We start from the raw sequence: 112,486 nt of genomic DNA, 5'->3' as shown, positions 1-112,486 counted from the left end.
CACGAGGCCTTCGTTGATCGTCGCTACGAACCCGACGGTTCGCTCACGCCACGCAGCCGCGCCGATGCGGTGATCGCCGATGCCGATGCCGCAGTGGCGCAGGCACTCGCGATCGTGCGTGACGCCCGCGTCAGCGCCCGCGATGGCAGCACCCTCGCGCTGCGCGCCGACACGCTGTGCGTGCATGGCGACCGCGTGGACGCCGCCACGTGGGCGGCCAGACTGCGCCAGGCACTCGAAGCCGCGGGCGTGGACGTGCGAACGCTGCATGACTGAGCCGCCGACCGTGGATTGCCTGCAGATCCCGCACGTAGCGCCAGTGCCGCGCACACACCCCGCCCTCCTGCTTTCCCATCTCCAGCGATGAGCCCTCGTCCATGAACTATTGGCCCCTGCTTGGCGTTGCCACCGTCGTCATCGGTTTCGTGCTGCGCGTGAATCCGGTCCTGGTGGTGGTGATCGCCGGATTGGTCAGCGGTCTCGCCGCCGGCATGAGCCCCGGCGACCTGCTGGCGATGCTCGGCAGCTCCTTCGTGAGCAATCGCGCCCTGCTCTTGATGGTGATGACCTTGCCGGTGATCGGCCTGCTCGAACACTGCGGCCTGCGCGAGCGCGCGCGCGACTGGATCGCCGGCTTTCGCGGCCTGACACTCACTCGATTTCTCGCCAGCTATCTGGGCCTGCGCCAAGTGTTGTCGATGCTCGGCCTGACCAATGTCGCAGGTCATGCGCAGACGGTAAGGCCGCTGGTCGCGCCGATGAGCGAGGCCGCCGCCGAGCGCACCGTCGGCACGCTCGAGCGCGGGCAACGCCATGAGGTTGCGGCGATGGCCGCGGCCACCGACAACATCGGCCTGTTTTTCGGCGAGGATGTGTTCATCGCGCTCGGCGCCGTGCTCCTGATCCAGGGCTTTTTCGCCCAGAACGACATCGAACTGCAGCCGCTGGCGATCGCACTGTGGGCGCTGCCGACCGCGATCGCGGCGTTCCTGATCCATGTGCTGCGCCTGCGCCACTTCCAGCGCCAGCTCGAACGTGCGGCGCGCAAGCGCGTTGACGCCAAGGGAGAGGGCGCGTGCTGAGGATCGAACACGTCTACTGGCTTCTCGGCGCATTCCTCGCGTTCGCGGCGATCGCCAACCTGCGCGAGCGGCGCATCCCGATGGCGGCGTTCTGGGCGATCCTCGCCTGCGCCTTCCTGTTCGGCGATGCAATCCTCGCTGCGCTCGCAGCGGGCAGCCGCTGGCCCGCGCAGGCGATGGGTGTGGGTGTGATTGGTCTGGGCATCATGGCCGCACGCGGCAAGCTCGGAACCAGCGCCGAAGATGAAACCACGCTCGCCAGCCGCCGCGCGAGTGCGCAGCGGCTGGGCAACCGCCTGTTCGGACCGGCGCTGGTGATTCCGCTGGTCACCCTCGTGGGGGTCCTTGCCGGGCCTTGGTTGCGCTGGGGCGAAACCGTGCTGATCGAACCGCGCCACGCCACCCTGACGGCGCTCGGCCTTGCCTGCGTGATTGCCCTGATCGCCGCGCTGCGGGTCACGCGCGCAGCGCTCGCCACGGGCATGAGTGAAGGCCGCCGCGTGCTCGATGCGCTCGGCTGGGCCGCGCTGCTGCCGATGCTGTTGGCGACACTCGGCAGCGTGTTCGCGAGCACCGGCGTCGGTGATGCGATCAGCGCGCTCGTGGGCATGCTGATCCCCGTCGACAGCCGCCTCGCCTGCCTGCTCGCCTTCGCCCTGGGCATGGTCCTGTTCACGGTGATCATGGGCAATGCCTTCGCGGCGTTCCCGGTGCTCATGGCCGGCATCGGCCTGCCGCTGCTGGTGCTGCGACACGGCGCCGACCCGGCGATCCTCGGCTCGATCGGCATGCTCACCGGCTATTGCGGCACCCTGCTCACGCCGATGGCCGCGAATTTCAATATCGTCCCCGCGGTGCTGCTCGAACTGCCTGACCAATATGGCGTGATCCGGGCACAATGGCCGAGCGCACTGGCCTTGCTCGCGGTCAATTTCCTGCTCATGTGGTTTCTGGTGTTCCGATGACTTCACACGGATCGATCCTCGTCACCGGCTTTGCGCCCTTCGCGGGCGATGCCGTCAATCCATCGCAACAGGTCGTGCAGGCACTCGATGGCCAGACGATCGACGGCCACACGGTGGTCGGCGCCGTGCTTCCGGTCGCGTTCGCGCAGACGCCGGCGCTGCTCGACACCCTGCTCGTGCGCCATCGGCCGCGCCTCGTGCTCGCACTGGGCCTGGCCTGCGGGCGTGCCGAGCTCTCGTTCGAGCGTGTCGCCATCAACCTCATCGATGCACGCATCGCCGACAACGATGGTGACCAGCCGATCGACCAAGCCGTCACCGACGACGCGCCGGCAGCGTATTTCGCCACCCTCCCGCTCAAGGCGATCGTCGCCCAATTGCACGAGGCCGGCATCCCCGCCGCACTGTCGTTGTCAGCCGGCAGTTTCGTGTGCAACCAGGTGTTCTATCTGCTCGCGCATCGACTCGCATCGCGCTCACCGCTCACGCGCAGCGGCTTCGTCCACTTGCCGCTGCTGCCCGAGCAAGTCGCGGCACATCCAGGCCAACCGAGCATGACACTGGCAATGATGATCGAGGGGATACGCATCGCAATCGAATGTGCCCTGGTCGTGCGCAGCGATCTGCGCGTCCACGGTGGCAGCATCGCCTGAGGCACGCGATCAGCAACCCGAATCGGCGTCCTTCTCGGCGCTCACCTCGAGGATGAGCACGCCGGTTTGCGCATACGGCAGCCGCGCCTTGATCGCATCGGTGCTGTAGTAAAAGCCGCTCTTGGTTGGCGCCTTGATCGCCTCGCGCACTTCCGAGACATAGGACTTGCCGATCGCCGAGGGATCGGTCGCAAGCGCGAACTTGTGCACGTCATCGAGTACCACGCAGCCGAGCAGGCGCGTCTTGCGGAACGGGCGGATGTCCAGATGCAGCGGCTTGACCTCAACCGGCTCGCGCCAGCCCGATTCGCCACTTTGCACGTAGAGCAGCGGCTTGAACACGGTGTTGCCGGTGCCCTTGTGCGCACGCTGCGCGACCACCTGCACGCGCACCGCGGCATGGGCAAGAGTCTGTGGCAGCACGATCTCGCGAAAGCGACTGCGGCCCTTGCTGAAATCATGCTGCGGCGTGGCCTCGACGAGGCGCAGGCGCACGGGATGCCCGGTCGCAAGTTCGATCGCACCCGCCGCGGGCGCATCGACGACTTCGGCCACGGGGTGGCCCTTGCCGAACAGGCGTTCCTTCCAGTCGTGAAAGGTTTCCGTGACCGCGCTGATCGGACCGGCGCTCGCGAGCGCCGACCACAGAGCGAAGGCAACGATCAGACCGCGCGTCCAAACAGACATTGCGCCGGGCGCCCCGCGCCCGCGGCAAGCATCACGCTGCCGAAGCATTGCCCTCAATGCGTGTCACTGCCAGCCGCTGCAGGCTCGGCACTCTCGATCGGCGGCGGCTTGGGCGTGTCCTGCGGCTGCGGGATGTCCTTCAGCTCGCGACCATCCTGCTCGAAGGACTTGAGGCCGAGCGCCTTGGCGATCGAGCCGATGATGCGGCGCTGCTCGTCGTCGCCGCCCTTCTTGAGCACGACGCCCGTGATCTTGTCGGTATCGCGCAGATCGGCGATGTAGCCGTAGAGCTCGGCCTTGCCGAGGGTGGCGCCGTCGATCGAGAACTTCACGCCCTTTTCGGGCTTGACCATCGCATTGCCGTCCTTGATGTCCGAACGCGCCTGCGCACTGCCGATCAGCGCGAGGCTGAACAGCAAGGCCGTGAAAAACAATCTGATCGTCTGCTTCATCGTGGTCTCCCTATGCATTGAACCGATGTATTCACTTGTCCGACTTGTCGACTGGCACGATCTCGGAAATGCCACCGTCCTTCTCGAGCATGTAGGCCTTGAACTTCATTTCCAGCGACACGCGCGCGAGCGACGAAATGTGTTCCTTGGTGATCTTCTGCTTCTCGCCGCGCTTGAGCAGCACGGTCGACATCGGCAGATGCTCTTCGAGGCGATAGCGGAACGCACTGCGCAGGTCCTCGACCGTGAGTGGCGCACCGTCGAAGTCGAACTGATTGCTCTTGTCGGCGAGCAGGGTCACGTCGAAGCTCGCCGGCACATTGGCCGCGCGTACCTGATCGGGGGCGACATTGCCGCCGCGATGGCAGGCGCCGAGCAACAAGATGGCCGTCGCGAAGGCGGCGAGCGCGAGCGGCCGAAGAATGCGGAAAGTGCGCGTCACTGGGTTCGTCTCCGTCTTGAGTCGAAAGTCTTGGTGGCGGGCAAGCCTACCACCGGCGCCGCGCGCACGGGGATGCCCACGGCATTCCATCAGGCGCCATTCATGCGCTGGGCAGGGTCACGCCGGTCTGGCCCATGTACTTGCCGCCGCGGTCCTTGTAGCTGGTCTCGCAGTCCTCGTCGGATTCGAGAAACAGCATCTGCGCGACGCCTTCGTTGGCATAGATGCGCGCCGGCAGCGGCGTGGTGTTGGAAAACTCCAGCGTCACGTGGCCTTCCCATTCCGGCTCCAGCGGCGTCACGTTGACGATGATGCCGCAGCGCGCATAGGTGCTCTTGCCCAGACAGATCGTGAGCACGCGACGCGGGATGCGGAAATACTCGACCGTGCGCGCGAGCGCGAAGGAGTTGGGCGGAATGATGCAGACATCCGACACCACGTCGACGAAGCTGCGCGCGTCGAAGTTCTTCGGATCGACGATGGTCGAATTGATGTTGGTGAACACCTTGAACTCGTTGGCGCAGCGCACGTCGTAGCCATAGCTCGAGGTGCCGTAGGAAATCAGGCGTTGCTCGTCGCGGCGTTTGACCTGGCCGGGCTCGAACGGCTCGATCATGCGCTGCTGCTGCGCCATGCGGCGGATCCATTTGTCGCTCTTGATGGTCATGGATTGGGCTCTGGGATGGAGAATCGGGAAGCGGGGGTCTGGAGTCGGAGGCGAAGCGCGCTGTGCGTCACGCACCTTCCGACTCGCGATTCCCGGGCTCAGGTGTCCTGGACCACGATGCGCGGCATCGCGATCGCCTTGTTGCGCGCGCGCAGACCGAGCCTTGCGGCGGCGTTGCGTGCAATTTCGCGGTAACGCCGTGCGATGTCGGAGTCGGGCATCGCCGCAACGCTCGGCGTGCCGCCGTCGGCCTGTTCGCGGATGCGAATGTCGAGCGGCAGGCTGCCGAGCAGGGGTACCTCGTACTGCGCCGCCATGCGCGCGCCGCCACCGTTGCCGAAGATCGCTTCCTCATGACCGCAGTTGGAGCATACGTGGGTGGCCATGTTCTCGATGATGCCCAGCGTGGGCACGTTGACCTTCTCGAACATCTTGAAGGCCTTGCGCGCATCGAGCAGCGAGATGTCCTGCGGCGTGGTGACGATGATCGCGCCCGATACCGGAATCTTCTGGCACAAGGTGAGCTGGATGTCGCCGGTACCCGGCGGCAGGTCGATGATGAGGTAATCCAGATCGACCCAATTGGTCTGGCCAAGCATCTGCGTGAGTGCCTGGGTCGCCATCGGCCCGCGCCAGATCATGGCGGTGTCTTCCTCGACCATGAGGCCGATCGACATCGCCTGGATGCCGTGCGCGATTTTCGGTTCGATGCGCTTGCCGTCCCGGGTGTCGGGCTTGCCGGTGAGACCGAGCATGAGCACCTGGCTCGGACCGTAGATGTCGGCGTCGAGCACGCCGACACTCGCCCCCTCGGCCTTGAGCGCAAGCGCAAGGTTGGCGGCCACGGTCGACTTGCCGACGCCCCCCTTGCCCGAGGCGACCGCGATCACGTTCTTGACTGCCGGCAGTGGCATCAGCCCGTGCTGGACCTCATGCGCGTGCACGCGCCAGTTCACGCCGACTGCGGCGTGTGCGATCTGCGCGTCGGCTTCGAGCGCCAGCTTGACGCGCTCGGCAAACTGCGCACGCACGCTCTCGGCCGGATACGGCAATTGCAGATCGACCGTGATGTCGTTGTCGGCCACGCCCACGCCGCGCACCTCGCCGCTCTCGACGAGGTTCTTGCCGGTATGCGGGTCTTCGATGCCGGCAAGGATTTCGTTGACTCGGGCCGTGAGGGCTGCACTCATGATGGCAATGCGTCGAAGGTGAACGCACCATTATGCCAGCGATCGCGGTGCCGGCAGCGCGTTCAGCCTGTTTTTGCCGAGTGCTTGCGGATCTGGTCGAGGGCGAGGTTGGAATGCGCATAGGCGCCCCCGGCGCGCATTTCCGCCGCCACCCAGATCGCTTCCATGATTTGCTTGTCGTTGGCGCCGGCCTTGAGTGCGCCGTCGACGTGACCGCGGATGCAGTACGGACACTGGGTCACATGCGCAACCGCAACCGCGATGAGCTGCTTGGTGCGTGCATCGAGCGCGCCGTCGGCAAATACCTGTTTGCTGAAGGCGTGGAAGGCATTGAGCGTCTCGGGTGCGAGTTCGCGCCGGTAGTGGCCCAGATCGCCGCCCGCGGGGGGATACAGGTCATCAGCCATGGTTTGCACTCCGTTGGTGAGGAACGTCCATCATGGCACGCACTTGGCAACGTCCCCTGACGCGCTACGGCGCAGCGCGTCTTGACCTGCCCGCCGCTTCGCGCAAGGCTGCACCGACCTTCAACCGGAGAACGCTCCATGCGCTTGATCCTTCGCTGTGCCGTGATCGCCGCTGCCGCACTGTGCAGCTCGCTGGCCCTCGCCGACGAACTCACGCCAGTCGGCACCTGGACAACGATCGACGACGCCACTGGCAAAGCCAAATCGGTGGTGCAGATCACCGACATCGGCGGCAAGCTGGAAGGCAAGGTGCTCGAGGTCCTGCAATCGGACGATGGCCCACATCCCATTTGCAAGAATTGCACGGGCGATCGCAAGGACAAGCCGATCGAGGGCATGGTGATCATGTGGGACGTGGTCAAGGACGGCGCGAGCTGGAGCGGCGGCCGTATCCTCGATCCCAAGACCGGCAAGGTCTACAAGGTTTCGCTCACCCCGGCCGATGGCGGCGCCAAGCTCGACGTGCGCGGCTACATCGGCTTCTCGTTGTTTGGTCGCACCCAGACCTGGCAGCGCAAATCCCCCTGATCCCTGCGTCCGTCCCCACCCGCGCCACCGGCATCGCGTCCGGTGGCGTTTTCGTTTGAATGGCGGTGTGCGTGCCATAATTTGCGCTTTGCAGCACACGGAACCTGCACGGCATGAATGCGCCTGCCTCCCGAGAAATCCTCGTCACCCACGCCCTGCCCTATGCCAATGGCCCGCTCCACTTCGGCCATCTCCTGGGCTACATCCAGACCGATGTGTGGGTGCGCGCGCAACGCATGGCAGGTCATCGCGTGCACTTCGTCGCTGCCGATGATGTCCACGGCACGCCCATCATGCTCGCGGCGGAGAAGGCCGGCGTCACGCCCGAGGCCTTCATCGGCGCGATCTACGACGGCCATGTGCGCGATTTCGCCGCCTTCGGGATCCAGCACGACTGCTACTACACCACCCACTCGCCAGAGAACCGGGAACTGGCCGAACAGGTCTACAAGCGCCTTCGCGATGGCGGTCACATCGCGGCGCGCTCGATTCGCCAGCTCTTTGATCCGCAGCGGCAGATGTTCCTGCCGGATCGATACGTCAAGGGTATCTGCCCCAAGTGCGGCGCGCCCGATCAGTACGGCGACAATTGCGAAGTCTGCGGCGCGGCCTATGCGCCGACCGATCTCAAGGAGCCGCGCTCGGTGCTCTCGGGCGCCACGCCCGAGCTGCGCGATTCCGAGCATTACTTCTTCAAGGTCGGCGATTTCGCGCAACTGCTGCGCGATTGGCTCGGCGGCAAGCTCAGCGGCGGCGAGCCGGTGATGCATGCCTCGGTCGCGGCCAAGCTGCGCGAATGGCTCGAGTCCGACGGTGGCGTGCGCGACTGGGACATCTCGCGCGACGCGCCGTATTTCGGCTTTCCGATTCCCGATGCGCCGGGCAAGTTCTTCTACGTCTGGCTGGATGCACCGATCGGCTATCTCGCAAGTTTCAAGCACTACTGCGAAAGCGCGGATGGCGCCAAGGCCGGTCTGGGCCCGAAAACCTTCGATCAATTCATGGCCGCCAGTGCGCGCGCGCCTGTGGCCACGACCGAGCGTGCCACCGAGATGCATCACTTCCTCGGCAAGGACATCGTCAATTTCCACGGCTTGTTCTGGCCGGCGATGCTCGATGGCGCCGGCCTGCGCGTACCCGACGCCCTGCACGTCAACGGCTATCTCACCGTCAATGGCGAGAAGATGTCGAAATCGCGTGGCACCTTCGTGATGGCGCGCACCTATCTCGATGCCGGGCTCGATCCGGACTGGCTGCGCTACTACTTCGCGACCATGCTCACCGCCGCACCGGTGGACATCGACCTCGATCTCAAGGCCTTCGAAGAGCGCGTCAATTCGCACCTGGTCGGCAAGTGGGTCAACATCGCCAGCCGCTGCGCGGGTTTCGTGCACAAGCATTTCGATGGTCGCCTTGCAGCCAACCTGCCCGCACGCGAGCGCAGCCTGTTCGACGCCGCAGCGCAGAAGCTGAGCGCTTGCGCGGATCTGTATCGCCAAGGCGACTATGCCGGCGTGGTCCGCCTGCTGGTCGAAGTGGCTGACGAAGCCAATGCCTATGTCGCCACCAAGGCGCCGTGGCAACTGGCCAAGGACGAAGGCAAGCGCGACGAACTGCATGCGGTGTGCAGCTTCGCGCTCAACCAGTTCCGATTGCTGACGATCTGGCTCGCGCCGATCGTGCCCGGCATTGCCGCGCGCGCCGCGGATTTCCTGCGCGAGACCGTGACTCGCTTCGACCTTGCCGCCACGCCCCTGCTTGGCACCTGCATCGGTGAATTCAGCGCACTCACCACGCGCATCGACCCCAAGCGTGTGGAAGCCATGATCGAAGCCTCGAAGGAATCCCTCAAACCCGCCGACGAGGCCGCCAACCCGCCGACGGCAAAGCCCGCAACAGCCAGACCTGCACCTGCGGCAGCGTCCGCAGCTGCAGACACTTCCGCTGTCATCGGCATCGACGACTTCGCCAAGCTCGATCTGCGCATCGGCAAGGTGCTCGCCTGCGACCTCGTCGAAGGCTCGGACAAACTCCTGCGCTTCGAGCTCGATGCCGGCGCGCTCGGCAAGCGGCAGATTTTCTCGGGCATCCGCGCCGCCTACGGCGAGCCGGAAAGACTCGTCGGCCGCAACGTCGTCTTCATCGCCAACCTCGCCCCGCGCAAGATGCGCTTCGGCGTCTCCGAAGGCATGATCCTGTCGGCCGGCACGGGTGGCGATGATCTGTTCCTGCTCGATGCCGATGCCGGCGCCGTGCCCGGCGCAACGGTGAAGTGAGCCCACATGGCGACCCGGACAAATCCGCACGCGTCGCCGGCAACCCCGCGAATGCCTTGACGGCCTGCGCGCATGACTGAGCGCCACGACCTCGTCGATCGTCTCGATGCGCTGCTGCCGCAGACCCAGTGCACGCGCTGCGGCTACCCGACCTGTCGCGACTACGCGCGGGCGATTGCCGCCGGTGAGGCCGCGATCAATCGGTGTCCGCCCGGCGGCGAAGACGGCATCGCCGCGATGGCCGCACTGCTCGGCATCACAGCACCGCCGCTCGATCCGGACTTCGGCGTGGCAGCACCGCCGACGCTGGCGGTGATCGACGAGGATGTCTGCATCGGCTGCACCAAGTGCATCCAGGCCTGCCCGGTCGATGCGATCGTCGGTGCCGGCAAGCTCATGCACACCGTGATCGCCGGCGAGTGCACGGGTTGCGAGCTGTGCGTGCCGGCCTGCCCGGTCGATTGCATCGCGATGATCGCCAGCGCCGACACACTGCTTGCGCGCAGCGCGGTGGTCGAACGGGCAGCGCACGCACGCATGCGCTTCGAGGCACGCAATACCCGATTGCATGGCACGGAAATGCCGACTTGCGCCACATCATCCGCGTCGGCCGCAAGCTTGGAACACGACGAGACACCGGCACAAGCGGCGCCCGCGCCGATCAGCCGCAATGCCGTGCTCGAGGCGATCGCGCGGGGTCGCGCCAAACGCACGCAAGAGTTCAGGCGATGAAGCCGGAGAACGTGCGCGAGTTGTTCCGGCGGTTGCGCGCGCTCAATCCGCATCCGACCACCGAACTCGTCTACGGCTCGCCCTTCGAATTGCTGATTGCGGTGATCCTCTCGGCACAGGCCACCGACGTCGGGGTCAACAAGGCGACCCGCAAGTTGTTTGCCCGCGCCAATACCGCGCAGGCGATGCTCGATCTCGGCGAAGTCGCGCTCAAGCGCCACATCAGCACGATCGGCCTGTTCAATGCCAAGGCGCAGCACATCATCGCCACCTGCCGCATCCTCGTCGAGCAACACGGCGGCGACGTCCCGCGCACGCGCGAAGAACTCGAACAACTGCCCGGCGTCGGCCGCAAGACCGCCAACGTCGTGCTCAATACCGCCTTCGGCGAGCCGACCATCGCGGTCGACACGCACATTTTCCGCGTTGCCAACCGTTCCGGGCTGGCCCCGGGCAAGACCGTGCGTGAAGTCGAGGACAGGCTGCTCAAGGTGGTGCCCGCGGAATTTCGCAAGGACGCCCACCACTGGCTGATCCTGCATGGCCGCTACGTGTGCAAGGCGCGCAAGCCCGACTGCCCGCACTGCCCGATCCGCGATCTCTGCGCTTTTCGGAGCAAGACCCTGCCTGCTTGACCGCAGCATCCCCTCACGCATCGCCAACCGATTCCTCGTTGCAGCGGCGGACCGGCGCGAAGGGCGGGAGCGGGGCGAGAGTCGTCGACATGGGCAGGCTGCGCGAAGGCAAAATGGCCTTAGCGCCGACTCTAAGCGGACTGGCTGCCTTCGATGAGCACGCAGCACGCAGTTTTCAGGCAAACCAGCCCAATCGAAGCCGACTGTCGCGCAGGATCAAGCCGGGCGAGCTTGATGTTTCCGCGGGCCGCACGGATGGGGTCGGGCGCGCTTGCCCCGCGGGTTGCTGCGTTGCGGCTGCTATCATCGCCGGCTCAGCCAGGAAACACCCGATGCCGCTGCGTTTGCACAACAGCCTGACCCGCCGGGTCGAAGATTTCATCCCGCTCGACCCGCAGCGGGTAACGATGTACGTGTGCGGGCCGACCGTCTACAACTACGTGCATATCGGCAACGCGCGCCCGCCGGTGGTGTTCGGCCTGCTCGCGCGGTTGCTGCGACGTCTCCACCCGCAGGTGGTGTACGCACGCAACATCACCGACGTCGACGACAAGATCAATGCCGCAGCAAACGCTGCCGGCGTATCCATCGACGCCATCACCGGCCGCTACGCCAAGGCCTATTTCGAGGACATGGCGCGACTGGGCGCCGATCCGGCCGACCTCACGCCCCATGCGACTGCGCACATCCCCCAGATCATCACGATGTGCGAACAGTTGATTGCATGCGGCCACGCCTATGCCGCCGAGGGCCACGTGCTGTTCGATGTCGCCAGTTACGCCGACTACGGCAAGCTCTCGGGCCGCTCGGTCGACGACATGATCGCAGGCGCACGCATCGAGGTGGCACCCTACAAGAAGAATCCCGCCGATTTCGTGTTGTGGAAGCCCTCCACGCCCGACTTGCCGGGCTGGGACAGCCCGTGGGGGCGCGGTCGCCCGGGCTGGCACATCGAGTGCTCGGCAATGGCCGCCGCCCATCTGGGGGAAACCATCGACATCCACGCCGGCGGCAACGACCTGATGTTCCCGCACCATGAGAACGAGGTCGCGCAGAGCACCTGCGCACATGGCGGCAAGACCTTTGCGCGCTACTGGCTGCACAACGGCATGCTCACCTTCGACGGACGCAAGATGTCCAAATCGCTGGGCAACGTGCTGGTGCTGCACGAATTGCTCGACCTCTACCCGGGCGAAGTGCTGCGCTTCCTGCTCTTGCGCGCGCACTACCGCCAGCCGCTCGATTGGTCCGAAACGGCGCTGGCGCAGGCGCGCGCGACACTCGATGGCTGGTACACGGTGTTGCGCGACATGGCCGATGTCGAGGTGGACGCCGCAGAACGCGTGCTGCCCGCTGCGATCGAGTCCGCCCTGTGTGACGACCTCAACACGCCGGAGGCCTTCGCCCAGCTCGCCGCTCTCGCCAGCGCAGCGCGCGCGGCAAGCACGCCAGCGGCACGGCGCTCCGCCAAGGCAGCCCTGCTTGGTGCCGCCGACATGCTCGGCCTCCTGCAGCAGGATCCGGAAGCCTGGTTCAAGCAGACGTCCGGCAAGAACGCCATCGATGAAGAAGCCGTGCAGCGACAGGTCGAGGCACGCGTGGCAGCAAAGAAGGCACGCGATTTCGCCACCGCCGATCGCATCCGCGAAGAACTGCTTGCCCAGGGTATCGTGATCGAAGACACCGCGCAGGGTCCACGCTGGAAAGTGGTGGCCGCCGGTGAATGAGTTTGCTGCGCCTGCCGAGCCCAGTGCCGAAGCGGCACAACAGGCGATCGCCGAGGAATTCGCCTTCTTCGGAGACTGGACCGAGCGCTACCAGTACCTCATCGATCTCGGCCGCAAGCTGCCGCCCTATCCCGAGGCACTCAAGACCGAGGAGCGTCAGGTGAGCGGCTGCCAGTCGCTGGTCTGGCTCGACGTGCAGGGCGATGCGCAGCGTCTGGATTTCCGCGCAATCAGTGATTCCTCGATCGTCTCCGGCCTGATCGCCCTGCTGTTGCGCGTCTACTCGGGTCGCCCCGCAGCCGAGATTCTTGCCACCCAACCGCGCTTCATCGAAGCCATCGGACTTGCCCGCCACCTTTCGCCGACGCGCTCGAACGGCTTGGCGGCGATGCTTGCCCGCATCCAGCAGGCCGCACACGCCGCGGCAGCCTGAGCGTCCACAGCCGCGCAACCCGACCGGCGACCTTTCCGGGCACGATGACGGCCGTGCGACGTGGTCGGCGTTGTCTTAAGCTTTGCCGGCCTCCAGGGGGAGCAGGGATGGACAAGAAGGCGATACTTTTCGGTACCTCGCTGTTTCGCGGCATCACGCCCGAAGCCCTCGATGCGCTTGCCCGCCGATTCGAGGTCGAGGAACTGCGTGGCGGTCGTGTGCTCTTCCGTGAAGGCGACCTGCCGGACTATCTCTACGTGGTCGTCACCGGGCGCCTGCAGGCACAACATGCCGACGGCCAGATCATCGGCGAGATCGGACGCGGCGAGCCGGTCGGTGAAATGGCAATGCTGTCTGGCGAGACACGCGGCGCCGACGTGGTCGCACTGCGTGACTCGGTGCTGCTGCGGATCGACCGCAACGCCCTGCTCGATGCGGTTTCCAGACAGCCTTCCGCGCTGCTCGCGCTGTGCAGCACGATCGCGCGCCGCAGTCGGCGCAGCACCCGCGGCGCCCTGCTCGATGCCGTACGTGGCAATCGCACGATCGCGGTGATCGGCTCCCAGCGCGGCATGCGCCTGGGGCTGCATGTCGATTGGCTGCTGGCCGGCATGCGCGGCAGCGAACATGCAGTCAAGTGCATCGGTGCCGGCGATGTCGACAAGCAATTCGGTGAAGGCGCTGCACAAACCGCGTTCGGCGCCGGCGAGCAGCACCGCATCCTCAACGACTGGCTCAGTCGGCGCGAGCTCTCCGGCGGCCATCTGGTGCTGTGGAGCGACGCCTCCGGCGAGCAATGGGCCGAGCGCTGCCTGCGCCAATCCGATCGCGTCATCGTCGTGGTCAGCGCAGACGGTGGCCAGCCCCCGGTCGCGCTCGCTCGCACCCTGCGCCAGCATGCACCGCGCACCCCGGTCGACCTCCTGGTGTTGCGCCCGGATGGCGCTGCCGCCGGCGACATCGTCGCCTGGCGCACCTTGCTCGGCGCGCGCACCCACTATTTCGTGCGTCCTGAAGTCCAGGCCGACTACGACGCCGTCGCACGTCAGCTCACCGGCCACGGCCTGGGCGTCGTCTTCGGCGGTGGTGGCGCGCGCGGCTTCGCGCACATCGGGCTGGTCCGGGCGATGGAGGAGCTGGGCATCCGTGCCGACCTGCTCGGCGGCACCAGCATCGGGGCGTTCTTCGCGGCGCTGCACGCGAGCGGCGCCGACAGCAAGAACATGCTCACGATTGCGCGCGAGACTTTTGTCGAGCGCAACTATCTCAATGACTACGTCTGGCCGAGCGTGTCACTGATTCGCGGTCGCAAGTTCCTGCGCCGCCTGCGCAGCATCTTCGGCGATACCCGCATCGAAGACCTGCGCGTCCCCTTGTTCTGCATCAGCACCAATCTGACCAAGGCGCGCCAGCAGGTTCACGATTCCGGCTCGCTCGCGGTGTGGACCGGCACCAGCATGTGCGTCCCCGGCCTTGCACCCCCGGTGGTCTGGAACGGCGACTTGCTCGCCGACGGCGCGATCGCCAACTGCCTGCCGGTCGATGTCATGCACAGCCTCGGCCGCGGTCCGATCATCGCTTCGGACGTCGCCGCCGGCAGTGGACTGGATGCACCCGGGATCACCGGCCCCGACCCCGAGGCCCTGTTGCACCGGCACAGCAATCCCTCGCGCGTGTCCCTGTTCGCCCTGCTCGCCGGTGGTTTCGCAGCCACCCGCGACAATGGCCCGCGCAGCCATGATGATCTTGCCGACCTGCGCCTGCAGATGCCGGTGCAGGGTGTGCGCATCTTCGACTGGGCTGAAATCGAGGCCCTGGTCGAACGCAGTTACCGCTACTGCCTGGACGCCTTGGTCAAGTACACCGCCGAACGGCGCAAGGCCGAGCGTCCCGAGACACGCGCGCATCAGCGTGTGCGTGCGCGGCTCGCCGCCGCCGAAGCACTACCGCGCAAGCGCGGCACCCAGCGCTGAAGCTTCCGGCCTCTCACCTCAGCGTACGCTGCCGCGTGTGGCTTCGTAGACGCGCAGATGGCACAGCGCAGCGGTCAACAACGGCACGTCGAGGCCGAACCCGTTCGCGCGATGATGCAAGTCGCCCAGGATGTGCTCGGCCTCGGTCGTCGCGCCGCGCTCGAGGTCGCGCAGCATCGAGGCCTTGAGCGGCGAGTCGGGCGTGGTCAGGGTGACACGTGCGGCCTCTCGCGCCGCCGTTGCAACGGGATGGCCACTGCGCGCGGCAATCGCGCAGCATTCCGCGTACAGGCGCTCGATCAGAGCTGCGCCGCCGTCGCTGGCAACGATCGAGCCGACCGCGGCGCGCATCAGGCAGGTGATCCCGGCCAGCGTCGCAATGAAGGCCAACTTGTCCCACATCGCGGCAAGAATGTCGGGCTGCTCCACCACCTGCGAAGAGATCGCAAGCAAGGCCGCGCGGATCGGCGCGGGAACCGGCATGCCGGCATCCCGGCTGCCAAAGCCCAGGCGCTCGAGCGTGCCGAACTGCCGGATCGCGCCATCATCTTCGAGCGTGACCGAAATATGGGCGAGGCCGCCGAGCACACGCTGCGCTCCGAACGCCGCATCGAGCCGATCGAGATGGCGCAGGCCATTGAGCAGGGGCAAGACACGCGTGCGCGCGCCGACCGCGGGCGTGATGACGTCGATTGCGCCATCGAGATCGCCGGCCTTGCAAGACAACAACACCAGATCGAAGGCGTGTTCGACCGCGCAAAGCGTGTTGACGCGCTGACTGAATTCGAAGGTGCGGCCATGCACGCAAAGGCCGTGCTCGCGCAGCAGCGCCGCCCGAGCGGGCCGCACGAGGAAACTGACATCGGTACCCGCCTGCAACAGGCGCGCGCCGAAGAAACCGCCAATCGCGCCGGCGCCGAGGATCAGGATGCGCATCGCGCCCTACATCGTGTTGGTCGGGCGTTCCTGGCTGAGGATGCCGGCCAGCACCGACTCGATCTTGGTGCGCGCGACTTCGCCATCGGAGGATTCGTTGAACTGCACACCGATGCCGGCGACGCGATTGCCCTGGGCGCCGGCTGGCGTGATCCAGGCCACGCGCCCGGCAACCGGCAGGCGATCGCCCTCGTCCATCAGGGACAACAGCAGGAACACTTCATCGCCGAGGCTGTATTGCTTGGTGGTGGGCACGAACAGCCCGCCGCCGCGCACGAACGGCATGTAGGCATTGAACAACGCACCCTTGTCCTTGATCGCGAGCGACAGGATGCCCTGTCGTGGCGCGCCGCCGCCGCTTGGTGTCGCCATCTGTCAGCCTCGTTGCCTGGACTCGTCGCGCCGTGGCCACGTCCGCAGCAGATCGAGCAGGAGCAGATCGATCCGCAAGGTCGTCGAAAGCAGGCCACGCGCGCGATTGGCATGGCCGAACCAGGCCACAAGCTTGGGGATTTCCCCGCGCGCGGTCAAGGACGGCGTTGCGGTCAGGGCTCGCTTGCGCGCCTCGTCGCGCGCGATCACCGCGGCGAACCACAGTCGCTCGGCCGGACGATCCTGACTCCACTGCTCGGCCAGTTCCTGCGCCTGACGCTGGCCGCGCTCGAATGCGGCGAGATCGCGGGCACAGGCCTCGCGCAGGGCCAGATTGGAATCCCGGATCCAGTCCAGGGCCAGCCCGGGGTTGCCCAGGCTCGCCGCCAGCGCCTCTTGCGCCAGCGCCGCCTCCACGCCCTGAGTCTTGAGCCAGTCCAGCGCCGCCGCAGCCGACGGCGCCGGCAAATCGATGCGTTGGCAGCGGCTGCGGATCGTCGCCGGCAGACGCGCAGGTTCATCGGCAAGCAAGACGATCACGGTGGCCGTGGCCGGCTCCTCGAGCGTCTTGAGCAAGGCGTTGGCCGCGCTCGCGTTGAGCCGGTCGGCCGGATCAATCAGGGCCAATTGCCAGCCGCCGAACTGGCTCGACAAGGCCAACCGCTGCGACAGCGCGCGCATCTGGTCGATGGTGATTTCGCTGCGCTGCTTGCCATCGTCGCGTAGCTCGAGGCCGACCCGGACCAGGTCGGGATGCGAGCCCGCCGCGCGCAGCAGGCAGGCGCGGCACTGTCCGCAGGCTCCCTGCTGGACATCGACGCGCTCGCACAGCGCCGCCGCCGCGAAGGCCTCGGCGAGTGCGCGCTTGCCCAGTCCCGCGGGCCCGGCAAACAACAAGGCATGGTGGAGGCGTCGTTGCGCCAGCGCCGTCGTCAATGCAGTCCAGGCGGGCTGCACCCAGTCGCCGAGCCCGTTCATCGTCCGGCTCCGAGACCGCTCAAGAAGGCATCGAGCTCGGCGCAGGCCGCCGTGCGCACGGACTCGAGCGGCTGGCTCGCATCGATGACGCGAATGCGCCGAGGCTCTTGCGCGGCACGCTGCCGATAGGCGCTGCGCACACGTTCGAAGAACGCATGGTCTTCGGCTTCGATCCGATCACTGGGGCCGCGCGCGCCCGCGCGCGCGAGCCCCTGTTCGATCGGCAGATCAAGCAACAGGGTCAGATCGGCGTGCACGGGTGCAACCCAGGTTTCCAGAGTGGCGATACGCTCGAGCGGCTGGCCACGCCCGCCGCCCTGATAGGCATAGCTCGCGTCGGTGTAGCGATCCGACAGCACCCATTGCCCGCGCGCAAGCGCCGGCACGATGCGCTCGCGCACATGTTGCGCGCGCGCGGCGAACACCAACAGCAATTCGCTTTCGGCGCAAATCCCCGCGAACGCGGGATCGAGCATCAGGCGGCGCGCCGCCTCACCAAAGGCCGTGCCGCCGGGCTCGCGCGTCACCACCACATCGATGCCGCGACTCGCAAGGCGCTCGCGCAAGGCATCGAGCACGCTGCTCTTGCCTGCGCCCTCCCCCCCTTCGAGCGTGATCAATCGTCCGTTCATTGGCCGCGCCGCAACTGGTACTTCTGCACGGCTCGATTGTGCGCGTCGAGCGTGGGCGAGAACTCGTGGCTGCCATCGCCGCGGGCAACGAAATACAGCGCATCGCCGGGCGCGGGATGCATGACCGCCTGCAATGCGTCGATCCCCGGCAAGGCGATCGGCGTGGGCGGCAGGCCGTCGCGCGTGTAGGTGTTCCAGGGCGTGTCGGTTTCCAGATCGCGGCGTCGGATGTTGCCGTCGAAGCCTGCCCCCATGCCATAGATCACGGTCGGATCGGTCTGCAGGCGCATGTTGAATTTCAGGCGCCGCAGGAATACACCGGCGATCAGCGGCCGTTCGTCAGGCTGCGCGGTTTCCTTCTCGACGATCGAAGCAAGAATCAGCGCCTGATAGGGAGAATCCAGCCGCACCTCGCTCGTGCGCTGCGGCCACAGCCGGTCCAGGGCCTTGCGCATTGCCTCGTGCGAGCGCTTGAGGATGTCCAGATCCGACTCACCCTTGACGAAGGAATAGGTCTCGGCGAGGAACCAGCCTTCGGGTTTGCCGTCGGCGATGCCGAGCTCGCGCGCGATGGCTTCGTCGCTCAGCCCGGGCAAGGTTTGCAGCAGTCCGGCGGAATTGGCCAGCGCCAGGCGCAATTGTCGAAATGTCCAGCCATCGATGATGGTGAAATGATGTTGCACCACCTCGCCCGCCGCCATCTTGCGCAGCAGCTCCCGCGGCGTGAGGCCAGGCATCAGCGCATACTCGCCGGCATGCAGGCGCGCGGCGATCTTCGATTCACGCCCAAGCAGGCGCCAGTAGAGACTGCTGCGCGTGTCGCCGGCAACCAGTCCCTGCTCACGCAACTGCGCGACGATGCGTGCGTAGCTGGTTCCACGCGCGACCTCGAAGGTCGTTCCGGCTCCGCTGATCGGCAGCGCCGCGTTGCCGTAGGCATGATAGTCCTGCCAGCCGATCACACCACCCGCGACGAGCGCCAGCACCAGCAGCAGGGCAAGCGTGCGCAGCAGCGCGCGGCCACGGACGTGGCTGCTCCGGCTGATCAAGACTGGGACGGGAGAGTGGCTCATCGATCTCGCAGGGTACCCGGAATCCGCGGCATCAGGGAGCGCCGCGAAACACTCATCCGGCACAGCGCAAGGCCGCAAGCATGCCGCGCGCCTTGGCGCGGGTCTCTTCGAGCTCGCGCAGCGCATCGGAGTCGGCGACGATTCCCGCGCCGGCACGAAACTCGATGCGCTTGCCTTGCAGGCAGAGTGTGCGGATGAGAATGTTCAGATCCAGGTCCCCATCGCGGTTGAGATAGCCCAGCGAGCCGGTGTAGGCACCACGACCGACCCCTTCGAGCGCGGCGATGATCTGCATGCAACGCACCTTCGGACAGCCGGTGATGGTGCCGCCCGGGAACACCGCGCGGATCGCCTCGCCGGGCGTGACCTCGTCACGCAGACGGCCACGCACGTTGGAAACGATGTGATGAACGTGGGCGTAGCTTTCGATGGCCATCAACTCGTCGACGACCACGCTGCCCGGCTCGCACACGCGCCCCAGATCGTTGCGCTCGAGATCGATCAGCATCACGTGCTCGGCGCGCTCCTTGGGATGGCCGACGAGTTCGGCACGCCGCGCCGCATCGTCGTCGCCCGCCTGGCGCGCGCGCGTGCCCGCGATAGGCCGCGTCTGCGCCAGCCTGCCGCGCAGTTCCAGCAGACGTTCGGGCGAGGAGCTGGCAATCGCCCAGTCATCGACCTGCAGCAAACCCGCGAACGGCGCCGGATTGGCACGGCACAGGGCCGCATGACAATCGGCGGCCGAGGTCGGCGCCGTCAATCGGGCGCGCCAGGCGCGCGAAAGATTGACCTGAAACACATCACCGCGCCGCAGATGTTCATGCACACGCGCCACGCCTTCGACAAAGCGCTCGGCTGGATCCTCGTCGATGCCCTCGAGACGGATCGCTTGCGGCAGGTATGCCTTGACCCGGGCCAGGTCATCGCTCATCAGGTCAAGCAGGTCGCCATGCCCGGCCTCGGCCACCAGCGTGCTGCAGCCGCGCGCATGATCCACGATGATCGCGGCCGGACAGCGCAACGCCAGCGCGCGTGGCACCGCCTGCACCGGCTGCGGCAGCTGCAGGCTCGGTTCGATCTGCGCCGCGAGTTCATAGCCCAGATACAGCAGCCAGCCGCCGCGAAACGGCAGTTGCGAACTTGCATCACCGGCCAAACGCACTTGTCGCCAGCGCGCGTCGAGCGCCTGCAGGAAGTCGCCTGCGCTGCGCACGCCACCGCATTCGAGCAGGCCATCGACAGCGAGCACGAGGCGCTCGCCGGGAAAGGCGAAAAGGATGTCGTGGCGGGCCCGTGCGCTGCCGCGCGCCACGCTCTCGAGCAGACCCGGATAGCGCTCGGGCCACGCCGCCGCAAGCGCAAGCAGATCGGGCGTGCCGGCGATTTCCCGCAGCAGCGCACTCATCGGGATTTCGCGTCAGGGCCGCGGACGCGCGACATCGCCCGGCCAACCAGACTGCCCGGCATCCGCCGACTGCGCAGGAGCATCAGAAACGGCGGAAGACCAGCGTGCCGTTGGTGCCACCGAAACCGAACGAATTGGACATCACCACGTCGAGCTTCGCCTGCCGCGCGGTGTGCGGCACGAAATCAAGATCGCAACCTTCGCCCGGCGCATCGAGATTGATCGTCGGCGGCACCACGTTGTCGCGCAGCGCAAGCACCGAGAAGATCGCCTCGACACCGCCGGCCGCTCCGAGCAGATGGCCGGTCATCGACTTGGTCGAGCTGACCATGAGCTTGTCGGCATGCGCGCCGAACACGCCACGAATGCCCTGCACTTCGGCGGCATCGCCGGCCGGTGTCGAGGTGCCGTGGGCATTGATGTACTGCACGGCGCTGACGTCGAGGCCGGCATCCTTGATCGCCACCTTCATGCAACGTCCGCCGCCCTCGCCATTCTCGCTGGGAGCGGTCATGTGGAAGGCGTCGCCACTCATGCCGAAACCAACCAGTTCGCAATAGATGCGCGCACCGCGTGCACGGGCATGCTCAAGGTCTTCGAGGATCACCACGCCGGCGCCGTCGGACAGCACGAAACCGTCGCGATCCTTGTCCCATGGACGGCTCGCCTTCTCGGGTTCGTCATTGCGTGCGGACAACGCACGCGCCGAGCAGAAGCCGCCCATCGCGGTGCCGACCGTCGAGAACTCGGCACCACCGGCGACCATCACGTCGGCATCGCCGTACTGGATCATGCGCATCGCCAGACCGATGTTGTGGGTGGCAGTGGCGCAGGCAGTGACGCAAGCGATGTTCGGCCCCTTGAGGCCGAGCATGATCGACAGCTGGCCAGAAGCCATGTTGATGATCGAGGCGGGCACGAAGAACGGCGAGATCTTGCGCTGGCCATGCTCGTGATAAGTGATCGAGGTCTTCTCGATCATCGCGATGCCGCCGATGCCCGCACCCACGGCCACGCCGATGCGCTCCTCGTCATGCTCGTGCGGTTTGAGTCCCGCATCGGCCAGCGCCTGCACCGAAGCGGCGATGCCATAGTGGATGAACGGGTCCATCTTCTTGACGTCTTTCGGCGCGATGTACTGCGCTGGATCGAAGTCGCGGACCTCGCCGGCGATGCGCGTCGGGAACGTCGAAGCGTCGAAATGGGTGATCGGACCGATGCCGCTCTTGCCGGCCAGGATATTGGACCAGGCGGTGGCAACATCATTGCCGACGGGACTGACGATGCCGAGACCGGTGACGACGACGCGACGCTTACTCATGCGGGAAGCTCTTGTGGCCGGGACGCAAATCCAATTTCACAAAACAAAACTGCGCCATGTCGGCGCAGCTCTGCGTAACGCAATGCCGATCGATCAGGCCTTGACGTGGGCCTTCACGTAATCGATGGCCTGCTGCACGGTGGTGATCTTCTCGGCTTCCTCGTCCGGGATCTCGCACTCGAATTCCTCTTCGAGCGCCATGACAAGTTCGACCGTGTCGAGCGAGTCGGCGCCGAGGTCGTCGACGAAAGATGCGTTGGGCGTCACTTCGTCTTCTTTCACGCCGAGTTGTTCGACGACGATCTTCTTGACGCGCTCTTCGATGGTGCTCATGGGTGTGATGTTCCTCGCGATGGAAGTTGTCCGGATATGGCACGTGCGTGTCAGCAGCGGAGCCACCCGAAGCCGCCGCATTGTAGTGGAAGGCCGCTGGTGCCGCCACTTGGCCGCCATGCGCCCGCGAAGGGTCGACGTGGCCGCCAGAATCGCCTCAGGGCATGTACATGCCGCCATTGACGTGCAAGGTTTCGCCGGTGATGTAGGCCGCGGCAGGCGAGGCCAGGAAAGCCACCGCCTTGGCAATGTCGGCCGGTTCGCCGAGGCGACCGAGCGCGATCTGCCCGAGCAGCGCCTCGCGCTGCGCCTCTGGAAGGGCGCGCGTCATGTCGGTATCGATGAACCCCGGCGCCACCACGTTGACGGTGATGCCGCGCGTGCCGATTTCGCGCGCCAGTGATTTGGAGAAAGCGATGATGCCGGCCTTGGCAGCGGCGTAGTTGGCCTGCCCGGGATTGCCGGTGAGCCCAATCACCGAAGCAATCGAGATGATGCGGCCCTTGCGCGCCTTCATCATGCCGCGCATCACCGCCTTGCTGGTGCGATAGACCGAAGTGAGGTTGGTGTCGAGAATCGCCTGCCAATCCTCGTCCTTCATGCGCATGAGCAACTGGTCGCGGGTGATGCCGGCATTGTTGACGAGGATGGAGATCGCGCCCTGCTCCTTGCCGATCGCGTCGACCAATGCCTCCACCGCCGCACCATCGGTGACATCGAGTGCGCGTCCGCTGCCGCCGTGCGCAGCGAGCCGGGCAGCGATCGCCTGCGCGCCCGCCTCGGTGGTGGCAGTGCCGATGACGCTTGCTCCCTGCGCGGCCAGTTCATCGGCAATCGCTGCGCCGATGCCACGGCTGGCGCCGGTGACGAGAGCGACTTCACCTGCGAGGATCTTGTTCATGGATTCACCGATTTGCTGTTGCGGTTGTCGACACCAGGCATTGTCCGAGCGCGCGCCATCATGTCCGGCCCCACTGCGACAGCGCTTCATCGAAGTCGCCTGGCGTGGCCAACGTCCGCGCCTCGATGGTCTTGTCGATGCGCTTGACCAGTCCGCTGAGCACCTTGCCCGGTCCGCATTCGGCAATGTGCTTGATGCCGGAATCGCGCAATGCCTGCACGCATTGCGTCCAGCGCACCGGCAGATAGAGCTGGCGCACCAGGGCGTCGCGGATCCCGGCCACATCGGCATGCACCGCCGCATCGACGTTTTGCACAACGGCGACTGCGGGAGCATGCCAGCGACAGGCTTCCATCGCCGCAGCCAGGCGATTGGCGGCTTCACGCATCAAGGGCGTATGCGAAGGCACGCTCACCGCGAGCTTGACCGCCTTGCGCACACCGCGCTCGGCGAGCCGTGCCAAGGCCGCATCAACCGCGCTTGCGTGGCCACCGATCACGATCTGGCCGGGCGAGTTGTAATTGGCCGGCACCACGACATGGGTACCGGACACCTCGGCGCAGACGGTCTCGACCAATGCGTCCTCGGCCCCGAGAATCGCCGCCATCGCGCCACTGCCCTCGGGGGCCGCTTCCTGCATGAGCTGGCCCCGAATGCGCACCAGATGTGCGGCGTCCCGCAGGGACAGTACCTGCGCGGCGACCAGCGCGCTGTACTCGCCGAGACTGTGCCCGGCCATGCGTGCCGGCACGGGGCCGCCTCGTTCCTGCCACAGGCGCCACACCGCGACACTCGCTGCCAGCAGCGCCGGCTGAGTGTATTCAGTGCGATTGAGCATGGCCTCCGGACCGCTCTGCGAAAGCGTCCACAGATCGATTCCGGCACCGTCGGAGGCTTCGGCGAAACACGCGCGGATGTCGCCATGCAGCGCCGCCAATTCGGCCAGCATGCCCACCGACTGCGAGCCTTGCCCGGGAAAGACAAAGCCCAGCGCGTCAGCGCTAGCGGCGGATGAAGGAATGGATTCGGTCATGGCTCGGGACTCCAGGGCCGCAGGGGCGAAACAACGGCCACCAGCGCGACGGATTTCAGTAACGCAGCAAGGCCGAAGCCCAGGTGAAGCCGCCGCCGAAAGCTTCCAGCAACAGGTTCTGGCCCCGCTGTACCTTGCCCGAGCGCACTGCCTCGTCGAGCGCGAGCGGCACCGAGCCCGATGAGGTGTTGCCATGCCGATCGACGGTGACGATCACGCGTTCCATCGGCAACTTGAGACGCTTGGCCGTGGCTTCGATGATGCGCAGGTTGGCCTGATGCGGAATCAGCCAATCGACATCCTTCTCAGCCATGCCCGCCGCGTTCAGGGTTTCGCCGACCATGCGATCGAGTGTCTTGACCGCGACCTTGAACACTTCATTGCCGGTCATCATCACGCGCACACCGGCATTGGGTTCGTCGAGCTTGAAGCCGGCCGAGACACCGACGGGGTTGTAGAGCAGATGCTTGTAGCCGCCATCGGCATGCAAACGCGTGGCGAAGATGCCCGGCTCGCTCGCAGCCTCGAGCACCACCGCACCGGCACCATCGCCAAACAGCACGCAGGTCGAGCGATCACCGTAGTCGAGCATGCGCGTGAGCGTTTCGGCGCCGACCACCAGCGCTTTCTTCACCTGGCCGCTGCGCACGAATTGATCGGCGACACCGAGCGCGTACATGAAGCCCGAGCAGGCGGCGTTGACGTCGAACGCGGCACAGCCGTTGGCGCCGAGACGATGCTGCAACAAACATGCAGTCGACGGAAAAATGATGTCCGGCGTGGTCGTGCCCAGCACGATCAGCTCGATCTCGCTGGCGGCGACCCCGGCTGCCTCGAGCGCCCGGCTTGCGGCGTGAAAGGCGAGATCGCCCGTGGTTTCACCGACCGCGGCCATGCGCCGCTCACGGATGCCGGTGCGCGAGGCAATCCATTCATCAGTGGTGTCGACGAGCTTCTCGAGATCGGCGTTGGAAACGATTTTTTCCGGCAGGTAGCTGCCAGTGCCGGCAATGCGTGAGTAGATCAAGGCCGCTTCCCCGTTGGGCCGCCGAGCGGGCATCCGCCTCGCTCGCCGACATCAGCGCTGCCGGGCGTCCTGCCGGGCCTGCACGAACGGTCGGTCAGCCTGCCGCCTGCGCGACGCGGACGTCACACAGGCGCGCGAGACCGCAACGGTTGCGGTGGTAGCAACGCCGGCCATTCCCCACACGCCGGCAAGCACCGGCATGTGCGCGAAGGGCTCAGTCTTCGTCGCGAACCTTCGTCTTGCTCTCGATGACCTTCTTGCCGCGGTAGTAGCCATCCTTGGTGACGTGATGGCGCACATGCACCTCGCCAGAAGTCGGGTCGGTCGACAGCTGCTTGCTGGTCAGCGCGTCGTGGGAACGGCGCATGCCGCGGGTGGATGGGGTTTTGCGACTCTTGGCAACAGCCATTTCAATCTCCTGGTGCGGACGCTCCGGTCCGACGATGGGCAACGGCCAGCCTGGCCGTCGTAACTGAAAACGGGAAGTCTTTGGTGGCGCTTCCGGGCCCTTGTTGCACTGCCGGGACGGCAAACGCACCGATCCCGAGCTCGAAATCCTGCACGCCTGAAATCGCCGTGCCGGCATCCATTTCGATGCCGTCGATTCGCCGGCCGCGCCGCTCTCAGCCGGCGCCTGCCTTGTTCTTCAACCCAGCCAGCGCGGCGAATGGATTCTGCCGCACCGGCTCCTTGTCCGTCGCATCGGTCGGGTCGACCCAATCCAGCGGTGCCCCTGGTCGGGTCGGCACCACCGGCACGGCAAGGATCAACTCATCCTCGATCACGGCCGCCAGGTCGATCGTACCGTCGGCGATCAGCAATGGCTCATATCCACCCGGCAAGCCCGCCTCGTCTTCCTCGTTGGCGATCAGACCGAGCCGCGTGTCGATCACGACCGGCAGCGCAAAAACCTCGAGTGTACGCTGACACAGCAGCGGCAACCCGGCTTCCACTTGCAACTGCAGGTAGGCGATGCCCAGCGCATCCTTGTCGAATTGGGCATGGTAGCGCGCTTCGCCCTGCGCCGTCGCCAGCGCATCGCGCAAGCGCGACATCACGGTGAATGGCAAGGAACCCGAGTAGACGCGACGCCCCTGCACCTGGCGCGCGACATCCACGCGTTCTGGCAGGGCTGCGGACATGGGCGCGCGATGGTAGGTGGCTGCCCGGACGCTGTCAACCGCGACTTGCGGCTACACTGGGTCCGGCAACAGGGGGCGGGCACAATGCACTATTTGCTTGCGGGGGCCTTGGCCCTCGCATTGTTCATATTCCTGTTCGCGTGGCGGGAACGCCGCCTGCGCGAACGCCGCACGCTGCTTCAGCAGATCCTCGACCTGGCCGATGCCTTCGAGCACCAACTCATCGACTGCCGCAACCAGATGCGCGCGATGCCGCAGCGCGGCGGCAACGATCCCGCCGAGGCCCTGCCCCAGCCGGTCGCACTCGCTGCGGCTACGGCCATGATCGACAGCGGCCTGCGTGACTTGCTCGCCCATCGCCTGTGGCTCCGCAGGGAGAGCGCCCGCGCTCCCCTGCAGGCGCTGATCGCCGCGCGCGATGCCCTTGCCCAAGCCCAATCCGGCCTGCAAGCGCAGATGGCACGGCTCGCCGATGCGCGCGCCGAGCTCAGGAACGCACGTGACGCGCTCGATGCCGCTGCCAGGAGCAGGCAATCATGAGCGCCATCGTGCTGGCTTCGACTTCGCTCTATCGACGCCAACTGCTGGCGCGGCTCGTGCCCGACTTCGTGGTTCAGGCCCCATCAGTCGACGAGGCGCCGCTGGCCGACGAAACGCCCCTGCAGACCGCCCAACGCCTGGCCAGGGCCAAGGCAGAAGCGGTCGCCCTCGATCACCCGGGGGCACTGGTGATCGGCAGCGACCAACTTGCCGAACTCGATGGCCGCGCCCTGGGCAAGGCAGGCACTGCCGAAGCGGCCAGCCGCCAGCTGGCGGCGTGTTCGGGCAAGACCGTGCGTTTCCATACCGCCGTGACCCTGATTGCCGCGCTTCCCGGCGGCAATGTCTACCACCATGCCACCGACTGCACCCGCGTGGTGTTCCGCCAGCTCGACGAGGCCACCATCACGCGTTATGTCGCCGCCGAGCAGCCCTTCGACTGTGCCGGCAGCTTCAAGGTCGAAGGACTGGGCATCGCCCTGTTCAACCGTGTCGAAAGCGATGATCCGACCGCCCTGATCGGCCTGCCATTGATCGCGGTTGCGCAAATGCTGCGTGAGGCCGGCATCGCCCTGCCTTGAACAGGAATCAACGCAGCAGCGTCGATCCGCCATCGGTGGTGGCAAGTCGCCGCAGCAGCACGATCAGGCGGCGCCGCGTATCGGCATCGAGATTGTCCGGCGTGAGCGCGATGCGGAACCGGCGCCGCGGCGCCCAGCGCCAGTCGAGCGTGAGCAATGGACCGAGATGGCGGTGACTGCAGAGCAAGGCGGCCTGTTCGTTGCCCTGCGTATCACACAGGATCCAGCCATCGGCACGATGCGCCACGCGCACGAATCGCGGATGAAGAAGTCCATGCGCCGCATGCGCTGCCAGGGCGAGCGTGAGCAGCGACAGCAGCAGGCTTGCGTACCAAGGCCACGCCGAGCACCAGGGCGCCAGGCAGGCCAGTAGCGCGATCAGGGCAAGGGCCGCAGCGACGCGCCGCGAAGGCCGGTAGTCAAAGGCAATGGTGGGCGCGGATTTCATCGATGATCGCCGCGAACGCGGGCGGCGGCTCATGCTGGGCGATCAACCAGTCCCACAGATCCGGATCGATCTGCTCGAGCAGCCCGGCAAAGGCCGCGCGCGTGGTGGCGTCGGCCTGCGCGTAACGCGCCTCCAGCCACCAACCGATCATGCGGTCGAGTTCGCGCGTGCCACGGCGCGCGCGCCAGCGCAGTCGCGCCAATTCGGCGTCAGACACGGCAGACCGGACGCAAGGGCAACATTGGCCCGCTCAACTCGCGCGCTCGACGATCAGCTTCTTGATCTCGGCGATTGCCTTGGCCGGATTGAGGCCCTTGGGACAGGTGCGCGTGCAGTTCATGATGGTGTGGCAGCGATAGAGCTTGAACGGGTCTTCGAGTTCGTCCAGTCGCGCGCCGGTGTCCTCGTCGCGCGAGTCGACGATCCAGCGGTAGGCCTGCAGCAGGATCGCCGGGCCGAGGTAACGGTCGGAATTCCACCAGTAGCTCGGACACGCAGTCGAGCAGCAGGCACACAGGATGCACTCGTACAGGCCATCGAGCTTGGCACGGTCTTCCTTGGACTGCAGGCGCTCGCGATCGGGCGGCGGCGGCGTCTGCGTACGGATCCAGGGCTTGATCGAGGCATGCTGGGCGTAGAAGTGGGTGAGATCGGGCACCAGATCCTTGACCACCGGCATGTGCGGCAGCGGGAATATCTTGACGTCACCACTCGGGCAATCGCCGATCGCCTTGGTACAGGCGAGCGTGTTGGTGCCGTCGATGTTCATCGCGCACGATCCGCAGATGCCTTCGCGGCAGGAGCGGCGGAAGGTCAGCGTGGCGTCGACTTCGTTCTTGATCTTGAGCAGGGCATCGAGAACCATCGGACCGCAACTGCCGAGGTCGATGTCGTAGGTATCCACGCGCGGGTTGTCGCCACTGTCCGGACTCCAGCGGTAGATGCGGAACGTGCGTACGTTCTTCGCACCCGCTGGCGCGGGGAAGTGTTTGCCTGGAATGAGCTTGGAATTCTTGGGAAGCGTGAACTCAGCCATGTCGGGTACCGCTGATCTGGGATGTGGAACCGGCTAACCATCGATGCGGATTGCGGCAATCCCGCCGCCTTGCGGCACCGCCGCCCGCATCGCCCTTCACGACGCGTCAATACACGCGCTTGGCCAACGGCACCGGCTCGACGTCGGTGGTCATCGTGTTCATGTGCACTGGCCGGAAATCGAAGCTGCATTTGCCCTTGGCATCGACGCTGACCTGGGTGTGCTTGAGCCAGTTGACATCATCGCGTTCGGGGAAATCCTCGTGCGCATGCGCACCGCGGCTCTCGTGACGCTGCTCGGCCGAATAGATCGTCGCCATTGCGTTGTACAGCAGGTTGTTGAGCTCGTAGGTCTCGATGAGGTCGGAGTTCCACACCAGTGAGCGGTCGGAAACCTGCACGTCTTCGAACGAGGCAAACACCTTGTCCATCCTGGCGCAGCCTTCCTGCAGGGTCTTGGCGGTGCGAAACACCGCTGCGTCGGCCTGCATCGTGCGCTGCATGGTGTTGCGGATCTGTGCCGTCGGCAGCGAGCCCTTGGCATTGCGCAGCCGATCCAGCCGCGCGAGCGCCTCGTCACAGGCAGTCGGCGGCAGCGTCTTGTGTGGCTGGCCCGGCTTGATGGTCTGCTCGCAGCGCTGCGCGACGGCGCGCCCGAACACCACCAGATCGAGCAGCGAATTGGAGCCAAGCCGATTGCCGCCATGCACCGACACGCAGGCCGCCTCGCCGATCGCGTACAGGCCTTCGACGACCACGTCCGGATCGTTGCCGACCTTGCGAACGACCTCGCCGTGGTAATTGGTTGGAATGCCGCCCATGTTGTAATGAACGGTCGGGATTACCGGAATCGGCTGCTTGGCGACGTCGACGCCGGCGAAGATACGCGCACTCTCGGCAATGCCCGGCAGCTTTTCGTGGATCACCTCCGGCCCAAGATGCATGAGATTGAGGTGGATGTGGTCCTGGTGTTCGCCGACGCCGCGGCCTTCGCGGATCTCGATCGTCATCGCGCGCGAGACCACGTCGCGCGAGGCCAGGTCCTTGGCGTTGGGCGCATAGCGCTCCATGAAGCGCTCGCCCTTGGAATTGGTGAGATAGCCACCCTCGCCGCGCACGCCTTCGGTGATCAGGCAACCCGCACCGTAGATGCCGGTCGGATGGAATTGCACGAATTCCATGTCCTGCAATGGCAGACCCGCGCGCAGCACGAGGCCGCCGCCGTCGCCGGTACAGGTGTGCGCCGAAGTCGCACTGAAGTAGGCACGCCCGTAACCACCGGTCGCCAGCACCACGCCATGCGCACGGAACAGATGCAGGGTGCCTTCGTTGAGATCGAGCGCAAGCACGCCGCGGCAGGCGCCGTCATGATCGAAAATCAGGTCGAGCGCGAAATACTCGATGTAGAAGCGCGCATCGTGCTTGAGCGACTGCTGGTAGAGCGTGTGCAGGATGGCGTGGCCGGTGCGGTCGGCCGCCGCGCAGGTGCGCTGCGCCACGCCCTTGCCGTAATCGGTGGTCATGCCGCCGAACGGTCGCTGGTAGATCAGACCCTCGTCGGTGCGCGAGAACGGCACACCATAATGTTCGAGCTCGATCACCGCGGCCGGTGCGTTCTTGCACATGTACTCGATCGCGTCCTGATCGCCGAGCCAGTCCGAACCCTTGACCGTGTCGTAGAAGTGGAAACGCCAGTCATCGCGCCCCATGTTGCCCAGCGCCGCCGAGATGCCGCCCTGCGCGGCAACCGTGTGCGAACGGGTGGGAAACACCTTGGTGATGCAGGCGGTCTGCAGCCCGGTCGCGGCAAGCCCGAAGGTTGCGCGCAACCCAGCGCCACCGGCGCCAACGACGATGATGTCGTACTTGTGTTCCTGGATCTTGTAAGCGGTACCGGCCATTTCAACGTCCCAGCGCAATTTTGAGTACGGCCAGCACGCCAGCGGCGGCGCCGAGGAAACAGAAAAGCTTCACGGCGAGCTGCAGCACGAGATTGCTGCCCTTGCCATGCACATAGTCTTCGATCACCACCTGCAGACCGAGCTGCGCATGCCAGAACACCGCAATCACCAATACCAGCAGCAGACTGGCATTCCACGGCTGCGCCAGCAGCGCATGTGCCGCGGCGAAATCGAGCGTGACGAGCTTGAGCACCAACCAAAGGAGCCACGGCACCAGCAGCAGCAGCGCCACCGCGGTGATCCGCTGCACCATGAAATGATGCAGGCCCTGCTTGGCCGAACCCAGACCCAGCGCCGTCTTCATCGGTGTGCGCAATTGCGTGCTCATGCGCCACCCCGCTGCGCGAACACGCACACCCAGACAAGGATCGTGAGAATCAGGCTGCCGGCAACAACCAGCCAGCCATTGCGCACGAACTGTTCAATGCGATAGCCCCAGCCCAGATCCTGCAGCAGGTGGCGAAGGCCATTGAGCCAGTGGTAGGCCAGCGACCAGGTCCAGCCGAGCAACAGGAAGGTGCCCAGTCCGGAGCGGCCGAAAGCAGCCACGTCGGCCCAGCGTTCGGGCCCGGCGGCCAAGGCCAACAGGCTGCACAGCAGCACCAGAGTGCCCGCGGCCAGCGCGATGCCGGTGGCGCGGTGCAGGATCGAAGTCATCATCTGGATCTGCCAGCGGTAGATCTGGATGTGCGGCGAAAGCGGTCGAGCGTTGGCTGACATGGCTGGCTCTGGCTGGCGTTCTCGTTGTGGGCTGCGGTGCACGACACACACTGGCATCAGAAATCGATGCAGCGGCCGTCCTTCTCCCAATCCCCGTAGCGAACCGGATCAAGACGGCGCCGATCCTTGTCTTGCCCAGGCTGCGCTGCGCGCGGCGCATCGGCTTCGCCCGCGACAGGCGGAAGCTTGGCTGACTCTGGGGTGATTGGATCGGAGGTGGTCATGATGCAGTGCACCCCGAAGGTTAAACCTTGCGCGAAATTCCGACAACCTCGCACTGCATCGCAGCGCGCCGGTTGGCATGCCTGTTACGATCCCGGCTCGGCTTTTCGTGTTCCATTCCATGCAGACCGCACTTGGTTCCGCTGCGTTGTTGCGCCTGAAGGGCGCCGATGCCCTCGCCTTCGCCCACTCCCAGTTCAGCCGTGACGTGCTCGCACTGCAACCGGGCCAATACGGCTGGAGTGCGTGGCTGGATGCGCAGGGCCGCGCCCGCAGCGTGTTCGCCCTGCTGCGCACCGCCGCGGACACCTTGATGTTGTGGTGGCCCGAGGGCGATGCGGGTCTGCTCGCAACCGAACTGCGCCGCTTCGTGCTGCGCAGCCGCCTCGTCATCGAGGCGCTCGAAGGCTGGCAGCTCCTGCCCTGCGCCCTTGCGGATCTGCCCATCGGATCGGAACTTGCCGAACACCTCGGGGGCTGGGCGCTGCGCCTGCCCGATTCGGACACCCCCCGCGGGGTCGTGCTTGCACCCATGGACCTGGCGCTCGATCCCGACGCGCAGCAGAACCGGCTGCGCGCCGACCTCATGGCACGGCTGCCGTGGATCGCACCTCCCACCGCCGGCCTGTTCACCCCGCAGGCGCTCGAGCTGGAGCGCCTGGGCGCCATCGCTTTCGACAAGGGCTGCTATCCCGGCCAGGAAATCGTCGCGCGCCTCCATTTCCGTGGCGGCAACAAGCGTGGCTTGCGCGTGCTCGAGACCGGCGCGGAGGCCTGCGCAGCCGGCACCGCTCTCATTGATGACACCGGCGCGATCCGCGGCTCGGTGCTCTACGGCTGCGCACCCACGGCCAAGGCCTTGGCGCTTGCCCTTGCGGTGGTCAGTCTCGACGCGATGGATCGTCGCTTGCGCCCATCGAGCGGTTCACCCAGCTTCTGATCCGCCAATGCGAGGCCGTGACACGGCCCCATGAATCGCACGGAGTTCGCGGGCAAGCCTTTGAATCGCATGCCAAACGCAGACTTAGCCGGGGCTGAACGGAAATCACGCGGCACGCGACAAGCGCCAGCTCCCTGCGTATTCTCCGCCGCATGCCCTGCCTAGTCAGGGCTTTTTTGTGCGCGCAGATCGCGTGTGCAGACCGGTTCCGCCGTGGCGGGGCCGGCCAGGATCCCAGGGCAGTGCCCGGGTATCCACCAACGTCGGAGCGACTGCCGGGGTGGCAGACGCCGCCGACGTGGCCCCCGGAACGCGGCGAACGGCCGCGCGGGCGCCGGGTCATCAAACATCGAGGCTGGGCCGCTGCGCGGGGTATCGCGCAGGCCAATGCATGCGCCATCGCGCTGCGTCGGGATCTCCAGCCACCCTGAATGAACCAAGGAGTTCCAATGAAACTTGCCTTCCTGCTTTGGCTCGCCTCGATCCTGCCGCAGCCTGCTGCCGATCAGGTATGCCTTGCCACCACCGTTTATCTCGAGGCGCGCAGCGAAAGCCAGATCGGCCAGATGGCGGTCGCCGAAGTCGCCATGCGCCGCCGCGAAAGCGGCCGCTGGGGCACATCCGTGTGTTCAGTGGTGCGCTCACCCGGCCAATTCGCCCTGAGCACGACAAACGAGGACTACCTCGTCAAGAATCCGAATGCGTGGGCGACCGCCTGGAAGATTGCCGGCCGCGCGATCGACACCTGGTCACTGCCACGTGGCCAGCGCCATCTGGTCGTGCCCCATGCCGACCACTTCGTACTTGCAGACTCGGTCTCGCCCAACTGGGTCAAGGCCCCCCCCTTGACCACGATCGGCGCCCACAACTTCTACCGGATCAACTGATCCATTCGCAGCGGCCTCGGAAAACAAAGCGGCGAAGACCCAGGCCTTCGCCGTTTTGCTTTCAGCCAAGCCAACTCGCAGCAGACTCAGACGCGACGCGCGGGCAAGCTCAGCGCAGCAGCATCAAGCGGTTGTCGCGGATCATCACGCGATCGCCTGGACGCAAGTTGTCATGCTGCCATTGGGTCACTCGCGCCCAGCGGCCATCGTCGAGCCGCACGGTGAATTCCCAGGCTGGACGTCCGCCGTAGCCGTTGGAATCGCGCTCGATCGCGTTGCCGGCCATGCCGCCGACCACGGCGCCGGCCACGGTCGCAGCGGTTCGCCCATCCCCCCTGCCGATGGTGTTGCCGAGCACGCCGCCGATGATCGCGCCGAGCACCGCGCCGCCGCCGCTGGTCGCGTTGTCGCGCACGTAGACCTGGGCAACTTCGCGGATCACGCCGCAGCGAGGACAATCGTAGGCCGCGCGGCGCTGGTAGTAGTCATCATCGTAGTAGCGCGCGCGTGGCGGCGTCGCCACGCAGCCGGCAAGTGCGATACCAAAGAGGCTGGCGCCAAGAATCGCTGCGAGTCTGCGGCCCATCGACATTCTCCTGTCAGTGACGCCGCCATCCTCGCCGATCGCGGATAAAGAACCGATGAATGACTCGCGCGCTTGCGGCATCATGCGCGCTTGCCCCACGCATCGACCAAGGATTGCGCATGTCCAACCCCGTCAGCGCAGACGAGTTGCTCGACCTCGACAGCGATGCAGCGGCCGCCCGGCTGATGCCATTGCCCAATGCCGAGATCGCCCTGCTGCTGCGCAAGCTCGGACCTGGCCGCGCAGTGGCAATCCTTGATCGAATCGACCCTACCCGTCGCATGCTGATCGATGCGGCAGGCCTGGGCGCGGATGGCTGGTCGCTGGCCCAACAGTGGCCCGAGGGCACGGTCGGACGCCTGATGGAGCCCGCACCGGCGGCGTTCCCGGCCAATGCCCGGGTTGGCGAAGTCATCGACAGGCTGCGTCCGATCATCTCGCACGCCCTGGTCACCTACGTGTTCGCGCTCGATGACAAGCAGCGACTGAGCGGCGTGGTGGCTTTCCGCGAACTGGCCTTCGCAGGCCCGACTCAATTGCTGTCGGACATCATGGTGGCGCAGCCGTTTTCGCTGCTGCCTGGCGCCGACGCCATCGAGGCGATGCGCGAGGTGGTGCGGCGCCACTATCCCGTGTATCCGGTATGCGACGCCGAAGGCCACCTGCTCGGCGTGGTCCGTGGTGCGGTGTTGTTCGAGGAACAGGCTTACGAAATCAGTGCCCAGCTCGGCGCCACCGTCGGCGTAGAGAAGGAAGAACGGCTGACCACGCCGTGGTCGCGCAGCCTGCGTTTGCGCAATCCCTGGCTGCAGATCAACCTGCTCACCACGTTCATTACGGCGGGTGTGGTCGGCTCGTTTCAGGACACCATCAACCACATCGTCCTGCTCGCGGTGTTCCTGCCGGTACTCTCGGATCAATGCAACAACACCGGCAGTCAGGCGCTCGCCGTGACCTTGCGCGGCCTGACTTTCGGTGAACTCAAGCCCGGCCGGGGTTGGGCCCTGCTTTGCAAGGAAGCCTGGTTGGGCTTTCTCAACGGCGCACTCACCGGCCTGGTCGCCGCGCTGGCAATGTTCGGCCTGGCTTGGCATCAGGGCAATCCGCAGGCGCCGATGCTCGCCGCGATCACTTTCGCCGCGCTCAGCGGCAGTTGCGTGCTCGCCGGCGTGGTCGGCAGCGGCGTGCCACAGATTCTCAAGCGCTGCGGCGCAGACCCGGCCACGGCTTCGAGCATCTTTCTCACCAAGGCCACCGATATCACCAGCCTGGGGCTGTTCCTGGGCCTTGCGGCCTGGCTGCTCGGACGCTGAACCCCGCTCGCAACAGGGGTGACCGCGCTGGCCACCGCGCTACCCTCGCCCACGATGGCCCACTCCGTTTACCGTTTTGGCGATTGCCGCATCGACCTCTCGGCCCGCGAGCTGCATCGCGATGGCGAACTGGTCACGCTCTCACCGAAAGTCTTCGACTGCCTCGCCTATCTCATCGAACACCGCGAACGCGCGGTCGGCCGCGACGAGCTCATCGCCGCGGTCTGGGGCAAGGTCGATGTCAGCGATACCTTGCTCGGCCAGACCGTGCTCAAGGCCCGTCGCGCAATCGGCGATACCGGCAACGAACAACACGCGATCCGTACCGTGCCACGTTTTGGCTATCGCTGGATTGCCGAAGTCAGCCAAGCGAAAGTGCCATCAAGCCTGCCGGCCGCGGACACCCACGAGGCCGCCGCGTCGCCACTGCCCGAAGCAGCCATCGCCACGACCGAACCGGTTGCCGCGCCCGCCTCACCTCGACGGCACCGAAACGGGTGGATCCTCGCGTTGGGTCTGGTCGCCTTGGCGGCCCTGATCGCGGCCGCATGGCAGACTCGCGAGCGCCGCGCGCCCGAGTCCGCGGCGAGCCCAGCCGCGGTGATCGGAGCGCCGGCAAGCGTGGCCGTCCTGCCAGCCGAAGTCACGTCGGCGGCCGCGAGTCAGGCCTGGCTGCGACTCGGCTTGATGGATCTCATCGCCACTCACCTGCGCGGCGCGGGACTGGGCGTCATGCCCAGCGACAACGTGGTCGCCGTGTTGCGCGGCCATGACGCGCGCGAAGACGCCGTGTCGCGGATTACCGCCGCCGCGGGCGTCCGCAAGGTCGTCGTGCCTCTGGTTGCGCGCGCTGCCGCGGGCTGGAGCGTGCGACTCGATCTGCACGAGGGTGATCAGCTCCAAGGGTCGTTCGAGGCCCGCGCAACCGACGCGGTGCTTGCCGCCCGCATGGCGGCTGATCAGCTGCTCGCCCATTTGGGGCGGCGCAATCCGCATGCCAATGCCGGCAACCTGCCGCTGGACGAATTGCTGGCGCGCATCGATGCGGCGCAACTGACCAATGACCTTGCCGGCGCGCGCGACCTCATCGAGCAGGCGCCCGCCAGTCTCAGGGACTTGCCCGACCTGCGCCTGCGGCTTGCCCAGATCGACTTTCGCGCGGGCAGGCTCGATGTCGCCCAACAGCAGCTTGCGGCCCTGCTCCCGCAGGCCGGCAATGAAACCGAACCGCTGTTGCGAGCGCGCATCCTCAATGCACTCGGCGCGATCGCGATCCGCACCCGCCGCAATGCCGAAGCCGAGCGCGAATTCGGCGAAGCCATCGCTTTGCTCGCACATGGCAAGCAACCCGCGGTCCTTGGCCAGGCCTACACCGGGCTGGCGATCAGCCATGCTGCACAGGGCGACTTCGACGCCGCGCAAGCCAACTTCTCGCGCGCGCGGATTGCGCTCGAACTTGCCGGCGACGGACTGGCACAGGCACGCGTCGAAGAGAACGAGGGCGTGGTCGCGGCACGCCGCGGCCATGCAGCCGAGGCGCTGGCCGCGCACCAGCGCGCGGCACAGCGCTTCGAACGCTTCGGCGCGCTCAACGAGCTCATCCTCACGCGCGGCAATGCGGCCAGTGTCCAACTCGCCCTGCTGGATCCCGCTGCAGCCTTGGCGACGATCGAGCGCAGCCTGCCCCTGCTCGACCAAATCGAAAACCGCAGGACGCGCCACGCCCTGCTGATCGAGCATGCAAGCGTGCTTGCCCGCAGCGGCCAATTGAGCGAAGCGCGCAAGCTCCTCGCCGAGCTGGCCAGCGACGCGAGCAGCGATTCGGACCCCGCACTGTTGCTGGCGCGGATCCACTTCGAACAGGCGCGACTCGACCTCGCCGCGGGTCGGCCTGACGAGGCCGCGGCGTTGGCCCAATCAGCGGTCGAGGCGTATGCCGATGCCGATCATCTGCGCGAACGCGCACACGCCTGGTTGCTGCTGGCGCAAGCCTTGCGCGCCGCCGGCAAGCTCACCGAGGCGAGCGCGCAGGCGGCGCAGTTGCGGGCAGCCGCAAATGCCGATCAGGCGCCACCCCTGCTCCTGTTTGCGGCGCTCGCGCAGGCGGAAGCCACGCCTGTCGATGCCGCGACCACGGCCTACGAGGATGCCCTTGCGCGCGCCGCACGCGAGGACGTGCCGGCCGATACCGCCCAAGTGCTCATTTCGTGGGCCGCTCGACTCATCGCGGCGGGCGAGCTCGATCGTGCCAGCGCCCTCGTCGGCCAAGTGTCACGCTGGGCCGGTCAGGACTTCGCTTGCGCCCTTTTGCAACTGCGCTACTACCACGCGCTGGGTGAGATCCCGGCCTGGCAGACGGCGCTGCAGCGCGCGCAGTCGCTGGCCGGGGAACGGAAAATCGAACCGGTCTTGCTGGAAGCCCCGCCGGCGCGGGGCACCGACAGCGCGCGCGGAAAGGGCCTGCCCGCCGACACCGCCCACGACAGGCTGCCACCGTCGGCAGGTCACGTCGACGGCCCACAAAGCCGGGCCAGGCCTTCCATAACGCTTCCGATCTCATTCGCAAACCACTGATTTGCCGAAAACAATTCGGCGCGAATCGAGCGCGAATGGAGCGCGAATGCACTCGGACGCCATTCCTGCGACAAGGGCACGATGCCCCGTCCGCGTGCGGGACAGCCTCGCCTCCACCACCCCGGGAATCCATCAACATGCTTGTTCGTCTTCCGCTCGCCGCCAGTCTTGGCCTGGCCTTGTGCAGTACTGCCTTCGCCTCCGGCAGCTTCATCGAAATCCAGACCGCCAACGTCCAGCTCACCCAGGTCTCGCCCAATGGCGCCTACGCCGTCGGCTCGATCCTCAATGACTCGGCCTTCCGCTGGACCGCGTTGGGCGGTATCCAGGAGCTGATTCCCGACATGGACAATGCCCAGGGCATCAACAATCTCGGCACGATTGCCGGCGCGGTGGCCGAAAACGGCGGCGCCGACGAGGGCGGCCGCGATCTGGGCGCCACCGTCGAAGTCGGCGGCGCGCCGGTGTTGTTGAGCAGCCCGCTCACCACCAATTCGAGCGGCTACGGAGTCGCCGAAGACGGCACCGTGGTCGGACTGTCCTTCGAGGACAACTTCGAGGGCGCCGCGATCGCCTTTGTCTGGGACGCCGCCTCGGGCATGTCGGCCTTGCCGACCCTGCGCCCCCAGACCTATTCGCGCGCCAATGCAATCAGCTCCGATGGCCACGTCATCGTCGGCTGGAACGACACCGACATGGGCGAACGCCTCGGCACGATCTGGATCGATCGCGTGCCGATGGATGTCGCCGACGCCGATGGTTACGGCACCGGCGAAGCCTTGGCCGTCACTTCGGATGGCCAGTGGGTGGTCGGCTCGGAATATATCGATGCCGATTTCAATGAAGGCGCCTGGCGCTGGAGCGCCAGCACCGGCGTGGAACTGATTCCCGACATGACCTATGCCTTCGGCGTGAGCGCCGATGGCAAGACCATCGTCGGGGCCACCGGCTTCTTCTCCGAGCCGGCGCGCACGGCGATGATCTGGCGTGAAGGCATCGGCACGATCCCCTTCGCCGACTACCTCGTCGAACAGGGCATCACGGTCCCGGCAGGCTGGGATTTCGCGGGTGGCCTGACCGGCATCTCGGCCGACGGCTACACGCTTGCCGGTTGGGGCACCGGCCCGCTCGGCATGCAGTCCTACATCGTCCAGCTCGATCGCCCCGATTCGATCTTCGTCGACGGTTTCGAAGAAGCAGTCACGCCCTGAAGAACTGCAAGCAAGCCCCAGCGCTGTCTCTCTCCCTCTCGGCGAGTCCGGATGTTTCCGGACTCGCCTTTTTCTTGCCGCGTGCTCCCGCGGCAAGCAAAGAACCCATTGGCCAATGAGGACCGACGGTTCCTGCGCACACGCCCGAGGAGCCCCTGGCTCAGCGCGCGATCAATCCTCATCCCAGGCCAGATGCGCCGGACGCGGTTCCTTGCGCGTGGGCTGCGCCGCGGCTTCCGCCACTCCCTGCCAGACGGCAAGCGCATCGCGCGTGGCCGCGACATCGTGCACACGCACGAACATCGCGCCATTCTGCACGGCGATCAGCGCCGCAGCGGCCGAACCCGCAGCACGTGCCGCCCCCCCCTCGCGCCCGGTGAGCGTGCCAATCATCGCCTTGCGCGACAGCCCGACCAGGACGCCCGCAGCCAGTCCAACGAAGCGTTCAAGGCCGGCCAGCAGGGCGAGATTGTGTGCCAGCGTCTTGCCGAAACCGAATCCCGGATCGACCAGCACGCGGCGCTTGTCGATGCCGGCCATTTCGCAGGCAAACACGCGCTCGGTGAGGAAGCGATGAATCTCGCCGACGACATCGTCGTAGTGCGGATCGTCCTGCATCGTGCCCGGCTCGCCCTGCATGTGCATCAGGCAGACCGGAACCCCCAGCTCGGCCACGGCCGCGAGCGCACCCTCGCGACGCAGGGCATACACGTCGTTGATGAGGCCCGCGCCCGCGGCGACCGCCGCGCGCATCACCTCGGGCTTGGACGTATCGATCGAGATCGGCACCGACACGCGCGCGGCAAGCGCCTCGATCACTGGCACCACGCGCGCGATTTCCTCGGCTGCGGCAATCGGCGCGGCACCGGGCCGCGTCGACTCGGCACCGACATCGAGCAGGTCGGCGCCGGCTTCGACCATGGCAATGCCTTGCGCAAGCGCGCGCTCGGGATCGCCGGCGAGACCGTCGCCGGAGAATGAATCATCGGTGAGATTGACGATGCCGCAAATGCGGGCGCGGTCGAGTTGGAGCGCGCGGCCGCGGCAGTCGAGCGTGGGCGTGATAGCGAACATCACTGCAGTGTACGACAGCCACATCGACTGCCGCACAGGGCGAAGGCGCGCCTGCGCGCGCCTTCATCCAATGACCGTCGTGCTCAGGTCTGGGCGGCGGGACGACCGATCGGAACGCCGTCGGCGCCCGGGCCACCACTGCCGCGCCCGGGATTGTCCTTGTTCCAGTCCGCCGGCGGCGGCGGATCGCGGCCTTCCATGATAGCCGCGATCTGGCTGCGGTCGATGGTTTCGTACTGCAACAGTGCACCGGCCATCGCGTGGAGCTTTTCCATGCTCTCGGTGAGAATGCGGCGTGCGGTGGAATGCGCCGTTTCGATCACGCCGCGCACGGCCTCGTCGATCTTGCGCGCAGTCTCTTCGGACACCTGCTTGTGCTGGGTGACCGAGCGACCGAGGAAGACCTCGTCCTCTTCTTCGGCATAGGTCATCGGACCGAGCTCGGCCGACAGGCCGTACTTGGTGACCATGTCGCGGGCGATTTGCGTGGCACGCTGGATGTCGTTGGAAGCACCCGTGGTCACGCGCTCGCTGCCAAAGATGATTTCCTCGGCCACGCGCCCGCCGTAGAGACTGGCGAGTCGGCTTTCGAGCGAGAGCTTGCTGTGGCTGTAACGATCCTGCTCGGGCAGGAACATGGTGACGCCGAGCGCGCGTCCGCGCGGGATGATCGTCACCTTGTGCACCGGATCATGCTCGGGCACGGTCAAGCCAACGATCGCATGGCCGGCCTCGTGGTAGGCAGTGAGCTTCTTCTCCTCGTCGCTCATGATCATCGAGCGGCGCTCGGCGCCCATCATGATCTTGTCCTTGGCGCGCTCGAAATGATTCATGTCGACATCGCGACGGTTGTCGCGCGCGGCAAACAGCGCGGCCTCGTTGACGAGGTTGGCAAGGTCGGCACCGGAGAAACCCGGCGTGCCGCGCGCGATCACCAGCGCGTCGACGTCGGTCGCGAGCGGCACCTTGCGCATGTGCACCTTGAGGATCTGCTCGCGGCCCTTGAGGTCGGGCAGTGGCACGACCACCTGGCGATCGAATCGGCCCGGGCGCAGCAGCGCCGGGTCGAGCACGTCGGGGCGGTTGGTGGCGGCGATCACGATCACGCCTTCGCTGCCCTCGAAGCCATCCATCTCGACCAGCAACTGGTTGAGCGTCTGCTCGCGCTCGTCGTGGCCCCCACCTAGACCGGCGCCGCGATGGCGACCGACGGCGTCTATTTCGTCGATGAATATGATGCAGGGCGCATGTTTCTTGCCCTGCTCGAACATGTCGCGCACGCGCGCGGCACCGACGCCGACGAACATCTCGACGAAATCAGAGCCGGAGATGGAGAAAAACGGCACCTTGGCCTCGCCCGCGATCGCCTTGGCCAGCAGGGTCTTGCCGGTACCGGGCGAGCCGACCATGAGCACGCCGCGCGGGATCTTGCCGCCGAGCTTGGTGAACTTGGACGGATCACGCAGGAAGTCGACCAGCTCGCCGACTTCCTCCTTGGCCTCGTCGCAACCGGCGACGTCGGCAAAGGTGACCTTGATCTGGTCCTCGCCCTGCAGCTTGGCGCGCGAGCGACCGAAGCTCATCGCGCCGCGGCCACCGGCGCCGGCCTGCATCTGGCGCATGAAGTAGATCAGCAGGCCGATGAAGATGAGGATCGGCACCCAGTCGAACAGGATGCGCAGGAAGGGGTTGATGGTGTCGAGCGGCTGCTGGGTGACCTCGACATTGCTCTTGGCGAGCAGGGCGTTGAACTGCTCGTTGGCGCCCAGCGGCACCATCGTCCAGGTGGTGGTGCCGTCCTTGAGCTTGGCGGTGGCGCGCGCGGGATTCTCGGCACTGATGGTCACCGACGAAAAACCGCCATTGCCCACTTGCTGAACGAATTGCGAATAGGCGACTTCCGACGGCTGGCTCGCGTGCGGGTTGAAGCTCTGGAACACCATGAGCAACACCACCGCGATCACCACCCACATCAGCAGGTTCTTGACCATGTCATTCATGGCGCGCGCCTCCCGCAATTGCCCCACGCAAGCCCGCAGGGAAGGCCCCTGCCGACCGCTTCACGCCGCGCTGATGTGCTGCAACCATGGATCCTTACCCTTTCTTGCCCACTGCCAATGCATACACCTCGGGACTGCGCGCACGCGAAGCCTTCGGTTTGCGGATGCTGACGCGCTCGTAGCCGGCACGCAAGCGACGCACGAAATCATCGAAACCCTCGCCCTGGAAAACCTTGGTGAGAAACGAGCCACCCTTGCGCAGGTGCGCGGCAGCGAATTCCTCGGCCAGTTCGACCAGATGCATCGAACGTGGTTGATCCACGGCCGTCATGCCACTCATGTTGGGTGCCATGTCCGAAAGCACAAGGTCCACCGCGACGCCCGCGAGCGTGTCTTCGAGTTGCCTGAGCACCGATTCCTCGCGGAAGTCACCCTCGATGAACTCCACGCCGCCGATGCCCTGCATCGGCAGGATGTCGAGCGCGATCACCCGCCCGGTCGCGCCCAATCGTTCGCGCGCGATCTGCGACCAGCCGCCCGGGGCGGCGCCCAGATCGACGATCACCATGCCCGGCTTGAGCAGGCGGTCGCGTTCGATCAGCTCCTCGAGCTTGAAGACCGCGCGCGAGCGCCAGCCCTCGGCCTGGGCGCGCTTGACGTAGGGATCGTTGAAATGCTCCTGCAACCAGCGGGAACTGGACTTGCTGCGCTTCACCAGTTGGATCCGCCAGTTGCGCCCGGGCGCTTGCGCACTGGCTCTGGATGGAATCGGGTCAGGTTCGAAAGCATGGCGCATGATACCCTGTCCGACCGCCAAAAGCCGCCCAAGCACCTGAACCGCATGCCTTTGTCCGCATCCCAGAAGCGCTATCTGCGCAGCTTTGCCCATGACCTCAAACCGGTGATCCTGGTCGGCCAGAAAGGCATCACCGACGCCTTGCTGGCGGAGTTCAGCAGCGCCCTCGCCCATCACGAATTGCTCAAGGTCAAGCTTGCGGGCGACGACCGCGACGAGCGTGCGCAGGCGATCGAGACCATGGCCAAACACGCCGGCGCCGAGCTCGTGCAGGCAATTGGCAAGACCGCCTGCTTTTACCGGCGCAACCCCGAACGCGACCAGTTCAGCCTGCCGCGCTGAGTGCCATGCAGCTGCATCACGAACGCACCGAGGGCTTCCTGTTCTTCCGTCGCTGCGCGGAAACCGAGGTCACGATCGTCGACCGCGTGCTCACGCGCAGCTTTTTGCTCGCACCCGATCGCCTGGTCGAAGACTGGCCCGTGGTCGACATCAACGGTTTCGACGAAGAAGCCATCGCCGCGATCCTCGCACTCGAACCTGAAGTGGTGTTGTTGGGCACGGGCGTGCGCCAGATCTTTCCCAGTCACGCGACACGCGCCGCCTTGCTGCGTCGGGGCATCGGCATCGAAGTGATGGACAACGCCGCCGCGTGCCGCACCTACAACCTGCTGGCCGACGAAGGTCGGCGCGTGGTGGCGGCGATCATGTTGCCTGCCACTGCCGGTTGAACCTCACTTCGTCGCGGGTGGCGACACGGCTGATGGCGACTCGGCGGCAAGCCGGCGCAGGTGGCCGAGTGCTTCCTCCTGGATCTGCCGCGCGCGCTCGCGACTGATACCCAAGTCACGACCGATGTCGGCGAGCGACTGTGCCGGTCGCTCGCCGAGGCCGAAACGCCGCTGCAGCACTTCGCGCTGGCGTTGCCCAAGGCGTTCGATCAAGCGGCTGAGCCGCTCGATCGCGAACGCGCCAAGGCGGTTGTCCGCCTCCTCCTGGTCCCACATCACGCCGAGCAGGCTGCGCTGGCCGGTATCGAGCACATCGAGTGACTCCACACGCTCCCCGGCGCGGAACAACTCGATGATCGCGCTGACTTCGCGCTGCGCCGCCTGCGCGATCTGCTCGATGGTGGGCGCAGTGCCAAGCGTCATCGTCAACTCACGCTCGACGCGCAGCACCTGCGCCAGATCACGCAGCACGTGCACCGGCACGCGCACGGTGCGGCCCTGATTCATGATCGCCGCGCGCATTGCCTCGCGGATCCACCACACCGCATAAGTCGAAAAGCGCAGGCGCCGCCGGGGATCGAACTTTTCCACTGCGCGAATCAGGCCGAGGTTGCCCTCGGCGATGAGATCCATGAAGGCCAGGCCGCGTCCGGTGTAGTTGCGGGCAACACTGACCACCAGACGCAAATTGGCCTCGATCATCTGGTGTCGTGCAGCGGCATCACCGGCCTGCACGCGCTCGGCCAAGGCCCATTCCTGTTCGCCATCGAGCAGCGGCACCAAGCCGATCTCGGACAGATAGATCAATGCCGAGTCGCGCGCTTCCTCATCGGATTCCTGGCCCGCATCGAGTGCGCCCAGCTCATCCTCGGCAAGTGGCGCTGCATTGGGATCGGTCGGCGAATGCACCAGCGCAGCTTACGCTGCTGCGTCGCCGCGGGGAATGCGCAGATCAACCCCAGGACCCGTCGCGAAGCAAAACACGCTCAACGTCGCGGCAGATAGTCGAGTGGATTGACCGGCTTGCCGTTCTTGCGGATTTCGAAATGCAGGGAATCACGGCTTGCGCTGCTGGATCCCATCTCCGCGATCTCCTGCCCGGCCTTGACGCGACCGCCTTCGGCGACCATGCGCTTGCGATTGTGGCCATAGGCCGACAGGTAGCTGGCGTTGTGCTTGATGATGATGAGTTCGCCATAGCCGACGAGGCCATTGCCGCTGTAGACGACCACGCCATCTGCGGCAGCGCGCACTGCATCGCCAGCCTTGCCCGCGATGTCGATGCCCTGACGCGTCTTGTCGTTGCTGACGAACGCGCCGACGAGGGTGCCCGTGGCCGGCCAGCGCCAACTCACTTCGCCAACCGTGGCTGCCGACTCGGCAGGCGGCGTGCTGGTGACGGCAGCTGGCGCTGGCGTGGCCGTTGCCGTCGCGCTGCTCGGCGCATTCGTGCTTGCCGGGGTGATGTCAGGCTTGGCTGCTGGCGCTGCCGTCGTGGACGTGGTGGCTGCGGGCGTGCGGTTGACGAAGGCCGGCGGCGTGTTTTCCACCGGCTCGAACACCGCCGGTCTGGACGGCACCGCTGGCGTGCTGCCGGCCACGCGTCGGGGTGTGCGCTCGAGCGTCGCCCGATCCTGGTTGCGCGCGGGCGCAGTCAGGCGCAGGTTCTGGCCGACATGGATCGTGTAAGGCGGCCCGATGCGATTCCACGCCGCCAGTTCGCGGTAATCCAGACCATTGCGGAAGGCAATGCTGTAAAGCGTGTCGCCGCGCTCCACCCGGTGGCTGTTGCCGTCCACGGCGTGTCGCGGCGCGGCGGGCGGGCTTGCTGTCTTTCGCACCCGCCCGGCATTGAGATCTTCGACCGGCGCCGGACCGGTGCTGGCACAGGACGCCAGCGTCAGCAGCAGCGACAACAACAGCCATTGGCGTGAATGAAGGTTCATGCTCGGCATCTATTTGACCAGACGCAGCCAGGCGATCAAGGCAACGATCAGCAACACCAGCGCCCAACCGATCCATTCGATCCAGCGATGCAAGGCGCGCTCGGCACGTTCGCCGCCCAGGCGAATCACGCCCGCGAGCAAATACACGCGCTTGCCGCGCCCGATCAGCATGCCGCCAATGAAGGGCAGCAGCGGCATGCCGACGATGCCCGAGGCCCAGGTGAAAATCTTCAGCGGCACCGGCACGAAGCCAGCCGCCACCAGCATCCAGAACGCATTCCAGGGATGGCTGCGAACTTCGGCGCCCAGTTCGCTGACCAGCGCATCGAGACGCGGCAACCAGCCGATCTGCGCGAGCAAGGGCCGCAGCAGATCAAAGGCATAGTGGCCGAGCGCATAGCCGACGAAGGCGCCGAGCATCGAGCCGAGCAAACTCACGCTCGCGTAACGCGCCCAGCGCCGCGGTTGCGACAGCACCATCGGCGCGAGCATGATTTCCGGCGCCACCGGAAAAATGATCGCTTCGACAAAGCTCAGTCCGCCCAGATAGCGTTCGGCATGCGGATGTTTGGCCCAGCGCAAGGCGCGCTCGTAAAGCGGCTTGAACAACTTCATCGCAGGCACCCGCGCGGGATGTTCCATCCGTTCATCCCGTGCCCCCGAGCAAGGGCACGAAGCTCACTTCGCCGAGACGCTCATGCACCCACCCCTGCTCGCCCGCACGCACGCGCAGCAGTTGCTGGCGTCCGGGCGGGCCGACCGGCGCCACCAGGCAACCCTCGGGCGCAAGCTGATCGAGCAAGGCGGGTTCGAGCCCGGCACCCGCGGCAGTCACCAGAATCGCATCGAACGGCGCGAACTCGGACCATCCCAGACGGCCGTCGTCATGCCGCGAACGGATGTTGTCGAGCCCCAGCTTGCGAAAGCGCCGGCGCGCATTGCGCAACAGTTCGTCGATGCGCTCGACGGTGTAGACCTGCTCGACCAATCGTGCCAGCACCGCGCACTGGTAGCCCGAGCCGGTGCCGATCTCAAGCACGCGCGTGGGCAAGCGGTGCTCGATCAGCGCTTCGGTCATGCGCGCCACCACGAAGGGTTGCGAAATCGTCTGCGCCTGACCGATCGGCAGCGCTGTGTCTTCGTAGGCACGCGAAGCCAGCGCCTCGTCGATGAACAGGTGGCGCGGCAAGCTGCGCAACACATCGAGCACGCGCCGATCACGGATGCCGCCCTTCGTCACCAGACCATCCACCATGCGGTCGCGTGCGCGCTGCGAGGTCATGCCGATGCCGCGCAGAACCGGGTCGGACCGCGACGAAAGGCTCACTTGGATTCCGCCTGCAAGGCCGATACCCAACCGGCCACCTTGTCGAGTGCCTGGAAGCGGGTGAGGTCGACATGGATTGGCGTGATCGAAACAAAACCCTCGCGCACCGAAGCAAAGTCGGTGCCTGGACCATCGTCGTCGGCTTCGCCGGACGGGCCTATCCACCAGATCGGCCGGCCACGCGGATCGCGCTGGGCGATGCACGGCGCCGAGCGATGGCGCCGCCCGAGTCGCGTCACCTGCAGGCCGCGGATCTCGTGCCAGGGACGATCCGGCACGTTGACGTTGAGGATGGTGTCGGCCGGCAGCGGATCGACCAGCAGGCGGCGGATCAGCAGCAACACGGCTTCGGCCGCACTCTGGAAGTGATGGCCGACATGGTCGCGCGTGACCAGCGACACCGCGATTGCCGGCAAGCCGAGAAAACGTCCCTCCATCGCCGCCGAGACGGTGCCCGAATAGATCACGTCATCGCCAAGGTTGGCCGCGTTGTTGATGCCGGATACGACGATGTCGGGCTCGTGGTCGAGCAAACCCGACAGGGCCAGATGCACGCAATCGGTCGGCGTGCCGGCGACGCGCCAGCGGTGCTCGTCGAGCTTGAGCACGCGGATCGGCTGGTCGAGCGTGAGCGAATTGCTCGCGCCGGAGCGGTCCCGATCGGGCGCCACCACGGTGACCTCGCCGATTTCGCACAAGCGCTGCGCCAGCACCGCAATACCCGGTGCATCCACTCCATCATCGTTGCTGACCAATACCCGCATGCGTCTGCGCGCCGCACCAGGCGGCCATCGTCCATCGAGGAGGAAACCAATGCGCAATGATAGCGGATCGCACGCCGGCACCGCTGCGCGCCGGCGATCTGCTAGCCTCTGGCAATGAACGCCGACGATGACGACGCCCGCCTGTTCCGCGCCGCGATCGGTCGCGTGCGCGAGCTGCCGGCTTGCGAGGCCGCGCCACGGCCCAGTCAACCCGAGCCGGCTGCCGAACAGTTCCGCCGCGACGAGGCACGCGTCAAGGACGAACTGCTCAATCACGCGTTTGAAGCGGGCGCGGTCGAACTGGGCGAGGAAATCAGCCATCTCAAGCTCGGCCAACCCGCGCGCTTGCTGCAGCAACTGCGGCGCGGCCGCTTCAGCGTCCAGGCCGAAATCGACCTGCACGAAATGAGCGTGGCCGTCGCCCGCAGCGCAATCAGCCAGTTCCTCGATGACTGCCGCCGCCACCACGAGCTGTGCGTGCGCATCGTGCACGGCAAGGGTCTGCGCTCGAGCGCGCGTGGGCCCGTCATCAAGCAGCTCACCGACAGCTTGCTGCGTCGTCGTGCCGACGTCCTCGCCTTCACCTCGGCGCGTCCCGCCCAGGGCGGCACCGGCGCGGTGATCGTGCTCCTGCAACGCGCGAATTGAGCGATCGGCACGCTCGCGTGCAACTCAGGCCTCGTCCGGGCTCCGGCACAACTCGCGCAGCACCACGGTCGCAAACGCGCCCGACTCGAGCGCAAACGCCAGGGTGCAATGATCGTCCTGCCAGTCGATCCGCAGGTCGTGCACGAGCAGCCGCAAGGAGCGTCGCTGCTGTTCGAGACCGGCCTGTTCGAGTCCTTGCGCGAATTCGCTCCACTTCGCGGCGACATCCATTTCGAGTTCGTGCACGGCCTCGCTGCTGCGCAAGGCCCCCCTGCCCCACAACGGGCCGGTCGGGTGGACGTCGAGCCCAGCGAGCCGCTGTTCCAGATCGACGCTCAAAGGCTCGGGCCCGAACACCGAATGGCTTCCGGCCAGCATCCACACTTCACCGGCCAGCGCGCGGTTCCATTGGCATGCGCCCACACGCCGCGCCAGAACCGCATTGAACAAGGCCGAACGCGCGGCCGACAGCGCGAAGCCACGCTGCTCGCGTGGCAGACGCTCCCCCGCAAACAGTCGCCGCGCCAAGGCAAGATTGTCATCACCGTGACCGAAGCGCTGCTCGCCGAAGTAGTTCGGCACACCCTGCGCGGCGATCGCTGCGACGATCGCCTGTGCCTGCGCGCGATCGCCTGCGAGATCGTGCGCCCGGATCACGAAGCGATTGCCGCGGTGCGCGCCGCGCTTGAGCTTGCGCGCATGGCGCGTTGCCGAGAGCACACGCACACCCGCAATCGAAAGCGCCTGCCAATCGGGATCGGCGCGCCTGCCCAGATGGACGGTGTAAGCCTGACGCGTGACCGCGTGGCGATCCTTGAGTCCGCAGAAACCGATCGTGACTGGCGGCAATTCGAGCGCACGCGCGAGCTGGCGTGCCACCCATTCGGTATTGGCGCCGGTCTTTTCGATTTCGAGGAAGGCATGCTCGCCGTCGCCGCTCGGCTCGAAGCCGAGCACTTCCTCGACGCGGAAATCTTCCGGTTGGACGCGCAGTCGGCCACGCAGCGGCGGGCCGCCATGCGCATACGGCAGGTTCAAATTCACTTGCGCTTGTCTTGCTGCTTGAGGCTCGCCTCAGCCAGCGGACCCGCCGAGGGAATCGATGCGGCCAGATCGGCATCGACTTCGGCCTCGACGCGCTCGACGAAAGCGCGCAGTTCCGGCTCCTCGACCCGCGCCACGGTTGCAGCGACCACGCGTGGCTGCAACAGCGCCACCGCAAACGCCGCGATGCCCTCACCACGCCCGGTGAAACCGAGCTTTTCGCTGGTGGTCGCCTTCACACTCACCAGGTTGATCTGGCAAGCCATTTCTTCGGCGAGGCGCTCGCGCATCGCTTGAATGTGCGGTGCGAGCTTGGGCTTTTCGCAGACGATCGTGATGTCGACATTGCCGATCACATAACCCTGCTCGACGACCATCTCCGTGCAGCGGCTCAGGAACTGCATGGAATCGGCATGTGCCCAGCGCGGATCGGTCGGCGGAAAATGCTTGCCGATGTCGCCCAGCGCGAGCGCGCCGAGCAAGGCGTCGCACAGCGCGTGCACGGCGACATCACCGTCCGAGTGCGCTATCAGGCCGCGATCGTAGGCAATGCGCACGCCGCCCAGGGTGACGCAATCACCGGGGCCGAATGCGTGGACGTCGAAACCTTGGCCGATGCGCATGGTGGGGCCTGCGGTGGAAGGCGGGACGCGGAGGTTCCGCGGGGCCGGGATTATCGCACCGTTGCCGGCATGCCTTGCAGCATGGCCTGAACCACCGCAAGATCGGCCGGCGTGGTGACCTTGATGTTGCGCTCGTCACCTTCGACCAGCAGCGGCGCATGCCCGGTGCGCTCCATCGCCATTGCCTCGTCGGTGATCTCCACGCCATCGGTCTGCGCGCGGGTGAGTGCCGCTTCCAGCGCGCCGCGTGTAAACAATTGCGGCGTGAGCGCACGCCAGCGAGTCTCGCGGGGCTCGGTCGCCGCCACCCGGCCATCGGCATCGGCACGCTTGAGGGTATCGCGCAGCGGCGCGGCCAGCAGGCCGCCACCCGCGGGTACCGCGCGTTCCACCAGCCGGTCGATGTCGACGCACGAGATGCAAGGCCGCGCGGCATCGTGCACCAGCACGAAGTCGGCAGGCGCCACCCGGGGCGGCAAGGCACGCAGTCCGGCGAGCACCGAGGCGCTGCGCTGCGCCCCGCCGATCGTGGTACGCAGGGGTTTGCCGGCGAAGGAATCACGCCCACGCCATTGCACGTCCTCAGCGGCGAGCACGAGCAGGATCGCGGCAACGTGGGGACTGACCGCGAGCGCCGTCAGTGTCCATTCGAGCAGCGATCTGCCATCGATCTCGACATACTGCTTGGGCCGATCCGCACCGAAGCGCGCGCCGTGTCCGGCCGCGGGCACCACGCACCACAGCGGTTCAATGCTCATCGCGTCGCTGCGCCTTGCCCTCGGCGGGCTCGACCACCTGGATGAAGGTCTCGCCCGGCTTGATCAGCCCCAGCTCGGAGCGTGCGCGCTCCTCGATCGCCTCGTTGCCATGCTTGAGATCCTCGACCTCGGCAGACAGGGTTTCGTTGCGCTGCTTGATCGCTTCATTGCCCTTCTTCTGCTCGGCCACGTTCTGCTGCAAGCGCCACATATCGCGCAACCCGCCGTGCCCGCTCCACAGCTGCACCTGCAGCGCGACGAGCAGCACCAGCAAGACGAGCGCGGCCCAGCGCAGCACGCGCCCGCCTCAACCCTTGAATGACGGCAGATTGGGAAACGCCGTCCTGCCTGCGTAGCGCGCGGCGCTGCCCAGCGCCTCCTCGATGCGCAGCAACTGGTTGTACTTGGCCACGCGGTCGGAACGGCACAGGGACCCGGTCTTGATCTGCGTTGCCGCGGTCGCGACCGCGATATCGGCGATCGTGGTGTCTTCGGTCTCGCCGGAACGATGCGACACCACGGCCGCATAGCCCGCGCCTTCTGCCATTGCAATCGCCTCGAGCGTTTCCGAGAGCGTGCCGATCTGATTGACCTTGATCAGGATCGCGTTGCCTATCCCACGTTCGATACCCTCGCGGAAGATCGCCGGATTGGTGACGAACAGGTCGTCGCCGACCAGCTGCACGGTTCTGCCCAGTCGCTGCGTAAGCGCCTGCCAGCCATCCCAGTCGCCTTCGGCCATGCCATCTTCGATGGTGAGGATCGGATACTTCGCACACCAGCTTGCATAGAACTCGATGAGTTCCGCGCTGGAGAACTTGCGACCTTCGCCGGCGAGATCGTAGACGCCGTCCTTGTAGAACTCGGAACTGGCGACGTCGAGCCCGAGCCAGACATCCTTGCCGGCGTGGTAGCCGGCCTTGGCGATCGCTTCGAGAATCGTCTCGATCGCCTGCTCGTTGGATTTGAGATCGGGCGCAAAGCCGCCTTCGTCACCGACTGCGGTGTTGAGACCCCTGGCCTTGAGCACGGACTTGAGCGCATGGAAGATTTCCACGCCCGCGCGCAAGGCTTCGGCAAAATCCGGCAGGCCGACCGGCAGCACCATGAACTCCTGCATGTCGACATTGTTGTCGGCATGCGCGCCGCCGTTGACGATGTTCATCATCGGCACCGGGAGATGCAGGGGCGCACCATTGGCCAGCGAAGTGTTGATGTATTGCCACAGCGGCTGCTTGCGCGATGCCGCCTGCGCATGCGCCGTCGCCAGTGAAACGCCAAGCAAGGCATTGGCACCGAGCCCGCTCTTGTTGGGCGTGCCGTCGAGCGCAATGAGCTTGGCATCCAGACCCTTCTGGTCTGCCGCATCGAAACCCTTGAGTGCCTGCGCAATCGTCGTGTTGACATTGGTCACGGCCTTGCGCACGCCCTTGCCCAGGTAACGCGACTTGTCGCCATCGCGCAGTTCGACCGCCTCGCGCGAGCCGGTGGAAGCACCCGAGGGCACCGCAGCTCGGCCGAACGATCCATCGGCGAGCGTGACTTCGGCTTCAAGGGTGGGATTGCCGCGCGAGTCGAGGATTTCCCGCGCATGGATCTGGCTGATCTGGCTCATGTTGCGATCACTTCTTCTCGAACTTGGGAGAGCCGGGCTGCCCGGGCTTGGCGGCCTTGGGGCCACTCCATTCGACATGCTTGACCGAACCCTTGCCGAGCTTGGCGATCACATCCGTCAACTTCTTCGGCGATGGGGATGCGCTGCCATCGATGACGACGCAATCAAATGCCACCGGCCGATTGGCCGCCTCCAGCGCCTTGGCGAGTTCCTTGAGGTTGTAGTTCTTGCCTGCGTATTCGAAGCGCTCGCCCGCGAGCGCCTTGACTGCAACGATCCCGCGCGTGCATTCGAAGCCGGCCGGGGTCTTGTGCGCAACCGGCTGGTCGGCCTTGCCCGGTGAGGACTCCACCGCAAACTTTGCCACGCCCACACCCGCCTGCGCCGAACCCGCCAGCGCCAGACCCACCATCAAGACACCAAGGCAAACTCCACGCATTGCGCATTCTCCAGACTGGTTTGACCACGCCCGCACGCCATGACGGCGTACAGGCAATACGGGAACTTCATGCATCGATCCGCGACTTGAGCAGACGGTCGATTTCGACCAGCGTGCCGAGCAAAGATTCCATTTTTCCGAGCGGCCAGGCATTGGGCCCATCACTCAAGGCCTTGTCCGGATCGGGATGGGTTTCCATGAACACACCGGCCACGCCCACCGCGACTGCCGCGCGCGCGAGCGCCGGCACGAATTCACGCTGGCCGCCCGACTTGCCGTCGGCGCCGCCGGGCAACTGCACCGAGTGGGTCGCGTCGAACACCACCGGGCACTGGGTGTCGCGCATGACGACGAGGCTGCGCATGTCGGACACGAGATTGTTGTAGCCGAAACTCGCGCCGCGCTCGCAGACCATGATCTGCGCATTGCCGGTCGAGCGTGCCTTGGCGGCGACGTGTTTCATTTCCCACGGCGACAGGAACTGGCCCTTCTTGATGTTGACCGGCTTGCCGGCGCTGCAGGCCTTGAGGATGAAATCGGTCTGCCGGCACAGGAAAGCCGGCGTCTGCAACACATCGACCACGCTCGCGACCTCGTCCATCGGCGTGTATTCGTGCACGTCGGTGAGCACCGGCACGCCGATCTGGCGCTTGACTTCGGCCAGCACCTTGAGACCTTCCTCGAGACCCGGACCGCGGAAACTCGTGCCCGAAGTGCGATTGGCCTTGTCGAAACTCGACTTGAAGATGAAGGGCACCCCGAGACGGCCGGTGATTTCCTTGAGCGTGCCCGCGGTGTCGATCTGCAACTGCATCGATTCGATCACGCAGGGCCCGGCGATCAGGAACAAGGGTTGCGAGGCACCGACTTCAAAACCGCACAGCTTCATTTCAGGCACCGTCTTCCCGGGCGTGGCCGGGACCTCAACTGTCAAAGTTCAATGAAACGGATTGGCGATATCAAGCAAGAATCGGCACCGCCGCTGCGTTCACGCCGTCGCCTGCGCCAATTTCGGCGCCAGTCGCATCGCGCGCTGCTCGCGCGCCGCGCGGATGAAGCCGATGAACAATGGATGGCCATCACGCGGCGTCGAAGTGAACTCCGGATGCGCCTGGCAGGCGATGAACCACGGATGGTTGGGCAGTTCGATGACTTCCACCAGCAAGTCATCCATCGACTTGCCCGCGATCACCAGACCCAAATCCTTGAACTGCTGTCGATAGCGGTTGTTGAATTCGTAGCGATGGCGGTGGCGCTCGCGCACCACGTCCTGGCCGTACAGCTCGCGCGTGAGCGTGCCGGCCTTGAGCCGGCATTCCTGCGCACCCAGGCGCATCGTGCCCCCCTTGTCGGAGTCCTCGTCCCGCCGTTCGATCTCACCGCTGCCTGTGGTCCACTCGGTGATGAGACCGATCACCGGATGCGCACAGTTGCGGTCGTTCTCGCTCGAGTTGGCGCCTTCCAGGCCCGCAATGTTGCGCGCGAAATCAACCACCGCCGCATGCATGCCATAGCAAATGCCGAAATACGGAACCCGGCTCTCGCGCGCGAAACGCGCCGCCGCAATCTTGCCCTCGAAGCCGCGCTTGCCGAAGCCACCCGGCACGAGGATGCCGTCGTAGTCCTTGAGCATCTGCGCGCCCTTGCGCTCGACATCCTCGGATTCGAGCCAGTGCAGATTGACGCGTGTCTTCTGCTTGATGCCGCCGTGGCGCAGCGCCTCGCCGAGCGACTTGTAGGCGTCCTTGTGTTCGACGTACTTGCCGACGATGGCGATGTCGACCTCGCCCTGCGGGTTGCGTACCGCATCGAGCGTACGCTCCCACTCCGACAAATCGGCCGCCTTGGCCGGCAGGCGCAGACGTTCGACCACGATTTCGTCGAGCTTCTGCGCATGCAGCGAGAATGGCAGTTCGTAAATCACATCGACGTCGGCAGCGCTTATCACCGCCTTTTCCGGCACGTTGGTGAACAGCGCGATCTTGCGCCGCTCGCTCTGTGGCAAGGGTTGCTCGCAGCGGCATACCAGCACGTCGGCCTGGATGCCGATCGAACGCAGTTCCTTGACTGAATGCTGGGTCGGCTTGGTCTTGATCTCGCCGGCGGCCTTGATGTACGGCACCAGGGTCAGATGCATGAACATCGCGAACTCGGCGCCATGCTCGATGCGGATCTGGCGGATCGCCTCGAGGAAGGGCTGCGATTCGATGTCGCCAACGGTGCCGCCGATTTCCACCAGCGCCACGTCGTAACCCTGGGTCGCCTCGTAGATGCGGTGCTTGATCTCGTCGGTGATGTGCGGAATCACCTGCACGGTCGCGCCGAGGTAGTCGCCGCGACGCTCCTTGGCGATCACGCTCTCGTAGATCTTGCCGGTGGTGATCGAATTCTTGCCGGTCAGGCGCGTGCGCACGAAGCGCTCGTAGTGACCGAGGTCGAGGTCGGTTTCGGCACCATCATCGGTGACGTAGACCTCGCCATGCTGGAACGGGCTCATCGTGCCCGGATCGACATTGATGTAGGGATCGAGCTTCATCAAGGTCACGCGCAGGCCGCGCGCCTCGAGGATGGCAGCCAGCGACGCGGCGGCGATGCCCTTGCCAAGCGAGGACACCACGCCGCCGGTCACGAAAATGAGGGGGGTCATGGGCGAAGGATTCTGCCGGAAAGGCACATTCTACCCGCTTGCCCCGAACGCGGCGAGGGTATGCAACGACGCGCCGGTCCGGCAAGGCAGGCGTGGCTTCAAGCCTATGCCAGCGGGTCGGCGTTCACCGATAATCGGCGACCCATGTCTGCCCAATCCCTGGATTCCCCTGTCCCCGATGTCCCCTCGCCGATCGATGCGGCGCTGACCGGGGATCCTGGCCTGCCGGCTTCACGCGCGGCCGCGGCGACGCGTACGGCGTTTCCGATCCTGCTGATGCTCAGCACCTGTCACCTGCTCAACGACATGATCCAGTCCTTGTTGCCGGCGATCTACCCGCTGCTCAAGGACAATTTCGCGCTGAGTTTCGGCCAGATCGGGCTGATCACGCTGACTTTCCAGCTCACCGCTTCGCTGCTGCAGCCGCTGGTGGGCATCTACACCGACCGGCATCCGCTGCCGTACTCGCTGGTGATCGGCATGGCCTGCACGCTCTGTGGCCTGCTGCTGCTCGCGCATGCACCGACCTTTCCGGTGCTGCTGCTGGCGGCGGCGCTGGTCGGCTCGGGTTCGTCCGTGTTCCACCCCGAGTCCTCGCGTGTCGCGCGCATGGCCTCTGGCGGCCAGCATGGTCTGGCGCAATCGGTGTTCCAGGTCGGCGGCAATCTCGGCTCGGCGCTCGGGCCGCTGCTGGCCGCCTATCTGGTGATGCCGCGTGGGCAGACCAGCGTCGAATGGTTCGCGATCGCCGCGCTGGTGGCGATGGTGCTGCTCACGCGCATCGGCCGCTGGTATGGCACGCACCTGTCGGCGCATCGCGCCGCGCAGGCGGCGGCCAAGGCCGGCTCGCGCCTGCCGCGCCGCACGATCGTGGCGACGCTGGTGGTGCTTGGCCTGCTGATCTTCTCCAAGTACTTCTATCTGGCGAGCATTTCCAGCTACTACACCTTCTATCTCATGGAGCGCTTCAAGCTCGATGCACAGGCCGCGCAGTTGCACCTGTTCGTGTTTCTCGGCGCGGTCGCCGCGGGCACGCTCGCGGGTGGGCCGATCGGCGATCGTATCGGCCGCAAGTACGTGATCTGGGGCTCGATCCTCGGTGTGCTGCCGTTCACCCTGCTGTTGCCACATGCAAACCTGCTGTGGACGAGCCTGCTCTCGGTACTGATCGGACTGATCCTTTCTTCGGCGTTCGCCGCGATCCTCGTCTACGCGCAGGAACTCGTGCCCGGCCGCACCGGCGTGATCGCGGGGCTGTTCTTCGGTTTCGCCTTCGGCATGGGAGGGCTGGGCGCAGCCGTGCTTGGCGCGCTCGCCGATCACATCGGCATCCAGTCGGTCTACGCGATCTGCGCCTGGTTGCCCGCCATCGGCCTGCTCGCCTGGTTCCTGCCGCAGATGGAAACTCCGCGGCGCCGTTGAAATGACGGCCTCCCGGGACCGAACTTGCGGCAGTGCGTCTGGCCATGAACGCGCGACTGGGCGAGGATTGCTTCTTTTCGCCAGCGTGTTGCCCATGCGTCGTCTGTCCCTGCTGATCGTCTTCCTCCTCGTCATCGCCACCGGCTGCGCGCAGCAGCCACGCACCAAAGTGCAGGCTCAGCTTGCCGCGCGCCCACTGGTGATCCTCGTTTCGATCGACGGCTTTCGCCCCGACTTCCTCCAGCGCCAGCGCACACCTACGCTCAAGGCGCTCGCCGATGAGGGTGTGCGCGCGGTGGCGATGAAGCCCGCGTTCCCATCGTTGACCTTCCCCAATCACTACACCCTGGTCACCGGGCTCTACCCGGATCATCACGGCATCATCAACAACCGCTTCAAGGATCCCGCCAGCGGCGACGCCTTCATCTACAAGGATCGCTACTCGACGGCCAACCCGCACTGGTGGGGCGGCGAGCCGATCTGGGTGACCGCACAAAAGCAGGGGCTGCGCACCGCGACCATGTTCTGGCCCGGCTCCGACGTGGCAATCGCTGGCGTGCGGCCCGATCACTGGCTGTATTTCGACGGCGCGATGACGCCCAACGAGCGCGTCGATCATCTGTTGCGCTGGATCGACCTGCCGCTCGCACGCCGCCCGCAGTTCCTTACCCTGTATTTCGACGACGTCGACCATGCCGGCCACGGCTTCGGCCCCGACTCGAAGGAAGTGAACGACGCACTTGGCACCGTCGACGCTGCCATCGCGCGTCTCGTGGCCGGCCTGCGCGATCGCGGCCTGTATGACCAAACCGATCTGGTGATCGTTTCCGACCACGGCTCGGCGGCAACCAAGCCGGAATTGCGCACCTACCTTGATGACGTGGTACCACTCGACGATGTCAAGGTCGACAACTACGGCGTGGTCTCCACCATGACGCCCAAACCCGGCAAGGAAGCTGCGGTCGATGCGGCCCTGCTCAAACCGCATCCGCACATGAGCTGCTGGCGCAAGGGCGAGCTGCCGGCGCGCTTCCACTATGGCAGCAATCCTCGCCTGCCTCCGATCGTCTGCGTGGCCGAAGTCGGCGGCATGATCAGCACGCATGAATACGACCGGCCGGGGCGGCACCCGACGCGCGGTGAACATGGCTATGACAACGACGCGCCGCAAATGCAGGCGCTCTTCATCGCGCGCGGTCCGGATTTCCGTCGCGGCCTGGTCCTGCCGGAGTTCGACAACGTCGATGTCTATCCCCTGCTCGCGCATCTGCTGCGCATCCAGGGGCGGCCCAACGACGGCAAGCTGGCACCGCTGCTTCCGGCATTGCGCGAAGGGTCGCGCTGAACATCGCGGGTCCGCGCGGCGACGTGGCGTGACGCCGTCTCGCCACCCCTGACCGGTCAGAACCTGCGCACGAGGCGCTCGACGACCGTGCGGTAGCGTGCGGCGATGCGTTCCTCGTCGTGGTGATGTCCGCCGCGCACTTGCCAGCGCCCAGCCACCATCACGTCGCGCACGAGATTGGCGTTGCCGGCAAACAGCCAGGTGTCGATCGCGTGCGCCGCATCGCGCCCGGCAAGCAGCGGCGCGGCATCCTCGAGCACGAGCAGGTCCGCGCGCGCCGCGTCCAGCCGCCCGATCGGCATGCCACTGGCCTGCGCGCCACCAACGAGCGCGTGTGCGAACAGGCACTCACCCGTACTCGGCGTGGCCGCACTTGCGCTCACGTTGCGATGGCGCGTGACCAAGCGCTGTCCGTATTCGAGCCAGCGCAGTTCCTCGACCGGCGACACCGAGATATGACTGTCCGAGCCGATGCCGATCACGCCCGTGGCATCCAGAAAGTCACGCAGTGGAAACAGTCCGTCCCCCAGATTGGCCTCGGTGGTCGGACACAGGCCCGCGATCGCGCCGCTCGCGGCCAGGCGCCGCGTTTCATCGGCCGTCAGATGCGTGGCGTGGACCAGGCACCAGCGCGCATCGACCGGCGCGTGATCGAGCAACCACTCGACCGGACGCGCCTTGCGGATCGCCAGACAGTCCTGCACTTCGCCGATCTGTTCGGCGATATGGATATGGATCGGGCAGTTGCCCGCCAGGCCGCTCGCCAGCAGCTCGTCCAGTGCCGTCGGCGGCACCGCACGCAGCGAATGCAAGGCGATGCCCACGCGCAGCAGGGGCGACTCCAGCGCTCGCAGACCGTCGACCAAACGCAGGAACGCATCGACTTCGTGGCCGAAGCGACGCTGGCGTTCAGACAACGCGCGACCATCGAAACCGCCGCTCATGTACAGCGTCGGCAACAGGGTAAGGCCGATGCCCGCGTCGCGCGCGGCCTCGATCAAGGCCAGCGACATCGCCGCAGGGTCGGCATAAGGCCGACCATCGGGCTGGTGGTGCAGATAGTGGAACTCGCAGACCTGGGTGTAGCCTGCCTTGAGCATCTCGACATAGAGCTGCGCGGCAATCGCCTGCAGATCCGCAGGTCCGATGCAGCCGGCGAAGGCATACATGACCTCGCGCCAGGTCCAGAAGCTGTCGTTCGCCGACACCGTGCTTGATGCATCGAGCGAGCGCCGTTCGGCCAGCCCGGCCATCGCGCGCTGAAACGCATGCGAATGCAGGTTCGGCATGCCGGGCACCACGAAACGCCCGATGCGCTCGCCCTGCGCATCGGCGACTGGCACCGCGTGCAGCTTGCCGGAGTCGACTTGCAAGGCAGTGGAGGCAGCAAAGCGCCCGTCGAGCCAGACATGGTCGGCCAGCAGGGACAAGGAAGACATGCGCGCTCCAAGCGGGGGCAAAGCCGCGAGCCTAGCGGCCCACCGATGCGGATTCCAGCTATCGCGCCCGCTCTGGCGTCCCGCCTTTCGCCGCCGGCGCGAAATCGACGATCGACAAGGTCAGCGGAAGCTCACGCTCGCGCCGTTCGGGCCGATCCAGCGCAATGATGCGACTGGCCTGCGCGTCGGCATGTCCGACGAGTTCGTAGCGGTCAAAAACGAAAGGCACGCCTTGCGCGAGTGCGAAATTGCGGCTGTCCATGAGCTGGAAGTGCAGGTGCGGCAGATCGGAATTGCCGTTGTTGCCCAGTTGCGCAAGCACCTGCCCCGCACGCACGCGATCGCCCGCCTTGACGCGCACGCTGCGTGCCTTGAGGTGGCCATACATCGCCCACACGCCATCCCCCAGATCGAGAATCACGTGATTGCCGCCCGCACGCGGCAGGCTCGGCGGCGGCAGCGGCGCGCCGGCTGGCACATCGGCGAGTTCATCGTAGACATCGACGACGCTGGCGTCGGCCACCGCGAGCACGTCCTTGCCAAAGCCGAAATAGTGTTCGTTGACATTGCTGCCACGGTAGGCGTCGGCCTTGGCGTTCAATTGCACGAAATCGATCGCGAAACGCTCGGGCAACACCAGATGGCCATCAACCGAGCGCTGACCGCGCCGATGATGATTGGCGGCATCGCAACAGGCTTCGAGCACCGCCCATGATTTGCCCGCGAGCGGCGGATGCAGCACGCGCACTGGCCGCGCGTCGACACCGATCACCACGCGCGTGATCGCGTCACTTGCGCTGATGCCCGCACCCTCGACACCGACCCTGACCTCGAGCGCCGTTGGCTGCGCCTGATCGGCAGCCAAGGCCAGATCGATCCAGATCGTCGCGGCAGCGCTTGCCCCGATGCGGTCGATCTGCTGCGTCCACGCCGCGAGCGGGCTCAGATGCGCGGCAATGGAATCGCCCGTGTAACTGAGCAGCGCCTGCCCACCCGATGCAGGAAATACCTCGATCGATCGCAGCGGCAAGACCGCATTGGTCATGTTCAGGGCCAGCAGTTCGAAACTCAGGTGCGTGCGGCCATCACTCGCACGGAACGCCTGCGGCGCCTGCGCGACCGACAAGGCCAGGGGATTGAGCGGCAGGGGCGCGCTCGACGCGGGCACCTGTCTCAACTGGGCTTGCGCGGGAAGTGAAGACCACAGCAACAGGCACAGCAGCAAGCCTGGCATGCTCCGGAATCGACTCGACGACATGATCTTTCCCCAGGAGTGAACGCGAGAGCATACGCTGCCACGCGGCCTTGCCTCAAAGCTTCATGCGGAACCTCATCCCGGCGAGGGCCGGCGCCCCAGACTTGCCTTGGGTCATAATCGCGAAGGATCGCGGCGAAACGGATCGATCACGATGACTGCACTCTGGGACGGCCTGCTGGTGGATGCACGCCTTGCCACGCTCGCCGATGCGGGCTACGGCCTCATCGACAGGGGCGCGCTGGGCTGGCGTGATGGCCGCATCGTCTGGGTCGGCGCACAGGATGCGATCCCTGCCGGAGTCAGCGCGACACAAACGCTGTCGGCACGGGGCACGCTGGTGACGCCGGGATTGATCGATTGCCACACCCACCTGGTCTTCGGCAGCGATCGCGCGCGCGAGTTCGAGCAGCGCCTGCACGGCGCGAGTTATGAGGAGATTGCACGCGCGGGTGGCGGCATCGCCTCGAGCGTGCGCGCGACCCGCGCAGCCAGCGAGGACGAGCTGCTCGCGCAGTCCTTGCCGCGTGCACGCGCCCTGCTCGCCGATGGCGTCACCACGCTCGAGATCAAGTCCGGCTACGGGCTCGATCTCGACGATGAAATCAAGATGCTGCGCGTGGCGCGCCGAATCGGCGCGGTGCTTGGCATCGACGTCGCCACCACCCTGCTTGCCGCGCATGCCCTGCCGCCCGAATTCGCCGGTCGCGCCGATGACTGGATCGACGAGATCTGCACGCACATCCTGCCCGCCGCAGCTCAGGCGGGACTCGTCGATGCCGTCGATGCATTCTGCGAGAAGATCGCCTTCACGCCTGCGCAGACGCGACGCGTATTCGAGCGGGCCAGCGCACTCGGACTGCGCGTCAAATTGCACGCCGACCAGCTCTCCGACCTTGGCGGCGCCGCCCTCGCTGCGGAGTTCGGCGCGCTGTCGGCCGACCATCTGGAATGGACCAACGCCGACGGCGTGCGCGCAATGGCCGCCGCCGGCACGGTCGCGGTGCTGCTGCCAGGCGCGTTCTACGCGCTGCGCGAGACGCGTCTGCCGCCGATCGGGGAATTCCGCAACGCTGGGGTCGCCATCGCGGTCGCGACTGATCTCAATCCCGGCACCTCGCCGCTGCTGTCGCTGCGTCTGGCGATGAGCATGGCCTGCACCTTGTTCCGTCTGACGCCGCTGGAAGCCATGCTCGGCGCGACCGTGCATGCCGCGCGTGCGCTGGGTCTGGATGACCGTGGCACGCTCGCGGTCGGCCAGCGCGCCGATTTCGTGTTGTGGAACGTCCACGAACCCGCCGAGCTTTGCTACTGGATCGGCGGCCCGCTCGCGCGTGAGGTGCGAGTCGGCGGCCGTCTCGCCAGTGACGCAAATTGATTTGCGCGAAAACGAAACGAATGCGAAACGACCCCGCGCCAGTGCATTGACCGCTCAACTGATCGGACTAGGATGGCGCACGCCCATCGATGACAGGACACTCGTCCAGGAGGATTCCATGAAGGGCTTGGACCATCAGCGTCACAATGACAAGAAGAAACCGATGCGCAGTTTCAAGGAAAAGCGCGCGGCCAAACACGAGAAGAAACTCGCTCGTTCAATGGAGTCCAGCGGCATGACCAAGTTGCCGACGACCGAACTTGCGCACTGAGCGCTTGTGTTGCAACACGCGATCGCAAGCCCGCCGAATGGCGGGCTTTGCTTTGCATCAGAGCTCGGGCTCCGCTACTGCGCAGGCTCAGAAAGCACCTCGAACATGCCGACAAAGGGCTTGAGCATCGGCGCCGGCGCGCCGACATAGCCCGTCTGCGGCGTCCAGAACTGCGACAGACTGCCATCGAGAAACAAGGCATCGCGGCAGCCGAGCGCATCGCGCATGAAACTGCCAAAGCGATGAAATGACACCGGCGCCGTGCTGATCGCGAACACAACCGATTCGGGTGTGGGCGCGCACACGCCGCTGCGGATCTTGCGACTGTTCGATTTGGTATCGAAGCTCGCATTGACCTCGCCATCCACCACCAGCATCGGCCCCGACTGGCTGGCGATGCGCGCCGCAGGTGGCTTGCTCTGCCACTGCGCGGTCGTCATCACACCCGCCTTGCCATTGCGATCGACGTAGAACACGCCATTGGGCTGCATCGAGAAATTGCCGACCGTCCCCGGCAAACGCACGGTGTTGAGCCGCCGCCAGGTCGTACCGTCCTCGATGTGCAGGCCCAGCGGTCGAAACGCCTGATCGTAGATGCCCGCATTGGCCGCAAACAGCAGGGTGCGATGATGGGCGTCTGCCCAGGCGCGCAGACCCTCGATGCTCGCCAGCGCATGACCCTCGCCATCCTGCCAGCGCAGATCGAGCCGGTCGTGGCGCAGGTCGAGTTCGACGACCTGATAGCGCTCGCCGTCGTGATCGACCTGACGCACTTCGAGCGCAGACACGGCCACACTGCCGAGCGCAAGCAGACTCAACGCGAAGCTGGCGACGGCCCGGCGCGAACCAGTCGCAATCACCCGGAAACGCCCGCGCGGGCGATGCCCACGATTCAACTTCTTGTTCGACGCGCAATGCATGCCTCCAGCATCGCACGAACCCGGGCAGGCGCGTGTGAAGCCGATCCCACGCCGCATTGCGATCACGGCTTGCGCGCGCCGAAGACCAGCGCCACATCGTCGTCTTCGAGCAGCCGCCACTGCCCTGACGCAAGTCCGCGCAATTCAAGCGAGCCGACAGCAGCGCGATGCAAGCGCACGACATGATTGCCGGTTGCGGCAAACATCCGCCGCACCTGATGGTAGCGGCCCTCGCACACCGTGAGACGCGCGCTGCGCGGACCGAGCGCCTGGAGTCGCGCAGGTGCGAGCGTTGTGGTTTCGCCATCAAGCAGCAGTTTGCCGCTGGCGAACAAGGCCGCTTCATCGCCGCGCAAGTCCTGCGCAAGTTCCACTTCGTAGACCTTCTCCACCTGCGCTCGCGGCGAGATGATCCGATGCAGCAGACCGCCATCATCGGTGAGCAGCAGCAGACCCGAAGTCTCGCGATCGAGCCGGCCCACGGTCGAGACCTGCGGATTTCGCGCACGCCAGCGCGACGGCAACAGGTCGTGGACGAGCCGGCCGGCATCGCGCGTCGAACAGGTGTAACCGACCGGCTTGTGCAGCATCGCGATGAACCCGGGCGCGACATCGAGTGCTTGGCCGTCGAGACGGATACGCGCATGCTCGATCGCATCGCGCTCGCCAAGCACTGCACCATCCGCATCGGTCACGCGCCCCGCCCGCAGCAGCGCGATCACCTCGCGGCGCGAGCCGTAGCCGAGACCGGCGATGTGCTTGACCAGTTTCATGCGCGCACGCCTCGCGCACACAGCACCTTGAAACCGCTCTCGTCGGCCATCGCCTGCACCTGCTCGAAGCGACGCGCGAGCCGTGCCTCGTAGGGCAGATGGCGATTGGCAACCAGCCACAGTTCGCCCGGTGGTTCGAGTGTATCGGCGGCGGCATCGATGAAGGCCTGTCCGAGTTCGGGCGCATCGGCGCGGCCTGCATGAAACGGTGGATTCATCACCACCACGTCGAAGCGCCGCGGCAAGCCTTCGGTGACGTCATGCCAGTGGATGCGAATCACGGGCGCATGCGCGCACGCCGCAGCGGCTTCATCGAGATTGCGCCGCGCCGGCTCGAGCGCGAGCGCTTCGGCTTCGTACAGCTCAATCGATCTCACACTGCTGCAGCGCTGGGCGATGACGCAGGACAGATAGCCCCAGGCCGCACCGAGATCAGCGACACGTCCGGCCAGCGTGTCCGGCAAATGACGCGCCAGCAGCGCCGATCCAGCATCGATGCGATCCCAGGCGAACAACCCCGGTCGGCTCCAATGACCGTGCTCACCGACCCGCTGCACCTCACCCAAGGCCTGCCACTGCGTCAGCAGATCGGTGTCGATGCGCATCTGCTCGCGCCGCGTCCAGAACACCCGGCACTTGCGTTGCGACAGGTGCTGCAATGGCCCGAGCAAGGCCGCCAGATCGGCCTGCGCCGAACGCGCGCCCTCCTGATTGGCTTGCGCGGCAAGCACGATGCCGCCTTCGCGCACGCGCCGCGCGGCACTCGCGAACAAGGCCCGCGCGCGTTCGCGCTGGCGCGGCACGTAGATCAACACCGCATCGAAGTCCGCTTCGGCGATGGCTTGCGCCGTGCGCAGACCTGCCGACGTCAAGGCCGTCGCCCACGGCTTGAAGCTCTGCTCGCAGCGCCAGTGAGCACCCGCGCGCATGCGCCAGCTCTGCGCCTCGCTCGCGCTGAGCACGAGCACGCGCTGATCGGCGCCGATACCGACCAACCCCTGATCGAGTGGCGCAAACAACGCCTCGCTCAATGCCCGCGTCGAATCAACCCCGGCCACGCACCTGTCCCGTTGCAGCAAAGGCGCCAGTGTAGTGGCGCGGCGCACCCGATCACGAGAGCCCGGCCATGCCACGCACTTGCCTGTCCATCCTTGCCCTCTCGATTGTTCTGGTGCAAGGCAGCGCTGGCGCCGCAGCCGCGGAGCTGTCGTCTTTCGCTGCAACTTCGGCCATGCGGGCGCTGGCGGTGCCCTCGCCCTACCGAATACCGCAGGTCGCGCTCGAAGGCACAATTCGATATCGCCTCGCGCTCGACAATGGCGAGCAACTGAGCCTGCCGGAAACCGGAGAGCAAGGCATCCGTTACGACGATGACGCCGTCGAGGTCACGGTTTGCGTCGACTGCGGCAACGAGGCCGCACCGACGGTCGACCAACTCGAGCAATACCGCAGCGCCAACGACTGGGTCCAGAGCCGCGATCGACGCATCATCGAATTTGCGCGCAGAGCTCGACGACCCACAACCGAAGCAACGATGCTTGCCTTGACAGCAGCGGTGAAGAAGCACATGAACGGCACGATTGCGTTCAATACTTACGCCAGCGCGACACAGGCCTTCGAATCACGCGGTGGCGACTGCACCGAATTCGCGGTCTTGCTCGCTGCCGCGGCGCGCGCACGCGGCATTCCTGCGCGCATCGTCGCCGGTCTCGCCTACGCACCGCGATTCCTTGGCAATCGTCATGTATTCACGCCGCACCTTTGGGTGCAGGTGTGGAATGGCAAGCGCTGGATCAGCCATGATCCCGGGCTCGACGGCTTCGACGCCACGCATATTGCATTGGCGATCGGCGATGGCTCGCCCCAGGCGTTCGCGGGCCTGATGCGCACGATCGCGCATCTTCAGATCACCGCGGCCGCACAGGTGGTGGTTGATGAACCCGCGGCCAGACGAGCAGCGGCAGGAGTATTCCGCAGCCATCATCCAGCGCTTGGCGCTACCCTCTCCCAACGGCAAAAGAGAAAGCCAATCCGGGATTGGCCCCCTTGAGGTTGCAACTTCGGATTCATTCGCACCGCAAGAGCATGCTTGCCGCGACATCCTTGCCGCGGCAAGCATCGAAACCTTCACTCAGCGCTGCGGCCTTTCGTGCGCCACCGGCAGCAAGGGAATGTCGCGATCATCGGCTGCATCATTGCGCGCGATCAAACGCGAATCCTTGATTGCGCCGGCAACCACAATGACCTCGAGCACCCGGTCGGGCGGCAGTTCGCCCTTGCGGATGCGCGTGCCGGTTTGCGTGGAATGCGCGGAGTCGGCCTGCGGCTTCGACTCGGCGGATTGCGCGCCCACTGGCAAGGCCAGCGCGATCAGCAGTGCGCTGGCAACACCCAGCGTCAGCGTCCGCGCTCGCCTGATCGAGTGCGCGCGAAGAACCTTGGTATGGATAGTCATGCTCATGCTCCCGTTGTGCGTGGCGGTGCGAAGGCACCAGAAACCACGCCGATTGCAACGCGGCGCAAGGCATTTCGGGGTTGGATGTGGGCGAGGATGCGCGCGTCGAGTCTGACGCACGGCCTCAGCGCTGCCGCTCGCGCTTCTTGTCGCGCGGGGTGTAGTCGGGCACCTTGCTGGCCGTGACTGCGGGTTTCGCCTTGTCCTTGGGCTTCTCCCGGGCCTTGCCGTCGGCTTCGCCGCCGCCGTTGCTGCCGCGCGAGCGCAGCCAGGCCGCATATTCGTCGAGATCGCCCTTGAATTCCTCGACCTTGCCATCGGCGACGCGCCAATAGGTGTCGCAGACCAGGCCGGTGAGATGGCGGTCGTGCGAAACCAGCACGATCGCACCATCGAAATCGCTGAGCGCCTCGGCCAGCGCCTCGCGCATTTCCAGATCGAGATGGTTGGTCGGCTCGTCGAGCAGGAGCACGTTGGGCTTGCGCCAGGCGATCAGAGCGAGTGCCAAGCGCGCGCGCTCGCCGCCGGAAAAACCGTCGATCACCTCGAAGGCGCGATCGCCGGGGAAGTTCCAGCGGCCGAGGTAATCGCGGAAATCCTGGGTGGAGACGCCGGGCGCGATCTCGCGCAGATGGTCGATCGGCGTCTGGCCTTCGTGCAGGGATTCGACCGTGTGCTGGGCGAAGTAGCCCAGGACGAGGTCGGGATGTGCGGTGCGCTCGCCGGCCAGCAGGGGCAATTCGCCGACCAGGGTCTTGACCAGGGTCGACTTGCCCGCGCCGTTGGGACCGAGCAGACCGATGCGATCGCCCGCCTCCAGGCCGAACTTGACCCGGCCCAGGATGGTGACGTGATCGCCTTCCTCGGCAACTTCGTGGTCAGACGGGCCGGCATGCGCATGGCCGCTGAGTCGATAGCCCGCATCCACCTCGTTCAGACGCAACAGCGAATGCGGCAGCTTGAGCGGCACCGGGAAATTGATGCGGATCTCGCGCTCGGCGCGCACCGCCTCGGTGCCCGCGAGCTTGGCCAGACGCTTGACCCGTGATTGGGCCTGCTTGGCCTTGCTGGCCTTGGCCTTGAAGCGATCGATGAAGGCTTGCAGGTGCTCGCGTTCGGCCTGTTCCTTTTCGAAGGCGATCTGCTGCTGGCGCAGATGCTCGGCGCGCTGGTGCTCGAAGCTCGTGTAGTCGCCGCTGTAGAGCTTGGCCCTGCCCTCGTGCAGATGCAGGGTATGCGTGCACAGGCCGTCGAGAAATTCGCGGTCATGGGAAATCATCAGCAGCATGCCCGGATATTTCTGCAGCCATTGTTCGAGCCAAAGCACCGCGTCGAGATCGAGATGGTTGGTCGGCTCGTCGAGCAGGAGCAGGTCGGAAGGCTGCATCAAGGCGCGCGCAAGATTGAGGCGCACGCGCCAGCCGCCGGAAAACTCCGACACCGCCATGCGATGGGTCTGCGGCCGAAAGCCCAGACCATGCAGCAGGCGTCCGGCGCGCGCCTCGGCGTCATAACCGTTGATCTCGGCGAGCTTCTGGTGTGCGGCAGCGACGCCATCCCAATCCTCGATCGCGCTCGCGGCCTTTTCGGCTTCGAGGATCGCATGCACCTCGGTGTCGCCGGAAATCACGAAATCGATCGCTGCGTCGGGCAGTGACGGCGTCTCCTGCGCGACGCTGGCCAGGCGCAGGCGGTTGGGCAGGTCGATGTCGCCCTTGTCGGGTTCGATCTCGCCCATCACCACCGCGAACAGGCTCGACTTGCCGCAGCCGTTGCGGCCGACCACGCCGACCTTGGCGCCCGCATGCAGGGCCACGTCGACATCCGACAGCAGCAGGCGCTCACCACGGCGCAGGGCGAAATTGCGAAAGGCGATCATCGGGACATGGCTCTGGACAAAGCCGCCCATTGTAATCGACACAGCCGGCAAACCGGCGGACCTGCGTATCGATCCGTGATGCGATCGCTTGCGTTGCAGCGCAGCGAACCGGATCATCACCCACTGCAATCAGGAGAACACCGGCATGGCCCAGACCATCCCCACCACGTGCCACACGACACGTATCCGCTTGCTGCCCCGCATGCTCGCGCTCTGCGCCGGACTGGCATTCGCAGGTGCGGCGTTCGCGCAAGGTGCGAACCTCGTGACCAAGCGCATCGACGTCCGGCAGCGCAGCGAACTCACCGGCCAGCATGTCGCCTGGGCCAAGTCTGCCTACGAGCGCGGCGCGGTGCCCGCGGGCACGCAACTGCAAGCCTTGCAGCTCACGCTCAAGCGCTCGCCCGAGCGCCAGCAGGCCTTCGATCAGTATCTGCTCGAACAGCAGGACCCCGCCTCGCCGAACTACCACCGCTGGCTGCGGCCAAGCGAGATCGGTGAGCGTTTCGGCGCGAGTCAGGCCGACATCGAAGCGATCAGCGCATGGCTGCGCAGTCAGGGCTTGCGCGTGGACGGCGTGACCAACAGCCGCATGATGATTCGATTCAGCGGCAGCGCCGCCGCGGTCGGCAAGGCCTTCGGCACGCAGCTGCACTGGTATCGCATCGGCAATACCGAAAAGCGCATGGCGCCCGCGAGTCAGCCGCAGATTCCCAGTGCGCTGGCCGACGCCGTGGATGGCGTGGTCGGCCTGAGCACGATGCGTTTCACGCCCCTGCATCGACAACAGCTGGACGAGCAGGCGCTCGGCGCCAAGGCCTCGCCCGCGATGTCCAACTGCGTGGGCAACGTGTGCTCGCACTACGTGTCGCCTGGTGATTTCGACAAGATCTACGGGCTCACGCGCGCCAGGTCGCAGGGCATGAACGGCAGCGGACAAACCATTGCGATCCTCGGCCGCGCGCGCGTCCACGAAGGCGACATCCAGGCCTTTGGCGAACGTACCAACGTGACGATGAAGAACCCCGTGGTGGTGATCCCGCCCGATGGCACCGATCCCGGCCCGCCGGCAACGACCTGCTCGGAAACCGGTACGCCCAGTTGCGACGAGCCCAGCGATCTGGTCAAGGACCAGGGCGAGGCGACCCTCGACGTCACCCGCGCCGGCAGCGTGGCGCCCGGCGCCGACCTCAAGCTCATCGTCAGCGCCAAGACTGGCGATACCGACGGCCTGATCCTGTCGCTGATCCATTCGATCGATGCGGATCCGATCGAAGCCTCGATCATAAGCATCAGCTTCGGCTCCTGCGAAGGCGACAACTCGCAGGCTGCGGCCACGGGCCTCGACCAGGCCTTCGCGCAGGCCGCGATGCAGGGTCAATCGGTGTTCGTCTCCTCGGGCGATGCAGGCGCTGCCGATTGCGCGTCCTACTTCACCGAGCCCGAACCCGGCCTTTCACGCAGCATCAACATCTTCTGCGCATCGGGCCATGTCACCTGCGTCGGCGGCACGATTTTCGGCTTGGGCACCGACACCAACGAATACTGGACGCCTGGCAACACGCTGGGCTTCGTTTCGGCCAAGGGCTACGTGCCCGAAGGGGCCTGGAACGAGCCCATCGACAACGAAAGCAAGTACCAGGTCGCCGCGACCGGCGGCGGCGTGAGCAGCTACCTGCGGCGTCCCGCCTGGCAGCAGGCACCGGGCGTGCCCGCGGGCACCCAGGGGCGTTACGTGCCGGACGTGTCGTTCGGCGCCTCGATCAAGAACGGCTATTTCGGCTGCATGGCGGCCTCGCAAGCCTCCTGCATCCCCGGAGCCGACAACAAGTTCCGCTTCATCCGCTGGGGTGGCACCTCGGCCTCGGCGCCGAGCATGGCGGGCGTGGCTGCACTCATCAACCAGAAGGCACAGGGCACGCAGGGCAACATCAATCCGCGTCTGTACGCGATCGGCGCAGGCCAGAACAACGTCTACCACGATGTCACCGTCGAGAGCAGCGGCGTCACCGACTGCACGGTCGGTACCGCGAGCATTTGCAACAACTCCCTGCCCAGCGCGACCGCGCTCAGCGGCGGACTGCAGGGTTATGCCGTCGGACCCGGCTACGACCTCGTGACCGGTTTGGGTTCCCTCGATGCATCCAACCTGCTCGACACCTGGAGCGTATCCGGCAATCGCTTCCCGCTGACCGGGACCTGGGCCAATCCAGCCACCGACAGCCAGGGCTTCGTGATGGAAATCTCGCCGAACCTGTTGGGTGCGTCGCGTGGCAATTTGTTCGCCGGCTGGTTCACCTACGACGGCGTCGGCGTGCAGCGCTGGTACACGATCCAGGGCGAAGTCGGCAATTCCAACGTCGCCTCCATGTCGATCTACCAGACACTGGGAGGACGCTTCGATTCCTCGCAGGCGACCAGTACGCAGGCAGTCGGCGAGGCCGTGATCACCTTTGGTGACTGCTCGCATGCCGCGCTCGAATACGCCTTCGACGATGGCCGAACCGGCACGATTCCGCTGCAGCGCCTGTTGTCCGACGTCAACTGCGCAACGCCGCAGACCGCACCGGGCGCCTATGCGCGATCAGGCGCCTGGGCCGACTTGTCCAACAGCGGACAAGGCGCCGTGTTCGATTTCAATCCGCCGCTGGGCGTGATGTTCGGCGCCTGGTACACCTTCGCGCCCAACGGCACCTCGGGCAGCGGGGCCAATGGCCAGCACTGGTTCACGATGCAGGCGTCGATCACGCCGGGCGCCTCGGTCTACAACAACATCACGATCTATGACAGCAGCGGCGGCGTCTTCGACCAGCCGGCCACCACCCAGACCGTAACGGTTGGCAATGCCAAGCTCAGCTTCAGCAGTTGCACCGCGGCCAAGCTCGACTATCAGTTCACCAGCGGCAGTTTCGCCGGCCACAGCGGCACGCTCGATCTGTCTCGCCTGACGCCCGCGCCAGCCGGCTGCACGAACTGAGAGAAGGCGCGGCTGCGCGCAATCGCGCAGCCGCGCAGTAGAATCCGCGCCCTCTATCGCATTGTCAGGAACTCCCATGGGCAGAGGCCCGAGCATCGAAAACCGCAAGAATGCCGAGGACGCGCGCCGCGGCAAGATCTTCACCAAGCTGATCCGCGAGATCACGATCGCCGCGCGCACCGGCGCCGATCCGGCCAGCAATTCACGCCTGCGCGTGGCGATGGACAAGGCGCTCTCGGCGAACATGCCGAAAGACACGATGGAGCGCGCGATCCGCCGCGGCTCGGGCGCCGACGGCGCCGACGACATGCAGGAGCTGCGCTACGAGGGTTATGGCCCGGGCGGCATCGCACTGCTCATCGATGCGATGACCGACAACCCGGTGCGCACGGTCGCCGATGTGCGCCACGCATTGACCAAGCATGGCGGCAACCTCGGCACCTCCGGTTCGGTCGCGTTCCAGTTCAAGCGTCTGGGCGAACTCGTGTTCGAAACCACCGCGGCCGGCAGTGAAGACAGCATCCTCGAATGCGCGATCGAGGCCGGCGCAGATGATGTCATCGCAGAGGATGGTCGCAGCAGCGTGATCTGCGTGCCCGAGCAGTTCGAAGCGGTGAAGGCCGCGCTCAAGGCAGCCGGATTCGAGCCGCTGCGCGCCGACATCGTGATGCGCCCGGACAACCGCGTCGCGATCAGCGGCGAGACCGAGGAAACCCTGCGTGATCTCATCGACTGGCTCGATGGGCTCGATGACGTGCAGGAGATCTATCACAACGCCGCCCTGCCCGATTGATCCACATCAAGGGCCGCGCCGCCCTAAAGCGCAATCATGAATGGCCCGAATCGTGATCGTGCCGGGCAAAGAATGCCGGCGCGCAGTGGACGGTGGCCAGAAACAGGGGACAAGTCATGAAGCAATTCGTGTTGTGCGCAACCACATGGGTCTTCTTGACCGTCGCCACATCGGCATCGGCAGAAAACCTCATCGTCAATCCAAATTTCACCAGCGACGTTTCTGGCTAGAGCAATGGCGCAAGCAGCCAGATCCAGTTCGATCCGACGCAAGACGCCGGCGGCTCGGTCAGTTCCGGCGCGCTGGCAATCATCGAAGCGGTTTCCGGCAGCAATCCCTATCTCGCCACCCAGTGCGTCGCCTCGCCGCCTGCACCCGACTATTCGTTCGGCGCCAAGGTGAAAGCAGACAACGCATTCGCCTTTGGCATGAATTGCGCCGCCTATGCATCGACCGACTGCAGCGGCTCGGAACTGGGCAACCAGGACGCCGACGAAGGCAGCCCCTATGGCAATGGCTGGGTGCCGCTGGACACATCGACACCGTGGACCTTGCCGGGTGGAACCGCCAGCGTGCAATGCGAACTGCGCGCCCTGATTCCCGTGCGTCGCGATGCACTCCAACCCGGCGGCGCAAACGTGTTGCTATGGGTCGACAATGTCTACTTCGGCCCCGGCACCACGCCGGTGTCATTGCAAGGCTTCAGCGTCGACTGAGCCACGCCACCGACTGGAAACCAGGAGACCGGAGCCGCGTCAGCACAGCGTGTCGACGCGGTTCCGCTTTTTCCGGACCTGCCTTCCTTCGCGAAGATCCGCACAGCCAAGACCGTCGCGGGAAGGCACCGCGCCGCGATACGCACCCGAAGCGCTCGCCGCCCTGTCCAATCAGCGGCAGTCGCCGGACGCCGAGGCCCATTTCCTTCGCATCATCCACGCACTGCAGGGTGACACTGTCACTGTCGAGGCTCATGGCGAGCCGATCCTGTTGCTCGACCAGAGTGGCTTCGCCTCGTTCAATGGTCGCGACCAGATCGCCTTGCGCGATTGCATCTGGAGCGCGCGGAACCAGGCCCCTGATGGCACGCGCCCCGCTTCGACTCCGAGCGAAAAGCCGCTTGCCTCGTTGTATCCAGCAGTCGACTCTCACGAAGGCTCGATCACGCAGTGCTACATCTTCCGAAACGGAGACTTGTCGTGTTTCAAGGCGCCGAGTGATCCCGAGGGCGCCGCAGACTATGTCGGCGGCAGCGCCGTCGATAGAAATGGCAAGGCGATTCCGGGCTCGGGCGAGGGCGATCGCAGTCGCGGCGGCGGCTTCCAGGTCGTTCCAGCAGGCGATGGTTCCCGCTACGGCCCGATTGGATACTCCTCCCACGGGGAGCTGTGGAAGTCCTGCATGCGGCAGAGGGACAAGGTCACAAACTGTTCGATCGTGCTGGTGGAGACTTGACCCGAGTCATCAAGCAAAGCGATCGACCCCGACCTGGCTGACGCGACCGCGCCAGGATGCCCCCACAAGCATCGCGCGGCATGACGGATTGAGTCGTCACCACTCGCTACGCTGTGGCAGCAGCCCCTGCAGCTCGGCGGGCGTCAGGTTGCGCCACTGGCCAAGCTTGAGCGCGCCGAGCTTGATGTTGACGATGCGCACGCGGCGCAGTTGCTTGACGCGGTAGCCGAAGGCTTCGGCCATCAGGCGGATCTGCCGATTGAGGCCCTGCGTGAGCACGATGCGGAAGCCGTACTTGGCGATGCGCGCGGTGCGACAAGGCTTGGTCATCTGGCCGTGGATGCGCACGCCACGCGCCATGCCGGCGAGGAACTCGGGCGTGACCGGCTTGTTGACCGCGACCAGGTATTCCTTCTCGTGGCGGTTTTCCGCGCGCAGGATTTCGTTGACGATGTCGCCGTTGCTGGTGAGCAGGATCAGCCCCTCGGATTCCTTGTCCAGCCGCCCGATCGGGAAGATGCGCTGCTCATGGCCGATGAAATCGACGATGTTGCCACCGACTTCGTGCTCGGTCGTGCAGGTGATGCCGATCGGCTTGTTGAGCGCGATGTAGACATGCTTGCGCCCGCCGCCGCGCGCCTTGCGCACGAGCAGCTTCTGACCGTCGACGAGGACTTCGTCGCCCTCCTCCACCTGGGTGCCGATGCCGGCGATCTCGCCATTGACCTTGACCCGCTTGGCGGCAATCAGGCGATCGGCCTCGCGACGTGAGCAGTGGCCGCTTTCGGCGATGTGTTTGTTGAGTCTCATCGGCTCATCCTATTGCGCATGCAAGCGCCCAGCGCGGCTCGCCACGCGCTGGGCTCAGCGTCCCTGAAATCCACGGCAGACGATCGCGCTCAGGCTTCCTCGACCTCGACCGCAGGCAGCGGCGAGGTACCGCCACGCACCAGCAACTTGGCGCGCAATTGCGCGTCTATCGCGGCGGCAATTTCCGGGTGCTCCTTGAGGAACATGCGCGTGTTGTCCTTGCCCTGGCCGATGCGGTCGCCGTTGTAGCTGTACCAGGCGCCCGACTTGTCGACGAGGTTGTGGGCAACGCCCAGTTCAATGAGCTCGCCTTCGCGCGAAGAACCTTCGCCGTAGAGAATCTCGAACTCGGCCTGGCGAAAGGGCGGCGCGACCTTGTTCTTGACCACCTTGACGCGGGTTTCCGAACCAATCACTTCCTCGCCGCGCTTGACCGCGCCGATGCGGCGGATGTCGAGGCGCACCGAGGCGTAGAACTTGAGCGCATTGCCGCCGGTGGTGGTTTCCGGGTTGCCGAACATCACCCCGATCTTCATGCGGATCTGGTTGATGAAAATGACCAGGGTTCCTGATTTCTTGATGTTTGCAGTGAGCTTGCGCAGCGCCTGACTCATCAGGCGCGCCTGCAGGCCGACGTGCGAATCGCCCATCTCGCCTTCGATCTCGGCCTTGGGCGTGAGCGCCGCGACCGAGTCGATCACCACCACGTCGACCGCGTTGGAGCGCACCAGCATGTCGGCGATTTCCAGCGCCTGCTCGCCGGTATCGGGCTGCGACACGAGCAAATCATCGACCTTGACGCCGAGTTTTTCGGCATAGCTCGGATCGAGCGCGTGCTCGGCATCGACGAAAGCCGCGGTACCGCCGTTGCGCTGGCAGGCGGCGATCACCTGCAAGGTGAGCGTGGTCTTGCCCGAGGATTCCGGACCGTAGATCTCGACCACGCGGCCGCGCGGCAGGCCGCCCACGCCCAGCGCGATGTCCAGGCCGAGCGAGCCGGTGGAGACGACATCGATCGCCTCGTCTGTCTTGTCGCCCATGCGCATCACGGCACCCTTGCCGAACTGCTTTTCGATCTGGCTGAGTGCTGCAGCGAGCGCCTTGCGCTTGTTGTCGTCCATCGCGGGTTTCCTCGTCGGTGATGGCGGCAAGATTGCCGCGGCAGCGTCTCAGAAACCGAGACGCCGCAAGATCGCAATTATCCCACAGCACCGACGCAGGTCGATCGGCAATCGGCGCGTCAGCTCGTAAGAATCCGCCGCACGCCATCGAGCGCCGCGGCCACGGTCTGGCGCCGCACCGCCTCGCGGTCACCGTCGAAATGGAAGACTTCGGCGTGCGCGTAACCGCCGCGCCGCTTCCAGCCGATCCACACCGTGCCGACCGGCTTGTCGGGCGTGCCGCCGCTGGGGCCGGCCACGCCGGTCACCGCCACCGCGACGCTGGCGCCATAGCGCGCGAGCGCACCCGAGACCATTTCGATCGCGGTTTCCTGACTCACCGCGCCGGTACGCTCGAGCGTTTGCGGATGCACGCCGAGCAAGGCTTCCTTGGCCTCGTAGCTGTAGGCGACCACGCCGCACTCGAACCACGCCGAACTGCCGGGAATGTCGGTGAGCACCTTGGCGATCCAGCCGCCCGTGCACGATTCGGCGGTGACCATGCTCAGACCACGTACCTGCAGAAGCTCTGCCACGGCACGGCCGTGACGTTCGAGATCGGCATCGCTCGAGATCGTTGCATTCATGCGTGACTGCTGCAGCAAGGCGCCAGGACGCGCGTGAAACCCGATTGTGCCCCGATGGGGTCGCTGGCGAAAGCCGCGCGGGCCCGCGATGGGTCGGCGCCGCGCTCATGAACGCCTGATCAGGCGCGCATCGAGCCTGAAGGGATGATTGCCGACGATGCGGATCGCACGCGCGTCGGCGTGCAGCGGGTTGATGAGCACGTTGCGGGCTTGCGGCAGGATCGCGCTGGGTATGCGCAGCAGCGCGGTGTCGCCGCGTTGCAGCCAGTCATCGCCGATACGACGCGACTGCACGAGATCCCCTTCCCAGCCCGGCTTGAGTCGTGGAGCACGTGTCCTCACCGCGTCGGGCACGCTGATCTCGAGCAGGCGCAGGTTTGTCGGAAATTCATCGCGCGCCACGCCCAGATGCACCAACACTTCGAGCAGCGCGCCTTCGGGATGTTCGCTGGTGTAGACGATGCGCCGTCCCTTGCCGTGCCAGCGCCCGGCCGCGAGCAGGCCGCCCTTGCCGTCGAGCGAGACGACCGAGCTCAACCGCCACAGGATCACGCGAAGATGCCGTGGCGGATCTGTTCGAGGCGCTCCCTGACCAGCTCGGTGCCTTGACTGGTGGCGAGCAGGCGCAGCGGCGCACCCTGCCCTGCGAGATCGATCGAATCGCGCTGCAGCCAGCGCACGGCCTTGGCCTTGTCGCCGAACACCTCTTCGGCCAGCGCAACCACGCCGGCCACGCGCGCCAGGCGATCGGATTCCTCGCTCGTGAGGACGGCCTTGTTCTTCAGGCGCCGCTCCAGCGTGCTGCGGCTGCCCAGCACCGACAACAACATCTGGCGACCCAGCCCCAGCGCCACCAGTTCCTCGATGGCTGCGGCCGGGATGCCTTCCTGCACGCGGCGCACCCATTGCGACTGGGTCGGCGCCTTGATCTTGAGAATGCGCTGCTGGCGCTGGAGCACGGCACTCATGGATGGCCTCACCGAATTGTCCAAATGGGCATTCAACATGCCCATCTGGACTATACACCGTGACGCCAACGGACGCCCGCGCCGCCGCGCTCCATCCGGGCCAGGGCGCAAGCCGCGGCTTGCAGCATCGGCAGCTTCAGTCCCTGCTCACGCGCGCAGGCCTGCGCGATCTCGTAGCCGGCATCGGCACGACGCATGACGGCGGTACCCGGAACCCGATTCTTGCCCAAGCCCTCGATTCTCAGCTGCGCAGCTGCAGTTCCAGCCAGGGGTTCATGCACACGTCCAGCACGAGATGAATTCGTTCGCTCTCGCCGTCGTTGCGAACGGCATGCGGATCTGCCAGACGCAGGTACCAGGCTTCACCCGGCAGCATATTGACGAGGGTCCCGTTCAACAGGAACCTCACCTGGGGATTGCTGGTGATGGGAACGTGGATGCGGGCCACGCCCGCCTCGGCCATCAGGTCGTGGTCGCGGTGCTCATGGATGCATGAACCAGGACCCAGGCGCATCAAACGCACAACCTTGAGGGGGCAGCGAAAGCATTCGATCACGCGGCGCAACGCCGGGCTGCGATCAAGCCATGGCGTGTCGACGAAGGCCGTTGCGGCAGGATCGGAATAGATCATGCGGATTGGATGCGTCTCACCGGCCGGCGCACGCAGCGGCAGAACGCTCCAGTCGCCGGAATAGTTCTGCCGCACGAAATGCTCGGTCCACTCGGTCTTCAGCAGTCGGGCCAGATCGCCCACCATCGCCGGTACGTCGAATGTCAGGGGCAAACGCACCCGATCAGGAAAACGAAACACCGGCTCCGCGGCAAGCATCAGAATCTACCCCGCACAGGTCGGCGCACACACGAAACCGGCTTGCAGCCCACGCGCACAGGCGCGCCACGGTGCCGCGGATCCCGATCCGAATCGAACATGCCTGATGCTCCGCTGCGCGTCACTCAACCCATTGGCAATTTCAGTCCCTGCTCGCGGGCGCACTGCTGCGCAATTTCGTAGCCGGCATCGGCATGGCGCATCACGCCGGTGCCGGGATCGTTCCACAGCACGCGCGCGATGCGCCGATCGGCATCGGCGCTGCCGTCGCAGACGATCACCACGCCCGAATGCTGCGAGTAGCCCATGCCGACGCCGCCGCCGTGGTGAAAACTCACCCAGGTCGCGCCGCCTGCGGAATTGAGCAGGGCGTTGAGGATCGGCCAGTCGGATACCGCATCACTGCCATCGCGCATCGCCTCGGTCTCGCGATTGGGCGAGGCCACGCTGCCCGAGTCGAGATGATCACGCCCGATCACGATCGGCGCCTTGAGCTCGCCCTTGCGCACCATCTCGTTGAAGGCCAGCCCGAGCTTGTGGCGCAGTCCCAGGCCCACCCAGCAGATGCGCGCGGGCAAGCCCTGGAAACTGATGCGTTCGCGCGCCATGTCGAGCCAGCGGTGCAGGTGCGCATCGTCCGGGATCAGTTCCTTGACCTTGGCGTCGGTCTTGTAGATGTCTTCGGGATCACCCGAGAGTGCGACCCAGCGGAACGGGCCGATGCCGCGGCAGAACAGCGGGCGCACGCAGGCCGGCACGAAGCCGGGAAAGTCGAACGCGTTCGCGCAACCCTCGTCCTTGGCCATTTGGCGGATGTTGTTGCCGTAGTCGATGGTCGGAATGCCCTGCGCATGAAAGGCGAGCATCGCCTCCACGTGCACGCGCATCGACTTCTTGGCGGCATCGCGCACCGTGTCCGGATGGGCCTTCTGCTCGGCCAGCCATTGCTCCACGCTCCAGCCAATCGGCAGGTAGCCATGCACGGGATCGTGCGCGCTGGTCTGGTCGGTCACGGCATCGGGCCGCACGCCGCGACGCACGAGCTCGGGCAGGATCTGCGCCGCATTGCCGAGCAGCGCGATGGATTTGGCCTCGCCCGCCTTCGTGTATCTGGCAATACGCGCGAGCGCGTCATCGAGGTCCTCGGCCTGCTCGTCGACATAGCGCGTCTTCAGGCGGAAGTCGATGCTCGATTGGCGGCATTCGATGTTGAGCGAGCACGCGCCGGCGAGGCTCGCCGCGAGCGGCTGCGCGCCGCCCATGCCGCCCAGGCCCGCGGTGAGGATCCAGCGGCCCTTCCAACTGCCGCCGTAGTGCTGGCGCGCGAGTTCGACGAAGGTTTCGTAGGTGCCCTGCACGATGCCCTGCGAGCCGATGTAGATCCATGAGCCGGCCGTCATCTGGCCGTACATCATCAGGCCCTTGCGATCGAGCTCGTTGAAGTGCTCCCAGGTTGCCCAGTGCGGCACGAGGTTGGAATTGGCAATCAGCACGCGCGGCGCATCCTTATGCGTGGGGAACACGCCGACCGGCTTGCCCGACTGCACCAGCAAGGTTTCCTCGTCGCCCAACTCACGCAAGCTGCGCAGGATTGCGTCGAAACATTCCCAGTTGCGCGCGGCACGGCCGATGCCGCCATAGACGACCAGTTCGTGCGGGTTCTCGGCCACCTCGGGATCCAGATTGTTCTGGATCATCCGGAATGGCGCCTCGGTGAGCCAACTCTTGCACGTGAGCGTGTTGCCACGCGGCGCGCGGATCGTGCGCGTGGTGTCGATGCGGGTCGGGGCGTTCATCGGAATCTCCGCTGGCGATCGAGCATTATAGGCGCAGCGTTCGGCGCGCCGTTGCGGCGTGCCCCGAGGCCTGTCCTGCCGGGCCGCCCTCTTGCGCCTTGACCCTTGCATGCCCTCACAACCGCAAGGAGTCTCCGATGATCCGCTTGACTACCGCGCTCTTGATACCCCTTGTGGTCCTCGCAGCGCCTGCGCAGGCGCTCACCTTGAGCGTCGGCACGGGTGCGGGCTGCGATTACCCGACCTTGCATGACGCCTTCGTGGCGATCCGCACCCAGCCAGGCGAGCACCATATCCATATCCGCACCGAAAACTATGCGACTCCGAACGGTACCGGCTACGTGCCGGCGGTGGCGCAATCCGGCGTCTTCCTCGAAGGTGGCTACGCAGAATGCACCGATGCAGCGCCGAACAACGATCCGGGTGCACCGGTTCCGGTGTTCAATGCCGCTGGTGGCGCAGCGACGCATGCGCTGGACCTCTGGCTCGATGGTCTCGTCGGCACTTTCCAGCTGCGCCGCATGCAGATCACCGGCGGCGATGCCTTCAACGGCAGCGACGAGCGCAACAATGTCGGTGGCGGGCTGATGGTACGCGGCCCGGCTTCGGTCCTGCTCGGGCGCGGCCTCGTCATCCAGGGCAACGGTGCGGGACGCGGTGGTGGCGTAGGGCTGGTCGGCGGACCGGTCAATACCGGCTCGACCGTCGCCAAGGTCGACCTCTACATCACCGAGGGCGCGCAGATCATGAACAACAGCGCCGCTGCCGAGGGCGGCGGCATCTACTGCGGTGGTGCCACGGAGCTCGGCCAGCCCTCGGTCAAGCGCCACGGCACGATCGTGCTGGTCGATGGCATCATCGGCTTCAATCAGGCTTCGACCGGCGGCGGTTTCCACTGTTACGGCAGCGTCGAAGGGGGCGGCGGCTTCCAGCCGCGTCCCTCTGCCGGCAGCGCCGCCCTGGTGATCGGCAACCAAAGTCACGCGCAGGCCTGCGGCGCCGGCAACGCCACGCTGGATGCTTCGCTGCCGACCGATGCCGAAGGTTACCGGAAGCTCGGCGCAGCAGACGGCAGCAACGGCCTGCTTGCGATCGTCAACAACACCGGCATCCATCCGGGTCTGTGCCTGTCGGGGAGCTATCTGCTTGGCACGAACAATCGACCGCGCGGTCCCAGCCGCTTTCGCCTGCAAAACCTCTACGTCGGCGGGCAACGCGGCGAGGGCGTCAATGGCCTGTTCCTCAGCGATGGACTTCAGCTGCGCGTGCAACCCTCGGGTCGCACCACCACGTGCGAGTTCTTCAACCCGCTGAAGTCGTGCGTGACTTTCGAAAACAATGCGTACGAGGCCCAGTCCGGCACACCGCTTGTGGCCGCCAGTTTGATCTCCGACTGGGGCCTGACGACTGCGGCGGACATTGAACTGGTCCGCGCCACCCTGCGCGACAACACGGCGTATATCGCCTTGCTGACCCAGTCCGGCGGCATGATGAAGATCCAAAGCAGTATCTTCACCGACAACACCGTGCTGCCGCGGACGGGCGATACGGCGGGAACCGGGCTTTTCACCGCTCACAACGACGGCAAGATCCGCATCGAACACACGACCATCGTGATGGACACGCCACTCGATCGCTTCGTCCAGCTTTACGACAGCGGCAGCGCCGTTGCGCGCGCCAGCATCTTCTCATCCAGCGTGGCACCGGCTCCGGTCAGCGTCAGCGTCGGTAGCGGCGCGTTGCCAAGCCAATTCAGTCGCGAATGGTGCGGCTTCTTCCAGAATGCGTCGGACTTTGCTTCGCATACGCAGGTGAGCGATCCGACCTCGGGCAGCTTCACGGTGCTGCCGCCGAGCGCGCTGCAGCTCGACCCGGTCACTCACGCACCCGGCCCGGATCTGGTTGACCGCTGCACGCCGTCGGTAACCCATGACTATCACGGTGCCGAGTTCGGCAGCTTGTCGTACTACCCGACCGATCCGCCGGCTGACATCGGCGCGGTCGAGAACCGCGATGATGTGATCTTCGAGAACGGGCTCGAAAGCTGAGCGCTCAGTCGGCGAGGCAAGTCTCAAGCAATGCGCGGATCAAGGCCTGCACCGGCGCGGCACGCTCGGGCAGATACTCGAACGATTCCTCATCCATGTAGATGCACTGCGCCAGTTCCAGTTGGATCGCATCGATGCCCGCTTCGGGCGCACCATAGTGCCGCGTAATGTGACCGCCCTTGAAGCGGCCGTTGACGACGTGCGTGTACTGTTGCTGCGTACCCAGCAGCGCACTCAGCCGCTCCTGCAAGGCCGGCGCGCAGCTTGCCCCATTGGCGGTGCCGAGGTTGAAATCGGGCAGGCGGCCTTCGAACAGGAAGGGCACGCGACTGCGGATCGAATGGCCATCCCAGAGCACCGCGCGACCGTGCTGCGCACGCAGGCGCGCCAGCTCACCAGCGAGCGCGTCGTGGTAGGGCCGCCAGTAGCGATCGACGCGCAAAGCGATCTCGTCTGCCGAAGGCTCCTGCCCGGCGAGGTACACCGGTTCTCCGGTGAACTGCACACTTGGGCACAGACCGGTGGTGTTTTGTCCCGGATACAACGAAACATCGTCGGGTGGCCGATTGAGGTCGACCACGTAGCGCGAATGGCGCGGCACCAGCACCGAGGCGCCCAGCTCACGCGCGAAGTCGTACAACTGCGCCACGTGCCAATCGGTATCGGGCACGCGCTGCGCCGCGGGCGTGAGCCGCGCGGCAATGTCGGCGGGAACTTCGGTGCCGTTGTGCGGCAGGCTGACGAGCAGCGGCGCCGAGCCGCGATGGAGGCTGAAGATCTCGTTCATCGCGCCATCGTAACCGGATCCCACGTCACGCGGGCAGCGTGCAATCAGCCCAGCGTCAACGGTGCCAGAAGCACGTTCCATCGCGCCAGCAGCAGCACCATGAACAGCATGATCAGCAGCACCACGACATGGCGCAGCTTGCGCGAGAACCTCCAGCTGCGCGCGCGCAGCGCTGGCCACGCTGCGAACAACGCCAGCACGGTTGCCACCGCGGCGATGTACGCCAACACGACTGCCACCCGAATCATCGTGGTTGGATAGTCGAACAGGATCGCATCGCCACCCTGACTTGCCTGGACCAACGCCAGCACCGCGACCACCACCCACAGCAGCCAGGTGAACGCCGCAAACAAGAGCCAGGCCGCCGCGCCGCGACCTTCGCGCAGGCGCTGGCGCAGCGCGCGACGATGCCAGGCGATGATCAGCACGCCAATCGACAGCAGCACGAGCAGGCCCAATGCCAGCACCAGCGCGCCGGTCGAATCGATCCAGCCGATGCGATCGGAAACGACGTGGCCGTAACTCGTGGCCAGCGTGGTGATGACACCATCGACGGCGGGTTTGAACGCAATCGTGCTGCCATCGTCGAGATTGCGGAAGGCGCCATCGCCGAGCGCGACATGACGATGCGCCGAGCCACCGGCGCTGACGATCAGGCTCGAATCAGGGCCGGTTGCGACTTCGATGTCGTTGCCGATCGCGATGAAGAATTTCTCCAGCGTGGTGTAAGGCCGACGCTCGGGGCGATAGCTGCCGGCATAACGCGCAAGTTCCTGCGCGCTGAGCTTGACCGGCGCCGCGCCCTCGTTGCGCGCATCGGGCAGGATCTGCTCGAACACCAGACGCGGCAGGATGCTCGAAAGCGGTCGGCCGGTCTCGGTATTGGTCGAAATGAACACGCCGAGGCCGGCGTCGGGCAGCACCACCATGTTCGAGAAGAACAGGCCGGTCGCACCGCCGTGTTCGAGACTCAGGTGTTTGCCGTAGCGTTGACGAAAGAAGCCATGCGCGATTCCGGCTACTGCATCGGCATTGCGGAAATCGACGCTGGCCATGCGCTCGAAACTTGCCGCGTCAAGAACCGTCGCACCATCGAGGCTGCCCTGGTTGAGCAGCATGCGCATCCAGCGCGCCATGCCCGCGGCGCTCGCCGAGCCGGCGCCGGCCGGGCCGTTGTTGCTGATGTGCTCGAATGGCGCAACGGCATAGAACCCGTCCTTGCGCTGGAAACCGGCCGAAAACTCGGCCGCGCGCGCGGGAGCAATGGCGCGCGCATCCTCGACGGACATGGGTTCGCGGAAGGTGATCGACTGCGTGCCCAGCGGTTCGATCTCGTGCTTGTCGACATAGCTCTCGAACGGCTCACCCGACACCTGCGCGACCAGTGCACCGAGCAGAGCCACCGAATAATTGGAGTAGACCGCATGCAGGCCCGGCGGCCGCACCCGATGCGGCCGATATCTGGCCAACTGTTCGATCAGGGCCGGCACCTCGGGCCCGTGCACGAACAGATGGCCAAGTGCCGTATCCTCGAAACCGGCGGTATGGGTCATGAGGTTTTCGACCGTGACCGGGCCGTAGCCCTCGGCCGGGATCGCCAGTTGCGCCGGCAGGTAGGCATTGGCATCGCGGTCGAGTTCGATCTTGCCGGCAGCGGCGAGCTGCATCGCCGCGACATAAGTGAAGGTCTTGGAAATCGAGCCGATGCGGAACAGCGTGGTCTGCGGATCGACCGCGCGTTGCGGATCGAGACCGGCGATGCCGTATCCCTTCTGCAGCAACACGTGATCCCGATCGACCACGGCCACGGTCACGCCGGCGATGTGGTCCTTGGCCATGTACGCTGCGACGACACCATCGATGAAGGCTTCGAGCGAAACCGACTTGGTTGTCGTCTCGATCGAATCCGTGGCGGGCGGCGCTGCGGGTGGTGGCGCTGTTGCGGCCTCGGTCGCGGGCGGTGTTGGTTTGTCGGCCTGCAAGGCCTCGGGCATTTGCGCCGAAACTGCGCCCACGCCCAATCCCCAGGCGAGCAGCAGGCCAAAACAGACGCGGCAAGACGATCGAGCCGCGCGCAGCATCCCCATCAAGCCCATGCCCCACCCCAGACGCCAATCGATCTGCCGATTGTGCGCCGAATGCGCATACGCAAACCAGCCTGCCGCAATCAGGTCAGGCAGCCATTTGCGCTACATCAGTACCAGCTCCTCGGCCGAGGTCGGATGAATCGCGATCGTCGCATCCAGATCGGCCTTGCGCGCGCCCATCCTCAGCGTCACCGCAAAGCCTTGCAGGATTTCATCGGCTGCGCTGCCGATCAGGTGAATGCCGACGATGCGCTCCTCGACGCCGACGCAGACAAGTTTCATCAGCGTGTGCTCCTGGCTGCCCGCCAGTGCGCCGAGCATCGGCCGGAAGCGCGCGCGATGCACCCGCAGCGCATCGCCATGCTCGGCACGCGCCGCCTCTTCGGACAGGCCGACGCTGCCGATCGGTGGATGCGAGAACACCACGGTCGGCACCTTGGAATAGTCCAATCGTGCGTCGGGGCGGCCACCGAACAGCCGCTCGGCCAGTTGCCGCGAGGCAGCCACCGCAACCGGCGTGAGCGGAATCCGATGGGTGACGTCGCCGACCGCGTAGACACCCGCTGCGCTCGTGTTTTGCCACTCGTCAGTGGCAATGAATCCGGCCGCATCGAGCGCGACGCCGGCCTGTTCGAGACCCAGATCGCGTGTGGTCGGATCGCGCCCGACCGCCCAGATCAGCTCATCGAAACCATCAGCTCGACTGCCGTCGGCAGCGTGCAACACATAGCCATCCGCAGCGCGTTCGACGGCATTGGGCGAATGTGCGAATGCCAGATCGATGCCGCGCCGACGCATCGCCGCAGCGAGCATGTCTCCGATTTCGTGATCGAAACCTCGCAACAGACGCTCGCCGCGCGCGAATACGGTGACTTGCGCCCCCAACGCCGCGAGCACACCCGCGAGCTCCACCGCGATGTAGCCGCTGCCGACGATCGCGACACGGCGCGGACAGGCGCGCAAGGCGAAGAAGCCGTCAGAATCGATGCCCAGCTCGCCGCCGGGAATCGCCAGGCGCCGTGCGTGGGCGCCGGTGGCGATCAATACGTGCCGGGCATGCAGCTCGCGCGCGCCCACGGCAATGCGGTCGGCGGCAAGCAGGCGGCCGCGCCCGGGGATCAATTCGATTCCGAGCTCGGCGAAACGCCGGCGGTAGCTCGCATGGATGTTGTCGATGTAGGCAGTGCGTCGCGCTATGAAAACGGGCCAATCCAGCGGTGCCGGTGAGGAAGCGAAGCCGACTTCGCGCGCGATGTGCTGGGCCTCGGCGAGTTCGGCCGCGAGCCACATCGCCTTCTTCGGCACGCAGCCGAGATTCACGCAGGTGCCGCCCAGCGCGGCGGGTTCGAGCACCGCGACGCGGGCACCGTGTCGGGCCGCGCGAATGGCCATTGCAATCCCGGCCGAGCCGGCGCCGAGCGTGACGAGGTCGAAGTCATCTTCCACGACCCTGGCTCCCTCTTCAGTTGAAGCGCGCCGGCGCGAACGCCGCGATGTCGAGCGAGGGCTGGCGCGCGGTGACGATCTCGCTCACCAGCACGCCGGTGGCCACCGACATTGTCACCCCGAGCATGCCATGGCCGGTCGCCAGCACGAGGTTGCGCAGGTGCGGCACGCGGCCGATCAAGGGCAGGTCGTCACTCGTCATCGGTCGCCAGCCAAACCATTCCTCGACCAGCGCCGGACCTTCGGGCTCTCGCAGGTACTCGGCAGCGCCACGACGCAGGGCATCCAGGCGGGTGCGGTTGAGCGTGTCGTCGTAGCCGGCGAATTCCATCGTGCTGCCAAGCCGATAGCCCGATTCCCAGCTCGTCACGCACACCGCTCTTTCCTTGAGCGTCAACGGCATGCGGGGACACAGGGCGGGTCTGCGGTAGGTGATCGAATAGCCCTTGCCCGGCTGGATCGGAATGCGCAGATCGAGGTCGCGCGCAAAGCGCGGCGACCAGGCACCGAGCGCCAGCACCACCTCGTCGGCACTGAACTCGCCGCGGGTGGTGGCGACGCGTGCGATCCGCGTGCCGTCGTGGACGATCTTTTCGATACGCGCACCCTCGACCATGCGGCCACCGGCAGCGCGCACGATGCGGGCCAGCTCGGCAACGAAACGATCGGGCCGCAGGCTGGCATCGCCCGCATGCAGGATCGCGCCGGCAAGGCCGGGCTTGAGCGCAGGTTCACGCGCAATGGCCGCGGCGGCGTCGAGAACCTCGCAAGGTGGCAGGTGCATCGCCAATCGCTCATGCACGCTGCGGGCACGCTCGAGTTCGCGTGGATCGCGGAACACGTGGAGCGTGCCGGATGCGGCGAATTCACAATCGAGCTGTTCGGCACGAACGAGCTCTTCAATCCACTTCCGCGACGCTTCCAGCAGGGGCAGCTTGGCCGCCGTGGTGCGCAGTGCGTCGGACCAGTTGCAGCGGCGGCGAAAGGCGAGCAGCCAGCGCAGCAGTTGCAGATCCGGGCGCGGCTTGATGCGAAGCGGCGCATCGGGCCGCAGCAGCCAGCGCAAGGCCGTGCCCACGGTGCCCGGCATCGCCAGCGGCATGGCATGACTGGGCGTGAGCGTGCCGCAATTGCCATGCGAACTGCCGCTGCCGGCGCGATCCTGCTCGAGCACGGTCACGCCGCGTCCGGCCTTGAGCAGGAACCAGGCGCAGGCGAGGCCGATCACGCCGCCACCGAGTATCAGCACATCGTTCGAACGGGCTTGCTCCATCGCCCCATTGTACGGCCCGCGCGACGCTTGGCATCGAAAATGCAGGAGAACCCTGCGAAATCCCCATCCAGGATCGAGCCATGAAAGTGCCAACCCCGGAAGTCCTGCTCGCACTGCGCGCGCCCAACGCCGGCTGGCTCGCCGCCCTGATCTGCGCACTCGACGAGGCGCAGCACGATCCGAACTTCTCCGAGGCCCAGCGTGTCCTGCTGCACCGGCTGATCGATTCCGAAGACCTGCCGCGCGCGGCCGTGGTCGCGGCGCATGATCGCCTGGTCCGCTTCGAGGAGGATTTGCGTGCGGATTTCGCCAATCTCGAAGCCGATCTCGCGCCAGAGCCGCCCGCTCCGGTGGAAAAGCGTCGTCCAAAACTGACACTTTGTGTCGCAAACGCCTGACCTTCGTTGTCAGCCTCAGGCCGCCACGGGCTTGCCGAGGCAAAACCGTTGACACCCGGCCAGCGCCGAGCCAGCTTCGGCGCATGCTGATCCGCCCATTACTCCGCTGCGCGGGCGCTCTGGCCCTTGTTCTCCTGACTGCCTGCGCAAGCACGCCCCGCCGCGATTCTCCGGCGCGCCCGGCGCTGGATTCCGCCGCCGCGGCGGAGGCAGCCAATGCGGTGCTGTTTCGCGCCATGTCTCTGGTCGGCACGCCCTACCGCTACGGCGGCAACAGCCCGGCGAGCGGATTCGACTGCAGCGGGCTGGTCGCCTACGTGTTTCGTGATGCCGCACGCATCGAGCTGCCGCGCCAATCGGCGGCGATGAGCGCGCTCGGGGGTCGCAAGCTGGACGCCCAAGCCTTGCAATCGGGCGACCTGGTGTTCTTCGCCGCCGGACACAGCATCAGCCATGTGGGCATCTACGTCGGCGAGGGTCGTTTCGTGCATGCGCCCAACAGCGGTGGCACGGTGCGACTCGATCGACTCGACGGCGCTTGGTGGCGCGAGCATTTCGCCTTCGGCAAGCGCGTCTACTGAGCTTGTGCGGCACACCGGCACCGCCCGCGCACACTGCGCGCAGGGTCAAGGCAGATCCTGAACGCCCGCGGCATCACCTTCCTCACCCTCAGCCGCGCCGGCTTCGTCGAGCAAGCGGGAAGGCAGTTCCTTTTTCACCGCTGCGATCTCGCTCAGGGTCTGGATCTGCAGCACCACGCTGCCCTTGCCACCCTGGGTCAGCCTGCGCAGGGCACCGGCATGGGAGGTCTGCGCCTTTTCGAGCTGACCGCCGATCGCAGCGAGGTCCTCGACCAGCAGCACGAAGTTGTCGTGCAATTGCGCCGCACGCCGCGCAATCTCGTCGGCCTTGGCGTTGCGCCGCTCGATCCGCCACAGATGCGCAACCGTGCGCAAGGTTGCCAGCAGGGTGCTCGGACTGACCAGGCAGACGTTGCGCTCGAGGGCATGCAGGTAGAGCCGTTCGTCGACGCGCACGGCCTCGATGAAGGCGGCCTCGACCGGCACGAACATCAAGACGAAATCGAGCGTGCGCAGGCCGGCGAGTCCGCGGTAGTCCTTGCCGGAAAGACCGTCGATATGACGCCGCAAGGACGCCACGTGCTCACCCAGCGCCAGTGCGCGCCCGGCTTCGTCAGCGCTGGCCACGCTGCGCTCCCAGGCGAGCAGCGAAACCTTGGAGTCGATCACCACATCCTTGTCATCGGGCAGATGCACGATCACGTCGGGACGCTGGCGGCCACCTTGTCCGTCGTTGAAACTCGCCTGTGCGGTGTACTCGCGCCCGACCTGCAAACCCGAGGCTTCGAGCACGCGCTCGAGGACGAGCTCGCCCCAGGCACCCTGCGCCCGCGTGTCGCCCTTGAGCGCGCGCGTGAGATTGAGCGCATCCTCACCGATGCGTTGGTTGAGCTGCTTGAGGCTCTGGATTTCACTTGCAAGCATGCCGCGCTCACGCTGCTCGTTGGCGTGAGTCTGGGTGAAAGCCTCGCGGAACTCCTTGAGCTGGAGTTTGAGTGGTTCGAGCAGGCCACCGACCTGCTTTTCGCTCTGCTCGCCGAAACGTTGCGCGCGATCTTCGAGAATGCTGCCGGCCAGATTCTGGAAGGCCTCACGCAGCCGCTGTTCGGCATCTTCGAGCAATTTGAGCTTCTCGGCGGCGGCCTTGGCCTGTTCGCGCGTGCCGGCCTCGAGGCTGGCATGCCGACGCGTGAGCTCGACGAGATCGCCCTGTGCCTGATCGCGCGCGCGCCGCGCATCAGCCAGATCCTGCGCGAATCGCTCGGCCTGGGTCTTGTGCGCGGCAGACTGTTCGGAGAGTTTGCGCAACTCACCCTGCGCCACGTGCGCGGCCTGCTCGAATGCCTCGATCCGGCGCGCCGCTTCGGTGCCGCGCACTGCCAGCGCATCACGTTGACTGGCCAGCGCAACGATCTCGGCATCCCGGCTGCCACGACCGGCCTCGTGCGCATCGCGCCGCCAGCGGCGGGCCAGGAGCCACATCCCGAGTGCACCAAGCAGCAAGCCAGACAGTGCGCCAAGCGCTGCAACCAGAGCGAGATTCAGTGACGACACGAGGATTCCGGAACGGGACAATGCGGTCATTGTGACAGCGCCTGTCTCAGATGTTGATACGCCGCGAACCGGCCCGGCACACCGCGGACTCTTCAAGCGCCTTGGCGCCGCACGCTGCGCGTCCAGCCCGCGCATCCACGGCACTGAACGGCTGCGCAGGATGGAACTTCACTGGTGCGCACCAGTCTCATGCCGGGTTCGGGCACATCAGCGCGCCGGACCCGGGGCCCTGTCAGCCCGAGCAAGGATCGAGATGCGCGTTCCTGTGCTTGCCCTGGCATCCACCGGCACGTCGTTGCCGCTACGACCCATGCAGGGATTCAACAGGCGAATCAGGCCATTGCACCCAATGCCAGATTCGATGAAGCGCAAAATTCGACTGTGACTGGCTTCCACGCAGTCATGGTCGGCCGCCACCGCCAGGAATCGAGGACCCCGTCATGTCAATGCGCAATTCCTTCCTGTTCACCGCCACGCTCTCGACGCTGTGCGCCAGCGGCATCGCCCATGCGGCCGACACCCCGGCGCAGGCCGCTGCGCGCAAGGCGCTCACCGACCTCGTGCCGCAGGCAAGCATCGATGCGATCGAAGCCGCGCCGATGGCTGGCTTCCAGCAGGTGATCGTCGGCAGCCAGATCGTCTACGTCAGCAATGACGGCAAGTACATCCTGCAGGGCAAGCTGCTCGATACGCTCAAGCAGCGCGACCTCACCGAGGCGCGTCTGGCAATCGACGTGAAGAAAAAGCTCGACGCGGTGCCCACGAGCCGACGCATCATCTTCGCGCCGGCCGGCAAGCCGCAGTACAAGGTCACGGTGTTCACCGACATCGATTGCGGCTACTGCCGCAAGCTGCACTCGCAGATCGCCGAGTACAACAAGCGCGGGATCGAGGTGGATTACCTGTTCTACCCGCGTTCGGGCCTGAGCGGCGAGTCCTACGACAAGGCGATGGCGGTTTGGTGCGCGAAGGATCGCAAGGCGAGCTTCACCGCGGCCAAGGCCGGCCAGACGCCGCCCCTGCTCAAGTGCGACAACCCGATCGCGCAGGACTTTGAGCTGGGCAACCAGGTCGGCGTGCCGAATCTGGGGACACCCACCATTTTCGCGTCGGACGGCAGCAAGCTCGGCGGCTATCTCGACCCCGACCAGATGCTCGCCCGGCTCAAGGCGCTCGATACGCCGACGCTGTAAGGCACGGCGACAGACACGCATTGCAGTTTCGGAGCAAGCGCGGCAGCGATGACCGCCGCGCAAGCACGACCTGCCTTGTCCTAAACTGGGTCTTCGCCGGCAAACGACGCAACCACGGAGAACGGCCATCAGCATTGCGAACATCGACCGCGAACGACTTGAAGGCTGCGCCCGGGAAATCGCCGCGGCGGGCCGCGCGCTCGGCGCGCTCGGCTGGACCCCGGCCACCAGCAGCAATTTCTCGATGCGTCTCGACGAACGCCACGCCGCCGTGACGATTTCCGGGCGCGACAAGGGCGCGCTCACGAGCGCCGACATCATGGTCGTCGACCTCGACGGCCAGGCAGTCGGCAGCACCCACCGGCCGTCAGCGGAAACCGCGCTGCATACGCAGGTCTACCGCCTCTTTCCCGAGGCAGGCGCCGTGCTTCACACGCATTCGCGCGCGCAATCGGTGGCCTCGCGCCTGTTTGCCGCGCGCGGCAAGGTGCGTTTCGAGGGCTGGGAGCTGCAAAAGGCGATCGCCGGTTGCACCACCCATGACAGCGTGCTTGAGCTGCCGGTGTTCCCCAACACCCAGGACATGCGGGAACTCGTGAGCGCGGTCGATGCGTGGCTCGGCGCCGGCAAGGCCCTGCACGGCTACTTGATTGACGGTCATGGCATCTATACATGGGGCAAGGACATGCCCGAAGCGCGCCGCCACCTGGAGGCGTTGCAGTTCCTTCTCGAGTGCGAACTCGACCTGATCCAGTTGCGAGGCACGACCCCATGAGCCGACTGCGCATTTTCAACCAAGCCGATGGCGACACCCCGCTGGCGGTCCACACCGACCACGCCGCGATCGAACGCGAGCTGCGTGCCGCAGGCGTCCGTTTCGAACGCTGGCAGGCGGGCGCGCCGATTGCCCCGGGTGCCAGTCAGGACGACGTGATCGCCGCCTACCGCAATGACATTGATCGGCTGATGACCGAAGAAGGCTATCAGGCAGTCGATGTGATCAGCCTCAAGCCCGACCATCCCGAGCGCGCTGTCCTGCGCCAGAAATTCCTCAACGAACACCGGCACAGCGAGGACGAAGTCCGCTTCTTCGTTGCCGGTGCCGGGCAGTTCTACCTGCACCTCGGCGAGCAGGTCTTCGAGGTCCTTTGCGAGGCAGGCGATCTGATTGGCGTACCCGATGGTGTCCGCCACTGGTTCGACATGAGCCAGTCCCCCAGTTTCGTCGCCATCCGTCTGTTCACCAATCCCGAAGGCTGGGTTGCGCGCTTCACCGGCGACACCATTTCCTCCCGCTTTGCACCGATGCAACCGCATGTATCCGCGCGAGCCGATGCCGCATGAGCTATCTCGACGACTCATTGGCCCCGGGCGAAGAGATCGCGGCTCGCTTCGATCTGCACTGGAGCAGCTACTGGCGGCTGGCACTGCTGGTGGTGCTGACGATCCCGACCCTTGGCCTGGCGGGCCTGGTTGCGATCTACGAATGGCTGCGCCTGCGCGCAATAGAACAAGGCGTGACCAACCGCCGCGTGGTGCGCAAGACCGGCATCATCAGCCGCAGCACCACCGAGCTGCGGCTGGCCTCGATCGAGACCATCGACCTGCGCCAGAGCAGTCTCGGACGCCTGTTCGATTTTGGTGATGTCGTGCTCACCGGACGCGGCGAAACCGCGATGGTGTTCACGCGCCTGGCCAAGCCGCTGGATGCCAAGCGCGCGCTCGAAGGGGCCTACGCCAACAACGTGGAAAAGAACTGCGAACACGACCACGGAGCTGCGCGATGATCTCGACCATCCTCACCGACATCGAAGGCACCACCAGCTCGATCGACTTCGTCAAGGACGTGTTGTTCCCCTACGCCCGCGAACGACTGCCCGCCTACATCGAAACCCACGAAGACACGCCCGAAGTTCAGCACTGGCTGCACGAGACCGCGCGCGAGGAAGGGCTGGTATCGGCCTCCCGGCAGGAGCTCATCGACCTCTTGATCGAATGGATCGATGCCGACCGCAAGTCGACTGCGCTCAAGGCCCTGCAAGGGATGATCTGGCAGGACGGTTACGCCAGTGGCGAGTTCCGCGCCCACATCTACCCGGAAGTCCCCGCACGCCTGCGCGCCTGGCAGGCCGCTGGCAAGCATCTGTATGTCTATTCGTCGGGCTCGGTCGAAGCACAGAAGTTGTTCTTCGGCCATTCCGAAGCGGGTGATCTGACGCCCTTGTTCGATGGCTATTTCGACACCCGGACCGGCCCCAAGCGCGAGGCGGCGTCGTATGTGCGAATTGCGCACGAGATCGGACAGCCGCCCGCATCGATTCTGTTTCTCTCCGACATCGCCGCCGAGCTTGACGCCGCGCGCAGTGCCGGCATGCACACGATTCTGCTCGCGCGCGCACCTGGCTGCTGCCCGAAGGGCGCCGATCATCGCTGTGTCGCCGATTTCGAGGCCATCGATCCGGACTCGATCTGACGGGATTTCGGCTGGGGCCCGATTCCTGCTGTCGCGACATCGTGGTCGCTTTCCTGAAAGCCGACCCACGTCGGCATGAATTCATCCCGTTTCCCTGCGAGCAGCCGCGGTCGTTTCGGCATGCACCCAGCCAGGCCGCCCGGGTTCGCGCGTCCACGCGAAAACCGACTCGCGACCGTGCGTGTTCGACCCGCATCCCTGCGGGGCGCACAGGCATGGATGCCTTGGGTCCTGGCGAGGTCGAACACGACATGGATCACACCCATGATGAGCGCAAGCGCCTGCCGCCCACCCCAGAACTCGCCGGACACGGGATAATGCACATCGACGTCATTGCACATCCCCGAGCTGATTCATCCATCGTGAAACCCTATTCGCAGACCCTTGCCGATGGCCTGCGCGCCGCCCTGCTCCGCACGCCGCGCGGTTCGGGCTTGCGCGCGGGCGCGGGCGTGTTCGTTGCCTTCGTCGCCACCTATCTGTTCGCCTCCTTGCTGGTCGATGGCCTGGATACGCCAAGTCCGTGGCGCTTCGACAGTGGGGGTGTCCTCGTCGTGCTCGGCGACGCCCTGCTCACCCTGATCGCGGGCTGGTTGCTTGCGCGCCTGGCCCAGCGGGATGAATTCACACTCGGCGTGGCCAGCACCCTGCTTGCCGCCACTGCGCTGGTTGCAGTGCTGGTCCACTGGCCGCTGCGCCTTCTCGCGGACCTGCTCCACGCGCACGGCCAGACCGCCCTGGGGCTGCTGGTCGCGCTGATCGGGCAATCGTGGTGGTTCTTCGTGCTGCTGGTGGTCGCGCATGGCCTCATTCCGCGCAGCTTCGCGCGCGCGGTGGTCGCGGCCGTGCTTGGCTATGCCATTTCGGCAGCCAGCTGGTGGTATCTGCCGTCGGTATCAATGCTCGATACCGCGGTGTACGCGCCGGTGGCGGCAAGCGATGAAGCGGCGCGCCCAGTCGATGGCGCGGCAGACACCCAGGCTGCAACCGCAGGCACCGACGGAGAGGTCGGCTCGGCAGGAACCGAAGCTCTGGCTGCGCCCGCCTTCGACCCCGAGCAGGTGATGTATGACCAACCTGCCCTGCTCGATGCCGCGCTCGCGCAACTCACGCCGCGCACGCCGGGCAAGATCAATCTCTACGCGGTGATCTTTGCCGGCGACGGCAGCCAGGACGTGTTCCGCAACGAGGCCGAATACGCGCAGCGGCTCTTCGAGCAGCGCTTCGACGCCAAGGGCCATGTCGTCGTGCTCGAGAACAATCCGTCCACGGTCGGCACCCGGCCACTGGCGAGCTGGACCAATCTGCAGCGCACGCTGCAGGCGATCGCGCAGAAGATGGATCCGGCGCAGGACATCGTGCTGCTCTACCTGACCACACACGGCAGCAGCGATCATGTGCTGCTGGTCGATCTCGATCCGCTGCCACTCAATCAGATCGCGCCTGAAGACGTGGTCGATGCGTTCAAGACCACGCCGGCAATGCGCTGGAAGGTGGTGGTCGTGAATGCCTGCTACTCGGGGGGATTCATCGATGCGCTGCGCGACGATTCAACCCTGGTGATGACCTCGGCGCGCAGCGACCGCACTTCGTTCGGCTGCGGCACGGATTCGGATATCACCTGGTTCGGCAAGGCTCTCCTCGTCGATGCGCTCAACCAGACGACCTCACTGCCCGCAGCATTCGCGATCGCGCGCGAGGAAGTCGCCAAGCGCGAGGCCGAAGACGCCAAGACCGACCCCGAACTTCTGCACTCCGAACCGCAGATTTCGACATCCGCGAGCATCGATGCCAAGCTCGCGCGCTGGAGCGCGGGCCTGTCCGCCGGCCCGGCGGTCGAGTTCAAACCCGCAGTCGCCCACGCGCAAGCCAGCGATCAGGGAGAGCCACGCAAGGAAAACACGGTCACGGCATCGTCGCGATAGACGGGCGCACCGAGTTTCGCTTCGACCTTGGCCGCGCACGCCCTCATGTCGGGCCAGGCCACCGGCCACGGAAACGCCTTGCCCGCGGGCAGCGTCCACGGATGCATGCGCAGCACGAGATAGTCGGCACCCCAGGTTGCGCCTTCGAGGATGTCGGCCAGGCGCCCGAAACGCTTGAAGCGCGTGCCGCTGGCGGTATACGGGAACTCATCCCAGTCGCCCTCGCCGCAGATCGGCGATGCCAGAGCGAACTTCACGTTCTGGTGATGGATCTGCTGCAGCCACGGATCGGGCATGTAGTTCGAATGGGCACGCGCCGGCGTCTCGATCAGGGTCACGCTGCCCGCTGGTCGCTTGGCCAGATCGGTGTAGAACGGCGAAACCGGCCCGAGTTCGAGCCGGGTGACGTAGGGATTGTGAGCAGGGTCGTAGTCGAACTGGAACAGCGCATGGCCCATGAATTGGTTGGGCCAGTAGAACCAGGTCGGCAGCGGCCCGCGTGCAAGCAAGGCGATCAGCGCGATCAGTACCAAGGGCATCGTCAGCCATGGCTTGCGCAGGCGTTCGACCGTATCCACCAAACCGGACGCGACCAGCAGCAGCAACCACGGCAGGATCGGCGTCGCATAACGCGCAAATACCAGCGGATGCTGCACCCAGGCTGGCTGCGTCAAGGCGATCACGCCCATGCCGACGATCGCGGCACTGAGCACGCTTGCGACAAGGAAGCGCTCGCTGCGCCACAGACGCAGGGCGCCAAGCACAAGCAGAATCAGCACCACGCCCAGGCTCAGTGCATCGGTGATACCGAATTGCATGAGCAGGGTGCGATACAGACTCGCGCCGCTCACGCTGTCGGCACCGGCCTTGCCGGCGAGTGCGGCCCAGTCGTTGATCAAGGGCGGCGCGAGCGCGATCAACAGCAGGCATCCCGTGAGTGCGCCCAGCAACAGGCTGCCGCGCAGCACGCGCGCGGCCCGCTCGCGCTGCTTCGAATCGAAACAGGCGATCGTGGCGATTGTCGCGGCGCAGGCCAGCGGCCACAGCGTGAACACCAGCGACAGCAGATGCGCCCAGCCGGCCAGACAGGTCGCCAGGACGTACAGCGCCGCCCAAGCCGGCGCACGGCCACCTCGCGCTGTCCAGTTGCGCAAGGCGAGGAAGGCGAGCACGCCGCACAGGGCGAGCAATGCATAGGGCCGCGCCGTGCGGCTGAAGTAGATCAGCAGCGGCGACACCGCGAGCAGGCCGAGCCAGGTCACGCGCACCGGCAACTCGAGCGTGCGCCGCAGCAGCAGCGGCGCGATCACCAGCAACGCAAGCCCGGCAATCAGCAGCGGCAGGTGCATCGACCATTCGCTAAGTTGGTTGTGCTCGTAGAGCCAGCGGTCGTAAAGCGTGAGCGGGATCGAATAGTCGGCAATGCCGAAGTGGTCGGCGATGTCCCCCATACCGGACTGAATCAGCTTGCGAACCGCATGCCATTCATCGTCGATGAGCATCTGCGAGCGCAGTTGCCAGATGCGCGCGAACGCACCCGCGAGCAGCGCAGCGGCACCCAGCAGCCACCAGGGCCAGCGCAGATCGCGCGCAGCGGGCGTGCCTTCAGGGCGCATCCGGCTTCATCGCCGTCAGCCGATCCGCGGGCGCGGCAGAAAACAGCTGCGACTTGAGCAGGCGCCATTTCCACAGGCGATAGGTCATGGCCACACGCAAGACGCCCAGGCCATACACCACCGAGCGGCGGAAATTGATCTCGCTGGCATCGGCAAAATATTTGGTCGGGCAGGACATCTCGCCGATACGCGCACCGAAGGCATGCGCCTGCACCAGCATCTGGTTGTCGAACACGAAGTCATCGGAGTTCGACGCGAGCGGCAAGGTCTCCAGCACCTTGCGCGAGAACGCGCGATAACCGGAATGAAACTCCGAGAGCTTGGAACCGATCAACAGGTTTTCAAACGCGGTGAGCAGGCGATTGAACAAGTATTTGTAGCGCGGCATGCCGCCCGCGATCGCGGTGTTGCCGAGGATGCGCGAGCCGAACACCACGTCGTAGACCCCCGAGGCGATCATCGCCGCCATCGCGGTGATCAAACGCGGTTCGTATTGGTAATCCGGATGCAGCATCACCACGATGTCGGCATCGGCACCGAGCGCGAGCGCATAGCAGGTCTTCTGATTGCCGCCATAGCCGCGGTTGACAGCGTGGCGATGGGTGCGGATCCCCAATCGCTGCGCGACCGCGACCGTCGCATCGTCGCTGGCATCATCGACCAGCAGCACCTCATCGACGATGTCGAGGGGAATCGCCGCGTGGCACTCGGCCAGCGTCTTCTCGGCGTGATACGCCGGCATCACCACGACGATTTTCTGTCCGTGCAGCATGCGCTGGGTCCGAGGCCGCCACGCGGCAGGGTTTGAATGGCGACCCCGACAGGATTCGAACCTGTGACCTCGCCCTTAGGAGGGGCGCGCTCTATCCAGCTGAGCTACGGGGCCGTGCAAGGCGCGCATTGTAACCATGTGGCACGCCCATGCCGCGCAGCGCCGGGCTTGACAGCGCCTTTCACGCACCTCGGAGCGAGTGGCAGCCTGCTATAATTTGCCGTTTTCAGAGCGCGCAATGCGCATCGCGGAGTCTCCCATGTCCAGTCAGATCCTCAAGGCCCTCGGTCTTGGCCCCATCAATTCCGGCGCCTACCTCGGCAACGGCGAGTGGTCGAAAACCACCGATGCCGGCCTGCTTCAGGCGATCAATCCGAGCAACAACGAAGTGATCGCCGAAGTGCATGCCTCGGGTGAGAGCGATTACGCGACCATCCTCAAGCGCGCACAGGAAGCCTTCGCGGTCTGGCGCACGACCCCTGCACCGCGGCGCGGCGAGGCGATTCGCCTGTGCAGCGAGGCACTGCGCACGCACAAGGACGCGCTGGGCTCGCTGGTCGCATTGGAAATGGGCAAGTCCAAGCCAGAAGGCGATGGCGAAGTGCAGGAAATGATCGACATCGGCGACTTCGCGCTCGGTCTGTCGCGCCAGCTCTACGGCCTGACCATGCATTCCGAACGTCCCGGCCATCGCATGTACGAGCAATGGCATCCGCTGGGTCTGGTCGGCATCATTTCGGCCTTCAACTTCCCGGTCGCGGTGTGGGCCTGGAACAGCTTCATCGCCGCGGTCTGCGGTGACATCTCGATCTGGAAGCCCTCGCCCAAGGTACCGCTGTCGGCGATCGCCGCGCTCAGGATCTGCAACGAAGCACTGCGCGCGGGCGGCTTCCCCGACCTGTTCTTCCTGTTCAACGATGCCGGCACCGAACTGGCGCAGGGCTTCGTCGATGACAAGCGCATCGCGCTGGTGAGCTTCACCGGTTCGACCCGGGTTGGTCGCCTCGTCGGCGAGCGCGTGGCCCAGCGCATGGGCCGCAGCCTGCTCGAGCTGGGCGGCAACAACGCGATCATCGTCGACCAGAGCGCCGATCTGAAACTGGCGATCCCGGCGATCGTGTTCGGCGCGGTCGGCACCGCCGGCCAGCGCTGCACCACCACGCGCCGCCTGTTCGTGCACGAGTCGATCCACGATGACGTGCTCGCCAAACTGGTCACCGCCTACCAACAGGTCGAGAAGAAGATCGGCGATCCCACCGACGCGAAGAACCTCATGGGCCCGCTCAACAGCCGCGATGCGGTGAGCGCGTATCTCGCCGCGATCGAGAAGGCCAAGGCCAGCGGCGGCAAGGTCGCCAGTGGCGGCGCCGCGATCGCCGGCAAGGGTAATTTCGTGCTGCCGACGATCATCACCGGCCTGGCCAATTCGGCCGAGGTGGTGCAGACCGAAACCTTCGCGCCGATCCTCTACGTGATGAAGTTCAAGTCGCTCGACGAAGCGATTGCGGCGCAGAACGACGTACCGCAGGGTTTGTCCTCGGCGATCTTCACGCAGAATCTCAAGGCGGCCGAAGCCTTCCTCGCTGCCAGCGGCAGCGACTGCGGCATTGCCAACGTCAATATCGGCACCTCGGGCGCCGAGATCGGTGGCGCCTTCGGTGGCGAGAAGGAAACCGGCGGCGGCCGCGAATCGGGTTCGACCGCCTGGCAGGCCTACATGCGCCGCCAGACCAACACCATCAACTACTCTGACGCCTTGCCGCTTGCCCAGGGCATCAAGTTCGAGTTCTGAAATGCGCCGATGCGCCCGGCCGCCGTGCACGCCGGGCGCATTGATCAAGCTGCCGCCTGCCTCTAGTCTTGATCCACCGTGCATCGAGGATCCATCCGCATGAATGCCCCCGTGCCTGCCCGCCAGACCAGTACGACCGCACTCGTCAGCTTGATCTCCGGCATCCTGTGCTGGTTCATGCTGCCCTTCGTTGGTGCGCTGGTGGCGATCATCTGCGGCCATCTCGCCCGCGGTGAAATTCGCCGCGCCCCACCGGGCACGATCGACGGTGACGGCATGGCGCTGACCGGCCTGATCCTCGGCTGGGCGCAGTTGATCCTGATGGTTCTTGTCGTCATTGCAATCTTCGTCTTGTTCGGCGGCCTCGTCTTTTTCGCCAAATTGTTCAGCTGAGACGCCCCGCCCATTCCCCGGACGCCGCGGGCCGTGCGCCCGTGGCCTGCGCTGCAAACAGGACCTCGATGTACGCACTCGCGCGCTCCCTGTTGTTCTGCCTGGATGCCGAGCGCGCCCATGATCTTGCCCTCGCCGCGATCGAGGCAGCCTGGCGAACGGGCACCCACCCGTTGCTGGCGGGCAGCCACAGGACCTCGCCGGTCGATGTCCTGGGCATGCGGTTCGACAATCCGGTGGGCCTGGCCGCCGGGCTCGACAAGAATGGCGCGCATGTCGATGCGCTGGCCGCGCTCGGCTTCGGCTTCATCGAGGTGGGCACCACCACGCCGCGCGCGCAGGCCGGCAATGCGCGGCCGCGCCTGTTCCGTCTCGCCGAGCACGAGGCGATCATCAATCGCATGGGCTTCAACAACGACGGTGTCGACGCACTGCTGCGCAATGTCGAGCGTGCGAAGTTCGGCGGCGTGCTTGGCATCAACATCGGCAAGAACAAGGACACGCCCAACGAACGCGCGGCAGATGATTACCTGCATTGCCTCGAACGCGTGTACGCCCGCGCGAGTTACGTCACCATCAACATTTCCTCGCCCAACACGCAGGGCTTGCGCGACCTGCAACACGAGGATTCCCTGCGGCGCCTGATCGGCACGCTGCGCGAGGCGCAGGAGCGCCTGGCCGCGCGCGACGGCAAACGCAAGCCGATGCTTCTCAAGATCGCGCCCGATCTCGATACTGCCGCACTCGATGCGATTGCCGGCGTCGTGCTGCAAGCACAGGTCGATGGCCTGATCTGCACCAACACCACACTCGCGCGCGAAGGCGTGAGCGGACATCGTCATGCACACGAGAGCGGCGGTCTGTCGGGCAAGCCGCTGCTGGAAAAATCCACTGCCGTGCTGCGCGGGATGGCGCAGCGACTTGCAGGAAAGATTCCACTGGTCGGCGTCGGCGGCATCAGCGCGGGCGGCGACGCGGCGGCCAAGTTCGACGCCGGCGCGAGCCTGGTGCAATTCTACAGCGGCCTCATCTTCCGCGGCCCGGCCTTGATTGGCGACTGCGTGACGGCGCTGCGCGAACGTGCGGGGTCCCCATCCGCATGAATCGCGGCAGCCACTCGCCCGCCTATTCGATACTCGAAAACGCCTCGCTGCGTGCACGCAACAGCTTCGGCGTCGAGGCGCGCGCAGCGCTGTTGATCGACGTGCGCAAGAACGACGCGCTGCGCGAACTGTTCGGCTATGCGATGCTCCAGCGCGATCCCGTGCTGGTGCTCGGCGAAGGCAGCAACGTGCTGTTCACGCGCAACTGGCCCGGTGTGGTACTCACCCTGGCCACCCGTGGAATCGAAGTTCTCGCCGACGACGAGCAGACGCTGCGCGTGCGCGTGGCCGCGGGCGAACACTGGAATGATTTCGTGCACTGGTCGCTTGCCAGGGGCGCATGCGGACTGGAAAACCTGGCCTTGATTCCAGGCACGGTCGGTGCCGCGCCGATCCAGAACATTGGCGCCTATGGCGGCGAAGTCGCGGAGTTCATTGCCACCGTCGAAGCCTGGGACCGGCAACAGGGCAACTTCGTGCGCCTGCAACCTGCCCAGTGCGCGTTCGGCTATCGCGATTCGCTGTTCAAGCACGAACCCGACCGCTACTTGATCGTCGCCGTCGAGTTCGAGCTGCCGCGAAGGCGCGCACCGCACCTGGGCTATGCCGGCATCCAAGCCGAGCTAGATGCGATGGGCGTGGCCGCGGCTGCAGCCACATCCGCGCAAGTGGCCGAAGCGGTGACCCGCCTGCGCATGCGCAAGCTGCCCGACCCGGCCGTGCATGGCAATGCCGGCAGCTTCTTCAAGAATCCGCGGGTCGATCCCGCGTTTGCGAATACCCTGCGCGCCGAACATGCCGATCTGCCGATCTGGGATGCCGACGGGGGCCTGGTCAAGCTTTCCGCGGCCTGGCTGATCGAGCAGGCCGGCTGCAAGGGCGAGCGTGACGGCGACGCCGGCATCAGCGCCCGGCATGCCCTGGTGCTGGTCAACCACGGCCACGCCAGCGGCGCGCAACTGTGGGCGTTCGCACAAACCGTGCGTGAGCGCGTGCGCGCGCGTTTCGGCGTCGAACTCGAAGCCGAGCCGAGGATCGTCTAGCACGGCCTCGCCCCACCGGGGATTTGGCCGCCACCATCACGGTTTGCGGCCGCCGACGTTGCATCGGCGCGCCAGCCGAGCTATCCATATGCCCCTCGCCGGCGAGGTCAAACGGGGGCTCCGATGAATGCGACACCTACTGCCGTGATGACGGCGCGCCGGCGCATGCTGCATGCGCTTTTCGGTGCCGGCGGCGACCTGTCCCTCGATACGCGACTGTCGCGTCGCCGCCCGGGGCGTGACGGCCTTGCGCCGAGCGCTCTGCCCATGCAACCCGACGCGCTCAACACGCCTCCCGATGCGGTGCGCTGGCTGACTCGTGCGACCTTCGGCTTCAGCACCGCCGAGCACGCCGCCTTTATCGCACTGGGTGCGAACGACGAGGCGCGCTGGAGCAGCTGGCTCGCCCAGCAGCTTGATCCGGCCTCGATCAATGACGGTGCCTGCGACAGCCGCCTCGCCAGCGCCGGCTTCACAACGCTCGGCAAGTCACCCGCGCAGCTCTGGGCCGATCATCATTCGGTCACCAACAATTACTACCAGCGCATGCTGCCGGTGTCGGAAGTCGAATGCGCGACCCTGATCCGCCGCATCTACAGCCGGCGCCAGCTGTTCGAGGTCGCAACCGATTTCTGGCACGACCATTTCAGCGCTTTCGGCTGGGATTACGATGGCGGACCGATGTTCCCCGCCTTCGACCGCGACGCGATCCGCCCACACGTGTTCGGCAATTTCCGCAACATGCTGCAGGCGACCTGCGAATCGGCATCGATGATGTACATGCTCGACCTGTACACCAGCTACTCCGGCCATCCCAACGAGAACTACGCGCGCGAATTGCTCGAACTGCATACGCTGGGCGCGGAAAACTATCGCGGCATCATCACCGACCCCGACGACGATCCCTCGCTGCCGACCTATGTCGACTGGCAGGGCAAGATCCAGCGCCTGCAGTACGTCGATGACGATGTCTACGAGGCCGCGCGCGTGCTCACCGGCTGGACGATTTCCGGCAGCACCTGGGAAACGCAAAGCGATCCGAACCCGGGCACCTTCGAATACGTGCAGGCCCTGCACGATGCCGGCGTCAAACGCGTCCTGCATCGCAACTTCCCTGCCGGCGGCGGCCAGAACGACGGCACCCAGCTGTTCGACATGCTGGCCCAGCATCCGGGCACGGCGCACTTCGTGGCCGGCAAACTCTGCCGCCGCTTCGTCGGTGACAACGCCCCCGAGTCGCTGGTGCAGAGCGCGGCCGACCTGTTTCACGCCCAATGGCAGGCACCTGACCAGATCAAGCAGGTACTCGGCCTGATCCTGCAGTCGAGCCAGTTCAAGACCAGTTGGGGCACCAAGATGAAGCGCCCGGTGACTGCCGCAATCAGTGCACTGCGCGGCCTCAACGCCGACTTCACGCCAATGCCCGACAACACCGGCAGTTGGACCACGAGCGAGGAGTTCATCTACCGCCTGCAGGGCACCGGCAACCGCCTGTTCTACTGGCCCGCGCCCGACGGCTATCCCGACACCCAGCAAGTGTGGTCAAGCAGCAGCGCCTTGGGCATGACGCTCAAACTGCTGCCGCGCCTGCTCGAGATGCACCAGATCAACGGCAACGTCAATTCGCCATTCATCGCCGATGTGCAGGCGCAAACGCTCGCCGCGTTCCCCGATGCCGCCGATCGCAGCGCGCTCAACATCATCAATTACTGGTGCGACCGCCTGCTCGGCATGCGGCCGGCGCAAACCCACGGCGTCGCTGTCGACTTCCTGCGTCAGGAAGCCGCGGCGACCACTGCGCTCGACCTGAGCACCGACAGTTGGCACCTGTCACCGGCCAACCAGCTGTCGCAGCACTACACGAAATCACGCCTGCGTACCGCGGTCGGCCTGATCCTGTGTTCGCCCGACTTCCTGCGCCGCTGAGGAGAGCGTCATGATTCCGATGAACCGTCGCGACTTCCTCAAGACCTGCTGTGTCAGCGCCAGCGCCCTCGGCGCGAGCAGTCGTGCAATGGCCTATTTCACGCCACCGATCGAGCCCGCCGCAGCCACCGGCGACACCCTCGTCATCGTGTTCCTTCGCGGCGCAATGGACGGATTGAGTCTGTTGCCACCCGGCGCCGGTAGTCCGTACCGGGCGAACTACGAGACCAACCGCGTCTCCACGCGCATACCCACCAGCGGCAACGGCGCTGCGCTTGCCCTCAATGGAAACAGCTGGGCCTTGCATCCGCGCGCCAGCGGTTTGCGCAACCTGTTCAACGCCGGCCATGCGGCCTTCGTGGTCGCCGCCGGCCAGGTGATGCCCGATCCTGTCGTGCGCAGCCATTTCGAGGCGCAGTCAAACCTCGAATTCGGTGTCGGCGGCAATTCAGGTGGCAGCATCGGCTGGCTTACGCGTCATCTGATCAGCGGCGGGCTGCCCGCCAACGTGCCGCTGCCCGCGGTGTCGATGGGCAGCATCACGGCCAAGAGCCTGCTCGGCAGCAGCGATGCGATCACGATGAACAGCGGCTCGGATTTTCGTCTCGACACCTTCCACTGGTCGTGGCAGGACGATGACGCGGCGCATGGCCTGGTCGGTGGCGTCAGTCGCATGAATGCGCTTTGGAACGGCAGCAACGCAACCCTGCTCGAAAGGGCGGGCATGGAAACGCTCGATTCTCTGGCGCTGCTGCGACCGATCGATTTCGGGCTCTACGATGCCGCCAACAATCCAGACGGCTACCAGCCCGCGGGTGGCGCCAACTACGCCTTGCAGTACAACGGCAGTTTCGGCACCCAGCTGCGCAATGTCGCGCAGCTGATCAAGCGCAATGTCGGTCTGCGTGCGGTGACGATCGATCTGGGCAACTGGGACACCCACGTCGGCCAAGGCAATCCGACCCAGAGCTACGACTGGTTCGGCAACCAGGTCTCGAGCCTGTCCGATGGCCTGTCGGCGTTCTACACCGACCTCTCGGCTGGCGCGACCAACTACATGAACAACGTCAGCGTGATCGTGGTCAGCGAGTTCGGCCGTCGCGTGCAGGAGAACTCCGACGGCGGCACCGATCACGGTTACGGCAATGTCATCACCGTGCTCGGCGGCGCGGTCAACGGCGGCACGGTTTATGGCAACTATCCGGGACTGGGCAGCGGCGAGCTGTATGAAAACGTGGATGTCGCCGTCACCACCGACTATCGGCGCGTGATATCGGAGGCGCTGATCCGGCGCATGGGCAATCCGAACATCTACTACGCCTTCCCGGGCTATGCAGGCTACACGCCCATGGGGATTTTCCAGGGCGCCGATCTGCCACCCGCGGATTTCGACTCGATCTTTCGCAACGGCTTCGACGGAAGCTGAAAGGTTCTCCGCCACGCTGCGCCCTGATCAAACCCGGTTTGTTCAGGCCGCGCGCGGCAAGAACCCCGCTCGAGCCCAGGCGCGCAAGGCATACTCCGGACACCCGGGACTCGGCGCTGCCGGGATCCGCGCCTTGCCCTTTTCGCTTCCTCGCCATCTGCGCCCATGACCGACTTCGCTCCAGATCCGCGCCTGCGCGAAACCATCCTGCAATGCTGCGTGCCACCGCTGGCGCACCCTGCGGACTTCATCACCGCGATCAGCCCGGGCGACCAGATGCTGTTGCACTCGCTGGCAACGCATGGTGATTTCGCCACCGCCGCCAGTCAGTATTTCAACGTGGCCCTGCAACAGTACGCGCTTGCGCGGCAACTGCTCGACCGATTGTTCCCGGGCGATGCGCCACGCGTGCTCGACTTTGCCTGCGGCTTCGGGCGCTTCCTGCGCTTTGCCGTTGCCGACTTGCCGCGTGACCATCTGTGCGCGTCCGAACTGCAAGCCGACGCGCTGCGGTTCGTCGAGTCGCGCTTTGCGGTACCGACCTTCGCCTCCTGCGCCGACCCTGCGGATTTTCATCCTGCAGGGAGCTTCGATTTCATCTGGGTGGTGTCACTGTTTTCGCATCTTCCCGAGTCGCTCTTCCACGCCTGGCTGGCGAAGCTTGCGGGCATGCTCAAGCCGCACGGCGTACTCGCATTCAGCGTGCGCGGTGACAAGCTGCTTGCCGCCGACGCGGCGCGGCCCGCCAACGGGTTCAGCTATTCACGCAGCAGCGAGAACGCCGATCTCGATGGCGACATCTACGGCACCACCTACGTGTCGGATGCCTTCGTCCGCGGCGCCATCGAACAAGCCTGCGGCAAACAGGCCGCCACTGCGTGCATTGCTCGCGGACTGGCCAACGAGCAAGACCTTTGGCTGATCTCGCCCGGGCGTGAAGACCTTGGCTGCACCGCGGGAGTCCGTCGCGGCGTCTGGGGCTGGCTCGATCGCAAGCAACGCGGCGCAGCGCAGCTCGAGCTCGAGGGATGGGCCGGCTCGCTCGATGATGATGCGGTCGAGGAAATTGCGGTCACCATCGACGGCACGAAACGAAGCGTGCGCACCGGCATCGATCGTCCTGATGTGGCGGTTGCCTTCGCTGAACCCAGGCTCGCGACGGCCGGTTGGCGACTTGTCGCCCCCGCGCCAGAGCATGCGGCCTGGGTCGAGGTGATTGCGCAATCTGGAAGCGGTCGGCGGGCCCTGCTCTACGCGGGTGAAATCTGAGCGCAGCAGCGCTGGCCAATGATCAGGCTGTCCCGACTGCGCGGAGCCGCCCGCGAAAGCAACCTGCCTCAGTCGTCGCCACACTGGAAGTGCAGGAGATCCAGCTCGTCGCTGCCATGAACCTGGCCCAGGCTGATCGTGCCACTGCGCCGCAGGTGCACCTCATCCCGATGGACGAGAACTTCGTTGTCTTCCCCCATGCGCAACCAGCTGCCGTTGGTCGAGCGGTCAGCGAACATGAAATGGCCCCGCTTCCATTCGATCAGGGCATGGTTGCGCGATACCCATTCGGTTTCGACGACGAGGCTGCTTGCGGGATCGCGGCCGATCGAGAATGTGGCGCCTTCGTCCAGCTCGAACACCTGGCCACGATGGCGCAAGGTCAGGCGTGATCGCTCATTGCTTGCCTGATCGGGTTGCAACACCCGCTGCAGGGTCGTGACCGGCGCAAGATCTTCCTGCCACAGCACGTCAACGATTTCGATCGGCGCCTGCTTGCCCAGCACCCAGGCATTGCCAAGCGGTCGCACGCGCAGGCCAGCCGCAATGGTGACACCGGCAACGGTGCTTGCCGTAGTCACGATCTGATCGCGCCGCGCCAGCGTCTTGTCGGCCATGCGTGCCGCGACATTGACCGCGTCGCCGAACACGTCGTCGTTCTCGACCAGCGCCTCACCGTGGTGCAGACCGATGCGAATGGCAAGATTGTCACGCTGCAGGCCTTCGTCGTGCTTGATTCGCCGCTGCATGTCGGTCGCCGCGAACAGGCCATTGAGCGCCGAGGGAAACGTGCACATGATTTCGTCGCCGATGGTCTTGATCACGCGGCCGCCATGCTGGGCCGCGACTTCGGACAGCGCGTCGAGCACGTGGGCGATGAGTCGCCGCGCCTCGAGATCGCCACGCGATTCGAACAGGCGCGTGCTGCCCGAAACATCGGCAAACAGGATCGTCAGGGCGCGGCGTTCGGTCATCGCGTCATCATATCCAATCGCCGCCGGCGCGGCATCGCCAGCCATCCACACGCCTGGCGTCCATGCAGCCGGCGCGGCCTGCCGGCGCAGACGCAGTCGAACCCTGCTTCGGACGCGCCATCAGACCAGTTCGGCAGCCATTGCGACGATGTCGGCATCGCCCGGCAGCACCAGGAAAGCGGCGCCCGCGAGCGGCGTGTAGGTATCGGCGCCGACCACCCGCCGCAGCGGCGTGGCGCCCAGGCCCGCTTCGACGATCGCGGTGATCACGCCCTCGCCGACCCCGGCGCTGTGGCGGCCTTCATCGACGACGAGGATGCGCCGGGCGCTGCGCGCCTGTTCGGCAATGAAGGCTTCGTTGAGCGGCACCAGCCAGCGCAGATCGACCGTGCGCACCTTCCAGCCGTGGCGTTTCTCGATCTCGCGCGCGGCGCGCAGGCTCATCGGCACGCCGTTGCCATAGGTGAAAATCAGCAGATCGTTGGCGCCCTCGCCGTAGATGCGACCTTCGCCCAGCGGCATCGCCTGTTCGGGTGGCGGATAGCTGGTCAGCCACTGGCCGTCGCCGGGTTCGTACAGATCCTTGGTCATGTACAACGCGATCGGTTCGAGGAACACGCAGACACGCCCGTCGACCTTGGCCAGCGCGGCGAGCGTGCGCAGCATCGTCGCGGCATCGTCGCCGCGGCTCGGGCAGCCGACCACGAGGCCGGGAATGTCGCGCAATGCGGTAATCGAGTTGTCGTTGTGGAAATGCCCGCCGAAACCGCGCTGGTACCCCAACCCGGCGATGCGCACCAGCATCGGATTGCGGTACTGGTCGTTGGAGAAAAACTGCAGGCTCGCCGCCTCGCCGCGGATCTGGTCGCAGGCGTTGTGGAAATAGGCCAGATACTGGATTTCCGGGATCGGCAGCATGCCCATGTTGGCGTAGCCCTGGGCGAGACCGAGGATCATCGTCTCGTCGAGCAGGGTGTTGAACACGCGCGCGTTCCTGAACGCCTTGTGCAGCCCCTTGGTGACCGTGTAGACGCCGCCCTTCTGCGCCACGTCCTCGCCGAACAGCAGCGCCTCGGGATACTTGCAGAACAGGTCATGCAGGGCATTGTTGATCTGGATCGCCAGGTGTCGTGGCGGCTGGCGCTCGGGCAGCTTTTCCTCACCTCCGAACGCAGTCAGGCGCCGCTCCGCATGATCGGCACGCTGCGCTTCAGCGGCGACCTTGTGCGGGGAGTATGGCGCCAGCGGCGCGATCACATCCTCGAGTCTGTCGAGTTTGGGCCGGCGATCGGCTTCCTCGGCCGCGGCAAAACACTTGCGCCGAGTGTCTTCGTATTTCGCCAGCAGGCTCTCGCGCGTATACAGTCCCGATTCGAGCGCGATCGCTGCCGAACGCAGCAGCGGATCGCTCGCCTCCACTGCCATCAGCTCCTCGAAGCTGCGCCACTCGATCTCGAAGTCGGTGCCGGCATGGCCCATGATGCGCGTGGTGCGCAAGTGCAGAAAGGTCGGCCGCCGCGTCGTGCGGCAGTGATGCACCGCGCGTGCGACCTGTTCGTAGCCGTTGGCCAGATCAAGACCATCGGCGCGGAAGTAATCCAGATCGCGGCGCACGCTGAAACTCGCGTGGATCCAGTCGTTGGGCGTCTTCACCGAAATGCCGATGCCATTGTCCTCGCACACGAACAGGACCGGCGCCGGCAACTTCTGGTAGGCGGTCCACTGCGCGGCATTGAACGCGGTCTGCGCGGTCGCATGATTGGCCGAGGCATCGCCGAACGAACAGATCGCGATCGAATCGGCGGGCACCGGCAGTTCATGGCCGATTCGGCGCGCCTGTTCGATCGCCACCGCGGTACCCAGCGCCTTGGGCAGGTGCGAGGCGATCGTGGAAGTCTGCGGAATCACCCACAAGGGCTTGCTGCCCCAGACCTTGTGGCGCCCGCCCGAGGCCGGATCGTCCATGCTCGCGGCAAACGACAGCGCCGAATCCATGATCGGATCCATGCCCGGCAGCTTGCGGAACCGCTCGGCCATGAAGGCGCCGCTGCGGTAGTGCAGGAAGGCCGGATCGGTATGACGAGTGAGTCGCGCCACCATCGCGTTGCCTTCGTGACCGGACGAACCGATCGTGTAGAACACCTTGTTCTTCACGCGCAGCACGCGCGCCATCAGGTCGAGGTGGCGCGAGACCAGCTGTGACTCGAACAGTTCAAGGAAATCCTGCGCGCTGCACAGGCTGCCCGGCAAGACCGACTCATCACCACGCGGCGCGCGCTGCGGCGAGCCCGACCAGCCCTGCACGAACTCGATGAAGTTCTGGTCGCAGACTTCGGCGCGATTGACGTTCTTGTGGCGGGCGGGAATGGGCTGGGCGGCAGACATGGACAGGCCTGGAAGTTCGTGGCGCCGACAGCATCGCGCGGCGGTTGCGTAACCGGCAAGGATACCCGCCAGAGCCCGTCGCGAGAATGGGCATGGCGCCAGTCTCGGACCGCGCCGCACACATGGCCCCTGAAGATGCCGATTCACGTGAAAGGCGAAGTCAGGTCACCTTGGTGAAAGTCGCCTTGGTGGAACCCGCGTCTTTGGTCACCACCTGGAGTAGGCCCATGAACCTCCACCGCATCGAATCGTCCCTCTTCGGCATGAGAGGCCGCGCCCGCTTCGCAGGCGTCACCCTTGCGATCCTCACCAGCCACGTGGCGCTCGCCGATCCGCGTGTCGTCAACATCAGCCCGACCTATGTCGACTTCGGTTCGATCAAGGTCGGCACGACCGTCAGCATCCCGGTGACCTTCAAGAACCTGACCAACGAGGACCTGCAGATCGCCGGCGGTGGCATTTCCGGCAGCACCGAATTCCGCGCGCAGGGAGGAACCTGCAATGGCGGGATTCTCCCGGCCAACGGCTCGTGCTCGATCAACTACCATTTTCGCCCGACCGCCGCCGAGCAGGATTTCAGCGCGAGCGCCTCGGTACTTGCCGGTGCAAACGAGGTAGGCAGCACCGGGCAGACGCTGCAATTTGCCGGCCGCGGCACCGAGTCGCTGCTGCAACTTTCGCCGACTCGCGTCGACTTCGGCGCGCAACAGATCGGCGCCATGGTTGAAGTCAAGCTCACCGCGACGAACACCGACGACGACGAGACCGTCATGTTCGCTGGCGGAGGCGGTCTCCAACCACCGTTCGCGGGGAGCACGTCGTGCGGCGCCGGGGTCACGCCCGGCAACAGTTGCCAGATGACACGACGGTTCACGCCATCGACCTCCGCGTTCGCCGAGGACTCGACCACGTTGGCAACTTACGCCCCGGACATCTACGAATCCTACGCGCTGCAGTACGCCGGCGAAGGGTCGACCGAATCGGGCATCGTCACTTTCCATCCGCGCGGCATCGATTTCGGCCGCATCAAGCTCGGCCGCACGGCGACGTTCGAATTCGTCGCGCGCAACATCAGCGCCGGCAACGTCGTGTTCGGCGGCGGCGGCCTCGGCAACAATGCGGGCGGCGCCTTCAGCGGCTCGACAACTTGTGGCGGACAGATCGCCGCGGGTGCGCAGTGCAAGTTCACCTATCGTTACCAGCCGCGCGTGCTCGGCCCGGTTTCGACCTCCACATCGATCAGCGCGTCGGGCGGCAGCGTCAACCAGGGATTCCAGGTCCACCTGGCCGGTACCGGCATCGGCACGCTGGCCAGGGTAACGCCGACTGACATCGATTTCGGCCAAGTGCTGCTGACAACCAGCATGACCGTACCGGTCACCATCACCAATACGAGCGAGTCGCCGCTGACCGGCTTCATCGGCGGCAACGTGAACGCTCCCTTCGGCGCCACCAACAATTGTCCTGCGAGCCTGCCTGTCAACGACAGTTGCCAGATCGCTTACCGCTTCCAACCGGGCGGCAATTCGCTCGGCCCGAACGCGACGCAGACGATCCTGTCGTTCACGAACGCGACCGGAGTGCGACCCAACGTCACGATCTCGCTCACCGGCACCGGCTACGACTTCGACCGGATCTTTGCCAGCGGCTTCGATTGAAGCCGCGTGGGTAACGCGATGCCTTCTGCACTGCCGCCACATCCCCGCCGATTCAGCCGAGCAAGCTCGGCTCTACAAGAACAAACACCACCACCGTCGTAGAGCGGAGCTTGCTCCGCTCCCATGCGCCCCAAGCCGAGCGAGCTCGGCTCTACAAAACCTGCCACCGTCGTAGAGCGGAGCTTGCTCCGCTCCCGTGCGCCCCGAGCCGAGCGTGCTCGGCTCTACAAAACCCACCACCGTGTAGAGCGGAGCTTGCTCACCGAATCGACATTGCGGCTTGACACGGAACATAGGATCTAGGCTCTACGGAAACGCCGCGCCGGACGTCAGCTTGCGCAACTGGCACGGATCAGCGCTGCA

At 65.8% G+C, this 112,486-nt stretch carries 112 protein-coding genes, 1 tRNA gene and 2 pseudogenes (1 of these 115 cut by a window edge); 47 read left to right on the top strand and 68 right to left on the bottom strand.

The genetic code is table 11. The features are described from left to right. From KF759_RS01940 to pcp, 4 genes are all read left to right on the top strand, one after another. Window positions 1-276, top strand: partial view of a 5-oxoprolinase subunit PxpA gene (locus KF759_RS01940; RefSeq protein WP_291222690.1) — the 3' end only. The gene continues 489 nt to the left of window position 1, outside the view; 276 of the gene's 765 nt are visible here — the last part of the coding sequence; its start codon lies off the left edge, out of view; it ends in the stop codon at window positions 274-276. Between the two features lie 101 nt (window positions 277-377). Beyond that, window positions 378-1,082, top strand: a complete 705-nt coding sequence (locus tag KF759_RS01935; protein WP_291222689.1) for a DUF969 domain-containing protein — start codon at window positions 378-380, stop codon at window positions 1,080-1,082. After that, the gene (locus KF759_RS01930) at window positions 1,076-2,047 is read left to right on the top strand and encodes a DUF979 domain-containing protein (protein ID WP_291222687.1); all 972 of its coding nucleotides are present in this window, start codon (window positions 1,076-1,078) and stop codon (window positions 2,045-2,047) included. Before KF759_RS01935 ends, KF759_RS01930 begins: the two co-directional genes overlap by 7 nt. Next, a complete protein-coding gene (gene pcp, locus KF759_RS01925) occupies window positions 2,044-2,700 on the top strand; it encodes a pyroglutamyl-peptidase I (RefSeq protein WP_291222684.1) in 657 nt (218 codons plus the stop codon). The genes KF759_RS01930 and pcp overlap by 4 nt, the downstream gene beginning before the upstream one ends. A 9-nt stretch (window positions 2,701-2,709) precedes the next feature. On the opposite strand, the gene KF759_RS01920 is transcribed toward pcp, so the two are convergent. The 6 genes from KF759_RS01920 to KF759_RS01895 form a co-directional block, all read right to left on the bottom strand. Next, entirely contained in the window at window positions 2,710-3,387 is a 678-nt protein-coding gene (locus tag KF759_RS01920) for a hypothetical protein (RefSeq protein WP_291222682.1), read from the bottom strand. 53 nt (window positions 3,388-3,440) lie between these two features. Further along, window positions 3,441-3,839 carry a hypothetical protein gene (locus KF759_RS01915; protein ID WP_291222680.1) on the bottom strand — a complete coding sequence of 133 codons (399 nt, stop codon included), beginning with the start codon at window positions 3,837-3,839 and terminating at the stop codon, window positions 3,441-3,443. 31 nt (window positions 3,840-3,870) lie between these two features. Continuing rightward, window positions 3,871-4,281: a hypothetical protein gene (locus KF759_RS01910; RefSeq protein ID WP_291222679.1), complete on the bottom strand. Its 411-nt coding sequence runs from the start codon at window positions 4,279-4,281 to the stop codon at window positions 3,871-3,873. A 100-nt stretch (window positions 4,282-4,381) separates the two neighbouring features. Then, window positions 4,382-4,948 carry a dCTP deaminase gene (dcd, locus tag KF759_RS01905; protein ID WP_291222678.1) on the bottom strand — a complete coding sequence of 189 codons (567 nt, stop codon included), beginning with the start codon at window positions 4,946-4,948 and terminating at the stop codon, window positions 4,382-4,384. Between the two features lie 98 nt (window positions 4,949-5,046). Next, a complete protein-coding gene (gene apbC, locus KF759_RS01900) occupies window positions 5,047-6,138 on the bottom strand; it encodes an iron-sulfur cluster carrier protein ApbC (RefSeq protein ID WP_291222676.1) in 1,092 nt (363 codons plus the stop codon). Between the two features lie 62 nt (window positions 6,139-6,200). Next, complete coding sequence (locus KF759_RS01895) at window positions 6,201-6,545, bottom strand: carboxymuconolactone decarboxylase family protein (protein WP_291222674.1); 345 nt, start codon at window positions 6,543-6,545, stop codon at window positions 6,201-6,203. Window positions 6,546-6,683: 138 nt separating this feature from the next. On the opposite strand from KF759_RS01895, the gene KF759_RS01890 reads away from it, so the two are divergent. The 7 genes from KF759_RS01890 (at window position 6,684) to KF759_RS01860 (ending at window position 14,909) form a co-directional block, all read left to right on the top strand. Next, the gene (locus KF759_RS01890) at window positions 6,684-7,133 is read left to right on the top strand and encodes a DUF2147 domain-containing protein (RefSeq protein WP_291222673.1); all 450 of its coding nucleotides are present in this window, start codon (window positions 6,684-6,686) and stop codon (window positions 7,131-7,133) included. 113 nt (window positions 7,134-7,246) lie between these two features. Further along, window positions 7,247-9,409 carry a methionine--tRNA ligase gene (gene metG / locus KF759_RS01885; RefSeq protein ID WP_291222671.1) on the top strand — a complete coding sequence of 721 codons (2,163 nt, stop codon included), beginning with the start codon at window positions 7,247-7,249 and terminating at the stop codon, window positions 9,407-9,409. Between the two features lie 72 nt (window positions 9,410-9,481). Beyond that, complete coding sequence (locus KF759_RS01880; RefSeq protein ID WP_291222669.1) at window positions 9,482-10,141, top strand: RnfABCDGE type electron transport complex subunit B; 660 nt, start codon at window positions 9,482-9,484, stop codon at window positions 10,139-10,141. Further along, window positions 10,138-10,776 (top strand): endonuclease III, encoded by a 639-nt coding sequence (nth, locus tag KF759_RS01875; RefSeq protein ID WP_291222667.1) that lies wholly within the window; start codon window positions 10,138-10,140, stop codon window positions 10,774-10,776. The genes KF759_RS01880 and nth overlap by 4 nt, the downstream gene beginning before the upstream one ends. A gap of 332 nt (window positions 10,777-11,108) precedes the next feature. Next, complete coding sequence (gene cysS, locus KF759_RS01870; protein ID WP_291222666.1) at window positions 11,109-12,503, top strand: cysteine--tRNA ligase; 1,395 nt, start codon at window positions 11,109-11,111, stop codon at window positions 12,501-12,503. Further along, window positions 12,496-12,936, top strand: a complete 441-nt coding sequence (locus tag KF759_RS01865) for a SufE family protein (protein ID WP_291222664.1) — start codon at window positions 12,496-12,498, stop codon at window positions 12,934-12,936. The genes cysS and KF759_RS01865 overlap by 8 nt, the downstream gene beginning before the upstream one ends. 107 nt (window positions 12,937-13,043) lie before the next feature. Then, a complete protein-coding gene (locus KF759_RS01860; protein WP_291222662.1) occupies window positions 13,044-14,909 on the top strand; it encodes a patatin-like phospholipase family protein in 1,866 nt (621 codons plus the stop codon). Window positions 14,910-14,927: 18 nt separating this feature from the next. Here the strand turns inward: KF759_RS01860 and KF759_RS01855 are convergent, their stop codons facing one another. From KF759_RS01855 to KF759_RS01795, 13 genes are all read right to left on the bottom strand, one after another. Continuing rightward, window positions 14,928-15,845, bottom strand: a complete 918-nt coding sequence (locus KF759_RS01855) for a 2-dehydropantoate 2-reductase (RefSeq protein ID WP_291222660.1) — start codon at window positions 15,843-15,845, stop codon at window positions 14,928-14,930. A gap of 6 nt (window positions 15,846-15,851) precedes the next feature. Then, complete coding sequence (locus tag KF759_RS01850; protein WP_291222659.1) at window positions 15,852-16,217, bottom strand: PilZ domain-containing protein; 366 nt, start codon at window positions 16,215-16,217, stop codon at window positions 15,852-15,854. Window positions 16,218-16,220: 3 nt separating this feature from the next. Beyond that, window positions 16,221-17,195, bottom strand: coding sequence for a DNA polymerase III subunit delta' (gene holB / locus KF759_RS01845; protein WP_291222657.1), 975 nt, complete (start codon window positions 17,193-17,195; stop codon window positions 16,221-16,223). Further along, the gene (gene tmk, locus KF759_RS01840; RefSeq protein ID WP_291222655.1) at window positions 17,192-17,827 is read right to left on the bottom strand and encodes a dTMP kinase; all 636 of its coding nucleotides are present in this window, start codon (window positions 17,825-17,827) and stop codon (window positions 17,192-17,194) included. Before tmk ends, holB begins: the two co-directional genes overlap by 4 nt. Beyond that, complete coding sequence (gene mltG, locus KF759_RS01835) at window positions 17,824-18,900, bottom strand: endolytic transglycosylase MltG (RefSeq protein WP_291222653.1); 1,077 nt, start codon at window positions 18,898-18,900, stop codon at window positions 17,824-17,826. The genes tmk and mltG overlap by 4 nt, the downstream gene beginning before the upstream one ends. Before the next feature lie 52 nt (window positions 18,901-18,952). After that, on the bottom strand, window positions 18,953-20,305 hold the full coding sequence (locus KF759_RS01830; RefSeq protein WP_291222651.1) for an aminodeoxychorismate synthase component I: 1,353 nt from the start codon (window positions 20,303-20,305) through the stop codon (window positions 18,953-18,955). 82 nt (window positions 20,306-20,387) lie between these two features. Next, entirely contained in the window at window positions 20,388-21,626 is a 1,239-nt protein-coding gene (gene fabF, locus KF759_RS01825; protein ID WP_291222649.1) for a beta-ketoacyl-ACP synthase II, read from the bottom strand. Window positions 21,627-21,719: 93 nt separating this feature from the next. Continuing rightward, entirely contained in the window at window positions 21,720-21,959 is a 240-nt protein-coding gene (gene acpP / locus KF759_RS01820) for an acyl carrier protein (RefSeq protein ID WP_132000193.1), read from the bottom strand. Window positions 21,960-22,116: 157 nt separating this feature from the next. Next, window positions 22,117-22,860: a 3-oxoacyl-ACP reductase FabG gene (gene fabG, locus KF759_RS01815; protein ID WP_291222645.1), complete on the bottom strand. Its 744-nt coding sequence runs from the start codon at window positions 22,858-22,860 to the stop codon at window positions 22,117-22,119. A 58-nt stretch (window positions 22,861-22,918) separates the two neighbouring features. Then, window positions 22,919-23,893, bottom strand: a complete 975-nt coding sequence (gene fabD, locus KF759_RS01810) for an ACP S-malonyltransferase (protein WP_291222643.1) — start codon at window positions 23,891-23,893, stop codon at window positions 22,919-22,921. 55 nt (window positions 23,894-23,948) lie between these two features. Then, window positions 23,949-24,953 carry a beta-ketoacyl-ACP synthase III gene (locus KF759_RS01805; RefSeq protein ID WP_291222641.1) on the bottom strand — a complete coding sequence of 335 codons (1,005 nt, stop codon included), beginning with the start codon at window positions 24,951-24,953 and terminating at the stop codon, window positions 23,949-23,951. 181 nt (window positions 24,954-25,134) lie between these two features. Continuing rightward, entirely contained in the window at window positions 25,135-25,329 is a 195-nt protein-coding gene (rpmF, locus tag KF759_RS01800; protein ID WP_291222639.1) for a 50S ribosomal protein L32, read from the bottom strand. Between the two features lie 214 nt (window positions 25,330-25,543). Continuing rightward, window positions 25,544-26,062 carry a YceD family protein gene (locus tag KF759_RS01795; RefSeq protein ID WP_291222638.1) on the bottom strand — a complete coding sequence of 173 codons (519 nt, stop codon included), beginning with the start codon at window positions 26,060-26,062 and terminating at the stop codon, window positions 25,544-25,546. Window positions 26,063-26,146: 84 nt separating this feature from the next. Between KF759_RS01795 and KF759_RS01790 the strand changes: the two genes are divergently transcribed. Next, complete coding sequence (locus tag KF759_RS01790) at window positions 26,147-26,602, top strand: hypothetical protein (protein ID WP_291222636.1); 456 nt, start codon at window positions 26,147-26,149, stop codon at window positions 26,600-26,602. Next, window positions 26,599-27,183 (top strand): nucleoside triphosphate pyrophosphatase, encoded by a 585-nt coding sequence (locus KF759_RS01785; protein WP_291222634.1) that lies wholly within the window; start codon window positions 26,599-26,601, stop codon window positions 27,181-27,183. Before KF759_RS01790 ends, KF759_RS01785 begins: the two co-directional genes overlap by 4 nt. A 7-nt stretch (window positions 27,184-27,190) precedes the next feature. Here KF759_RS01785 and KF759_RS01780 read toward each other — a convergent pair whose 3' ends face one another. From KF759_RS01780 to KF759_RS01750, 7 genes are all read right to left on the bottom strand, one after another. Further along, window positions 27,191-27,631 (bottom strand): protein YgfX, encoded by a 441-nt coding sequence (locus KF759_RS01780; RefSeq protein WP_291222632.1) that lies wholly within the window; start codon window positions 27,629-27,631, stop codon window positions 27,191-27,193. Beyond that, the gene (locus KF759_RS01775; RefSeq protein ID WP_291222630.1) at window positions 27,603-27,848 is read right to left on the bottom strand and encodes a succinate dehydrogenase assembly factor 2; all 246 of its coding nucleotides are present in this window, start codon (window positions 27,846-27,848) and stop codon (window positions 27,603-27,605) included. Before KF759_RS01775 ends, KF759_RS01780 begins: the two co-directional genes overlap by 29 nt. 33 nt (window positions 27,849-27,881) lie before the next feature. Further along, the gene (locus tag KF759_RS01770) at window positions 27,882-28,667 is read right to left on the bottom strand and encodes a succinate dehydrogenase iron-sulfur subunit (RefSeq protein WP_291222628.1); all 786 of its coding nucleotides are present in this window, start codon (window positions 28,665-28,667) and stop codon (window positions 27,882-27,884) included. Window positions 28,668-28,773: 106 nt separating this feature from the next. Next, on the bottom strand, window positions 28,774-30,567 hold the full coding sequence (gene sdhA, locus KF759_RS01765) for a succinate dehydrogenase flavoprotein subunit (RefSeq protein ID WP_291222626.1): 1,794 nt from the start codon (window positions 30,565-30,567) through the stop codon (window positions 28,774-28,776). A gap of 1 nt (window position 30,568) precedes the next feature. After that, the gene (gene sdhD / locus KF759_RS01760; protein WP_291222624.1) at window positions 30,569-30,955 is read right to left on the bottom strand and encodes a succinate dehydrogenase, hydrophobic membrane anchor protein; all 387 of its coding nucleotides are present in this window, start codon (window positions 30,953-30,955) and stop codon (window positions 30,569-30,571) included. Beyond that, window positions 30,952-31,347, bottom strand: coding sequence for a succinate dehydrogenase, cytochrome b556 subunit (sdhC, locus tag KF759_RS01755; RefSeq protein ID WP_291222622.1), 396 nt, complete (start codon window positions 31,345-31,347; stop codon window positions 30,952-30,954). The genes sdhD and sdhC overlap by 4 nt, the downstream gene beginning before the upstream one ends. A 56-nt stretch (window positions 31,348-31,403) precedes the next feature. Further along, window positions 31,404-31,571, bottom strand: a complete 168-nt coding sequence (locus KF759_RS01750) for a DUF1674 domain-containing protein (protein WP_291222621.1) — start codon at window positions 31,569-31,571, stop codon at window positions 31,404-31,406. 119 nt (window positions 31,572-31,690) lie between these two features. Here KF759_RS01750 and KF759_RS01745 point away from each other — a divergent pair, with 119 nt between their 5' ends. Then, window positions 31,691-32,509, top strand: coding sequence for a folate-binding protein (locus tag KF759_RS01745; RefSeq protein WP_291222619.1), 819 nt, complete (start codon window positions 31,691-31,693; stop codon window positions 32,507-32,509). A 449-nt stretch (window positions 32,510-32,958) separates the two neighbouring features. Next, window positions 32,959-33,396 carry a cell wall hydrolase gene (locus KF759_RS01740; RefSeq protein ID WP_291222617.1) on the top strand — a complete coding sequence of 146 codons (438 nt, stop codon included), beginning with the start codon at window positions 32,959-32,961 and terminating at the stop codon, window positions 33,394-33,396. A 109-nt stretch (window positions 33,397-33,505) separates the two neighbouring features. On the opposite strand, the gene KF759_RS01735 is transcribed toward KF759_RS01740, so the two are convergent. Continuing rightward, window positions 33,506-33,982: a glycine zipper 2TM domain-containing protein gene (locus KF759_RS01735; RefSeq protein WP_291222615.1), complete on the bottom strand. Its 477-nt coding sequence runs from the start codon at window positions 33,980-33,982 to the stop codon at window positions 33,506-33,508. Between the two features lie 119 nt (window positions 33,983-34,101). On the opposite strand from KF759_RS01735, the gene KF759_RS01730 reads away from it, so the two are divergent. The 3 genes from KF759_RS01730 (at window position 34,102) to KF759_RS01720 (ending at window position 39,080) form a co-directional block, all read left to right on the top strand. Then, window positions 34,102-35,295 carry a magnesium transporter gene (locus KF759_RS01730; protein ID WP_291222614.1) on the top strand — a complete coding sequence of 398 codons (1,194 nt, stop codon included), beginning with the start codon at window positions 34,102-34,104 and terminating at the stop codon, window positions 35,293-35,295. A 54-nt stretch (window positions 35,296-35,349) separates the two neighbouring features. Beyond that, complete coding sequence (locus tag KF759_RS01725) at window positions 35,350-37,869, top strand: winged helix-turn-helix domain-containing protein (protein ID WP_291222613.1); 2,520 nt, start codon at window positions 35,350-35,352, stop codon at window positions 37,867-37,869. A 137-nt stretch (window positions 37,870-38,006) separates the two neighbouring features. Beyond that, window positions 38,007-39,080 carry a hypothetical protein gene (locus KF759_RS01720; protein WP_291222612.1) on the top strand — a complete coding sequence of 358 codons (1,074 nt, stop codon included), beginning with the start codon at window positions 38,007-38,009 and terminating at the stop codon, window positions 39,078-39,080. 171 nt (window positions 39,081-39,251) lie between these two features. On the opposite strand, the gene folP is transcribed toward KF759_RS01720, so the two are convergent. The 3 genes from folP to rlmE all read right to left on the bottom strand — a co-directional run bounded on the left by folP (window position 39,252) and on the right by rlmE (window position 42,872). Next, window positions 39,252-40,154: a dihydropteroate synthase gene (gene folP / locus KF759_RS01715; protein WP_291222610.1), complete on the bottom strand. Its 903-nt coding sequence runs from the start codon at window positions 40,152-40,154 to the stop codon at window positions 39,252-39,254. Between the two features lie 83 nt (window positions 40,155-40,237). Next, on the bottom strand, window positions 40,238-42,154 hold the full coding sequence (gene ftsH / locus KF759_RS01710) for an ATP-dependent zinc metalloprotease FtsH (RefSeq protein WP_291222608.1): 1,917 nt from the start codon (window positions 42,152-42,154) through the stop codon (window positions 40,238-40,240). Window positions 42,155-42,248: 94 nt separating this feature from the next. Next, window positions 42,249-42,872 carry a 23S rRNA (uridine(2552)-2'-O)-methyltransferase RlmE gene (gene rlmE / locus KF759_RS01705; RefSeq protein ID WP_291222809.1) on the bottom strand — a complete coding sequence of 208 codons (624 nt, stop codon included), beginning with the start codon at window positions 42,870-42,872 and terminating at the stop codon, window positions 42,249-42,251. 123 nt (window positions 42,873-42,995) lie between these two features. On the opposite strand from rlmE, the gene yhbY reads away from it, so the two are divergent. Together yhbY and KF759_RS01695 are read left to right on the top strand one after the other, a co-directional pair. Next, window positions 42,996-43,292: a ribosome assembly RNA-binding protein YhbY gene (gene yhbY, locus KF759_RS01700; RefSeq protein ID WP_291222606.1), complete on the top strand. Its 297-nt coding sequence runs from the start codon at window positions 42,996-42,998 to the stop codon at window positions 43,290-43,292. A gap of 5 nt (window positions 43,293-43,297) precedes the next feature. Further along, window positions 43,298-43,681, top strand: a complete 384-nt coding sequence (locus KF759_RS01695) for an Mth938-like domain-containing protein (protein ID WP_291222604.1) — start codon at window positions 43,298-43,300, stop codon at window positions 43,679-43,681. A gap of 3 nt (window positions 43,682-43,684) precedes the next feature. Here KF759_RS01695 and KF759_RS01690 read toward each other — a convergent pair whose 3' ends face one another. The 5 genes from KF759_RS01690 to surE all read right to left on the bottom strand — a co-directional run bounded on the left by KF759_RS01690 (window position 43,685) and on the right by surE (window position 47,718). Beyond that, window positions 43,685-44,590 (bottom strand): sigma-70 family RNA polymerase sigma factor, encoded by a 906-nt coding sequence (locus KF759_RS01690; RefSeq protein WP_291222602.1) that lies wholly within the window; start codon window positions 44,588-44,590, stop codon window positions 43,685-43,687. Between the two features lie 77 nt (window positions 44,591-44,667). After that, the gene (locus KF759_RS01685; RefSeq protein ID WP_291222601.1) at window positions 44,668-45,627 is read right to left on the bottom strand and encodes a peptidoglycan DD-metalloendopeptidase family protein; all 960 of its coding nucleotides are present in this window, start codon (window positions 45,625-45,627) and stop codon (window positions 44,668-44,670) included. A 9-nt stretch (window positions 45,628-45,636) separates the two neighbouring features. Then, window positions 45,637-46,242 carry a YqaA family protein gene (locus KF759_RS01680; protein ID WP_291222808.1) on the bottom strand — a complete coding sequence of 202 codons (606 nt, stop codon included), beginning with the start codon at window positions 46,240-46,242 and terminating at the stop codon, window positions 45,637-45,639. A 31-nt stretch (window positions 46,243-46,273) separates the two neighbouring features. Continuing rightward, window positions 46,274-46,909, bottom strand: a complete 636-nt coding sequence (locus KF759_RS01675) for a protein-L-isoaspartate(D-aspartate) O-methyltransferase (protein WP_291222807.1) — start codon at window positions 46,907-46,909, stop codon at window positions 46,274-46,276. A 41-nt stretch (window positions 46,910-46,950) separates the two neighbouring features. After that, on the bottom strand, window positions 46,951-47,718 hold the full coding sequence (surE, locus tag KF759_RS01670; protein ID WP_291222600.1) for a 5'/3'-nucleotidase SurE: 768 nt from the start codon (window positions 47,716-47,718) through the stop codon (window positions 46,951-46,953). A gap of 114 nt (window positions 47,719-47,832) precedes the next feature. On the opposite strand from surE, the gene KF759_RS01665 reads away from it, so the two are divergent. Beyond that, window positions 47,833-48,366 (top strand): Smr/MutS family protein, encoded by a 534-nt coding sequence (locus KF759_RS01665; protein ID WP_291222597.1) that lies wholly within the window; start codon window positions 47,833-47,835, stop codon window positions 48,364-48,366. Window positions 48,367-48,390: 24 nt separating this feature from the next. Here KF759_RS01665 and truD read toward each other — a convergent pair whose 3' ends face one another. The 8 genes and pseudogenes from truD to KF759_RS01625 form a co-directional block, all read right to left on the bottom strand. Next, window positions 48,391-49,410, bottom strand: coding sequence for a tRNA pseudouridine(13) synthase TruD (gene truD, locus KF759_RS01660; RefSeq protein ID WP_291222596.1), 1,020 nt, complete (start codon window positions 49,408-49,410; stop codon window positions 48,391-48,393). Window positions 49,411-49,571: 161 nt separating this feature from the next. Beyond that, window positions 49,572-50,033: pseudogene (gene ispF, locus KF759_RS01655) on the bottom strand (2-C-methyl-D-erythritol 2,4-cyclodiphosphate synthase); the annotation flags it as partial. Between the two features lie 50 nt (window positions 50,034-50,083). Beyond that, entirely contained in the window at window positions 50,084-50,791 is a 708-nt protein-coding gene (ispD, locus tag KF759_RS01650) for a 2-C-methyl-D-erythritol 4-phosphate cytidylyltransferase (protein WP_291222594.1), read from the bottom strand. Then, complete coding sequence (gene ftsB / locus KF759_RS01645) at window positions 50,781-51,089, bottom strand: cell division protein FtsB (protein WP_291222592.1); 309 nt, start codon at window positions 51,087-51,089, stop codon at window positions 50,781-50,783. Before ftsB ends, ispD begins: the two co-directional genes overlap by 11 nt. Before the next feature lie 9 nt (window positions 51,090-51,098). After that, window positions 51,099-52,406 (bottom strand): phosphopyruvate hydratase, encoded by a 1,308-nt coding sequence (eno, locus tag KF759_RS01640; protein ID WP_291222590.1) that lies wholly within the window; start codon window positions 52,404-52,406, stop codon window positions 51,099-51,101. Window positions 52,407-52,413: 7 nt separating this feature from the next. Continuing rightward, window positions 52,414-52,845, bottom strand: a complete 432-nt coding sequence (locus KF759_RS01635; protein ID WP_291222588.1) for a hypothetical protein — start codon at window positions 52,843-52,845, stop codon at window positions 52,414-52,416. A gap of 67 nt (window positions 52,846-52,912) precedes the next feature. Then, window positions 52,913-53,734, bottom strand: a complete 822-nt coding sequence (gene kdsA / locus KF759_RS01630; RefSeq protein WP_291222806.1) for a 3-deoxy-8-phosphooctulonate synthase — start codon at window positions 53,732-53,734, stop codon at window positions 52,913-52,915. 99 nt (window positions 53,735-53,833) lie between these two features. Beyond that, window positions 53,834-55,492: a CTP synthase gene (locus KF759_RS01625; RefSeq protein WP_291222586.1), complete on the bottom strand. Its 1,659-nt coding sequence runs from the start codon at window positions 55,490-55,492 to the stop codon at window positions 53,834-53,836. 276 nt (window positions 55,493-55,768) lie between these two features. On the opposite strand from KF759_RS01625, the gene KF759_RS01620 reads away from it, so the two are divergent. Together KF759_RS01620 and KF759_RS01615 are read left to right on the top strand one after the other, a co-directional pair. Beyond that, window positions 55,769-56,914 carry an MFS transporter gene (locus KF759_RS01620; protein ID WP_291222805.1) on the top strand — a complete coding sequence of 382 codons (1,146 nt, stop codon included), beginning with the start codon at window positions 55,769-55,771 and terminating at the stop codon, window positions 56,912-56,914. A 94-nt stretch (window positions 56,915-57,008) separates the two neighbouring features. Next, window positions 57,009-58,259, top strand: a complete 1,251-nt coding sequence (locus KF759_RS01615; RefSeq protein ID WP_291222584.1) for an ectonucleotide pyrophosphatase/phosphodiesterase — start codon at window positions 57,009-57,011, stop codon at window positions 58,257-58,259. 56 nt (window positions 58,260-58,315) lie between these two features. Here KF759_RS01615 and KF759_RS01610 read toward each other — a convergent pair whose 3' ends face one another. Both KF759_RS01610 and KF759_RS01605 read right to left on the bottom strand, forming a co-directional pair. Next, on the bottom strand, window positions 58,316-59,698 hold the full coding sequence (locus tag KF759_RS01610) for a formimidoylglutamate deiminase (RefSeq protein ID WP_291222582.1): 1,383 nt from the start codon (window positions 59,696-59,698) through the stop codon (window positions 58,316-58,318). A 58-nt stretch (window positions 59,699-59,756) separates the two neighbouring features. Next, the gene (locus KF759_RS01605) at window positions 59,757-60,932 is read right to left on the bottom strand and encodes a M23 family metallopeptidase (RefSeq protein WP_291222581.1); all 1,176 of its coding nucleotides are present in this window, start codon (window positions 60,930-60,932) and stop codon (window positions 59,757-59,759) included. Between the two features lie 175 nt (window positions 60,933-61,107). Between KF759_RS01605 and hutI the strand changes: the two genes are divergently transcribed. Both hutI and KF759_RS01595 read left to right on the top strand, forming a co-directional pair. Continuing rightward, on the top strand, window positions 61,108-62,331 hold the full coding sequence (gene hutI, locus KF759_RS01600) for an imidazolonepropionase (protein ID WP_291222579.1): 1,224 nt from the start codon (window positions 61,108-61,110) through the stop codon (window positions 62,329-62,331). A 118-nt stretch (window positions 62,332-62,449) separates the two neighbouring features. Next, window positions 62,450-62,602 carry a hypothetical protein gene (locus KF759_RS01595; RefSeq protein ID WP_291222577.1) on the top strand — a complete coding sequence of 51 codons (153 nt, stop codon included), beginning with the start codon at window positions 62,450-62,452 and terminating at the stop codon, window positions 62,600-62,602. Between the two features lie 74 nt (window positions 62,603-62,676). Here KF759_RS01595 and KF759_RS01590 read toward each other — a convergent pair whose 3' ends face one another. From KF759_RS01590 to KF759_RS01580, 3 genes are all read right to left on the bottom strand, one after another. Further along, window positions 62,677-63,462, bottom strand: coding sequence for a phosphodiester glycosidase family protein (locus KF759_RS01590; protein ID WP_291222575.1), 786 nt, complete (start codon window positions 63,460-63,462; stop codon window positions 62,677-62,679). A 122-nt stretch (window positions 63,463-63,584) separates the two neighbouring features. After that, a complete protein-coding gene (locus KF759_RS01585) occupies window positions 63,585-64,295 on the bottom strand; it encodes a pseudouridine synthase (RefSeq protein WP_291222573.1) in 711 nt (236 codons plus the stop codon). Continuing rightward, window positions 64,292-65,353 carry a class I SAM-dependent methyltransferase gene (locus tag KF759_RS01580; RefSeq protein WP_291222571.1) on the bottom strand — a complete coding sequence of 354 codons (1,062 nt, stop codon included), beginning with the start codon at window positions 65,351-65,353 and terminating at the stop codon, window positions 64,292-64,294. Before KF759_RS01580 ends, KF759_RS01585 begins: the two co-directional genes overlap by 4 nt. A 68-nt stretch (window positions 65,354-65,421) precedes the next feature. Between KF759_RS01580 and KF759_RS01575 the strand changes: the two genes are divergently transcribed. Further along, complete coding sequence (locus KF759_RS01575) at window positions 65,422-66,345, top strand: transglutaminase-like domain-containing protein (RefSeq protein WP_291222569.1); 924 nt, start codon at window positions 65,422-65,424, stop codon at window positions 66,343-66,345. An 81-nt stretch (window positions 66,346-66,426) separates the two neighbouring features. Here the strand turns inward: KF759_RS01575 and KF759_RS01570 are convergent, their stop codons facing one another. Beyond that, window positions 66,427-66,750, bottom strand: a complete 324-nt coding sequence (locus tag KF759_RS01570; protein ID WP_291222567.1) for a hypothetical protein — start codon at window positions 66,748-66,750, stop codon at window positions 66,427-66,429. A 256-nt stretch (window positions 66,751-67,006) separates the two neighbouring features. After that, window positions 67,007-68,629, bottom strand: a pseudogene (gene abc-f / locus KF759_RS01565) (ribosomal protection-like ABC-F family protein); the annotation flags it as partial. Window positions 68,630-68,774: 145 nt separating this feature from the next. Between abc-f and KF759_RS01560 the strand changes: the two are divergent. Next, on the top strand, window positions 68,775-71,606 hold the full coding sequence (locus KF759_RS01560; RefSeq protein ID WP_291222565.1) for a S53 family serine peptidase: 2,832 nt from the start codon (window positions 68,775-68,777) through the stop codon (window positions 71,604-71,606). 76 nt (window positions 71,607-71,682) lie between these two features. After that, window positions 71,683-72,399 (top strand): YebC/PmpR family DNA-binding transcriptional regulator, encoded by a 717-nt coding sequence (locus tag KF759_RS01555; protein ID WP_291222563.1) that lies wholly within the window; start codon window positions 71,683-71,685, stop codon window positions 72,397-72,399. 34 nt (window positions 72,400-72,433) lie between these two features. Here KF759_RS01555 and KF759_RS01550 read toward each other — a convergent pair whose 3' ends face one another. Further along, a complete protein-coding gene (locus KF759_RS01550; RefSeq protein ID WP_291222561.1) occupies window positions 72,434-72,592 on the bottom strand; it encodes a hypothetical protein in 159 nt (52 codons plus the stop codon). Window positions 72,593-72,797: 205 nt separating this feature from the next. Here KF759_RS01550 and KF759_RS01545 point away from each other — a divergent pair, with 205 nt between their 5' ends. Together KF759_RS01545 and KF759_RS01540 are read left to right on the top strand one after the other, a co-directional pair. Next, window positions 72,798-73,115 (top strand): hypothetical protein, encoded by a 318-nt coding sequence (locus KF759_RS01545; RefSeq protein ID WP_291222560.1) that lies wholly within the window; start codon window positions 72,798-72,800, stop codon window positions 73,113-73,115. A 271-nt stretch (window positions 73,116-73,386) separates the two neighbouring features. Next, window positions 73,387-73,851 (top strand): hypothetical protein, encoded by a 465-nt coding sequence (locus KF759_RS01540; RefSeq protein ID WP_291222558.1) that lies wholly within the window; start codon window positions 73,387-73,389, stop codon window positions 73,849-73,851. A gap of 96 nt (window positions 73,852-73,947) precedes the next feature. On the opposite strand, the gene KF759_RS01535 is transcribed toward KF759_RS01540, so the two are convergent. From KF759_RS01535 to hutU, 7 genes are all read right to left on the bottom strand, one after another. Continuing rightward, complete coding sequence (locus tag KF759_RS01535) at window positions 73,948-74,661, bottom strand: pseudouridine synthase (RefSeq protein ID WP_291222556.1); 714 nt, start codon at window positions 74,659-74,661, stop codon at window positions 73,948-73,950. Between the two features lie 89 nt (window positions 74,662-74,750). Next, window positions 74,751-75,782 (bottom strand): recombinase RecA, encoded by a 1,032-nt coding sequence (gene recA, locus KF759_RS01530; protein WP_291222554.1) that lies wholly within the window; start codon window positions 75,780-75,782, stop codon window positions 74,751-74,753. A 119-nt stretch (window positions 75,783-75,901) separates the two neighbouring features. Further along, window positions 75,902-76,408, bottom strand: a complete 507-nt coding sequence (locus tag KF759_RS01525; protein WP_291222552.1) for a CinA family protein — start codon at window positions 76,406-76,408, stop codon at window positions 75,902-75,904. Between the two features lie 105 nt (window positions 76,409-76,513). Further along, the gene (locus KF759_RS01520; RefSeq protein ID WP_291222543.1) at window positions 76,514-76,960 is read right to left on the bottom strand and encodes an RES family NAD+ phosphorylase; all 447 of its coding nucleotides are present in this window, start codon (window positions 76,958-76,960) and stop codon (window positions 76,514-76,516) included. Beyond that, window positions 76,957-77,376 carry an antitoxin Xre/MbcA/ParS toxin-binding domain-containing protein gene (locus tag KF759_RS01515; protein WP_291222541.1) on the bottom strand — a complete coding sequence of 140 codons (420 nt, stop codon included), beginning with the start codon at window positions 77,374-77,376 and terminating at the stop codon, window positions 76,957-76,959. Before KF759_RS01515 ends, KF759_RS01520 begins: the two co-directional genes overlap by 4 nt. Window positions 77,377-77,617: 241 nt before the next feature. After that, window positions 77,618-78,205, bottom strand: a complete 588-nt coding sequence (locus KF759_RS01510) for an aspartyl/asparaginyl beta-hydroxylase domain-containing protein (RefSeq protein ID WP_291222539.1) — start codon at window positions 78,203-78,205, stop codon at window positions 77,618-77,620. Between the two features lie 125 nt (window positions 78,206-78,330). Continuing rightward, complete coding sequence (gene hutU / locus KF759_RS01505) at window positions 78,331-80,001, bottom strand: urocanate hydratase (protein WP_291222537.1); 1,671 nt, start codon at window positions 79,999-80,001, stop codon at window positions 78,331-78,333. A gap of 137 nt (window positions 80,002-80,138) precedes the next feature. Here hutU and KF759_RS01500 point away from each other — a divergent pair, with 137 nt between their 5' ends. Continuing rightward, window positions 80,139-82,049, top strand: coding sequence for a hypothetical protein (locus tag KF759_RS01500; protein ID WP_291222535.1), 1,911 nt, complete (start codon window positions 80,139-80,141; stop codon window positions 82,047-82,049). Between the two features lie 4 nt (window positions 82,050-82,053). On the opposite strand, the gene hutG is transcribed toward KF759_RS01500, so the two are convergent. From hutG to KF759_RS01480, 4 genes are all read right to left on the bottom strand, one after another. Beyond that, entirely contained in the window at window positions 82,054-82,836 is a 783-nt protein-coding gene (hutG, locus tag KF759_RS01495; RefSeq protein ID WP_291222533.1) for an N-formylglutamate deformylase, read from the bottom strand. A 44-nt stretch (window positions 82,837-82,880) separates the two neighbouring features. After that, the gene (locus KF759_RS01490) at window positions 82,881-84,851 is read right to left on the bottom strand and encodes a serine hydrolase domain-containing protein (RefSeq protein ID WP_291222531.1); all 1,971 of its coding nucleotides are present in this window, start codon (window positions 84,849-84,851) and stop codon (window positions 82,881-82,883) included. Window positions 84,852-85,025: 174 nt separating this feature from the next. Beyond that, on the bottom strand, window positions 85,026-86,369 hold the full coding sequence (gene gorA / locus KF759_RS01485) for a glutathione-disulfide reductase (RefSeq protein WP_291222530.1): 1,344 nt from the start codon (window positions 86,367-86,369) through the stop codon (window positions 85,026-85,028). Window positions 86,370-86,385: 16 nt separating this feature from the next. Continuing rightward, entirely contained in the window at window positions 86,386-87,642 is a 1,257-nt protein-coding gene (locus KF759_RS01480; protein WP_291222528.1) for an FAD-dependent oxidoreductase, read from the bottom strand. Window positions 87,643-87,722: 80 nt separating this feature from the next. Here KF759_RS01480 and KF759_RS01475 point away from each other — a divergent pair, with 80 nt between their 5' ends. Continuing rightward, the gene (locus KF759_RS01475) at window positions 87,723-88,040 is read left to right on the top strand and encodes a hypothetical protein (RefSeq protein WP_291222526.1); all 318 of its coding nucleotides are present in this window, start codon (window positions 87,723-87,725) and stop codon (window positions 88,038-88,040) included. Window positions 88,041-88,123: 83 nt separating this feature from the next. Continuing rightward, the gene (locus KF759_RS01470; RefSeq protein ID WP_291222524.1) at window positions 88,124-88,621 is read left to right on the top strand and encodes a C40 family peptidase; all 498 of its coding nucleotides are present in this window, start codon (window positions 88,124-88,126) and stop codon (window positions 88,619-88,621) included. A gap of 45 nt (window positions 88,622-88,666) precedes the next feature. Here KF759_RS01470 and rmuC read toward each other — a convergent pair whose 3' ends face one another. Next, the gene (rmuC, locus tag KF759_RS01465) at window positions 88,667-90,175 is read right to left on the bottom strand and encodes a DNA recombination protein RmuC (RefSeq protein ID WP_291222522.1); all 1,509 of its coding nucleotides are present in this window, start codon (window positions 90,173-90,175) and stop codon (window positions 88,667-88,669) included. A gap of 440 nt (window positions 90,176-90,615) precedes the next feature. Here rmuC and KF759_RS01460 point away from each other — a divergent pair, with 440 nt between their 5' ends. From KF759_RS01460 to KF759_RS01435, 6 genes are all read left to right on the top strand, one after another. Then, window positions 90,616-91,368: a DsbC family protein gene (locus KF759_RS01460; protein ID WP_291222521.1), complete on the top strand. Its 753-nt coding sequence runs from the start codon at window positions 90,616-90,618 to the stop codon at window positions 91,366-91,368. A 127-nt stretch (window positions 91,369-91,495) separates the two neighbouring features. Further along, the gene (locus KF759_RS01455; protein WP_291222804.1) at window positions 91,496-92,143 is read left to right on the top strand and encodes a methylthioribulose 1-phosphate dehydratase; all 648 of its coding nucleotides are present in this window, start codon (window positions 91,496-91,498) and stop codon (window positions 92,141-92,143) included. Further along, window positions 92,140-92,712, top strand: coding sequence for a cupin (locus KF759_RS01450; RefSeq protein WP_291222520.1), 573 nt, complete (start codon window positions 92,140-92,142; stop codon window positions 92,710-92,712). Before KF759_RS01455 ends, KF759_RS01450 begins: the two co-directional genes overlap by 4 nt. Beyond that, window positions 92,709-93,155 carry a PH domain-containing protein gene (locus KF759_RS01445; protein ID WP_291222519.1) on the top strand — a complete coding sequence of 149 codons (447 nt, stop codon included), beginning with the start codon at window positions 92,709-92,711 and terminating at the stop codon, window positions 93,153-93,155. Before KF759_RS01450 ends, KF759_RS01445 begins: the two co-directional genes overlap by 4 nt. After that, a complete protein-coding gene (mtnC, locus tag KF759_RS01440) occupies window positions 93,152-93,841 on the top strand; it encodes an acireductone synthase (RefSeq protein WP_291222517.1) in 690 nt (229 codons plus the stop codon). Before KF759_RS01445 ends, mtnC begins: the two co-directional genes overlap by 4 nt. Window positions 93,842-94,056: 215 nt before the next feature. Beyond that, window positions 94,057-95,766 (top strand): C13 family peptidase, encoded by a 1,710-nt coding sequence (locus KF759_RS01435; RefSeq protein WP_291222516.1) that lies wholly within the window; start codon window positions 94,057-94,059, stop codon window positions 95,764-95,766. On the opposite strand, the gene KF759_RS01430 is transcribed toward KF759_RS01435, so the two are convergent. The 3 genes from KF759_RS01430 to KF759_RS01420 form a co-directional block, all read right to left on the bottom strand. Further along, window positions 95,718-97,382, bottom strand: a complete 1,665-nt coding sequence (locus KF759_RS01430) for a hypothetical protein (RefSeq protein ID WP_291222515.1) — start codon at window positions 97,380-97,382, stop codon at window positions 95,718-95,720. The genes KF759_RS01435 and KF759_RS01430 overlap by 49 nt on opposite strands. Further along, complete coding sequence (locus KF759_RS01425; protein ID WP_291222513.1) at window positions 97,372-98,154, bottom strand: glycosyltransferase family 2 protein; 783 nt, start codon at window positions 98,152-98,154, stop codon at window positions 97,372-97,374. The genes KF759_RS01430 and KF759_RS01425 overlap by 11 nt, the downstream gene beginning before the upstream one ends. A 37-nt stretch (window positions 98,155-98,191) precedes the next feature. Next, window positions 98,192-98,268, bottom strand: a tRNA-Arg gene (locus tag KF759_RS01420). Window positions 98,269-98,413: 145 nt separating this feature from the next. Between KF759_RS01420 and KF759_RS01415 the strand changes: the two genes are divergently transcribed. From KF759_RS01415 to KF759_RS01385, 7 genes are all read left to right on the top strand, one after another. After that, window positions 98,414-99,946, top strand: coding sequence for an aldehyde dehydrogenase family protein (locus tag KF759_RS01415; protein WP_291222511.1), 1,533 nt, complete (start codon window positions 98,414-98,416; stop codon window positions 99,944-99,946). 99 nt (window positions 99,947-100,045) lie between these two features. Continuing rightward, a complete protein-coding gene (locus KF759_RS01410) occupies window positions 100,046-100,339 on the top strand; it encodes a DUF4190 domain-containing protein (RefSeq protein ID WP_291222509.1) in 294 nt (97 codons plus the stop codon). 68 nt (window positions 100,340-100,407) lie between these two features. Then, a complete protein-coding gene (locus KF759_RS01405; protein WP_291222507.1) occupies window positions 100,408-101,442 on the top strand; it encodes a quinone-dependent dihydroorotate dehydrogenase in 1,035 nt (344 codons plus the stop codon). Next, window positions 101,439-102,485: a UDP-N-acetylmuramate dehydrogenase gene (gene murB, locus KF759_RS01400; RefSeq protein WP_291222505.1), complete on the top strand. Its 1,047-nt coding sequence runs from the start codon at window positions 101,439-101,441 to the stop codon at window positions 102,483-102,485. Before KF759_RS01405 ends, murB begins: the two co-directional genes overlap by 4 nt. 123 nt (window positions 102,486-102,608) lie before the next feature. Beyond that, window positions 102,609-104,411 (top strand): DUF1800 domain-containing protein, encoded by a 1,803-nt coding sequence (locus KF759_RS01395; RefSeq protein WP_291222503.1) that lies wholly within the window; start codon window positions 102,609-102,611, stop codon window positions 104,409-104,411. Between the two features lie 10 nt (window positions 104,412-104,421). Continuing rightward, a complete protein-coding gene (locus KF759_RS01390) occupies window positions 104,422-105,837 on the top strand; it encodes a DUF1501 domain-containing protein (protein ID WP_291222501.1) in 1,416 nt (471 codons plus the stop codon). Window positions 105,838-106,002: 165 nt separating this feature from the next. After that, complete coding sequence (locus KF759_RS01385) at window positions 106,003-107,106, top strand: class I SAM-dependent methyltransferase (RefSeq protein ID WP_291222499.1); 1,104 nt, start codon at window positions 106,003-106,005, stop codon at window positions 107,104-107,106. A 68-nt stretch (window positions 107,107-107,174) separates the two neighbouring features. Here the strand turns inward: KF759_RS01385 and KF759_RS01380 are convergent, their stop codons facing one another. Both KF759_RS01380 and KF759_RS01375 read right to left on the bottom strand, forming a co-directional pair. Beyond that, the gene (locus KF759_RS01380) at window positions 107,175-108,080 is read right to left on the bottom strand and encodes an adenylate/guanylate cyclase domain-containing protein (RefSeq protein WP_291222497.1); all 906 of its coding nucleotides are present in this window, start codon (window positions 108,078-108,080) and stop codon (window positions 107,175-107,177) included. Between the two features lie 120 nt (window positions 108,081-108,200). Beyond that, complete coding sequence (locus KF759_RS01375) at window positions 108,201-110,465, bottom strand: thiamine pyrophosphate-dependent enzyme (RefSeq protein ID WP_291222495.1); 2,265 nt, start codon at window positions 110,463-110,465, stop codon at window positions 108,201-108,203. A 227-nt stretch (window positions 110,466-110,692) separates the two neighbouring features. Here KF759_RS01375 and KF759_RS01370 point away from each other — a divergent pair, with 227 nt between their 5' ends. Further along, entirely contained in the window at window positions 110,693-112,123 is a 1,431-nt protein-coding gene (locus KF759_RS01370; RefSeq protein WP_291222493.1) for a choice-of-anchor D domain-containing protein, read from the top strand. Window positions 112,124-112,486: the final 363 nt, after the last annotated feature.

Source organism: Dokdonella sp., from assembly GCF_019634815.1.
In the GTDB taxonomy this organism is placed as follows: domain Bacteria; phylum Pseudomonadota; class Gammaproteobacteria; order Xanthomonadales; family Rhodanobacteraceae; genus Dokdonella_A.
Note: the sequence above shows the minus strand (reverse complement) of the source record. Positions and strands in the feature narration are given on the sequence as shown.

Excerpts from the sequence above, each read along its gene's own strand:
- sdhC (WP_291222622.1), bottom strand. The coding sequence starts at position 31,347 with ATGTCAGCCAACGCTCGACCGCTTTCGCCGCACATCCAGATCTACCGC.
- KF759_RS01585 (WP_291222573.1), bottom strand. The coding sequence starts at position 64,295 with ATGAAACTGGTCAAGCACATCGCCGGTCTCGGCTACGGCTCGCGCCGC.
- KF759_RS01855 (WP_291222660.1), bottom strand. The coding sequence starts at position 15,845 with ATGCGCATCCTGATCCTCGGCGCCGGCGCGATTGGCGGTTTCTTCGGC.
- fabD (WP_291222643.1), bottom strand. The coding sequence starts at position 23,893 with ATGACCGAATCCATTCCTTCATCCGCCGCTAGCGCTGACGCGCTGGGC.
- KF759_RS01450 (WP_291222520.1), top strand. The coding sequence starts at position 92,140 with ATGAGCCGACTGCGCATTTTCAACCAAGCCGATGGCGACACCCCGCTG.
- KF759_RS01460 (WP_291222521.1), top strand. The coding sequence starts at position 90,616 with ATGTCAATGCGCAATTCCTTCCTGTTCACCGCCACGCTCTCGACGCTG.
- mltG (WP_291222653.1), bottom strand. The coding sequence starts at position 18,900 with ATGAGCCACTCTCCCGTCCCAGTCTTGATCAGCCGGAGCAGCCACGTC.
- KF759_RS01915 (WP_291222680.1), bottom strand. The coding sequence starts at position 3,839 with ATGAAGCAGACGATCAGATTGTTTTTCACGGCCTTGCTGTTCAGCCTC.
- KF759_RS01385 (WP_291222499.1), top strand. The coding sequence starts at position 106,003 with ATGACCGACTTCGCTCCAGATCCGCGCCTGCGCGAAACCATCCTGCAA.
- KF759_RS01920 (WP_291222682.1), bottom strand. The coding sequence starts at position 3,387 with ATGTCTGTTTGGACGCGCGGTCTGATCGTTGCCTTCGCTCTGTGGTCG.
- KF759_RS01890 (WP_291222673.1), top strand. The coding sequence starts at position 6,684 with ATGCGCTTGATCCTTCGCTGTGCCGTGATCGCCGCTGCCGCACTGTGC.
- KF759_RS01575 (WP_291222569.1), top strand. The coding sequence starts at position 65,422 with ATGCCACGCACTTGCCTGTCCATCCTTGCCCTCTCGATTGTTCTGGTG.
- KF759_RS01680 (WP_291222808.1), bottom strand. The coding sequence starts at position 46,242 with ATGAAGTTGTTCAAGCCGCTTTACGAGCGCGCCTTGCGCTGGGCCAAA.
- KF759_RS01935 (WP_291222689.1), top strand. The coding sequence starts at position 378 with ATGAACTATTGGCCCCTGCTTGGCGTTGCCACCGTCGTCATCGGTTTC.
- mtnC (WP_291222517.1), top strand. The coding sequence starts at position 93,152 with ATGATCTCGACCATCCTCACCGACATCGAAGGCACCACCAGCTCGATC.
- hutG (WP_291222533.1), bottom strand. The coding sequence starts at position 82,836 with ATGAACGAGATCTTCAGCCTCCATCGCGGCTCGGCGCCGCTGCTCGTC.
- KF759_RS01770 (WP_291222628.1), bottom strand. The coding sequence starts at position 28,667 with ATGGCTGAGTTCACGCTTCCCAAGAATTCCAAGCTCATTCCAGGCAAA.
- KF759_RS01510 (WP_291222539.1), bottom strand. The coding sequence starts at position 78,205 with ATGCTTGCCGCGGAGCCGGTGTTTCGTTTTCCTGATCGGGTGCGTTTG.
- KF759_RS01750 (WP_291222621.1), bottom strand. The coding sequence starts at position 31,571 with ATGACCACCTCCGATCCAATCACCCCAGAGTCAGCCAAGCTTCCGCCT.
- KF759_RS01475 (WP_291222526.1), top strand. The coding sequence starts at position 87,723 with ATGAAAGTGCCAACCCCGGAAGTCCTGCTCGCACTGCGCGCGCCCAAC.
- holB (WP_291222657.1), bottom strand. The coding sequence starts at position 17,195 with ATGAACGGGCTCGGCGACTGGGTGCAGCCCGCCTGGACTGCATTGACG.
- kdsA (WP_291222806.1), bottom strand. The coding sequence starts at position 53,734 with ATGAAGCTGTGCGGTTTTGAAGTCGGTGCCTCGCAACCCTTGTTCCTG.
- hutU (WP_291222537.1), bottom strand. The coding sequence starts at position 80,001 with ATGAACGCCCCGACCCGCATCGACACCACGCGCACGATCCGCGCGCCG.
- KF759_RS01410 (WP_291222509.1), top strand. The coding sequence starts at position 100,046 with ATGAATGCCCCCGTGCCTGCCCGCCAGACCAGTACGACCGCACTCGTC.
- KF759_RS01805 (WP_291222641.1), bottom strand. The coding sequence starts at position 24,953 with ATGCCCGCTCGGCGGCCCAACGGGGAAGCGGCCTTGATCTACTCACGC.
- yhbY (WP_291222606.1), top strand. The coding sequence starts at position 42,996 with ATGCCTTTGTCCGCATCCCAGAAGCGCTATCTGCGCAGCTTTGCCCAT.
- KF759_RS01470 (WP_291222524.1), top strand. The coding sequence starts at position 88,124 with ATGCTGATCCGCCCATTACTCCGCTGCGCGGGCGCTCTGGCCCTTGTT.
- sdhD (WP_291222624.1), bottom strand. The coding sequence starts at position 30,955 with ATGAGCACGCAATTGCGCACACCGATGAAGACGGCGCTGGGTCTGGGT.
- KF759_RS01785 (WP_291222634.1), top strand. The coding sequence starts at position 26,599 with ATGAGCGCCATCGTGCTGGCTTCGACTTCGCTCTATCGACGCCAACTG.
- KF759_RS01695 (WP_291222604.1), top strand. The coding sequence starts at position 43,298 with ATGCAGCTGCATCACGAACGCACCGAGGGCTTCCTGTTCTTCCGTCGC.
- KF759_RS01555 (WP_291222563.1), top strand. The coding sequence starts at position 71,683 with ATGGGCAGAGGCCCGAGCATCGAAAACCGCAAGAATGCCGAGGACGCG.
- folP (WP_291222610.1), bottom strand. The coding sequence starts at position 40,154 with ATGTTCGCTATCACGCCCACGCTCGACTGCCGCGGCCGCGCGCTCCAA.
- sdhA (WP_291222626.1), bottom strand. The coding sequence starts at position 30,567 with ATGGCCGGTACCGCTTACAAGATCCAGGAACACAAGTACGACATCATC.
- nth (WP_291222667.1), top strand. The coding sequence starts at position 10,138 with ATGAAGCCGGAGAACGTGCGCGAGTTGTTCCGGCGGTTGCGCGCGCTC.
- KF759_RS01405 (WP_291222507.1), top strand. The coding sequence starts at position 100,408 with ATGTACGCACTCGCGCGCTCCCTGTTGTTCTGCCTGGATGCCGAGCGC.
- KF759_RS01685 (WP_291222601.1), bottom strand. The coding sequence starts at position 45,627 with ATGAACCTTCATTCACGCCAATGGCTGTTGTTGTCGCTGCTGCTGACG.
- KF759_RS01745 (WP_291222619.1), top strand. The coding sequence starts at position 31,691 with ATGCAGACCGCACTTGGTTCCGCTGCGTTGTTGCGCCTGAAGGGCGCC.
- pcp (WP_291222684.1), top strand. The coding sequence starts at position 2,044 with ATGACTTCACACGGATCGATCCTCGTCACCGGCTTTGCGCCCTTCGCG.
- KF759_RS01735 (WP_291222615.1), bottom strand. The coding sequence starts at position 33,982 with ATGGGCCGCAGACTCGCAGCGATTCTTGGCGCCAGCCTCTTTGGTATC.
- KF759_RS01790 (WP_291222636.1), top strand. The coding sequence starts at position 26,147 with ATGCACTATTTGCTTGCGGGGGCCTTGGCCCTCGCATTGTTCATATTC.
- tmk (WP_291222655.1), bottom strand. The coding sequence starts at position 17,827 with ATGAACGGACGATTGATCACGCTCGAAGGGGGGGAGGGCGCAGGCAAG.
- KF759_RS01570 (WP_291222567.1), bottom strand. The coding sequence starts at position 66,750 with ATGACTATCCATACCAAGGTTCTTCGCGCGCACTCGATCAGGCGAGCG.
- KF759_RS01605 (WP_291222581.1), bottom strand. The coding sequence starts at position 60,932 with ATGCCAGGCTTGCTGCTGTGCCTGTTGCTGTGGTCTTCACTTCCCGCG.
- ispD (WP_291222594.1), bottom strand. The coding sequence starts at position 50,791 with ATGAGCATTGAACCGCTGTGGTGCGTGGTGCCCGCGGCCGGACACGGC.
- ftsH (WP_291222608.1), bottom strand. The coding sequence starts at position 42,154 with ATGAATGACATGGTCAAGAACCTGCTGATGTGGGTGGTGATCGCGGTG.
- KF759_RS01550 (WP_291222561.1), bottom strand. The coding sequence starts at position 72,592 with ATGAGGTTTTCTGCCGATGCCGATGTGGCGACGGTCAAGAAGACCCAT.
- rpmF (WP_291222639.1), bottom strand. The coding sequence starts at position 25,329 with ATGGCTGTTGCCAAGAGTCGCAAAACCCCATCCACCCGCGGCATGCGC.
- surE (WP_291222600.1), bottom strand. The coding sequence starts at position 47,718 with ATGCGGGTATTGGTCAGCAACGATGATGGAGTGGATGCACCGGGTATT.
- metG (WP_291222671.1), top strand. The coding sequence starts at position 7,247 with ATGAATGCGCCTGCCTCCCGAGAAATCCTCGTCACCCACGCCCTGCCC.
- KF759_RS01390 (WP_291222501.1), top strand. The coding sequence starts at position 104,422 with ATGATTCCGATGAACCGTCGCGACTTCCTCAAGACCTGCTGTGTCAGC.
- KF759_RS01610 (WP_291222582.1), bottom strand. The coding sequence starts at position 59,698 with ATGTCTTCCTTGTCCCTGCTGGCCGACCATGTCTGGCTCGACGGGCGC.
- KF759_RS01435 (WP_291222516.1), top strand. The coding sequence starts at position 94,057 with ATGGATGCCTTGGGTCCTGGCGAGGTCGAACACGACATGGATCACACC.
- KF759_RS01895 (WP_291222674.1), bottom strand. The coding sequence starts at position 6,545 with ATGGCTGATGACCTGTATCCCCCCGCGGGCGGCGATCTGGGCCACTAC.
- KF759_RS01850 (WP_291222659.1), bottom strand. The coding sequence starts at position 16,217 with ATGGCGACACCAAGCGGCGGCGGCGCGCCACGACAGGGCATCCTGTCG.
- apbC (WP_291222676.1), bottom strand. The coding sequence starts at position 6,138 with ATGAGTGCAGCCCTCACGGCCCGAGTCAACGAAATCCTTGCCGGCATC.
- KF759_RS01615 (WP_291222584.1), top strand. The coding sequence starts at position 57,009 with ATGCGTCGTCTGTCCCTGCTGATCGTCTTCCTCCTCGTCATCGCCACC.
- KF759_RS01725 (WP_291222613.1), top strand. The coding sequence starts at position 35,350 with ATGGCCCACTCCGTTTACCGTTTTGGCGATTGCCGCATCGACCTCTCG.
- KF759_RS01525 (WP_291222552.1), bottom strand. The coding sequence starts at position 76,408 with ATGAATGCAACGATCTCGAGCGATGCCGATCTCGAACGTCACGGCCGT.
- fabG (WP_291222645.1), bottom strand. The coding sequence starts at position 22,860 with ATGAACAAGATCCTCGCAGGTGAAGTCGCTCTCGTCACCGGCGCCAGC.
- KF759_RS01375 (WP_291222495.1), bottom strand. The coding sequence starts at position 110,465 with ATGTCTGCCGCCCAGCCCATTCCCGCCCGCCACAAGAACGTCAATCGC.
- eno (WP_291222590.1), bottom strand. The coding sequence starts at position 52,406 with ATGAGCCAGATCAGCCAGATCCATGCGCGGGAAATCCTCGACTCGCGC.
- KF759_RS01480 (WP_291222528.1), bottom strand. The coding sequence starts at position 87,642 with ATGGAGCAAGCCCGTTCGAACGATGTGCTGATACTCGGTGGCGGCGTG.
- KF759_RS01720 (WP_291222612.1), top strand. The coding sequence starts at position 38,007 with ATGCTTGTTCGTCTTCCGCTCGCCGCCAGTCTTGGCCTGGCCTTGTGC.
- murB (WP_291222505.1), top strand. The coding sequence starts at position 101,439 with ATGAATCGCGGCAGCCACTCGCCCGCCTATTCGATACTCGAAAACGCC.
- KF759_RS01430 (WP_291222515.1), bottom strand. The coding sequence starts at position 97,382 with ATGCGCCCTGAAGGCACGCCCGCTGCGCGCGATCTGCGCTGGCCCTGG.
- KF759_RS01380 (WP_291222497.1), bottom strand. The coding sequence starts at position 108,080 with ATGACCGAACGCCGCGCCCTGACGATCCTGTTTGCCGATGTTTCGGGC.
- KF759_RS01560 (WP_291222565.1), top strand. The coding sequence starts at position 68,775 with ATGGCCCAGACCATCCCCACCACGTGCCACACGACACGTATCCGCTTG.
- dcd (WP_291222678.1), bottom strand. The coding sequence starts at position 4,948 with ATGACCATCAAGAGCGACAAATGGATCCGCCGCATGGCGCAGCAGCAG.
- recA (WP_291222554.1), bottom strand. The coding sequence starts at position 75,782 with ATGGACGACAACAAGCGCAAGGCGCTCGCTGCAGCACTCAGCCAGATC.
- KF759_RS01395 (WP_291222503.1), top strand. The coding sequence starts at position 102,609 with ATGAATGCGACACCTACTGCCGTGATGACGGCGCGCCGGCGCATGCTG.
- KF759_RS01370 (WP_291222493.1), top strand. The coding sequence starts at position 110,693 with ATGAACCTCCACCGCATCGAATCGTCCCTCTTCGGCATGAGAGGCCGC.
- KF759_RS01445 (WP_291222519.1), top strand. The coding sequence starts at position 92,709 with ATGAGCTATCTCGACGACTCATTGGCCCCGGGCGAAGAGATCGCGGCT.
- cysS (WP_291222666.1), top strand. The coding sequence starts at position 11,109 with ATGCCGCTGCGTTTGCACAACAGCCTGACCCGCCGGGTCGAAGATTTC.
- KF759_RS01620 (WP_291222805.1), top strand. The coding sequence starts at position 55,769 with ATGCTCAGCACCTGTCACCTGCTCAACGACATGATCCAGTCCTTGTTG.
- KF759_RS01535 (WP_291222556.1), bottom strand. The coding sequence starts at position 74,661 with ATGAGACTCAACAAACACATCGCCGAAAGCGGCCACTGCTCACGTCGC.
- KF759_RS01880 (WP_291222669.1), top strand. The coding sequence starts at position 9,482 with ATGACTGAGCGCCACGACCTCGTCGATCGTCTCGATGCGCTGCTGCCG.
- KF759_RS01635 (WP_291222588.1), bottom strand. The coding sequence starts at position 52,845 with ATGCGTGGAGTTTGCCTTGGTGTCTTGATGGTGGGTCTGGCGCTGGCG.
- KF759_RS01830 (WP_291222651.1), bottom strand. The coding sequence starts at position 20,305 with ATGAGTGCGCTGCTGCGGGAAATCGCCGGCACGCCCGATCTGCTTGCG.
- KF759_RS01515 (WP_291222541.1), bottom strand. The coding sequence starts at position 77,376 with ATGAGTGCCGTGCTCCAGCGCCAGCAGCGCATTCTCAAGATCAAGGCG.
- KF759_RS01860 (WP_291222662.1), top strand. The coding sequence starts at position 13,044 with ATGGACAAGAAGGCGATACTTTTCGGTACCTCGCTGTTTCGCGGCATC.
- KF759_RS01415 (WP_291222511.1), top strand. The coding sequence starts at position 98,414 with ATGTCCAGTCAGATCCTCAAGGCCCTCGGTCTTGGCCCCATCAATTCC.
- KF759_RS01795 (WP_291222638.1), bottom strand. The coding sequence starts at position 26,062 with ATGTCCGCAGCCCTGCCAGAACGCGTGGATGTCGCGCGCCAGGTGCAG.
- KF759_RS01780 (WP_291222632.1), bottom strand. The coding sequence starts at position 27,631 with ATGAAATCCGCGCCCACCATTGCCTTTGACTACCGGCCTTCGCGGCGC.
- fabF (WP_291222649.1), bottom strand. The coding sequence starts at position 21,626 with ATGAGTAAGCGTCGCGTCGTCGTCACCGGTCTCGGCATCGTCAGTCCC.
- KF759_RS01675 (WP_291222807.1), bottom strand. The coding sequence starts at position 46,909 with ATGACCTCGCAGCGCGCACGCGACCGCATGGTGGATGGTCTGGTGACG.
- KF759_RS01665 (WP_291222597.1), top strand. The coding sequence starts at position 47,833 with ATGAACGCCGACGATGACGACGCCCGCCTGTTCCGCGCCGCGATCGGT.
- acpP (WP_132000193.1), bottom strand. The coding sequence starts at position 21,959 with ATGAGCACCATCGAAGAGCGCGTCAAGAAGATCGTCGTCGAACAACTC.
- hutI (WP_291222579.1), top strand. The coding sequence starts at position 61,108 with ATGACTGCACTCTGGGACGGCCTGCTGGTGGATGCACGCCTTGCCACG.
- KF759_RS01740 (WP_291222617.1), top strand. The coding sequence starts at position 32,959 with ATGAAACTTGCCTTCCTGCTTTGGCTCGCCTCGATCCTGCCGCAGCCT.
- KF759_RS01625 (WP_291222586.1), bottom strand. The coding sequence starts at position 55,492 with ATGACCCCCCTCATTTTCGTGACCGGCGGCGTGGTGTCCTCGCTTGGC.
- KF759_RS01500 (WP_291222535.1), top strand. The coding sequence starts at position 80,139 with ATGATCCGCTTGACTACCGCGCTCTTGATACCCCTTGTGGTCCTCGCA.
- KF759_RS01730 (WP_291222614.1), top strand. The coding sequence starts at position 34,102 with ATGTCCAACCCCGTCAGCGCAGACGAGTTGCTCGACCTCGACAGCGAT.
- KF759_RS01595 (WP_291222577.1), top strand. The coding sequence starts at position 62,450 with ATGAAGGGCTTGGACCATCAGCGTCACAATGACAAGAAGAAACCGATG.
- KF759_RS01425 (WP_291222513.1), bottom strand. The coding sequence starts at position 98,154 with ATGCTGCACGGACAGAAAATCGTCGTGGTGATGCCGGCGTATCACGCC.